The 113156-nt window shown below is 71.6% G+C and carries 103 protein-coding genes, 1 tRNA gene and 1 pseudogene (2 of these 105 running past the window's edge); 71 read left to right on the top strand and 34 right to left on the bottom strand.

Going from position 1 to position 113156, the window contains the following annotated elements; translation table 11 throughout:
- The 7 genes from AB0L21_RS02280 to AB0L21_RS02310 all read right to left on the bottom strand — a co-directional run.
- A protein-coding gene (locus tag AB0L21_RS02280; RefSeq protein ID WP_365781730.1) for an aldo/keto reductase crosses the window boundary here: on the bottom strand, positions 1 to 466 show its 5' portion. The gene continues 443 nt to the left of window position 1, outside the view; the window shows 466 of its 909 coding nt (coding positions 1-466); it begins with the start codon at positions 464 to 466; its stop codon lies off the left edge, out of view.
- The gene (locus AB0L21_RS02285; protein WP_365781732.1) at positions 463 to 1656 is read right to left on the bottom strand and encodes a cupin domain-containing protein; all 1194 of its coding nucleotides are present in this window, start codon (positions 1654 to 1656) and stop codon (positions 463 to 465) included. Before AB0L21_RS02285 ends, AB0L21_RS02280 begins: the two co-directional genes overlap by 4 nt.
- A 16-nt stretch (positions 1657 to 1672) precedes the next feature.
- Entirely contained in the window at positions 1673 to 1819 is a 147-nt protein-coding gene (locus AB0L21_RS02290) for a hypothetical protein (protein ID WP_365781734.1), read from the bottom strand.
- Positions 1820 to 1996: 177 nt separating this feature from the next.
- Positions 1997 to 2131: a hypothetical protein gene (locus AB0L21_RS02295; protein WP_365781736.1), complete on the bottom strand. Its 135-nt coding sequence runs from the start codon at positions 2129 to 2131 to the stop codon at positions 1997 to 1999.
- A complete protein-coding gene (locus AB0L21_RS02300) occupies positions 2116 to 2352 on the bottom strand; it encodes a hypothetical protein (protein ID WP_365781738.1) in 237 nt (78 codons plus the stop codon). Before AB0L21_RS02300 ends, AB0L21_RS02295 begins: the two co-directional genes overlap by 16 nt.
- Positions 2349 to 2765 (bottom strand): hypothetical protein, encoded by a 417-nt coding sequence (locus AB0L21_RS02305; protein WP_365781739.1) that lies wholly within the window; start codon positions 2763 to 2765, stop codon positions 2349 to 2351. Before AB0L21_RS02305 ends, AB0L21_RS02300 begins: the two co-directional genes overlap by 4 nt.
- On the bottom strand, positions 2765 to 3181 hold the full coding sequence (locus tag AB0L21_RS02310) for a recombinase family protein (RefSeq protein WP_365781740.1): 417 nt from the start codon (positions 3179 to 3181) through the stop codon (positions 2765 to 2767). Before AB0L21_RS02310 ends, AB0L21_RS02305 begins: the two co-directional genes overlap by 1 nt.
- 119 nt (positions 3182 to 3300) lie before the next feature.
- On the opposite strand from AB0L21_RS02310, the gene AB0L21_RS02315 reads away from it, so the two are divergent.
- The 3 genes from AB0L21_RS02315 to AB0L21_RS02325 are packed head-to-tail and all read left to right on the top strand — an operon-like array spanning position 3301 to position 5784.
- Positions 3301 to 4344: a hypothetical protein gene (locus AB0L21_RS02315; RefSeq protein WP_365781742.1), complete on the top strand. Its 1044-nt coding sequence runs from the start codon at positions 3301 to 3303 to the stop codon at positions 4342 to 4344.
- Positions 4341 to 5030, top strand: a complete 690-nt coding sequence (locus tag AB0L21_RS02320; RefSeq protein ID WP_365781744.1) for a YdcF family protein — start codon at positions 4341 to 4343, stop codon at positions 5028 to 5030. The genes AB0L21_RS02315 and AB0L21_RS02320 overlap by 4 nt, the downstream gene beginning before the upstream one ends.
- Positions 4972 to 5784, top strand: a complete 813-nt coding sequence (locus AB0L21_RS02325; RefSeq protein ID WP_365781746.1) for a WbqC family protein — start codon at positions 4972 to 4974, stop codon at positions 5782 to 5784. The genes AB0L21_RS02320 and AB0L21_RS02325 overlap by 59 nt, the downstream gene beginning before the upstream one ends.
- Before the next feature lie 62 nt (positions 5785 to 5846).
- On the opposite strand, the gene AB0L21_RS02330 is transcribed toward AB0L21_RS02325, so the two are convergent.
- The 3 genes from AB0L21_RS02330 to AB0L21_RS02340 form a co-directional block, all read right to left on the bottom strand.
- A complete protein-coding gene (locus AB0L21_RS02330) occupies positions 5847 to 6293 on the bottom strand; it encodes a plasmid mobilization relaxosome protein MobC (RefSeq protein WP_365781748.1) in 447 nt (148 codons plus the stop codon).
- Positions 6294 to 6998: 705 nt separating this feature from the next.
- On the bottom strand, positions 6999 to 7688 hold the full coding sequence (locus tag AB0L21_RS02335) for a hypothetical protein (protein WP_365781750.1): 690 nt from the start codon (positions 7686 to 7688) through the stop codon (positions 6999 to 7001).
- Between the two features lie 7 nt (positions 7689 to 7695).
- Positions 7696 to 8538: a helix-turn-helix domain-containing protein gene (locus tag AB0L21_RS02340; protein ID WP_365781752.1), complete on the bottom strand. Its 843-nt coding sequence runs from the start codon at positions 8536 to 8538 to the stop codon at positions 7696 to 7698.
- A 481-nt stretch (positions 8539 to 9019) separates the two neighbouring features.
- On the opposite strand from AB0L21_RS02340, the gene AB0L21_RS02345 reads away from it, so the two are divergent.
- The 5 genes from AB0L21_RS02345 (at position 9020) to AB0L21_RS02365 (ending at position 13526) form a co-directional block, all read left to right on the top strand.
- On the top strand, positions 9020 to 9277 hold the full coding sequence (locus AB0L21_RS02345) for a helix-turn-helix transcriptional regulator (protein ID WP_365781754.1): 258 nt from the start codon (positions 9020 to 9022) through the stop codon (positions 9275 to 9277).
- Between the two features lie 140 nt (positions 9278 to 9417).
- On the top strand, positions 9418 to 9630 hold the full coding sequence (locus tag AB0L21_RS02350; protein ID WP_365781756.1) for a helix-turn-helix domain-containing protein: 213 nt from the start codon (positions 9418 to 9420) through the stop codon (positions 9628 to 9630).
- A complete protein-coding gene (locus AB0L21_RS02355; protein ID WP_365781758.1) occupies positions 9630 to 10775 on the top strand; it encodes a site-specific integrase in 1146 nt (381 codons plus the stop codon). Before AB0L21_RS02350 ends, AB0L21_RS02355 begins: the two co-directional genes overlap by 1 nt.
- A gap of 208 nt (positions 10776 to 10983) precedes the next feature.
- Positions 10984 to 13050, top strand: a complete 2067-nt coding sequence (locus AB0L21_RS02360) for a GNAT family N-acetyltransferase (RefSeq protein ID WP_365781760.1) — start codon at positions 10984 to 10986, stop codon at positions 13048 to 13050.
- A complete protein-coding gene (locus tag AB0L21_RS02365) occupies positions 13047 to 13526 on the top strand; it encodes an ASCH domain-containing protein (protein WP_330338752.1) in 480 nt (159 codons plus the stop codon). Before AB0L21_RS02360 ends, AB0L21_RS02365 begins: the two co-directional genes overlap by 4 nt.
- A 39-nt stretch (positions 13527 to 13565) precedes the next feature.
- Here AB0L21_RS02365 and AB0L21_RS02370 read toward each other — a convergent pair whose 3' ends face one another.
- Positions 13566 to 14084, bottom strand: coding sequence for a hypothetical protein (locus AB0L21_RS02370; protein ID WP_330338751.1), 519 nt, complete (start codon positions 14082 to 14084; stop codon positions 13566 to 13568).
- A 538-nt stretch (positions 14085 to 14622) separates the two neighbouring features.
- A tRNA-Gly gene (locus AB0L21_RS02375) sits at positions 14623 to 14696 on the bottom strand.
- Between the two features lie 529 nt (positions 14697 to 15225).
- Here AB0L21_RS02375 and dcd point away from each other — a divergent pair.
- Both dcd and AB0L21_RS02385 read left to right on the top strand, forming a co-directional pair.
- The gene (gene dcd / locus AB0L21_RS02380) at positions 15226 to 15801 is read left to right on the top strand and encodes a dCTP deaminase (protein ID WP_030648230.1); all 576 of its coding nucleotides are present in this window, start codon (positions 15226 to 15228) and stop codon (positions 15799 to 15801) included.
- Positions 15802 to 15814: 13 nt separating this feature from the next.
- Positions 15815 to 16318, top strand: a complete 504-nt coding sequence (locus AB0L21_RS02385) for a phosphoribosyltransferase (RefSeq protein ID WP_041665384.1) — start codon at positions 15815 to 15817, stop codon at positions 16316 to 16318.
- Between the two features lie 67 nt (positions 16319 to 16385).
- Here AB0L21_RS02385 and AB0L21_RS02390 read toward each other — a convergent pair whose 3' ends face one another.
- The 4 genes from AB0L21_RS02390 to AB0L21_RS02405 form a co-directional block, all read right to left on the bottom strand.
- Positions 16386 to 17426: a YIP1 family protein gene (locus AB0L21_RS02390; RefSeq protein WP_365699056.1), complete on the bottom strand. Its 1041-nt coding sequence runs from the start codon at positions 17424 to 17426 to the stop codon at positions 16386 to 16388.
- 78 nt (positions 17427 to 17504) lie between these two features.
- The gene (locus AB0L21_RS02395) at positions 17505 to 18932 is read right to left on the bottom strand and encodes an FG-GAP-like repeat-containing protein (RefSeq protein ID WP_365781763.1); all 1428 of its coding nucleotides are present in this window, start codon (positions 18930 to 18932) and stop codon (positions 17505 to 17507) included.
- Positions 18933 to 18967: 35 nt separating this feature from the next.
- Positions 18968 to 20380: an FG-GAP and VCBS repeat-containing protein gene (locus AB0L21_RS02400; RefSeq protein WP_365781764.1), complete on the bottom strand. Its 1413-nt coding sequence runs from the start codon at positions 20378 to 20380 to the stop codon at positions 18968 to 18970.
- Between the two features lie 75 nt (positions 20381 to 20455).
- A complete protein-coding gene (locus tag AB0L21_RS02405; protein ID WP_365699060.1) occupies positions 20456 to 21937 on the bottom strand; it encodes an FG-GAP and VCBS repeat-containing protein in 1482 nt (493 codons plus the stop codon).
- A gap of 626 nt (positions 21938 to 22563) precedes the next feature.
- On the opposite strand from AB0L21_RS02405, the gene AB0L21_RS02410 reads away from it, so the two are divergent.
- The gene (locus AB0L21_RS02410; RefSeq protein WP_030648240.1) at positions 22564 to 22890 is read left to right on the top strand and encodes an antibiotic biosynthesis monooxygenase; all 327 of its coding nucleotides are present in this window, start codon (positions 22564 to 22566) and stop codon (positions 22888 to 22890) included.
- 61 nt (positions 22891 to 22951) lie between these two features.
- Here AB0L21_RS02410 and AB0L21_RS02415 read toward each other — a convergent pair whose 3' ends face one another.
- Positions 22952 to 25219 carry a (Fe-S)-binding protein gene (locus AB0L21_RS02415; RefSeq protein WP_365699061.1) on the bottom strand — a complete coding sequence of 756 codons (2268 nt, stop codon included), beginning with the start codon at positions 25217 to 25219 and terminating at the stop codon, positions 22952 to 22954.
- Positions 25220 to 25419: 200 nt separating this feature from the next.
- Here AB0L21_RS02415 and AB0L21_RS02420 point away from each other — a divergent pair, with 200 nt between their 5' ends.
- The 7 genes from AB0L21_RS02420 (at position 25420) to AB0L21_RS02450 (ending at position 33340) form a co-directional block, all read left to right on the top strand.
- Entirely contained in the window at positions 25420 to 26439 is a 1020-nt protein-coding gene (locus AB0L21_RS02420; RefSeq protein WP_365699062.1) for an MraY family glycosyltransferase, read from the top strand.
- A gap of 94 nt (positions 26440 to 26533) precedes the next feature.
- Positions 26534 to 28378, top strand: a complete 1845-nt coding sequence (gene dnaK, locus AB0L21_RS02425; RefSeq protein ID WP_365699063.1) for a molecular chaperone DnaK — start codon at positions 26534 to 26536, stop codon at positions 28376 to 28378.
- Complete coding sequence (grpE, locus tag AB0L21_RS02430) at positions 28378 to 29037, top strand: nucleotide exchange factor GrpE (RefSeq protein ID WP_365699064.1); 660 nt, start codon at positions 28378 to 28380, stop codon at positions 29035 to 29037. The genes dnaK and grpE overlap by 1 nt, the downstream gene beginning before the upstream one ends.
- Before the next feature lie 42 nt (positions 29038 to 29079).
- Positions 29080 to 30246: a molecular chaperone DnaJ gene (gene dnaJ / locus AB0L21_RS02435; RefSeq protein WP_365699065.1), complete on the top strand. Its 1167-nt coding sequence runs from the start codon at positions 29080 to 29082 to the stop codon at positions 30244 to 30246.
- A gap of 5 nt (positions 30247 to 30251) precedes the next feature.
- Complete coding sequence (locus AB0L21_RS02440; protein ID WP_030648250.1) at positions 30252 to 30701, top strand: helix-turn-helix domain-containing protein; 450 nt, start codon at positions 30252 to 30254, stop codon at positions 30699 to 30701.
- Positions 30702 to 31014: 313 nt separating this feature from the next.
- Positions 31015 to 32121, top strand: coding sequence for a substrate-binding domain-containing protein (locus AB0L21_RS02445; RefSeq protein ID WP_365699066.1), 1107 nt, complete (start codon positions 31015 to 31017; stop codon positions 32119 to 32121).
- A 175-nt stretch (positions 32122 to 32296) separates the two neighbouring features.
- On the top strand, positions 32297 to 33340 hold the full coding sequence (locus AB0L21_RS02450; protein ID WP_365699067.1) for a helix-turn-helix transcriptional regulator: 1044 nt from the start codon (positions 32297 to 32299) through the stop codon (positions 33338 to 33340).
- 19 nt (positions 33341 to 33359) lie between these two features.
- Here AB0L21_RS02450 and AB0L21_RS02455 read toward each other — a convergent pair whose 3' ends face one another.
- Positions 33360 to 34304 (bottom strand): helix-turn-helix transcriptional regulator, encoded by a 945-nt coding sequence (locus AB0L21_RS02455; RefSeq protein ID WP_365781766.1) that lies wholly within the window; start codon positions 34302 to 34304, stop codon positions 33360 to 33362.
- 170 nt (positions 34305 to 34474) lie between these two features.
- Between AB0L21_RS02455 and AB0L21_RS02460 the strand changes: the two genes are divergently transcribed.
- Together AB0L21_RS02460 and AB0L21_RS02465 are read left to right on the top strand one after the other, a co-directional pair.
- Positions 34475 to 34678: a hypothetical protein gene (locus AB0L21_RS02460; protein WP_103814782.1), complete on the top strand. Its 204-nt coding sequence runs from the start codon at positions 34475 to 34477 to the stop codon at positions 34676 to 34678.
- Positions 34679 to 34681: 3 nt separating this feature from the next.
- Positions 34682 to 35017, top strand: a complete 336-nt coding sequence (locus AB0L21_RS02465) for a hypothetical protein (RefSeq protein WP_030648261.1) — start codon at positions 34682 to 34684, stop codon at positions 35015 to 35017.
- A gap of 154 nt (positions 35018 to 35171) precedes the next feature.
- On the opposite strand, the gene AB0L21_RS02470 is transcribed toward AB0L21_RS02465, so the two are convergent.
- Positions 35172 to 35585 (bottom strand): TIGR03618 family F420-dependent PPOX class oxidoreductase, encoded by a 414-nt coding sequence (locus AB0L21_RS02470; protein WP_365699069.1) that lies wholly within the window; start codon positions 35583 to 35585, stop codon positions 35172 to 35174.
- 116 nt (positions 35586 to 35701) lie between these two features.
- Between AB0L21_RS02470 and clpB the strand changes: the two genes are divergently transcribed.
- Together clpB and AB0L21_RS02480 are read left to right on the top strand one after the other, a co-directional pair.
- Positions 35702 to 38299, top strand: coding sequence for an ATP-dependent chaperone ClpB (gene clpB, locus AB0L21_RS02475; RefSeq protein WP_365781768.1), 2598 nt, complete (start codon positions 35702 to 35704; stop codon positions 38297 to 38299).
- Positions 38300 to 38611: 312 nt separating this feature from the next.
- Positions 38612 to 39139, top strand: a complete 528-nt coding sequence (locus tag AB0L21_RS02480) for a YbjN domain-containing protein (RefSeq protein ID WP_365699071.1) — start codon at positions 38612 to 38614, stop codon at positions 39137 to 39139.
- A 52-nt stretch (positions 39140 to 39191) separates the two neighbouring features.
- Here AB0L21_RS02480 and AB0L21_RS02485 read toward each other — a convergent pair whose 3' ends face one another.
- Positions 39192 to 40385, bottom strand: coding sequence for a pyridoxal phosphate-dependent aminotransferase (locus tag AB0L21_RS02485; RefSeq protein WP_365781770.1), 1194 nt, complete (start codon positions 40383 to 40385; stop codon positions 39192 to 39194).
- A 141-nt stretch (positions 40386 to 40526) separates the two neighbouring features.
- Between AB0L21_RS02485 and AB0L21_RS02490 the strand changes: the two genes are divergently transcribed.
- From AB0L21_RS02490 to AB0L21_RS02575, 18 genes are all read left to right on the top strand, one after another.
- On the top strand, positions 40527 to 40880 hold the full coding sequence (locus tag AB0L21_RS02490; RefSeq protein ID WP_365781772.1) for a hypothetical protein: 354 nt from the start codon (positions 40527 to 40529) through the stop codon (positions 40878 to 40880).
- A 332-nt stretch (positions 40881 to 41212) separates the two neighbouring features.
- Positions 41213 to 41749 carry a DUF2617 family protein gene (locus tag AB0L21_RS02495; protein WP_365699074.1) on the top strand — a complete coding sequence of 179 codons (537 nt, stop codon included), beginning with the start codon at positions 41213 to 41215 and terminating at the stop codon, positions 41747 to 41749.
- Positions 41750 to 41828: 79 nt separating this feature from the next.
- Entirely contained in the window at positions 41829 to 43463 is a 1635-nt protein-coding gene (locus AB0L21_RS02500; protein ID WP_365781774.1) for a polyamine aminopropyltransferase, read from the top strand.
- A 52-nt stretch (positions 43464 to 43515) separates the two neighbouring features.
- A complete protein-coding gene (locus AB0L21_RS02505; protein ID WP_365781776.1) occupies positions 43516 to 44355 on the top strand; it encodes an SRPBCC family protein in 840 nt (279 codons plus the stop codon).
- A gap of 59 nt (positions 44356 to 44414) precedes the next feature.
- Entirely contained in the window at positions 44415 to 45203 is a 789-nt protein-coding gene (locus tag AB0L21_RS02510) for an aldose 1-epimerase (protein ID WP_365781778.1), read from the top strand.
- Positions 45204 to 45213: 10 nt separating this feature from the next.
- Entirely contained in the window at positions 45214 to 45786 is a 573-nt protein-coding gene (gene pyrE, locus AB0L21_RS02515; protein WP_365781780.1) for an orotate phosphoribosyltransferase, read from the top strand.
- 143 nt (positions 45787 to 45929) lie between these two features.
- Positions 45930 to 46952, top strand: a complete 1023-nt coding sequence (gene fbaA / locus AB0L21_RS02520; RefSeq protein WP_365699080.1) for a class II fructose-bisphosphate aldolase — start codon at positions 45930 to 45932, stop codon at positions 46950 to 46952.
- A 66-nt stretch (positions 46953 to 47018) separates the two neighbouring features.
- Entirely contained in the window at positions 47019 to 48476 is a 1458-nt protein-coding gene (locus AB0L21_RS02525; protein ID WP_365781782.1) for an MFS transporter, read from the top strand.
- 223 nt (positions 48477 to 48699) lie between these two features.
- Positions 48700 to 49113 (top strand): DUF3151 domain-containing protein, encoded by a 414-nt coding sequence (locus tag AB0L21_RS02530; protein ID WP_365699082.1) that lies wholly within the window; start codon positions 48700 to 48702, stop codon positions 49111 to 49113.
- Between the two features lie 7 nt (positions 49114 to 49120).
- Positions 49121 to 50401: an MFS transporter gene (locus tag AB0L21_RS02535; RefSeq protein ID WP_365781784.1), complete on the top strand. Its 1281-nt coding sequence runs from the start codon at positions 49121 to 49123 to the stop codon at positions 50399 to 50401.
- Positions 50402 to 50513: 112 nt separating this feature from the next.
- Positions 50514 to 51362: a tryptophan 2,3-dioxygenase family protein gene (locus tag AB0L21_RS02540; protein ID WP_365781786.1), complete on the top strand. Its 849-nt coding sequence runs from the start codon at positions 50514 to 50516 to the stop codon at positions 51360 to 51362.
- Positions 51355 to 52566 (top strand): kynureninase, encoded by a 1212-nt coding sequence (gene kynU / locus AB0L21_RS02545; RefSeq protein ID WP_365781788.1) that lies wholly within the window; start codon positions 51355 to 51357, stop codon positions 52564 to 52566. The genes AB0L21_RS02540 and kynU overlap by 8 nt, the downstream gene beginning before the upstream one ends.
- Before the next feature lie 351 nt (positions 52567 to 52917).
- Positions 52918 to 53817 carry an alpha/beta hydrolase gene (locus AB0L21_RS02550; RefSeq protein ID WP_365699086.1) on the top strand — a complete coding sequence of 300 codons (900 nt, stop codon included), beginning with the start codon at positions 52918 to 52920 and terminating at the stop codon, positions 53815 to 53817.
- A gap of 84 nt (positions 53818 to 53901) precedes the next feature.
- The gene (locus AB0L21_RS02555; RefSeq protein WP_365781790.1) at positions 53902 to 55254 is read left to right on the top strand and encodes a histidine kinase; all 1353 of its coding nucleotides are present in this window, start codon (positions 53902 to 53904) and stop codon (positions 55252 to 55254) included.
- Positions 55251 to 55916, top strand: a complete 666-nt coding sequence (locus AB0L21_RS02560) for a response regulator transcription factor (RefSeq protein ID WP_365699088.1) — start codon at positions 55251 to 55253, stop codon at positions 55914 to 55916. Before AB0L21_RS02555 ends, AB0L21_RS02560 begins: the two co-directional genes overlap by 4 nt.
- 112 nt (positions 55917 to 56028) lie before the next feature.
- Positions 56029 to 60747, top strand: a complete 4719-nt coding sequence (locus tag AB0L21_RS02565) for an RHS repeat-associated core domain-containing protein (protein ID WP_365781792.1) — start codon at positions 56029 to 56031, stop codon at positions 60745 to 60747.
- A gap of 51 nt (positions 60748 to 60798) precedes the next feature.
- A complete protein-coding gene (locus tag AB0L21_RS02570) occupies positions 60799 to 61275 on the top strand; it encodes a hypothetical protein (protein ID WP_365781794.1) in 477 nt (158 codons plus the stop codon).
- Positions 61276 to 61345: 70 nt separating this feature from the next.
- Positions 61346 to 62566, top strand: a complete 1221-nt coding sequence (locus AB0L21_RS02575) for a cytochrome P450 (RefSeq protein ID WP_365699091.1) — start codon at positions 61346 to 61348, stop codon at positions 62564 to 62566.
- Here AB0L21_RS02575 and AB0L21_RS02580 read toward each other — a convergent pair whose 3' ends face one another.
- The gene (locus tag AB0L21_RS02580) at positions 62567 to 63442 is read right to left on the bottom strand and encodes a diacylglycerol kinase (protein WP_365699092.1); all 876 of its coding nucleotides are present in this window, start codon (positions 63440 to 63442) and stop codon (positions 62567 to 62569) included. It lies immediately after the preceding gene.
- Positions 63443 to 63639: 197 nt separating this feature from the next.
- Between AB0L21_RS02580 and AB0L21_RS02585 the strand changes: the two genes are divergently transcribed.
- Positions 63640 to 64923: an adenylosuccinate synthase gene (locus tag AB0L21_RS02585; RefSeq protein ID WP_365699093.1), complete on the top strand. Its 1284-nt coding sequence runs from the start codon at positions 63640 to 63642 to the stop codon at positions 64921 to 64923.
- A 32-nt stretch (positions 64924 to 64955) separates the two neighbouring features.
- On the opposite strand, the gene AB0L21_RS02590 is transcribed toward AB0L21_RS02585, so the two are convergent.
- Together AB0L21_RS02590 and AB0L21_RS02595 are read right to left on the bottom strand one after the other, a co-directional pair.
- Positions 64956 to 65201: a DUF397 domain-containing protein gene (locus AB0L21_RS02590; protein ID WP_365781796.1), complete on the bottom strand. Its 246-nt coding sequence runs from the start codon at positions 65199 to 65201 to the stop codon at positions 64956 to 64958.
- Positions 65198 to 66034, bottom strand: a complete 837-nt coding sequence (locus AB0L21_RS02595; protein WP_365781798.1) for a helix-turn-helix transcriptional regulator — start codon at positions 66032 to 66034, stop codon at positions 65198 to 65200. The genes AB0L21_RS02590 and AB0L21_RS02595 overlap by 4 nt, the downstream gene beginning before the upstream one ends.
- Positions 66035 to 66159: 125 nt before the next feature.
- On the opposite strand from AB0L21_RS02595, the gene AB0L21_RS02600 reads away from it, so the two are divergent.
- A complete protein-coding gene (locus tag AB0L21_RS02600) occupies positions 66160 to 66552 on the top strand; it encodes a hypothetical protein (RefSeq protein ID WP_365699096.1) in 393 nt (130 codons plus the stop codon).
- Here the strand turns inward: AB0L21_RS02600 and AB0L21_RS02605 are convergent.
- From AB0L21_RS02605 to AB0L21_RS02615, 3 genes are all read right to left on the bottom strand, one after another.
- Positions 66545 to 67195 carry a hypothetical protein gene (locus AB0L21_RS02605; protein ID WP_365699097.1) on the bottom strand — a complete coding sequence of 217 codons (651 nt, stop codon included), beginning with the start codon at positions 67193 to 67195 and terminating at the stop codon, positions 66545 to 66547. The two genes, AB0L21_RS02600 and AB0L21_RS02605, sit on opposite strands and share 8 nt — an antisense overlap.
- A gap of 121 nt (positions 67196 to 67316) precedes the next feature.
- On the bottom strand, positions 67317 to 68012 hold the full coding sequence (locus AB0L21_RS02610; RefSeq protein WP_365699098.1) for a GntR family transcriptional regulator: 696 nt from the start codon (positions 68010 to 68012) through the stop codon (positions 67317 to 67319).
- Positions 68013 to 68138: 126 nt separating this feature from the next.
- A complete protein-coding gene (locus AB0L21_RS02615) occupies positions 68139 to 69494 on the bottom strand; it encodes an aspartate aminotransferase family protein (protein WP_365699099.1) in 1356 nt (451 codons plus the stop codon).
- A 159-nt stretch (positions 69495 to 69653) separates the two neighbouring features.
- Between AB0L21_RS02615 and AB0L21_RS02620 the strand changes: the two genes are divergently transcribed.
- Complete coding sequence (locus AB0L21_RS02620; RefSeq protein ID WP_365781800.1) at positions 69654 to 71477, top strand: serine/threonine-protein kinase; 1824 nt, start codon at positions 69654 to 69656, stop codon at positions 71475 to 71477.
- Positions 71478 to 71507: 30 nt separating this feature from the next.
- Here AB0L21_RS02620 and AB0L21_RS02625 read toward each other — a convergent pair whose 3' ends face one another.
- Complete coding sequence (locus AB0L21_RS02625) at positions 71508 to 72257, bottom strand: SLATT domain-containing protein (RefSeq protein ID WP_365699101.1); 750 nt, start codon at positions 72255 to 72257, stop codon at positions 71508 to 71510.
- 264 nt (positions 72258 to 72521) lie between these two features.
- Here AB0L21_RS02625 and AB0L21_RS02630 point away from each other — a divergent pair, with 264 nt between their 5' ends.
- From AB0L21_RS02630 to AB0L21_RS02660, 7 genes are all read left to right on the top strand, one after another.
- On the top strand, positions 72522 to 72866 hold the full coding sequence (locus AB0L21_RS02630) for a YbaB/EbfC family nucleoid-associated protein (protein ID WP_014673986.1): 345 nt from the start codon (positions 72522 to 72524) through the stop codon (positions 72864 to 72866).
- A 73-nt stretch (positions 72867 to 72939) separates the two neighbouring features.
- The gene (gene recR, locus AB0L21_RS02635) at positions 72940 to 73539 is read left to right on the top strand and encodes a recombination mediator RecR (protein ID WP_030342446.1); all 600 of its coding nucleotides are present in this window, start codon (positions 72940 to 72942) and stop codon (positions 73537 to 73539) included.
- The gene (locus tag AB0L21_RS02640; RefSeq protein WP_365699102.1) at positions 73532 to 74194 is read left to right on the top strand and encodes a DUF5063 domain-containing protein; all 663 of its coding nucleotides are present in this window, start codon (positions 73532 to 73534) and stop codon (positions 74192 to 74194) included. Before recR ends, AB0L21_RS02640 begins: the two co-directional genes overlap by 8 nt.
- Before the next feature lie 182 nt (positions 74195 to 74376).
- Entirely contained in the window at positions 74377 to 75648 is a 1272-nt protein-coding gene (locus tag AB0L21_RS02645; RefSeq protein ID WP_356343795.1) for an aspartate kinase, read from the top strand.
- 16 nt (positions 75649 to 75664) lie between these two features.
- The gene (locus AB0L21_RS02650; protein ID WP_365781802.1) at positions 75665 to 76726 is read left to right on the top strand and encodes an aspartate-semialdehyde dehydrogenase; all 1062 of its coding nucleotides are present in this window, start codon (positions 75665 to 75667) and stop codon (positions 76724 to 76726) included.
- Positions 76727 to 77054: 328 nt separating this feature from the next.
- Entirely contained in the window at positions 77055 to 77735 is a 681-nt protein-coding gene (locus tag AB0L21_RS02655) for a SigE family RNA polymerase sigma factor (RefSeq protein WP_365781803.1), read from the top strand.
- Positions 77732 to 78952, top strand: a complete 1221-nt coding sequence (locus tag AB0L21_RS02660) for a hypothetical protein (protein ID WP_365781805.1) — start codon at positions 77732 to 77734, stop codon at positions 78950 to 78952. The genes AB0L21_RS02655 and AB0L21_RS02660 overlap by 4 nt, the downstream gene beginning before the upstream one ends.
- A 112-nt stretch (positions 78953 to 79064) precedes the next feature.
- On the opposite strand, the gene AB0L21_RS02665 is transcribed toward AB0L21_RS02660, so the two are convergent.
- Positions 79065 to 79856, bottom strand: a complete 792-nt coding sequence (locus AB0L21_RS02665) for an SURF1 family protein (protein WP_365781807.1) — start codon at positions 79854 to 79856, stop codon at positions 79065 to 79067.
- A gap of 43 nt (positions 79857 to 79899) precedes the next feature.
- Positions 79900 to 80679: a class I SAM-dependent methyltransferase gene (locus AB0L21_RS02670; RefSeq protein WP_365782030.1), complete on the bottom strand. Its 780-nt coding sequence runs from the start codon at positions 80677 to 80679 to the stop codon at positions 79900 to 79902.
- 164 nt (positions 80680 to 80843) lie between these two features.
- Between AB0L21_RS02670 and AB0L21_RS02675 the strand changes: the two genes are divergently transcribed.
- Positions 80844 to 82658 (top strand): prolyl oligopeptidase family serine peptidase, encoded by a 1815-nt coding sequence (locus AB0L21_RS02675; RefSeq protein WP_365782032.1) that lies wholly within the window; start codon positions 80844 to 80846, stop codon positions 82656 to 82658.
- A gap of 63 nt (positions 82659 to 82721) precedes the next feature.
- On the opposite strand, the gene AB0L21_RS02680 is transcribed toward AB0L21_RS02675, so the two are convergent.
- Both AB0L21_RS02680 and AB0L21_RS02685 read right to left on the bottom strand, forming a co-directional pair.
- Positions 82722 to 83318 carry a Uma2 family endonuclease gene (locus tag AB0L21_RS02680; RefSeq protein ID WP_365709018.1) on the bottom strand — a complete coding sequence of 199 codons (597 nt, stop codon included), beginning with the start codon at positions 83316 to 83318 and terminating at the stop codon, positions 82722 to 82724.
- Between the two features lie 97 nt (positions 83319 to 83415).
- The gene (locus AB0L21_RS02685) at positions 83416 to 84090 is read right to left on the bottom strand and encodes a GDSL-type esterase/lipase family protein (protein WP_365709020.1); all 675 of its coding nucleotides are present in this window, start codon (positions 84088 to 84090) and stop codon (positions 83416 to 83418) included.
- A gap of 122 nt (positions 84091 to 84212) precedes the next feature.
- On the opposite strand from AB0L21_RS02685, the gene AB0L21_RS02690 reads away from it, so the two are divergent.
- Positions 84213 to 85202 carry a WD40 repeat domain-containing protein gene (locus tag AB0L21_RS02690; protein WP_365781808.1) on the top strand — a complete coding sequence of 330 codons (990 nt, stop codon included), beginning with the start codon at positions 84213 to 84215 and terminating at the stop codon, positions 85200 to 85202.
- A gap of 238 nt (positions 85203 to 85440) precedes the next feature.
- Here the strand turns inward: AB0L21_RS02690 and serC are convergent, their stop codons facing one another.
- Positions 85441 to 86559 carry a phosphoserine transaminase gene (serC, locus tag AB0L21_RS02695; protein WP_365709024.1) on the bottom strand — a complete coding sequence of 373 codons (1119 nt, stop codon included), beginning with the start codon at positions 86557 to 86559 and terminating at the stop codon, positions 85441 to 85443.
- A 312-nt stretch (positions 86560 to 86871) separates the two neighbouring features.
- Here serC and AB0L21_RS02700 point away from each other — a divergent pair, with 312 nt between their 5' ends.
- The 14 genes from AB0L21_RS02700 (at position 86872) to AB0L21_RS02765 (ending at position 106212) form a co-directional block, all read left to right on the top strand.
- Entirely contained in the window at positions 86872 to 89754 is a 2883-nt protein-coding gene (locus AB0L21_RS02700; protein WP_365782034.1) for an FAD-binding and (Fe-S)-binding domain-containing protein, read from the top strand.
- On the top strand, positions 89751 to 90518 hold the full coding sequence (locus AB0L21_RS02705) for a metallophosphoesterase family protein (RefSeq protein WP_365781810.1): 768 nt from the start codon (positions 89751 to 89753) through the stop codon (positions 90516 to 90518). The genes AB0L21_RS02700 and AB0L21_RS02705 overlap by 4 nt, the downstream gene beginning before the upstream one ends.
- 140 nt (positions 90519 to 90658) lie before the next feature.
- Positions 90659 to 91777, top strand: coding sequence for a peptidoglycan bridge formation glycyltransferase FemA/FemB family protein (locus tag AB0L21_RS02710; RefSeq protein WP_365709027.1), 1119 nt, complete (start codon positions 90659 to 90661; stop codon positions 91775 to 91777).
- A gap of 201 nt (positions 91778 to 91978) precedes the next feature.
- Positions 91979 to 92926 carry an EamA family transporter gene (locus AB0L21_RS02715; protein ID WP_365781812.1) on the top strand — a complete coding sequence of 316 codons (948 nt, stop codon included), beginning with the start codon at positions 91979 to 91981 and terminating at the stop codon, positions 92924 to 92926.
- Between the two features lie 113 nt (positions 92927 to 93039).
- Complete coding sequence (locus AB0L21_RS02720) at positions 93040 to 94752, top strand: NAD-dependent malic enzyme (RefSeq protein ID WP_365781814.1); 1713 nt, start codon at positions 93040 to 93042, stop codon at positions 94750 to 94752.
- Between the two features lie 147 nt (positions 94753 to 94899).
- Complete coding sequence (locus tag AB0L21_RS02725; RefSeq protein ID WP_365709033.1) at positions 94900 to 95694, top strand: TIGR03084 family metal-binding protein; 795 nt, start codon at positions 94900 to 94902, stop codon at positions 95692 to 95694.
- A complete protein-coding gene (locus AB0L21_RS02730) occupies positions 95691 to 97367 on the top strand; it encodes an acyclic terpene utilization AtuA family protein (protein ID WP_365781816.1) in 1677 nt (558 codons plus the stop codon). Before AB0L21_RS02725 ends, AB0L21_RS02730 begins: the two co-directional genes overlap by 4 nt.
- The gene (locus AB0L21_RS02735) at positions 97364 to 98962 is read left to right on the top strand and encodes a carboxyl transferase domain-containing protein (RefSeq protein ID WP_365781818.1); all 1599 of its coding nucleotides are present in this window, start codon (positions 97364 to 97366) and stop codon (positions 98960 to 98962) included. Before AB0L21_RS02730 ends, AB0L21_RS02735 begins: the two co-directional genes overlap by 4 nt.
- Positions 98963 to 98970: 8 nt before the next feature.
- Positions 98971 to 100818 (top strand): biotin carboxylase N-terminal domain-containing protein, encoded by a 1848-nt coding sequence (locus tag AB0L21_RS02740; protein ID WP_365781820.1) that lies wholly within the window; start codon positions 98971 to 98973, stop codon positions 100816 to 100818.
- Between the two features lie 55 nt (positions 100819 to 100873).
- The gene (locus AB0L21_RS02745; RefSeq protein WP_365781822.1) at positions 100874 to 102034 is read left to right on the top strand and encodes an acyl-CoA dehydrogenase family protein; all 1161 of its coding nucleotides are present in this window, start codon (positions 100874 to 100876) and stop codon (positions 102032 to 102034) included.
- Between the two features lie 22 nt (positions 102035 to 102056).
- Positions 102057 to 103625, top strand: a complete 1569-nt coding sequence (locus AB0L21_RS02750) for a 4-coumarate--CoA ligase family protein (RefSeq protein ID WP_365709043.1) — start codon at positions 102057 to 102059, stop codon at positions 103623 to 103625.
- Positions 103622 to 104368 carry an enoyl-CoA hydratase family protein gene (locus AB0L21_RS02755; protein WP_365709045.1) on the top strand — a complete coding sequence of 249 codons (747 nt, stop codon included), beginning with the start codon at positions 103622 to 103624 and terminating at the stop codon, positions 104366 to 104368. Before AB0L21_RS02750 ends, AB0L21_RS02755 begins: the two co-directional genes overlap by 4 nt.
- On the top strand, positions 104356 to 104961 hold the full coding sequence (locus AB0L21_RS02760) for a TetR/AcrR family transcriptional regulator (protein WP_365709047.1): 606 nt from the start codon (positions 104356 to 104358) through the stop codon (positions 104959 to 104961). The genes AB0L21_RS02755 and AB0L21_RS02760 overlap by 13 nt, the downstream gene beginning before the upstream one ends.
- A gap of 225 nt (positions 104962 to 105186) precedes the next feature.
- Positions 105187 to 106212: a 2-oxoglutarate and iron-dependent oxygenase domain-containing protein gene (locus tag AB0L21_RS02765; protein WP_365781824.1), complete on the top strand. Its 1026-nt coding sequence runs from the start codon at positions 105187 to 105189 to the stop codon at positions 106210 to 106212.
- A gap of 76 nt (positions 106213 to 106288) precedes the next feature.
- Here the strand turns inward: AB0L21_RS02765 and AB0L21_RS02770 are convergent, their stop codons facing one another.
- On the bottom strand, positions 106289 to 107389 hold the full coding sequence (locus tag AB0L21_RS02770; protein WP_365709051.1) for a citrate synthase 2: 1101 nt from the start codon (positions 107387 to 107389) through the stop codon (positions 106289 to 106291).
- A gap of 176 nt (positions 107390 to 107565) precedes the next feature.
- On the opposite strand from AB0L21_RS02770, the gene pdxH reads away from it, so the two are divergent.
- The 3 genes and pseudogenes from pdxH to AB0L21_RS02785 all read left to right on the top strand — a co-directional run bounded on the left by pdxH (position 107566) and on the right by AB0L21_RS02785 (position 110296).
- Positions 107566 to 108252, top strand: a complete 687-nt coding sequence (gene pdxH, locus AB0L21_RS02775; RefSeq protein ID WP_365709053.1) for a pyridoxamine 5'-phosphate oxidase — start codon at positions 107566 to 107568, stop codon at positions 108250 to 108252.
- 350 nt (positions 108253 to 108602) lie between these two features.
- Positions 108603 to 108779 (top strand): annotated as a pseudogene (locus tag AB0L21_RS02780) (GNAT family N-acetyltransferase); the annotation flags it as partial.
- A gap of 113 nt (positions 108780 to 108892) precedes the next feature.
- Positions 108893 to 110296 carry a PAS domain-containing protein gene (locus AB0L21_RS02785; RefSeq protein WP_365781826.1) on the top strand — a complete coding sequence of 468 codons (1404 nt, stop codon included), beginning with the start codon at positions 108893 to 108895 and terminating at the stop codon, positions 110294 to 110296.
- 413 nt (positions 110297 to 110709) lie between these two features.
- On the opposite strand, the gene AB0L21_RS02790 is transcribed toward AB0L21_RS02785, so the two are convergent.
- Positions 110710 to 111465 (bottom strand): SIS domain-containing protein, encoded by a 756-nt coding sequence (locus tag AB0L21_RS02790; RefSeq protein WP_365709057.1) that lies wholly within the window; start codon positions 111463 to 111465, stop codon positions 110710 to 110712.
- Positions 111466 to 111664: 199 nt separating this feature from the next.
- Here AB0L21_RS02790 and AB0L21_RS02795 point away from each other — a divergent pair, with 199 nt between their 5' ends.
- The gene (locus AB0L21_RS02795) at positions 111665 to 112357 is read left to right on the top strand and encodes a metal-dependent transcriptional regulator (RefSeq protein ID WP_014673345.1); all 693 of its coding nucleotides are present in this window, start codon (positions 111665 to 111667) and stop codon (positions 112355 to 112357) included.
- Between the two features lie 271 nt (positions 112358 to 112628).
- A protein-coding gene (locus AB0L21_RS02800) for an alpha/beta hydrolase (protein ID WP_365781828.1) crosses the window boundary here: on the top strand, positions 112629 to 113156 show its 5' portion. 357 nt of this gene lie beyond the right edge of the window; only the first 528 of its 885 coding nucleotides appear in the window; it begins with the start codon at positions 112629 to 112631; the stop codon falls past the right edge of the window.

Genomic DNA, 113156 nt, shown 5'->3' on the forward strand with positions numbered 1-113156 from the left:
AGGTGGCGACGCCGTAGGCGGTCAGGGTGCCGGCCGCTGCTTCTGCTTCGAGGGCGGTGAAGGCGGCGCGCAGGACTTCGTACGGGTCGCCGACGGTGTGCTCGGGGTTGTGGGCGAAGACGAGGTCGAGGCGGTCGCGGCCGAGTTCGGTGCGGTTGCGGGCGCACTGCCAGTGGACGTACGAGGCGCTCAGGCAGTGGCCGTGTTCGGCCTCCTCGATGGTGAGGGCCCTGTTGGAAAGGGCGTCCTTGATGACCTGATCGGTCAGGAATCCGACCTTGGTCGAAACCGGGATCGGGTGCCGGGCGAGCACGGAGGCGAGCAGCGACTGGGCCTGACCGTCGAGGTAGTTGGGCGCTGTGTCGATCCACGCGTCGGCTGGACGGGTGGCTGCACGGACGACGGCTTCGGTCAGGACGGAAGAGCGGATGCGGTACGTGTCCAGCCCCAGGGCCGCTGTCCTCATCGTCTGTCTCCTTCCACTGCGATCGCTTGGCCGTCCATCAGCTCCGAGGCGATCGCCGCGACCTCCGCGACCGAGATGCCGGATGCTGTGGCCAGCTTGCCGAGGGACACGGTGCTGGGTGCGGCGGACAGCAGGTGCTGGAGGAAGGGCCGGGCTTCCCCAGCCATCTCCCACTCGTTGTCGCAGGCCCGGAAGATCACGCCCTCTTTGCTGGCCGCAGGTTCCATGTGAGCTCGTGTGGTGGTCAGCCGGATGCGGAGGTCCGGGACTGCGGGGATGCCGGTGACGTGAGGCAGGCTCGGCCGCAGACGGGTGAGGTCCGTCCCGTCGCGCATGGCCGTGTACCGGTCGATGAGGTCCGGGTTTCTCAGGGCGGTGGTGACTTCCATGCGTAGCCGTTCCAGGTAGGCCGTCTGCTGGGTGGCCGGTGCGTGGACGGGCAGGTCCTCTCGCAGAACGTCGTGGCGGCGCAGGTCGTCGGCGAGCCAGGACAGCAGCTGGGCGCCGGTGGCGGTCTGGATGCCGAAGGTGAGGTGGAGGGAGTGCTCGCCTTCGGAGGCGGCCACAGAGTGCCACCAGCCGCGGGGGAGGTAGAGCAGGTCACCCGGGCGCAGGACCAGCTCCGTGATCGCCTGCTCGGGCGGGGGCTCGGGCTCGTCGGTGTCCTTGTACATGGGGGCGGTGCGGGTGGGGCCGTACAGCTTCCAGCGTTTGGCGCCGTCGATCTGGATGACGAGCACGTCGTGGTCGTCCCAGTGCACGCCGAAGCCCTCGCGGGCGGTCCACGACGCGTACAGGTTGGTCTGCACCCCTGTGCGCAGCCAGCGTTCCAACTCCATCGCCGCACGGCCGACGGGCGGGTGGAGTTCGTCGACGGCGTCGATGACCAGGGAGGCGCCCTCGGCGAGGCGGGCGTGGAGTTCGGCGGGGTGGAGGCGGTGCCAGACGGTGTGCCGGCGGGTGGTGACCGGGGCGGTGTAGCGGTGGGCGGGCAACATCTCGCCGTCCGCGGAGAGGCGGAAGCGGGGCGGCTCCAGGCGGTGGGTGGCCAGGATGGTGTTGACGTCGTCCCAGGTGATCAGGCTGCCGGGGTTGGTGAGGGCGGCCGGGACGTGGCGGTAGTGGCGGTGGAGCACCTGGGCCAGGAACTCGTCCTGGCCCAGGTGAGCCGCCAGGTTCAGCGGCGACAACGCGTCTTCTCCCGGATCAGTCGTTGCCGTCGGTACGGCCGGTGCTGCCGCCGTCGGACGGGGTGACGCCGCGCTCACGGGCGGCCTGGATCCTGCGACGGGCCTTGACCAGGCCCGACTGGACCGGACCGGCCGTCGGGGTCGTGGCGGTGCTGTTGGGCATTGGTTCCTCCTGGTGTGAGAGATGAGGTGCATTGCGAACCCGCCCCGGACGGCGCTCGACCTGTCCATGGGCCTCGGGCGGCTGATCCGCCCGGGGCGGGGTTTGCAGCCCGCCCCTGCCAGGGCTTCTCGGACTGGGGGAACGTCTCGATCGGCTACGTCCGGCAGGGACGGGAACTCAGGGAAGGGCCGGAGAGGTGGCAACCGCCACGCCGATCACGAAGCCGCACGAGGCGGAGATCAGCATGATCAGCAGCGGGCCCGTGTAGCGGGCCAGTCGGCTCACGACGCGGCCCATCAGGGCTTCCACCATGCCCGCCATGGCCGCGTGATGATCTCCCGGTACGTGTGATGCGAGGGGTTGCGGCCTCCGTGCTCGAACACCCAGCTCTGAGGTTCGGCGAAGTCGACGCTGGACGGCGAGGTGTCACCACAGACCGCGCACTGCATCACATAGGTCGCGGGCTCGGCGTCGGGCTCACGGTCGGGCTGGAGCGTCCATTCCTTGTGGCACACGACTGCTCGGACACTCACCGGCCCACCTCCTCCAGAGCGGCACCGTCGTACGGGTGCCGGAGCGCGGCGTGGAGGGCGTCGGCGTCGGTGAGGGTGTCGTCGTCGGGCAGTTCACACCAGTCGCCCAGCCAGTCGTCGATCTGTTCCAGGCTGGGCGCGACGAGCCAAGAGTTGGTGGACAGATGCCGTACCGGCAGGTCGCCCCACCTTTCGGCGGTGCCCGTTCCAACGGCGTAGTAGAGGCGTTCGTTGGGTCCGTCGTAGAGCACCGGACCGATCGCCGCACCGGTCGCCCGCAGGTGGGCCAAGGCCAGGAATCCGATATCCGCGGAGGTTCGTACGAGATCCCAGCCGTCGCCGACTCGGAGCAGACGCAGGCCGGGGATGTCGTTGACCATAGGTGCGCTGCGCAGCGCTTCGCGAAGGGACATCACGTCCCCCCTTGGCGGTGGAGGCCAGGGCTCGCGCCGAGGGAAGGCGCGGGGTCCGTTGCCGGCCTGGTGGAGCGGACCACGATCAGACGGGTGCCTGGCGCCGTTATCTGCCGCTGTCGGTCGGTCACAACGCGCCTCGGGCCGAGGTGGCTGAGCGCGGGAACCACGGCGCCATAGATGTCGGGCAGTTCGAGGGCATCGAGGAGACCGACGAAGGCGGGAGATCGGACGCCAGTCGTCGCCTCTCGGTCCGTGAACACTCCGCACAGGCGCAGTTCGTGCTGCCGGCAGTACTCGGTAAGACAGGAGACGAGCGCCGCGTGGCGGGCCAGGCCACCGGTGACATGGCGCAGGTAGCCGAAGACCTGGGGGAAGGCGACGGGGCGGCGTTCCGTGATGAGTTCGTCGTCCATGTCCCCAGCGTCGGCTGCCGCGAACGGCCTTGAAATGACCTGCTGTTGCACTTCCGTTGCACTTCTCGCCCCGCATCGTCACCGAGAGTGCTTCTATACGTGACGGAGGGAGGTCATCCGTGGTCAGCGTGCAGCAATGGACCGGCCGGGAAGCGAGCGCCCTGCGCGCAGCGCTGCGCATGAGCACGCGAGCCTTCGCCGAGCATCTCGGTGTCGCGCTGCGCACGGTCGCCAAGTGGGAGAGCCTCGGCAGCGAAACCCAGCCCCGCCCGGACACCCAAGCCATCCTTGATACCGCGCTCGCCCGTGCGGACTCCGCCGCCCAGGCCCGGTTCGAGACGCTGCTGTTCCCCGAGCGCAAGAGCGCGCGGCCGGCGGACTTCGAGACCTGGACCGAGGACATCGAGCGCGCGGTCGTCTCCATCAGCCGCCAGGACTTCCCCTTCGCCACCACCTTGCTGAACCGCTGGCTGGGACGCCTCGACCCGCATCACCTGGACGACAAGGGCCTGTACCTCTACGGCCGTTCCCTTGTGCTTCTCGGCGACCTTCAGCGGGACCAGGGCGCCATCCTCGGCCCGCTCTCCGCCCGGCATTCCTACACCACAGCTCGCGGCATGTTCACCGAGCTCGACATCCCGCGCCGAGTGGCCCAGATCGAGCTCTCCCTCGCCGTCGTTCAGGAGATGTCGGGTCAGCTCGACGCCTCCGCCCGCCAGTACGAACTGCTTGCCACGGACGAGCGTTTAAGCCCTCGCGATCGAGCCAGGGCGCGGCTCTGGGTGGGTACCGCGCTGAGCAAGGAGGGCAACAACGAGTACGCGACCCAGGTCATGACAGCCGCCACCCGTGCCTTCGAGGACCTCGGCGAGCCGGAGGACTGGTCGGTCGCCCACCAGAAGCTGGCCCTCGCCCACCGAGGCGCCGGCGACCTGAAGCAGGCACTGCACTACATCGACATCGCGCGCACCACCGGCACAGTCGACTCCCCGATGCAGCGAGTGCGGCTGGACACCGCCTACGGGCACATCCTTCTGTCGGACGCGGCGACCCGGAATGATGGGCTGTCCGTCCTCGATCAGGCGGCTCAGGTGGCCCAGCAGTACGGGCTGAGCCACCAGCTGCGCAGCATCGAGGGCATTCGAAAGGGCCAGCCGGGATGAGCCAGGGAGTGCCAGTGCCGCAGCACGAGCAGCGCCAGATCACCGACGAGCAGTTCAACGACGCGACGCTGATCTGGAACTACCACCAGATGGGCCACGAGCAGCGGGCCTGCTCGGCGGCGATCGGCCTGGGCAGCCACGACCTGGGCGTGGCCACCACGGCCGCCGAAATGTACCGTGCCGGTCTCTTCCCGGTCCTGGTCTTCAGCGGCGGCAACAGCCCCACCACCCGCGCCCGCTTCCCGCGTGGTGAGGCTGTCCACTACCGCGAGCACGCCCTGAGCCTGGGTGTGCCGGACGAGGCGATCCTGGTCGAGCCCAAGGCCGGCAATACCGGCCAGAACATCACCTTCTCCCGCGAGCTGCTGGCCAACGCCGGCGTGGAGGTGGAGTCGCTGCTGTTGATCTCCAAGCCGTACATGGAGCGCCGCTCGTACGCGACCTGCCGCAAGCTGTGGCCCGAGGCCGATGTCGTATGTGCCTCCGAGCCGCTGGAGCTGGACGACTACATCAAGTCCATTGGCGACGAGAAGCTCGTCGTGGACATGCTCGTCGGCGACCTGCAACGGGTGATCGAGTACCCCAAGCTCGGCTTCGCCGTCGAGCAGGACGTACCGGGAGATGTGTATGACGCATACGAGCGCCTCCTGGGCGCCGGCTTCGACAGCCGCCTCATCAGCCCCTGAGCCACCCCGCGTCAGTTCACCAGGCGGGGTGTGCGCGATCCACCAGCCGAACCTGTTCCCACGGCTGTCCACCTTGGCGAAGCTCTTCGCCGCCGACTGCTGGATCGCCCTCGACGACGTACAGTTCGCCCGGCGCGACTACCAGCACCGCGCTCGCCTCGCCGCCTTGGACGATCCCGGTCGGCAGCAGTGGCTCACGCTGCCGATACACCTTCCCCACGGGCGGCCGACACTGATCAGCCAGGCGCGGCTCGTTGATCCTCACCGCTCACGCAGGACTGTCGAGCTGCTCGTGCGCCAGTACTACGGCCGCGGTGGCCACCGGGACGCCGTGCGCGATGTCCTCGACGCGGCCCTGGACGCATTGGACACTACTGATCGTGTGGCACGTATCGCGCGAGCATCGACGCTCGCCATGCTCGCTGCGCTTGGCTGGGCAGGGGAAGTGCTGGACAGCGGTCGTATCCCCACCCGTCACAGCCGATCGGAGCGCCTCGCCGATCTCGCGGCAGCCACCGGGAGCACCCACTATCTGTGCGGCACTGGCGGTACGCGCTACCTCGACCCTGCCCCCTTCGATGCCTACGGCATCTCCGTCTTCCCCTTCCACACCCCTGTGGATACGGAGGACCCGATTTGGTGCTGGGCTCGGCGTGCCAGCGGCCTCTGGGCCCTGAGCAAGATGGGGCCGCGGAATCTGGCAGGTCGGCTGGCTGCCTTGCGAGAAGGTCATCGGCTCGGTGCACTGCTCTGAGCACTGGCCGACTCCTCTCAGAGACGCCACCCAGCGCTCGCGGATCCTGCCCGCGCTGCTTCCTAGTGCTGGGCGATGAGCTGTTGCACCGCGTAGTCGACGCGGTGAACGGCGCGGTTTACGGCGGCGAGGACGGCGTCGATCTCGACAGGCCAGGAACCGGAGTTGAGGGCCTTGGAGGCTTGGTTGAGGTTGTTGCCGACCTGGTTGAGGTGCCGGCGTGTGGCGAACAGTTCCGAGATTGTTTCTCGTCGTCCGGCTATGGCAGCGGCGGTGTTGTTGAGGTCACTGGCGGCGGCGAGGCCGCTGCGGGCGAGGAAGGCGGGCAGACTCGCTCGGGTCGCCGCGGCAGCAGCGGTGAGGACGGTTTTCTCGGTGTCATTGAGACGGACACAGCACACGTGAACGCGCTTGTCATTGCCGGATCTCGGCGAGCGCTTGCGCGCGGTCTTCTCGGAGGTGCGGTGCTTGGAGCTTGGCGACTGCCCTTCTGGCTGCGATCCCCCCACGGCCGCTGCCTCCCGGACTGGCGCCCCCTGGTGCCAGTCCGGACCCGCCACCCCCGGGGCGGGTTGCGCCTGGACAGTCTTCCCCACCGGGGAAGACTGTCTTGGCGGATAACTTGCTGCGCGGTTGTCGGGGGCGGTGGGCGTCTCCTGCCGGTTGGTGTGTTCATGGTGTCGGTCGTGCATGCGTGGTTCTCCGGGGTGTTCGGTAGGGGAGCTGAGTCGCCGGGTCGCCGAGCGAGGGCAGCGGTCGGAGCAATTCGGCGGTGGTCGGCTGAGGTCTGGACAGGTCGACCGAGATGGGCGTTGTCCGAGCGAGGGCTGCGGCTGAAAGGAGAGCGACGGGGACCGGTACCCAAAGTGCTGCGGTGCACGGTCCCCAGACGCTTGGGGACGGGGACGCGACGCTCATCGGGGACGGTCCCCCTGACACGTCGTCACGGGGACGGTCCCCCTTTTCCTGCACGGTCCCGGTCCCCGAGGGGACCGAAGGTACTGCTGCGGGGACGGTCCCCGTTCTGGGGACGCTCTGGGACCGGTATGAAAGGCCCTCTGAGCTGCGACTTCAGAGGGGACCGGTCCCCGGCAGCCGTCACACGGTCCCCGGGACGCGGTCCCCAAAGTGCTCGTGGGAGTCGTGTACGACCGGTTCGGGGACCGACGGTCGTAGCCCCACGTAGCTGCCGCGAGGAGCGGCGCCGGGCTGCGTCACGCAGCTCGGCGCCGGTCCGTCCGGGCAGCGGCGAGGTCGATGCGCGACGGGTGAGGGGTCGCGCGTATGGCATTGCCCCGGGCAGCGCCGTCGGGGCTCGCCCTTCGTTGACGGCAAGGGGAGCCCACGGGTGCCTGGCACCAGTTGCACCGGACTCTGAGTGCATCGGGGATGCCCTCGGCGACGGCGGCCTCGCGAGCGGCGCGGTTCGGACGGTAGCGGGCCAGCTCGGCGCGGACGGCCGGCGGGATGCACGAGCCGATCTCGCGCAGGCGCCCCTCGACGTCGCGAGGCCGGCCACCGCTGGCGATCTGCCGGCGCCTGGTAGGGGAGGCTATGCCGGCGGCGACAGCGTTCCGGGACCGCAGCAGCTCGGCTCGCCAGGCGGCCGGATCGTCCGGGTCGGCGGCGGGAATGGGGTCGGTGTGCCGCTCGAGGCGGTCGCGTCGGTGGGCACGCCATCGGCGGGCGACGTCCACGGGCAGGATCGGGTACGGCGAGTCGAGGACGTGGGACCGTATGGCCTCGTGGACGTCCCAGCCGTGGTCGGTGGCGAAGGGCACGTCGTCGAGCAGCTCCTGCCACTGGGCGATTTGGTCACGGGCTTCGCCCGTGCCGGAGCGGATGGTGCGGGGATCGAGGCGTCCGACGTAGGCGAGGACAGCGGCGACTTCGCGTCGGTCCAAAGGCGGGTTACTCCGTTCCGGTCGGTTCGTCGAGGGCGGCGAGCAGGGCGGCCATGTGCGCCTCGGAGCGCGTCATGCCGAGTGTTGGTGGGGAGGGTGTGCCGCCTGGCAGGGCGTAGAGCTTGGGGCGGCCAGGGGCGGGGGTGTGTTCCCGGGCGATCCACGCGCGCCAGTCGGCTGCCCACGCGGCGGCGGTGCGGGGCGCCCAGGCGGCCCGGTAGGTGCGCCACTTCTCGTCGGCGGCGTGCATCGCGTCCTCGCCGAGGCGGTCGAGGTGGCCGTGGTGCTGCAGCCAGGAACGGGCATCGGTGTCGATCTGCCACTCGATGGCGGAGATGAGCGGGGCAGAGCTGCTGCTCTTACCGTTCACCTTCGGTTCTCTTCTGTTCTGGGGGTCGGAATCTGCACCCCCTCCGGGTCGGAATCCGTACCCCCTGGGGGTCGGATGCTGTTCCCCGGGGTCGGATTCCGACTCCCCTTCGACGTGCTCGGCCGGGTCGGATTCCGACCCCCCGAGGGTCGGAATCTGACCCCCCTGGGTCGGATTCCGGTTCCCCTCCGCGGTCTGCTCGGCGAGGAACCGGGCGGCGACTGGGAGGTGGTAGTACGTCTCTCCCCGCGGCCCTTTGCGGTCGGTGAGCTGTACGAGCTCGCCGCTGGCGATCAGCTTGGCCAGGGCATCGCGTACGGCGGTGCGGGAGGCGTTGGCGCGTTTCATGAGGGTGGGCACGGACGCGTACGCGACGCAGTGCCGGTCGCGGCACCGGTCGGCGATCAGGGCGAGGACCATGCGGGCGGTTCCCTTGCTGTGGCTGTGGTCCCACACCCATTCACGGGCGTCGTAGCTCATCGGGCGGCGGCTCCTAGGTCAGGGAGGGGAGGTGCGGTCGGCCCTCGTCGGGCGTTGCACAGGGAGGGGGTTGCACACAGCCCCGGTCCGGAGGCGCGGGGGAGGGCTGGTGGCGTCGTATAGCCAAGACAGCCACACGCATGCCGCACAAGTCCAGCATTCCGCCGGGAAATCAGACAGCTGACGGCGAACCTGTGCTGCGAGGCATCACCAAAACCATAAACCCGAAGCGGCGGTTGCCGAAATAATGTCCTGTCAGTTGAAGCCAGAAGCATCACATCGGGAGACCGTTGACTCCCTGCTGCGGCGCAAGATACAACACAACATCCCACGTCAGAGCGCACTTTCGGGCCGACGAAGGCAACGCCCGACGGATACCCGAACCCCCAGCCCAGAGGTAACTCCCGCCGGTTCGCCGGGCGGAACATAGCCGACGATCCCCGGTTAACCAAACCGGCGAATGCAAGCTACAAATGGAGCCATGGCAGCACGATCCCTGGAAATCGGTACGGCCGGAATACGGACCGCCCGCAGCATCGAAATCCTCCGCACCGAACGCGGCCTCGCCCAGCGCGAGCTCGCCGCCCGCGTCACCGCCCTCGGCCGTCCGATGACCAACACGATGCTGTCCCGCATCGAACGCGCCCAAGGCCGCTGCGACATCGACGACCTCGTCGCTCTCTCTCAGGCCCTCCGTGTCTCGCCTCAGGAACTCCTCCAGGGGCCTCGCGCCGCGTAACCCCAAGCGCTGCCAGCAGCAACGGCCAGCCGCCCAGACCCCCCGAGTAAAGGACCCGTCGCCCTTGCGCCGACCCGCAATACCCTCTGCCCTTCCCCGCTCCCAGCGCACCGCTCGCACCGATCAGGAGGTGACGGCGAATGACTGACCGGCTCCTGACCGTGGCCGAGGCCGGCGAAATGCTCGGTACAGGGGAGCGCTTCGTCCGCCGCCTGATCGCCGAGCGCCGCATCCGCTACGTGAAGCTCGGTCGCCCGGTGCGCATCCCGCAAAGCGCGATCACCGAGTACGTCGAGGCGCGCACCGTCGAGCCGGTCCGCCGCATCCGTGCCCGCTACGGGAAGGCGGCCTGATGGCGGGACGCAAGCCGCAGCGGCGGCGCGAGTTCGGCACGGTACGCAAGCTCCCCTCCGGCCGATGGCAGGCCCGCTACCTGGGACCGGACGGGCAGCGCTACACCGCGCCGGAGACGTTCGACACCAAGTCCGACGCGCAGGAGTGGCTCAACCTCACCCGCGCCGACATCGAGCGCAACCAGTGGCGCGACCCGGACGCTGGGGCAGTCAACTTCAAGAAGTACGCCTTGCGCTGGCTGAGAGAGCGCGGGCTGGCCCCGACGACGGTCGATCGCTACAACGGCCTGCTGCGCCTGCACATCCTGCCGACCTTCGGAGGCAAGGACCTGGACGAGATCAGCTCGCCCAGCATCCGTACATGGCGGGCCGAGCGCCTGAAGGCGACCGGCGCCACCACGGTCGCCAAGTCGTACCGGCTGCTGAAGGCCATCCTGCAGACGGCGGTCGACGATGACCTGCTCCGCAGCAACCCGTGCCGTATCAAGGGCGCCGGCAAGGAGGAGGCCGGCGAGCGTCCAACGGCCACGATCGAGCAGGTCTTCGACCTGGCCGACGCCATGGGCCCGCGCTGGCGCCTGATGGTCCTGCTCGGCGCGTTCGCCGCGCTCCGCCCCGAGGAACTGGCCGAGCTGCGCCGTCGCAGTGTCGATCTCGACGAATGTTCCCTGCGGATCACGCAGGCTTCCCCGGAGCTCACCAACGGCAAGCGGGTCACCGGCGACCCGAAGTCCCGGGCGGGCAAGCGCACCGTCTACCTGCCCGACTTCCTGCTCCCCGAGCTGCGCCGCCACCTGCAGTGGTTCGCTGAGAAAGAGCCGGACGCCCTCCTTTTCGTCGGGGAGAAGGGCGCACCGTTCCGCCGCTCAACCTTCGGGCGGAAGTGGCGCAAGGCCAGGAAGAAGGTCGACATGGCGGACAACTTCCGCTTCTACGACCTCCGACACACCGGCAACACCCTCGCCGCCGACACCGGAGCCAAGCTGAAGGACCTCATGGTCCGCGCCGGCCAGTCCTCCGAGCGGGCCCAGCTGATCTACCAGCACTCCACGGCGAAGCACCAGCGCAAGCTGGCCCAGGGGATCGACGCCGAGGTGCGAGAGCGGCTGCGCGCGTCAGCTGCCGAGCAGACGAAAGCCATGTAGGCGAAGGAAGCCGTGACCTACGGAGTCCGGCCGGACGGCTGCGTCGGCCGGACTCCGGGACGGTCGGCACCGCGTGCGACAGTCTCCGCATTACCGTGCGCCCCTTGTGCCCCCTTGAGAGACGGCCGTGAGTGAGATCAGCTTTTCCTGCATGCACTGACAGGGGAGTTGTGGGCGGCCGTGACCGGCCCAACTGGAGGGGGGAGCAATGGCGATCAAGTTGGTGTCCGTTTCGCCTGCGCAGGACGAGCTGATCGACAAGGCCATAGCCCTGGGTGATCGCTACACGAAGACGCTGGGGCTTCTGACGCCTCCTGCTTACCGGAAGGCAGCGGAGGATGGCGGCCTTCTGGCCGCGGTTGAAGCGGACGAGGTGCTCGGCTATGCGCTGTTCGGACTGCCGAAGAGGAGCGCGCGTATTCGGCTCGCACACCTGTGTGTGGCGGAGGAACAGCGCGGCCGGGGCATCGCCCGCCGGCTGGTGGAGGGCATCAAAGAGCGGTACCCACAGCGACTCGGGATCAAGGCCAAGTGCCGACGGGACTACAACCTGAGCGGGATGTGGAGGAGTCTCGGCTTCGTCCCGGATGGTGAGGTGCGAGGCCGCGGCCGTGACGGCGAGATCCTGGACGGTTGGTGGTTGGACCTCGGCCATCCGGACCTGTTCACGGAGATGGAGAGCGACGCGCTCCTGGTGGTAACGGTCGACCACGGAGTGTTCGCCGATCTGCGCGGCCTCGCTGACACGGCCGACGCGGAGGAATCCCGCGCACTGGAAGCCGGCTGGATGGCGGATCTCATCGAACTCGCATACACACCCCAGCTGGTTCATCAGATCCGGGACCTCACAGACACGGCAGAGCGTCAGCACCAGCGGGCGGCTCTGACCGGCCTGCGCAAGCTGTCCCCCGACTCGGCAGCTGTGGACGAGCGAACCCGTGAACTACTCGTGGCCGCCACGCAGGCCATCCCCAGTCTGACCGTCGGCGCTGAGCTTCGGCTCTGCCTGCGGTACGTGGCCGAGACCTCATGTGCCGGTCTGCAAGTCCTGGCGACCCGCGATCCGCTGTTGTCCCGCCTGGCTGACGTGGCCTGGGAGGTCGCCCGGGTCCGGGTCGTCTCGCCTTCCACCGTGACGCTGCACGTGGATGAGTTGCGGCAGGCCCAGGTGTATCGCCCGGCCGATCTGATGGGGACGGAGTTCCGGTCCGGCGAGGTGGCACCAGGCGCAGAGGGCGAACTGGTCGCCTTCTTCCACCAGGCGGGTGGCGACGACGGCTCGGCCTTCGCCGAGCGCCTGCGGTCGCTGAATGGGGGTACGGTCGCCTGGCGCCGCGAACTGCTCAGGGATGGTCAGGGCCACCCGGTTGCCCTCTACGCATGGGCGCTGGATGGGCGAACGCTGGTTGTCCCCGTCCTTCGTACGGCCAGCCACCCACTGGAAGAGACTCTGGCCCGGCAGCTCCTCTTCCTGATCAAGCGGCTTGGCCGGGACTGCGGTGCAGAGATCATCCGCATCAGCGATTCGCATCCCTCCGCGGCCGCCAAGTCCGCGGCAGGCGACGACGGGTTCTTCGAGCATGACGGCAGGCTTGTCGCCCTCCTCGTGAATGTGTGCGGGACGGCTGCCGAGGTGGAGGCTGTGGCGGGCGGACTGGCCCGCGAGCTGACCGTGGAGACGACCGCGCTCCGCGTCGGCATGCCCGCCGAGGTAGCCGCCGTGGTGGAGCGGGCGTGGTGGCCGGCGAAGGTCATCGACTCGGGGCTGCCGTCCTTCCTGGTGCCCATCAAGCCGCGCTGGTCAACCGAGCTGTTCAACGTCCCGGCCATGCTCATTCCTCGGAGTGACGCCCTGGGCATCAGCAGGGAGCACGTCTACTACCGTTCCTCGGGCCGCCGCGGGGAGAGCGTCCCGGCTCGCCTGCTCTGGTACGTCAGCGAGGGCAGTTCCCCGGGCGAAGGCCAAATGGTGGTGGGCAGTTCGCGACTCGACGAGGTGCTCATCGACACGCCCGACACCCTCTTCTCGAAATTCGAACACCTGGGCGTATATGGTCGAGCTGAGGTTCAAGCAGCTGCTGACACCTCCGGCCACGCCATGGCACTGAGGTTTTCGGACACCGAGATCTTCCCGAAGCCGGTGACGCTGCGGCGATTGACCTCGCTGGCCAGGGAGCGGGGACTACCGTGGTCGCCGAGTTCGCTGATCTCGCTGTCCAAGATCAGCGAGGAGCTGTTCCAGGCGATCTACCAAGAGGGGCACCGAACGACGTGAACGATCCGGAACGCGCGATGCTGCTGTCCGTCCACCCGCGCTTCGCCACCGCGATTTTGGCCGGCAGCAAGACGGTGGAGGTCCGCCGCCAACGCGTCGCTGCGCCACCCGGAACCCCGGTTCTGTTGTACGCGACCGCGCCCACCATGGCTGTGGTGGGCATGGCGCGCATCGCTTCAGTCCATGTCGCCTCCCCAAAGGAGGTGTGGTCCGCCCACAGCGCCCAGACGGGAATCACTCGGCGTGAGTACGACGCCTACATGAGTGGCGCGACTCAGGCGAGCGGCCTCACGCTGGAGGATCCCGTCTCCTTCGACGAGCCGGTGACGCTCAGCGCGCTGCGCTCCGCGGGGGCTTTCCACCCTCCACAGAGCTACCGCTACATGAAGGGCGAAGAGCTTCGGCAGGTGGCCGTGGCAGGACCTGTCGTAGGCACCGCCCTTCGTGAAGCGTTGGGAGACCTGGTGTCTGCCTAAGGCAAGAGTCGAAGCCCTGGGTTGCCGCGTCCTACAAGATCAGTCGAAGAGCAACGTGGCCCATGGGAGCCCAGCGACAACGCCGCCGTGGTGTGAACACGCACCTCGTCGGCCGATGGAGCTGGACGGCCACCCGTCGCTGCAGTGAGCGGGTGAGGGCATTTCTACCCGGCTGACCTCGGTAGGGGCCTGATCTATGCGGGTGGCCTCGGCGATGAAGTCGCTGTCGAAGCACTCCTGGTGGTCGAGAACAATGCGTGCAGCCTGACCAGCCAGGTCGCGCTTCTTGGCGTACGCCGTTGCTATGTCCAGCTCGGTGGCCGATGTGGTGTCGAGGTTCCCGAGATCGTCGGGGAGCTTGGTCCCGAACTGCAGGATGCTGATGTTCGGGTCGCCGGCGAACACCAAAGGAATCCGTACGGCGCGGGCCTTGTCGCTCAGCGCAAGGGCCTCGGTTCGGTGTGGCTGGCACATGGACTCGTGCTGATCGTCCTTCCAGGCATCCCAGACACCGACGCCAAGGCCAACAAACACGGCCAGGGTGACGAGCGAGAGCACGACTCTGATCGTCCGCTGTTCTCGTTCTGCCTGCTGCCTCGCCCTCTCGGTCCGAGCTTTTGCCTCCTCGGCGGCAGCTTCACGCTCAGCTCGGGTGGCGTGGTGCCGACAGCCTCGGCCGATCTCCTGGGGGAGCTTGCAGGGCGTCCCTTTCTTCGTGGGACGCCCACAACGCGATGACGTTCGGCGTCTTCGAGAACGGTCGTACCTCATGGGCATGGCGCGCATTGTGAACCACCCGCTCATGCTGCCGCTGCGGAACGACCGAAGTGCAGTCCGGATGGTCGACAGCTGAGCGCAAGCCCGCAAGTCGCCCTTTGCGTAAGGGACTTCACCACCATTTGCACAACCTGTGGCGCAGGTCACACGAAATGCGTCTCGCCATTTGAGACGAACCAGGGCGGGGGTGGCCAGAGAGGCATCCAGGCACCCCTGAGGTGACCGCTCAGCCTCGACTTAGGGCACGCGGAGGGCACGCCACCCTCAAATTGGACTAGACAACAAACAAACCCCAGGCTACTGACCTGGGCCTTCTTCATGGAGCGGGTGACGAGAATCGAACTCGCGCTCTCAGCTTGGGAAGCTGATGTTCTACCATTAAACTACACCCGCGTAATACGGACGGGCGGGCCCGGGGGTCCGGTGTCCGGATGCTTGCTCACTCTACATCATCGTCGGCCCCTGGTGTTCGGACCCCGGGGGCTGAGTCCGTTTCAGAGGGGGGATCCGGCTGCGGGCGGCCGGAGTTGGGGCGTACCGTGGAGGGGTCCGGTGGGGCCGGAGTGCCGCCTGGAGAGTCGTCTCTTTGATCCCGTAATGTGGCTTTTGTCGTCCGGGCAGCAACGCCGGACGAGGCTCCTGGGGAAGGGACTTGAGGGACTTGATGGAACGCACCGTCGTCCGATGCGCGGACGGGCACGTCTTCAGCACCGCTTCGTTCCCGATGCAGCAGGCCGAGCGGCTCGGCCCCGGCCGGCTCGTGCGGTGTCCGCGGTGTGCCCGGCTCCGCAGCGCGGTCCCCGTCGCCCTGCAGAAGAGGTGAGGGCAGCGGGAGTGGACCGACTGTAGTCGGGGTGTCACAGCGGGCGCGTGGAGCAGTCGTGATGGCGACGGCTCCGCGCGCCTTGCGTATCCTCGCTACGTGCTTCTCTCAGACAAGGACATCCGGGCCGAGATCGACGCCGGGCGGGTACGGATCGATCCCTATGACGAAACCATGGTGCAGCCGTCGAGCATCGACGTACGGCTGGACCGGTACTTCCGGGTGTTCGAGAATCACCGGTACCCCCACATCGACCCCTCCGTCGAGCAGGCCGATCTGACCCGGCTGGTGGAGCCGGAGGGCGATGAGCCGTTCATCCTGCATCCCGGGGAGTTCGTGCTCGCCTCCACGTACGAGGTGATCACGCTTCCCGACGATCTCGCCTCCCGGCTGGAGGGGAAGAGTTCGCTCGGGCGGCTGGGGCTGGTCACGCACTCCACCGCCGGGTTCATCGACCCCGGGTTCAGCGGGCACGTCACCCTGGAGCTGTCGAACCTCGCCACCCTCCCCATCAAGCTGTGGCCGGGGATGAAGATCGGGCAGCTGTGCATGTTCCGGCTGTCCTCGCCCGCCGAGTCGCCGTACGGCAGTGAGCGCTACGGCTCCCGGTACCAGGGCCAGCGCGGGCCGACCGCCTCGCGGTCCTATCTCAATTTCCATCGGACCCAGGTGTGAGGGCGACGACAGCATGAGCAGCGCAGACGTGCGGGAGAACCTGACCTACGAGCGGTTCGGGGCCGCCATCCGCGAGCTGGCGCAGACCATCGCCGACGACGGGTACGAGCCCGACATCGTGCTCAGCATCGCGCGCGGGGGAGTCTTCGTGGCGGGCGGGCTCGCTTACGCCCTCGACTGCAAGAACATCCACCTCGTGAACGTGGAGTTCTACACCGGTGTGGGGACGACCCTGGAAATGCCGGTCATGCTCGCGCCCGTCCCCAACGTGATCGACTTCTCCGATAAGAAGGTGCTGATCACCGACGACGTCGCCGACACCGGCAAGACCCTGAAGCTCGTCCGCGACTTCTGCCTCGACACCGTCGCCGAGGTGCGCTCCGCCGTGATCTACGAGAAGTCCCACTCCCTCGTGAAGTGCGAGTACGTGTGGAAGCGGACCGACGACTGGATCAACTTCCCGTGGAGCGTGGAGCCGCCCGTGGTGAAGCGGGCGGGGCAGGTTCTGGACGCCTGATCCCGGAGTACGGACGCGACAAGGGCTCCCGGCTTTCCCGCCGGGGGCCCTTCCTGTGCGTCAGCACTCAGAACGTGCCCAGCTTCACGATCGACAGCAACGCGATCAGCTGGATCGCCGACGCCCCCAGCGCCCTCGGCCACGGCAGGTCGTGGGAGCGGGACACCATCAGGGTCAGCAGGGCACCCGCGCCGACCCAGGTGGCCCAGCCGAGGAGCTGGACGAAGCCGGCGTCGCCGCCGAAGAACATGGCGACGATCAGGCGGGGCGCGTCCGTGAGGGCCGTGATCAGCATGGACAGCCCCACCGTGGGCTGCCAGGCGCCGTCGCCGCCGAGCTGGCGGGCCAGGGTGTGGGTGACGACGCCCAGGACGAACAGGCCGAGCACCATCACGACGGCCGTGATCAGCACGATCGGCACCGCGTTGGACAGCGTCGCGCTGATCGCGTCCTGGCGGGCGCCGTCGAAGCCGAAGACCGCGAGCAGGCCGTAGAGGAAGGTCACGATGAGGGCGGGCGTCCACATCGTGTAGTCCCGCATGCGCAGGAAGGTGTCGTTCGGGGACAGGACGATCCCCTTCAGCAGTTCCTTCCAGTGCAGGGGCGGGCCGAGCGGCGCGGCGGGCGCGGCGGCGGAGCCGGCCTGATAGGTCGCGCCCTGGGTGTAGCCGGCGGCCTCGTCGACCGAGAAGGCCTGGGTGTGGCCCGGGTTGTCGGCCGCGTAGGGGTCGTGCGCGCCGGGGCCCGGGTGGCCGCCGTCGCCGAAGTACTCCGGTCCGTCGTCGGCCGGCCCCGGGTATCCGTACGGCTGCCCCTGCCGCTGGTACGGCGGCTGCGGCGCCGACGGGTAGCCGTACGAGGGGCCCGCGGGAGCCGAGGGGCCCGGCCGTCCGTACGACGGCCCCCCGGGCCGAGCGGGCCCGTGCCCGTGCCCATGTCCGTGCCCGTACGACGGTCCCTGCGGCGCCTGTTGTCCTTGGGGGGTGCGGTTGTCTCGGCCCCCGCGTCCGATCCTGAATCCAGCCACGTCATCGAACGTACCTGGTCCTGAGGGCCGACGTGCCGGGCCCGGCGGTCCGGGCCCGGCTTTGCGGCCGACCTGTGACATCCCCTAAGGGGGCGTCAGGGGGCGGTTCAGGGTCCGGCCCGGGTTCCCCGGACGTTTCCCCGGTGGTGCCGCGCGGCGTCAGTTGTTGAGGACCGAGCCGTACCGCGGGGTGCCCGCCGTGGAGACCCCGGTGGCCGCCGGGCCGAAGGAGAGCGCACCGGCCGTCGTCGGTCCGCCGGTGGTGCCGCGCAGCGACCAGACCGCGCCGTCGCCCGCGTTCTCGCCCGGGCCCGCCACGGTCAGCTCGGCGCGGTGGTCACCGGAGTGGTCGGCGAGCAGGACCCGTGCGCCGAAGCGGTCGCCCTTCTCGGCGGTGCCGGGGACGCCCGCGGTGTTCTGGGTGTACGACACCGCGCCCTTGGTCGTCAGCCCGGAGGCGGTGCCCCGCAGGAGGGTGACCGATCCGGTGCCGGAGTCCTCGCCGGACGCACCGATCGCCAGGTCCTTGAACCCGTCCCCGTCCACGTCGCCCAGGAAGACGCTGCTGCCGAACGCGTCGCCGGTCTCGGCCGCGCCCGGCACGCCCGCGGTGTCCTGGCCGAGGACCAGCGGGGCGCGGGAGGTGTCCTCGCCGCCCGGTCCGCCGTAGACCACGGTGACCTTTCCTCCCTTGGCTCCCGCCGGGTCGGCGGAGGTCTCGGCCGGGTTGCCGATGGCGATGTCGGCGTACCCGTCCTTGTCGATGTCGCCGGTCGCCGAGACGGTGCCGGCGGGCAGCTCCTGCCACCAGTCGGTGTAGTTGCCGATGGACGGGTCGGTGACCAGGTGGGTGACGGCCGCGCCGGTGCGGGGCTGCCGGCCGTGCACCACCAGGCTGGTGGACCAGGCGGGGGAGATCCGCCCGGCGGACACGGAGGTGACGCCGTACGACGGGGAGTAGGGAGCGGGGGAGCCCGCGCCCGAGCCGCCCTGGAAGGAGCCGGACCGGGTGACGGGGCCGTTGACGAAGCTCAGGACGCTGGAGCCGGTGGATCCGATCACGACATCGAGGTCACCGTCGCCGTCGAGGTCGCCCACGGCCAGGGCCTGCCCGTACCGGTCCGTCTCCTCCTTCCCGTAGTTGATGACCGTACGGGACCCGGAGAGGCCGGACCGGGCGCCCCAGACGACGATCACCGTGCCGCCGTTGGTGTCGCCGTCGACGTCCTCGCCGGGCGCGCCGATCAGGAGGTCGGCGTAGCCGTCCTTGTTCAGGTCGGCGGAGGCGACGGCGCTGCCGAACGCGTCGCCCGCCTCGGCGGTGCCGGGCACGCCGGCCGTGTTCTGGGTGATCAGGGTGCGGGTGGCCGTCCTCAGCCCGGCGGAGCTGCCGTAGACGACCGAGACGGCGCCCGCCTCGGACCGGCCGCCGACCGTCGCGTCGGGGGCGCCGATCGCGAGGTCGGCGCGGCCGTCGCCGTTGAAGTCGTACGGGGCGGCGGCCGTCGCCGCGTGGGCGGCGGGCACGGTCAGGGCGAGCGGGGCCAGCGCGCCGGCGAGGGCGGCGGCGAGCACGCGGGTGCGCATGTGGTTCCCTCGGGAAGGCCTGGGGCGGGGGTACGTCACTGGGCGATGGCCCAGGCGAAGTCCCCGATGCCCTGCACGGAGACGTCGCGGGCGCTGATGAACGTGGCGTAGTCGGTGGTCAGGCCGGAGGCGGTGCCGCGCAGGACGGTGACGGCGCCGTAGCCGTTCTCGCCGCCCGCGCCGGCGACCAGGTCGGCCTTGCCGTTCTTGTTGATGTCGATCAGCCGCACCGACTGGCCGAACTGGTCCCAGGCCTCGGAGCCGCCGGGCACGCCCTCGGTGTCCTGCGTCCAGGTCTTGGCACCCTTGGTGGTCAGGCCCGAGGCGGAGCCGAACAGGACCGTCACCGCGCCGGCCTCCGCGGCCTTGCCCAGGTCCTCGCCGGGCGCGCCGACCGCGACGTCGGCGTAGCCGTCGCCGTTGATGTCACCGGTGCTGATCGACGAGCCGAACATGTCGTCGGCCTCGGCGGTCCCGGGCGCCCCCGCGGTGTCCTGGTGGATCACGGTCGGGGTCTGGGCGGGGTCGGGACCGTTCGGGCCGCCGTACCAGACGGAGATCTGGCCGCCCTTGTAGCCGGTCTTCTTGGCCGTGCTGGGGTCCGTGGGGTCGCCGAGGACCATGTCGCCGTAGCCGTCGCCGTTGATGTCGGCGATCGAGCCCGGCAGGCCGTCGGCGTTCGGCAGGTTCTTCATGGCCCACTTGGAGCCGTTCCAGGTGAAGTAGTCGATCTCGCCACCCGAGTCGCCGTCCACGAGGAACGGGTAGACCCGCTCGGCGGCGCCGTCGTGGTTCAGATCGCCCGCGAACACGTTGGCCGCGCCACCCAGTTCGCCGACGCCGAGGTTGCTCGCCGGGGTGCCGGTGCGGGTGAAGGGTCCCCGGTACAGGCGGACGTGGTTGCGGCCGGCGAGGGTGACGTCGAGCTTGCCGTCGCCGTCGAAGTCGGCGACGGCGATGCCGGTGGCGAAGTTGCCCCACTCGGAGAGGGTCGACGGCTGGGGCACCAGGGCACCGCCGGACAGGCCGGACGTGCCGCCCCACAGGATGGTGGCGCTGCCCACGGCGTCCCGGTCGCCGATGGTCTCGCTCGGGGCGCCCACGACGAGGTCGGAGTAGCCGTCGCCGTCCAGGTCGCCGGCGGCCAGGCTCTCGCCGAAGAGGTCCCCCGCCTCGGCGGTGCCCGGGACACCGGTGGAGTTCTGCGTGATCAGGGTGCGCCTGGCGGCCGAGACGCCCGAGGACGAGCCGTAGAGCACGACGACCGCACCGGCCTGCTGCGCCGTGCCGACCTGGTGGCCGGCGGCGCTCAGGGCGATGTCCAGGTAGCCGTCGCCGTTGAAGTCGCCGGTCAGATGGGAGGGCGCGGCGGTGGCGGGGGTGATGGGCAGGGCGGTGAGCAGGCCGGTGGTCAGGGTGGCGGCGAGCAGGAGGACGCGCTTGCGCAAGGCGGGGCTCCGGGTGGGAGGAGGCCGGGCCCGCGACGCGCGGGCCCGGCCGGGGATGAGCGGGACGAGGGCTGGTCAGTCGGCGAAGACGCTGCCGAACTGCGGGGTGCCCGAGGTGGAGACGCCGGCGGTGCCGGCGCCGATGAAGCGGCTGCCGGAAGTGGTGATCTTCGTGCCGTCGGACGGCAGGTAGGTGAGGGCACCGTCGCCGCTGTCCTCGTTGGCGCCGATCACGAGGTCGGCCTTGCCGTCGCCGGTGACGTCGTCGAGCTTGACGTCGACGCCGAAGAGGTCGTTCTTCTCGTTGCCGCCGGGGACACCGGTGGTGTTCTGGTTGAAGGACTGGGTGGCGGAGGCGGTGTTCACGCCGGACGCCGAGCCGAAAAGGACGGTGACCGCGCCGGTGTCGGTGACGCCCTCGATGTCCTCCAGCGGGGCGCTGACCACGAGGTCCTGGTAGCCGTCGCCGTTGATGTCGCCGAGGTCGAGGTCCCAGCCGAAGGAGTCGCCCTTCTCCGAGGTGCCGGGGACGCTGCCGGTGTTCTGGTTGATGCCGGTGGTGCCGGCCGGGCCGGAGGCGGAGCCGTAGGTGACGTTCACCCGGCCGCCGTCGGAGGCGTCCGGGACGGGGGTGCCGTCCTCGGTGGTGGCGTCCCAGCCGGCGCCGCTGACGATGTCGCCGAAGCCGTCGCCGTTGATGTCACCGATCGCCGTGATGATGCCGGGCTTGAGGGCCTGGGCGGTGGAGCCGCTCAGACCGCTCGCGGTGCCGGGCAGCCAGTAGTTGGTGTTCCAGCCGTACTGCGTGGAGGTCTCGTAGCCGTCGACCACGAGGTCGGTGCGGCCGTCGCCGTTGACGTCACCGGCGGTCAGGCTCATCGGGCCGAACGGGTAGTCGTTGCTGCCGGACAGGATGGGCGGCTTGACGGTGGTGATGCTGCCGGCGGTGCCGGAGCTGCTGATGCCGCCCTTGTAGAGGTAGAGGGTGGCGGAGGAGCTGCCGACGACCAGGTCGGTCTTGCCGTCGCCGTCGAAGTCGCCGGCGGCGAGGTCCTTGCCCCAGTAGTCGTGGGAGGAGACGGCCGGGTCGACCAGGTGGGCGGACTTGCCGGTCAGGCCGGTCTGGGAGCCGTACAGGATGACGAGGTCGCCGCCGTTGGTGTCGGTGCCGACCTTCTCGAACGGGGAGCCGACGGCGAGGTCGTCGTAGCCGTCGGCGTTGAAGTCGCCGTAGGCCGTTTCCCGGCCGAAGCCGTCGCCGGCCTCGGCGGTGCCGGGGACGCCGGTGGTGTTCTGGCTGATGACGGTGCGCTTGGCGGAGGAGACGCCGGTGGCCGTGCCGTACAGAACGACGATCTGGCCGGCGTCCTTCTGGCCGCTGACGTAGGCGCCGGGTGCCGAGGTGGCGACGTCGCCGATGCCGTCGCCGTTGAAGTCGGCCTTCGCGACCTTGACGGAGTCGGCGGCGGTCGCGGGCGAGGAGGCGAAGGTGAGCAGACCACCCGTCAGCGCGGCCGCGGTGGCCGTCGCGAGGGCGAGTCGGCGGTGCTTGTGCATGCGGTTCTCCTGCGGCATGCGGGGGATGCCTGGCGGGCATCCGCAGTCGATGGGGTGCGGACTCCCCGTGTTCGACGCGAGTTGTCCCGCGGTTCACAGGAGGCCGGCGATGGGGAGACCTGTGCCGGGGCGTAAAGGTTGTACGTGAGTCCGGTAATTTTCTGCGAGGCCGCCGTGACCGCCGGTGGGTGGCTACGGGTCCGTACGACCAGGCCGGCGAGGTGGTCTGCGTGGAAGCCGGTGGCGGCCAGGACGCGCGTCATGCCGGTCGGCCGAGGCGGTCAGGCCGGTGGAGCCGTCGTCGAGGTCACGGGCCCTCCTCGGCGCCGAAGACAGCCGGGAGCCGTCCCTGGGTGGGCGCGGCCTGCTGCTTCCGGGCTGAGCAACTGCCGTACGCCGGCCGGGAGTCCGGCGGGGTGACGTCGTGCGGGACCTCGCTGCCTTTGTCGCGGGGGGCGGGCAGCGCGACGGGGTGTCGGCGGTCTTCGTCCGTGCGGCTGCCCGGCTCCGCCGCTTCGCATCGGCACCGCCGGCCTCATCGGCCCCATGACAACCGCGGCGGTACGCGCACATTCGAGTCGCGGCGGCACCCGTGCCCCGGCCGTGTCGTGGGTCAGGATGGTGGCATGAGCGTAGTGAAGATCAACGTGCTGACCGTTCCCGCCGAGCAGCGGGAGGTCCTGGAGAAGCGGTTCGCCTCGCGGGCCCACGCCGTGGAGAACTCGGACGGCTTCGAGTGGTTCGAGCTGCTGCGGCCCGTCGAGGGCACCGACCAGTACCTCGTGTACACGCGCTGGCGTGACGAGGAGTCCTTCCAGGCGTGGATGGAGGGGCCGATGAAGTCCGCGCACCAGGGTGGCGGCGAGGGCGGCGAGCGCCCGAAGCCGGCGGCCTCCGGCTCCACCCTGTGGTCCTTCGAGGTGGTGCAGCAGGCCGCGCCCAAGAACGCCTAGCGGATACGACGGCGCCCCCTGCCTGTGCGGGTCAGGGGGCGCCGTCGGGTTCCGGAGGCCGTTACTTCACCGGTTCCGGCTCCGGCTCGCTCTCCGCCTCCGTCTCGCCCGCCGGGTCGACCGGCGTCTTGACGGAGTCGAGCAGCAGCTGGGCGACGTCCACGACCTGGATGGACTCCTTGGCCTTGCCGTCGTTCTTCTTGCCGTTCACGGAGTCGGTGAGCATGACCAGGCAGAACGGGCAGGCCGTCGACACGATGTCGGGGTTGAGGGACAGGGCCTCGTCGACGCGCTCGTTGTTGATGCGCTTGCCGATGCGCTCCTCCATCCACATCCGCGCGCCGCCGGCGCCGCAGCAGAAGCCGCGCTCCTTGTGGCGGTGCATCTCCTCGTTGCGCAGGCCCGGGACCTTGCCGATGATCTCGCGCGGGGGCGTGTAGATCTTGTTGTGGCGGCCCAGGTAGCACGGGTCGTGGTACGTGATGATGCCCTCGACCGGGGTGACCGGGATCAGCTTGCCCTCGTCCACCAGGTGCTGGAGCAGCTGGGTGTGGTGGATGACCTCGTAGTCGCCGCCGAGCTGCGGGTACTCGTTGCCGATGGTGTTGAGGCAGTGCGGGCAGGTGGCGACGATCTTCTTCGCCGACTTCGGCTTCTTGGTCGCCGGGTCGTCGTCGTCCTCACCGAACGCCATGTTCAGCGCGGCGACGTTCTCCATGCCGAGCTCCTGGAACAGGGGCTCGTTGCCCAGGCGGCGGGCGGAGTCACCGGTGCACTTCTCGTCGCCGCCCATGATCGCAAACTTCACGCCCGCGATGTGCAGCAGCTCGGCGAAGGCCTTGGTGGTCTTCTTGGCGCGGTCCTCCAGGGCGCCGGCGCAGCCGACCCAGTACAGGTACTCGACCTCGGTGAGGTCCTCGATGTCCTTGCCGACGACCGGGACCTCGAAGTCGACCTCCTTGGTCCACTCCAGGCGCTGCTTCTTGGCCAGGCCCCAGGGGTTGCCCTTCTTCTCCAGGTTCTTGAGCATGGTGCCCGCCTCGGAGGGGAAGGCGCTCTCGATCATGACCTGGTAGCGGCGCATGTCCACGATGTGGTCGACGTGCTCGATGTCCACCGGGCACTGCTCGACGCAGGCGCCGCAGGTGGTGCAGGACCACAGGACGTCCGGGTCGATGACGCCGTTCTCCTCGGCGGTGCCGATCAGCGGGCGCTCGGCCTCGGCCAGCGCCGCCGCGGGTACCGAGGCGAGCTGCTCCTCGGAGGCCTTCTCCTCGCCCTCCATCGTCTTGCCGCCGCCGGCCAGCAGGTACGGCGCCTTGGCGTGCGCGTGGTCCCGCAGGGACATGATCAGCAGCTTCGGGGAGAGCGGCTTGCCGGTGTTCCAGGCGGGGCACTGCGACTGGCAGCGGCCGCACTCGGTGCAGGTGGAGAAGTCCAGCAGGCCCTTCCAGGAGAACTGCTCGACCTGGGAGACGCCGAAGACGTCGTCGTCGCCGGGGTCGGTGAAGTCGATCGGCTTGCCGCCGGACGTCATCGGCAGCAGGGCGCCGAGCGAGGTCTCGCCGGTGGCGTTGCGCTTGAACCAGATGTTCGGGAACGCCAGGAAGCGGTGCCAGGCCACGCCCATGTCGGTCTTCAGGGCGACCGTGATCATCCAGATGAAGGAGGTCGCGATCTTCAGGCCGGCGAAGAAGTAGGTGAGGTTCTGGAGCGTGGAGACGTCCAGGCCCTCCAGCCAGGAGACGACCGGGTACGAGATGAAGAACGAGGCCTCGTAGCCGTCCACGTGGTGCTGGGCGCCTTCGAGGGCGTGCAGCATGAAGATGCAGACGCCGACGATGAGGATGACGGTCTCGACGAAGTACGCCTGGCCGAAGTTGGAGCCGGCGAAGCGGGACTTGCGGCCCGGCTTGCGCGGGTGGCTCAGCTGGCGGATGACGATCAGGGCGAGGATGCCGATCACCGTCATGGTGCCGATGAACTCGACGTAGACGTTGTACGGCGCCCACTCGCCGAGGACCGGCAGCAGCCAGTCCGCCTTGAACAGCTGCCCGAACGCGTTGACGATCGTCAGCAGCAGGGTGAAGAAGCCCACCGCCACGAACCAGTGCGCCACGCCGACGATGCCCCAGCGGTTCATCCGTGTGTGGCCGAGGAACTCCTTGACCACGGTGAGGGTGCGCTGTGTGGGATCGTTGGTCCGCGTGCCGGCCGGCACCGGCTGGCCCAGCCGCATGAAGGTGTAGATCTGCAGGAGGGCGCGGCCGAACAGTGCCACGCCGACCACGATCAGGACCAGCGACACGATGATCGCGGCGAGTTGCATTGGGGCTCCTGAGGCGGCCTCGGTCGGAACGAGCTGTCTGAGCTGATCGACATTACTAAGCGGTAACTTATGTAGTCCGTCTGAGACTACCCCCATCTTCCGTCGGGATGCAGCAGAGCGCGGGGTGATCTGGGTCGCCGCCAGCCAATCGGATCGTGTTATTCGTACCGAATTGATACTTTCGCCCCTACCTTAGAGCCGTGCTCTACGGGATCGCCGCCGCAACCGCAGCCCTTCTCTTCACCGCCGTGCTCACGGCGGCGCTCCGGCTGCCCGCCCGGAGGGCCGGGATCCTGGACCGGCGCCGGCAGCGGCCCCTGCCCCTCCTAGGCGGTCTCGCGGTCGTGGCCGTCACCTGCCTGGTCGCCGGAACGGGGGAGTGGACCCGGGTCGCCCCGCTCGGGGACGGGGTCGGGCGGCTGCTCATGGCGGCCGCCGCCGTCGCCGGGCTGGGCCTGGTGGCCGACGTGTGGCGGCTCCGCGCGCGCGTGCTCGTCGCCGGGACGGCCGTGGCGGCGGTCTGCGTGGTTCCGTACGACGAGACGGGCGCGCCGGGCGGCATGCTGGCCATCGGCTGGATCGTCCTCGCCACCCTCGCCTTCAAGGGGCTCGACCACGTCGACGGGCTGGCCGGGACGGTCGGGGTGGTCACCGCCTTCGGTGCCGGGGCCTGTGCCGCCGCCGAGGTGATGGACGGCCTCGCCGTGCTGCTGAGCGTCGTCGCCGCCGCGCTCACCGGCTTCCTGATGCACAACTGGCATCCCGCGCGGGTCGGGCTCGGCGCCTGCGGCTCGCTGTTCACCGGGTTCGTGCTGTCGTCGGCGGTGGTCTTCACGCGCGCGGGGTACGACATCGGGCCGAGCGCGGCCGTGGTGTTCTGCCTCGGTGCCGTCGCCGTCGCCGACGCCCTGCTCGTGGTCCTCGCCCGGGGGCTGGCCCGGCGCCCGCTGCTGCGGCGCGGCCCCGACCATCTCGCGCACCGGCTGCGGCGGCTCGGGCTCACCCCGCAGGGGTCGGTCGTGCTGCTGGGGGCCGGCTCCTTCTCCTCGGTGCTCGTGGGGGTGCTCGTGCACACCGGGTGGACGGGGGACTCGGTCGTGCTCTGGGTGGCCGGTGGGGTGGCGTTCGCCGTTCTCGTCCTCCTTTTGGCTCCCGCTCCGCAGGGTCGCCGCCCGTCATCGACGCAGGTCAGCGGGCACTTGCGTGTAAGGAACGGATAAGAGTTGAGTCTGGCTGGCTCAGGTCTGTTGACCCAGCCGGTCTCCTCATGCACACTTGAGCCTGTTCCACTCAAGTCAGCTGGAGGAATCAACCATGGCACGTGCGGTCGGCATCGACCTGGGCACGACTAACTCCGTCGTCAGCGTTCTGGAGGGCGGCGAGCCCACCGTCATCACCAACGCCGAGGGTGCCCGGACCACGCCGTCCGTCGTCGCCTTCGCCAAGAACGGCGAGGTGCTCGTCGGCGAGGTCGCCAAGCGCCAGGCGGTCACGAACGTGGACCGGACCATCCGCTCGGTGAAGCGCCACATGGGCACCGACTGGAAGATCCAGCTCGACGGCAAGGACTTCAACCCGCAGCAGATCTCCGCGTTCATCCTGCAGAAGCTGAAGCGGGACGCCGAGGCCTACCTGGGCGAGAAGGTCACGGACGCGGTCATCACCGTCCCGGCCTACTTCAACGACTCCGAGCGCCAGGCCACGAAGGAGGCCGGTGAGATCGCCGGTCTGAACGTCCTGCGCATCGTCAACGAGCCCACCGCGGCCGCCCTCGCCTACGGCCTCGACAAGGACGACCAGACGATCCTCGTCTTCGACCTCGGTGGCGGCACCTTCGACGTGTCCCTGCTGGAGATCGGCGACGGCGTCGTCGAGGTGAAGGCCACCAACGGTGACAACCACCTCGGTGGTGACGACTGGGACCAGCGCGTCGTCGACTACCTGGTCAAGCAGTTCCAGTCCGGCCACGGCGTGGACCTGTCCAAGGACAAGATGGCCCTCCAGCGCCTGCGTGAGGCCGCCGAGAAGGCCAAGATCGAGCTGTCCTCCTCGACCGAGACCTCGATCAACCTGCCGTACATCACCGCGTCCGCCGAGGGCCCGCTGCACCTGGACGAGAAGCTCACCCGCGCTCAGTTCCAGCAGCTGACGGCCGACCTGCTGGAGCGCTGCAAGACGCCGTTCCACAACGTCATCAAGGACGCCGGCATCTCCATCAACGAGATCGACCACGTCGTCCTCGTCGGTGGCTCGACCCGCATGCCCGCCGTCGCGGAACTCGTCAAGGAGCTGACCGGCGGCAAGGAGGCCAACAAGGGTGTGAACCCGGACGAGGTCGTCGCCATCGGCGCCTCGCTCCAGGCCGGTGTCCTCAAGGGCGAGGTCAAGGACGTCCTGCTCCTCGACGTCACCCCGCTGTCCCTCGGCATCGAGACCAAGGGCGGCATCATGACCAAGCTGATCGAGCGCAACACCACGATCCCGACCAAGCGCTCCGAGATCTTCACCACGGCCGAGGACAACCAGCCGTCGGTGCAGATCCAGGTCTACCAGGGCGAGCGCGAGATCGCGGCCTACAACAAGAAGCTCGGCATGTTCGAGCTGACCGGTCTGCCGCCGGCGCCGCGTGGCGTCCCGCAGATCGAGGTCTCCTTCGACATCGACGCCAACGGCATCATGCACGTCACGGCGAAGGACCTCGGCACCGGCAAGGAGCAGAAGATGACCGTCACCGGCGGCTCCTCGCTCCCGAAGGAAGAGGTCGACCGCATGCGCGAGGAGGCCGAGCGCTACGCGGAGGAGGACCACAAGCGCCGCGAGGCCGCCGAGACCCGCAACCAGGGCGAGCAGCTGGTCTACCAGACCGAGAAGTTCCTCAAGGACAACGAGGACAAGGTCCCCGGCGAGATCAAGACCGAGGTCGAGTCCGCCGTCGCCGAGCTGAAGGAGAAGCTCAAGGGCGAGGACACCACCGAGATCCGCTCCGCCACGGAGAAGGTCGCGGCCGTCTCGCAGAAGCTGGGCCAGGCCATGTACGCCGACGCCCAGGGCGCGCAGGCCGCGGGCGGCGCCTCCGCCGGTGCCGGTGAGGCCAAGGCCGACGACGACGTCGTGGACGCCGAGATCGTGGACGACGAGCGCAAGGACGGTGCCGCGTAATGACGGAGGAGACCCCGGGCTTCGAGGAGAAGCCCGACGTCCCCTCCGGCGCCACCTCCGACGACGCCGAGCCGAAGGCCGCCCCCGAGGAGGGGGCGGCCCCGGCCGGGGACGGACACGCAGAGAACAACGCCGGTCTGGTCGCCCAGCTGGACCAGGTGCGCACGGCGCTGAACGAGCGCACGGCGGACCTCCAGCGGCTCCAGGCCGAGTACCAGAACTACCGCCGCCGCGTCGAGCGCGACCGGGCCGCGGTCAAGGAGATCGCCATCGCGAACCTCCTGACCGAGCTCCTGCCCGTGCTCGACGACATCGGCCGCGCGCGGGAACACGGTGAGCTGGTCGGCGGCTTCAAGTCGGTGGCCGAGTCGCTGGAGACCGTCGCGGCGAAGATGGGCCTCCAGCAGTTCGGCAAGGAGGGCGAGCCCTTCGACCCGACGATCCACGAGGCCCTGATGCACAGTTACGCGCCGGACGTCACCGAGACGACCTGCGTGGCGATCCTGCAGCCCGGGTATCGCATCGGCGAGCGCACCATCCGCCCCGCGCGGGTGGCCGTCGCCGAACCGCAGCCCGGCGCGCAGACCGTCAAGGCCGAGGGCGCCGAGGAGGCCCCGGCGGCCGACGACAAGGAGAGCGGTGGCCCGGACGAGGGCTGACGTGACGACTGAGGGGAACCGCGGAAAGGGGGTGCGTCGAGGATGAGCACCAAGGACTTCATCGAGAAGGACTACTACAAGGTCCTCGGCGTCCCCAAGGACGCCACCGAGGCCGAGATCAAGAAGGCGTACCGGAAGCTCGCCCGCGAGTTCCACCCGGACGCCAACAAGGGCAACGCCAAGGCAGAGGAGCGCTTCAAGGAGATCTCCGAGGCGAACGACGTCCTCGGCGACCCCAAGAAGCGCAAGGAGTACGACGAGGCGCGCGCGCTGTTCGGCAACGGCGGCTTCCGTCCCGGGCCGGGTGCGGCCGGCGGCTCCTTCAACTTCGACCTGGGCGACCTCTTCGGAGGCGCCGCCCAGGGCGGAGGCTTCGGCGGCGGACTCGGTGACGTCTTCGGGGGCCTGTTCAACCGCGGCGGCGCCGCGGGCACGCGTACCCAGCCCCGGCGCGGCCAGGACGTCGAGTCCGAGGTCACGCTGAGCTTCACGGAGGCCATCGAGGGGGCCACGGTGCCCCTGAGGATGTCCTCCCAGGCGCCCTGCAAGGCCTGCTCGGGCACCGGCGACAAGAACGGCACACCGCGCGTGTGCCCGACCTGCGTCGGCACCGGCCAGGTCGCCCGGGGTTCCGGTGGCGGCTTCTCGCTCACCGATCCCTGCCCCGACTGCAAGGGCCGCGGCCTGATCGCCGAGCACCCCTGCCTGGAGTGCAAGGGCAGCGGGCGCGCCAAGTCGTCCCGCACGATGCAGGTCCGCATTCCCGCGGGCGTGACCGACGGGCAGCGGATCCGGCTGCGCGGCAAGGGCGCGCCCGGCGAGCGGGGCGGCCCGGCCGGCGACCTGTACGTGGTCGTCCATGTGGGCGAGCACCCGGTGTTCGGACGCAAGGGCGACAACCTCACCGTCACCGTGCCGGTGACGTATCCCGAGGCGGCTCTCGGCGGCGAGGTGCGGGTTCCGACCCTCGGCGGCCCGCCCGTCACCCTGAAACTGCCGCCCGGCACGCCCAACGGCCGTACCATGCGCGCCCGGGGCAAGGGCGCGGTCCGCAAGGACGGCACCCGCGGCGACCTCCTGGTCACCGTCGAGGTGCGTGTCCCCACGGACCTGTCGGGGAAGGCTCGTGACGCACTGGAGGCGTATCGCGAGGCGACCGCGGGCGAGGACCCGCGGGCGGAGCTGTTCGAGGCCGCGAAGGGAGCTTGAGAGTGATGGACGGCCGTCGACGTAACCCGTATGAACTGACCGAGGAGACCCCGGTCTACGTCATCTCGGTGGCGGCCCAGCTCTCCGGACTCCACCCGCAGACGCTGCGCCAGTACGACCGCCTGGGCCTGGTCTCGCCCGACCGCACCGCCGGCCGGGGCCGCCGCTACTCGGCCCGTGACATCGAACTGCTCCGCCAGGTGCAGCAGTTGTCGCAGGACGAGGGCATCAACCTGGCCGGCATCAAGCGGATCATCGAACTGGAGAACCAGGTCGCCGCGCTCCAGTCCCGCGTCGCGGAGCTGGAGGCGGCCCTGGACGGCGCGGCGGCGGCGATGCGGCAGCGCGAGGCCGCCGTGCACGCCTCCTACCGGCGCGACCTGGTCCCGTACCAGGAGGTCCAGCAGACCAGCGCGCTGGTGGTGTGGCGGCCGAAGCGGCAGCAGCAGGACTGACACGCACAGGCGCACACGAAGAGGGGCCCGGATGCCGGGCCCCTCTTCGCCTTGCCGGGACCCGGGTGGCTGAGAACAACCGCCGTGGTTGTACGGGTCTTTGCCGTTTCCATGAACTCCCTTGACGTGCACGGTCGGTAAAGGGTCTTTGCAGGGGGTTTCGCGTGACCTCCACAGATACAGCTGAGCGTGGTGTTGCGGACTCGTTAAGTGATTCTTCTTGACGCCGGGTGTGGCCTCCGCGTTGTCTTTTCAGACACCTGGGCCGTATAGCAACGCCCACGTCCGGAACGCACCTGAAGTGAGCCCTCGCATGCGTCGTATCGCCATATCCGTGGCCGTGTCCACGATGACCCTCTCGCTCGCCGGCTGTGGCGTGCTGAACGTGACGGGGGACGGCGCGAGTGCGAGCCCGACCAAGGGCAACGACATCACGGTGGGTCTGCTGCTGCCGGAGAAGGCGAACACCCGCTACGACAAGTTCGACTACCCCATCATCAGGGACAAGGTGGCCGAACTCACCAAGAAGCAGGGCAAGGTGGAGTACGCCAACGCCGACGCGAGCACCGCCCGGCAGTCCGAGCAGATGCAGAACATGATCGACGGCAAGGTCGACGTCATCCTGCTCGACGCCGTGGACGCGCACGCCATCGCCGGCGAGGTGAAGAAGGCCAAGGACGCGGGCATTCCGGTCATCGCCTACGACCGTCTCGCCGAGGGCCCGATCGACGCCTACATCTCCTTCGACAACGAACTCGTCGGCGAGGTGCAGGGCCGCACCCTGCTGGAGGCGCTGGGCCCGGGCGTCGACACCTCCGACAAGATCGTCATGATGAACGGCTCGCCCACCGACCCCAACGCCAAGCAGTTCAAGGAGGGCGCGCTCTCCGAGCTGAACGGCAAGGTGGACATCGCGAAGAGCTTCGACACCACCAAGTGGAAGCCGGAGAACGCCCAGGCCAACATGGCCAGGGCCATCGCGGAGATCGGCCGGGACAACATCGCCGGCGTCTACTCCGCCAACGACGGCATGGCGGGCGGCATCATCAAGGCCCTGAAGGCGGCCGGTGTCACCAAGCTGCCCCCGATCACCGGCCAGGACGCGGAACTGGACGCCGTGCAGCGGGTGGTGACGGGCGAGCAGTACATGAGCGTCTACAAGTCCTACCCGGACGAGGCCGAGGCCGCCGCGCAGATGGCCGTCACCAAGCTCCAGGGCAAGGACATTCAGTTCGACGCCCTCACCCAGGACCGGGTGGACAGCCCCACCACCAAGGACATCCCGGCCAAGCTGGTCCAGGTGACCGCGCTGACCAAGCGCACCGTCAAGGACACGGTCGTCGCGGACGGCATCTACACCGTCGGCGACATCTGCACCGCCAAGTACAAGGCGGCCTGCGCGGCGATCGGCCTGAAGTAGGACGCCCGCGTCCCACCCCCGGCCGGTCGCGGTGCGCGGCGCGGACCGGTGCCGAAACCCGGACGCATCGGGGTTTTCCGGTGGCCGCCGTGGAGGGAGCCGTGTTGCGGACCCGGTTCGGCGCCGCGCATAGTTGCGCCACGGAAGTGGCAGCACACCGGGGGTGGAATGGGCGATGGCCGGGCGCGGGGCGGAGGAGCATCCTCACGGTGCCGACCGGCTGTGTGCAGCCGGGGACCGGGTGTACTCCCGTGCCGTACGCCGGGGACGGGTGCCGCGCACGGACGCCGAACCGGTGCCCTGCCTGCTGGAGCTCGCCCTGCTGCACCCCGACCCGGACGACATGGACTGGCTGGTGCCGACCTCCCCGCAGGAGGTCATGACCCGGCTGCTGCGCGGGGTCTACGACGAGGTCAGCGCGAGCCAGCGGCGGGTGGGTTCGGCGGTGGCCGCGTTCGAGTGGTACGCGGGCCTGGGGAGGCAGCTGAACACGCTGGCGGCGCCGGCCGAGGGCAGCGCCATCCGGGTCCTGGACGGGCTCTCCCGCATCCAGGCCGCGATGGACGAGGCGACCGAGGCGTGTACCACCGAGGTGCTCACCGTGCAGCCGGGCGGCATCCGGCGGGAGGCCGAACTCTCCGAGGGCCTGCACCGGGCGGTGGCGCTGCGCGGCCGGGGCGTGCGGATGCGGGACCTCTACACGCATGTGGCCCGGCACGGCCAGGGCCTGCTCAACTACCTGGAGCTGATGGGCGACGCGGTGGAGGCGCGCACCCTGGACGAGGTCATCGACCGGCTCATCCTCTTCGACCGCACGGTGGCGTTCATCCCCGCCAACGCCGACCGCACGATGGCCCTGGAGCTGCGCCACCCGGCCCTGGTCGCCTACCTGGTGACGGTCTTCGAACGCCTCTGGCGCCTGGCGATCCCCCTCACGGCCCCGCTCCCCGACACCGGTATCGAGGGCATCTCGCACCGCGAGCAGTCCATCGCCGCGCTGCTCGCCGAGGGCCACCAGGACGCGGTCATCGCCGAACGCCTGGGCATCAGCGTGCGTACCTGCCGGGCCCACATCGCCCGTCTGTCGGAGACCCTGGGCGCGGCCAGCCGTACCCAACTCGGGGTCCGTATCGCCCAGGTCGGGCTCGACGGACACCGTCCGCCCCTGCCGACCACCGCCCTCGCCGGTCCGGAGCAGGAACCCCCGGCGGTGCGCTGAGCCCCGGTGGTCCCGCGCCTCAGTGCTCCCGGTCGAGGATGCCGGACTGGGCGATGAGATAGCCGAGTTGCGCGCGGCTGCCGCTGCCGAGGGCGTGGGCCAGCTTGGCGATGTGGGCCCGGCAGGTGCGGACGTTCATGCCGAGACGGCGGGCGATGGCCTCGTCGACGTGGCCCTCGACCAGGAGCTTGGCGATGGAGTGCTGGATGTCCGTGATGCCGTCCGGGGCGGTCTCGTAGGGGGCGCCGGTGCTCAGCGGCACGGCGCGGGCCCACATGAACTCGAACACCTTGATCAGGTAGCGCACCAGGCCGGGGTGGCGCAGTTCCAGGGCGACCTGGCGGTCGTCGCGCACGGGGATGAAGGCGACGGTCTCGTCGCAGATGATGAGCCGCTCCACGAGTTCGTCGATGGTGCGGTACTCCACCTTCCCGACGGAGAACTGGGCCACGTACCCGAGGGTCTCGGGGCTGTAGCGGGCGGTGTGCTGGTACAGGGTCCGGATGCGCACGCCGCGTTCGAGGAGGGGGCGGTCGCGTTCCAGGCCCTGCAGGAGGGTGTGCTCCAGCCGGCGGCTGGTCGGCTGCACGGTCAGCACCTCGGAGCGGCACTCGGCCGTCGCCGCGTCGAGGGCGGCGTTGATGCGGTCCAGGCCCTCCAGTACCGAGATGGCGTGGGTGGAGGTGGTGTCCTGGGCGCTGAGCGCCATGAACGGTTCGAAGGCCTCGGTCAGTTCGATCGACAGCCGCCTGCGTTCGGAGATCTCCCGCTCGATCGGATTGAGCCGCTGGGCCAGGGCGACGGACGGTGGGGTGGGGCGCAGCCAGTTCGCGTCGTCCGGATCCGGCTGCAGGAGCGCGAACTCCATGAGGCAGGGGGCGGCTTCCGCCTCCGCGCGCGCTATCCGTCCCAGGCGCAGCGCCTTGGCGTAAAGGCCGCTACCCTCCTCGCAGAGTTCGGACATGGCATGGGGATGTGACGCTTTGGTCCGATTTGATGGCAAATCTCCACCCCCCAGGGTCCTGAACATGCAGGAACATGATGCACCGATCGTGTGGCCATGACGTGCCCAAATGAGACATCGTCTTGTCCGACGGGGGAAGAGGGGACCTTCAAGTGAGGACGAAGCCGAATATGCGCAACAAATTGCTTCGGTCGATGCTTGCCGTCGCCTTCTCCACCGTTGTGGCCATTGGCGCGCTGAGTGGCCTCTCCGGTGCGAAGCGTGACGTCGCGGGCGATACGACCTGGGGAGTGGCTCCCCGGACAGTCGCTGTGAGTGACGGCAGCACCGGGACGGCTCATTCCGATGGTGTGGACGACACCACCTGGGGCTGACTGATGACTACTCCACCCGACGACCGGTCCTTCCGCCGCGAAATGGCCACCGCCTACCGCTCAGGCTGGCACTTCATCGACCTGGTCACGGCCATCCCGCACAGCGGTGACTCGCTGATGGTCACCGTGTTCGGTGAGCCGGTCGTCGTCACGCGGGACGAGGACGGGGATGTGCGGGCGTACCGGTGCCTGCGCAAGCCGCGTGGCGCGCCCCAGCCGGTGCGCTGTGCCATCCGGTACGGAATGATCTTTGTGAACCTGGACCAGCGGGACCACCGGCTGTCCGAGCCGGCGCCGTCCGACGTGCGAACCATCTCGGCCACCCCCCGCAGTGCCTGACGCGATTCCCCCGTCGTAACAGATCGCTCAGGTGCTTCCCCCCGCAGCGGCGTCACCGTGACCTGAACACGGTGACGCCGCTGCAGTTTGCGGGGACATTTCGGGAGATGGGCCTACTCCACGGTGGCCGAAAACCGCCGTGTCTCGGCCGTGCTCAGCCGCGCCCCAGCACCCGCTCCACCTCGATCTCGATCACCACCCGGGACGGGTTGGGCGAGGGCGTCCGCTCGTACCGCTCCGCGTACCGCCGCTCCGCCTCCGCGACCCGCTCCGGCTCGGCGCGCACCCGCGCCCGCCCCTCCAGCGTCGCCCAGCGCCGGCCGTCCACCTGGCACACCGCCACCCGGGCCCCCTCGGCCCCGGCCGCGAGCACATGGGCCACCTTCGCGCTGGTCTTGTTCGTGATCACCCGGGCCAGCCGTGCCGGGGCGTCGTAGGTCACCCCGACCGGCACCACGTGCGGGCTGCCGTCGGGGCGGAGGGTCGTCAGGGTGCACAGGTGCCGTTCGCGCCAGAAGGCGAGATACGGCTCGTCCGGGGCAGCCGGGTCCTGGGAGTGCGAGGCCATGCCGTGCAACCTAACCGACACCGCCGGACCCGTGCGCGACCTGCCTTGAGTGGAATAGACTCAACTTTGTGTACGTTGACTGAGGCAGGACGGTCGGGTAGGAGGAGAACGCACACGTGGACGCCGAGCTGACCAACAGGAGCCGGGACGCGATCAACGCGGCGAGCAATCGTGCCCTCACCGAGGGGCACCCGGACCTCACCCCCGCTCACCTGCTGCTGGCTCTGCTCCAGGGGCAGGACAACGAGAACATCACCGACCTGCTCGCGGCCGTCGAAGCCGACCAGGCCGCCGTACGCTCCGGCGCGGAGCGCATCCTCGCCGGTCTGCCCAGCGTGACCGGGTCCACCGTCGCGCCTCCGCAGCCGAACCGCGAGATGCTGGCCGTGATCGCGGACGCCACCGAGCGCGCCAAGGCGCTCGGCGACGAGTACCTGTCCACCGAGCACCTGCTCATCGGCATCGCCGCGAAGGGCGGCGCGGCCGGGGACGTGCTCAAGGGGCAGGGCGCCGACGCGAAGAAACTGCAGGAGGCCTTCGAGAAGGCCAGGGGAGGACGCCGCGTGACCACCGCCGACCCGGAGGGCCAGTACAAGGCCCTGGAGAAGTTCGGCACCGACTTCACCGCCGCCGCCCGCGAGGGCCGGCTCGACCCGGTCATCGGGCGGGACCAGGAGATCCGGCGGGTCGTGCAGGTGCTGAGCCGTCGTACGAAGAACAACCCCGTCCTCATCGGTGAGCCGGGCGTCGGCAAGACCGCCGTGGTCGAGGGTCTCGCCCAGCGGATCGTCAAGGGCGACGTGCCCGAGTCGCTGAAGGACAAGCGGCTGGTCGCGCTCGACCTCGGCGCGATGGTGGCCGGCGCCAAGTACCGCGGCGAGTTCGAGGAGCGCCTCAAGGCCGTCCTGTCGGAGATCAAGGAGTCCGACGGGCAGATCATCACCTTCATCGACGAGCTGCACACCGTCGTGGGCGCCGGTGCCGGCGGCGACTCCGCCATGGACGCGGGCAACATGCTGAAGCCGATGCTGGCGCGCGGTGAGCTGCGCATGATCGGCGCGACCACGCTGGACGAGTACCGCGAGCGGATCGAGAAGGACCCGGCGCTGGAACGCCGCTTCCAGCAGGTCTTCGTCGGCGAGCCGAGCGTCGAGGACACCATCGCGATCCTGCGCGGGCTCAAGGGCCGCTACGAGGCCCACCACAAGGTGCAGATCAACGACTCCGCACTGGTGGCCGCCGCGACCCTGTCCGACCGGTACATCACCTCCCGCTTCCTGCCGGACAAGGCCATCGACCTCGTCGACGAGGCGGCCTCCCGGCTGCGCATGGAGATCGACTCCTCGCCCGTGGAGATCGACGAGCTCCAGCGCGCCGTCGACCGGCTGCGGATGGAGGAGCTGGCCCTCAGCAAGGAGACCGACCCGGCCTCCGTCGCCCGCCTGGAGAAGCTGCGCCGCGATCTCGCCGACAAGGAGGAGGAGCTGCGCGGCCTGACCGCCCGCTGGGAGAAGGAGAAGCAGTCCCTCAACCGGGTCGGTGAGCTGAAGGAGCGCCTGGACGATCTGCGGGGGCAGGCCGAACGCGCCCAGCGCGACGGCGACTTCGACACCGCGGCCAAGCTGCTGTACGGCGAGATCCCGCAGCTGGAGAAGGAGCTGGAGGCCGCCTCCGCCGCCGAGGAGGAGGTCGCCAAGGACACCATGGTCAAGGAGGAGGTCGGCTCCGACGACATCGCCGACGTCGTCGCCGCCTGGACCGGCATCCCCGCCGGGCGCCTGCTGGAGGGCGAGACGCAGAAGCTGCTGCGCATGGAGGAGGAGATCGGCAAGCGGCTCATCGGCCAGAGCGAGGCCGTACGGGCCGTGGCGGACGCCGTGCGCCGCTCGCGGGCCGGGATCGCCGACCCCGACCGGCCCACCGGGTCGTTCCTCTTCCTCGGTCCGACCGGTGTCGGCAAGACCGAACTGGCCAAGGCGCTCGCGGACTTCCTCTTCGACGACGAGCGGGCCATGGTCCGCATCGACATGTCGGAGTACGGCGAGAAGCACAGCGTGGCCCGGCTGGTCGGCGCGCCCCCCGGGTACATCGGCTACGAGGAGGGCGGCCAGCTCACCGAGGCGGTGCGCCGGCGCCCGTACAGCGTGATCCTGCTGGACGAGGTGGAGAAGGCCCATCCGGAGGTCTTCGACATCCTGCTCCAGGTGCTGGACGACGGCCGGCTGACGGACGGTCAGGGCCGGACGGTCGACTTCCGCAACACCATCCTGGTCCTCACCTCCAACCTGGGCAGCCACTTCCTGATGGACCCGCTGACCACGGAGGAGCAGAAGAAGGAGCAGGTGCTGGAGGTCGTCCGGTCCTCCTTCAAGCCGGAGTTCCTCAACCGGCTGGACGACCTGGTGGTCTTCTCGGCGCTGACCAGGCCCGAGCTGGAGCGGATCGCAGGGCTCCAGATCGACCGGCTGGCCAAGCGGCTGGCCGAGCGGCAGCTCACCCTGGACGTCACCCCCGAGGCGCTGGCCTGGCTGGCGGAGGAGGGCCTGGACCCGGCCTACGGCGCCCGGCCGCTGCGCCGGCTGGTGCAGAGCGCCATCGGCGACCGGCTCGCCAAGGAGATCCTGTCCGGCGAGGTCAGGGACGGCGACACGGTCCGCGTGGACCGCTTCGGCGAGGGCCTGCTGGTCGGCCCCGCGACGGGGAAGACCCTGTAGGCCGCACGCGGGCACACCACGGCCCTTGTCCCGGCCGGCTGCCGGGCAGGGGCCGTCGTGGTGCGCGGGCCGCTCAGACGCTGCTCATGGCGTCGTACAGGGACCAGAAGAACCACACCGAGAAGGCCAGGCAGCCCCACCACAGGGCCCACAGGGCCGCTCGCACCGCTCCGGGTATGCGCATGACCGCATCATCGCTCACCACGGCCCCGCCGGTCCCCTTTCCGCCCTCGGCTGACAGGCGGCATGGGGTTGCCATCCCCCGCCCCTCCTGGGGGAGGATGGCCGCATCCGCATGAAGGGAAAAACACGGTGAGCATCGACCCGTCCTCGATTCCGAACTTCGGGGGCCAGCCCGAACCGCAGCCAGGACCGGCGGGCCCCGTCCTCCCGGATCAGGACCTGGTGAAGCAGCTTCTCGACCAGATGGAGCTGAAGTACGTCGTCGACGAGGAGGGTGACCTCGCCGCGCCGTGGGAGCAGTTCCGCACCTACTTCATGTTCCGGGGAGAGGCCGAGCAGGCGATCTTCTCGGTGCGGACCTTCTACGACCGGCCGCACAAGATCGACGAGAAGCCGCAGCTGCTGGAGTCCATCGACGACTGGAACCGCCGCACCCTGTGGCCCAAGGTGTACACCCACACCCACGACGACGGCACCGTCCGCCTGATCGGCGAGGCCCAGATGCTGATCGGCACGGGCGTCGACATCAACCACTTCGTCTCCTCCACGGTCAGCTGGGTGCGGGCCGCGATCGAGTTCGACAAGTGGCTGGTCGAGCAGCTCGGCCTGGAGCAGGAGGTCAACGACTCCGAGCAGCCCGAGGACGACGGGGAGTAACCGGACCCGGCCGGTCCGGGGGCCTTCCGCCCCCGGACCGGACTCCCCGCGCTCACATGCGCCGCAGCCGCTCCGCCGCCTCGCGCAGGACGTCCTCCCGCTTGCAGAAGGCGAACCGCACGAACGGCGCCCCCGCCTCCCGGTCGTCGTAGAAGACCGCGTTCGGGATGGCCACCACGCCCGCCCGCTCCGGCAGCGCACGGCAGAAGGCGAAGCCGTCCTTCTCGCCCAGGGGCCGGATGTCGGTGGTGATGAAGTACGTCCCGGCCGGCCGGAACACCTCGAAGCCCGCCGCCGTCAGCCCCTCCGCCAGGATCTCCCGGCGCGCCAGCATGCCCCGGCGGAACTCCTCGAAGTAGGAGTCGGGCAGGGCGAGGGCCTCGGCCACCGCGTACTGGAAGGGGCCCGAGGAGACGTACGTCAGGAACTGCTTCACCGCGCGGACCGCGCTGACCAGCTCCGGCGCGCCCGTCACCCAGCCGACCTTCCAGCCGGTGAACGAGAAGGTCTTGCCGGCCGAACCGATGCTGACCGTCCGCTCGCGCATCCCGGGGAACGTGGCCAACGGCAGGTGTTCGGCGCCGTCGAAGACCAGGTGCTCGTAGACCTCGTCGGTCACCACCAGCAGGTCCCGCTCCACCGCCAGCTCGGCGACCGCGGTCAGCTCCGCGCGCGTGAGGACGGTGCCGGTCGGGTTGTGCGGGGTGTTGATCAGCAGCAGCCGGGTGCGGTCGGTGACCGCCGCGCGCAGCTCGTCCAGGTCCAGCCGGAAGCCGGCGCCCTCGCCGGCGTGGGGCCGCAGGGTCACCGGCACCCGGGTGCCGCCCGCCATCGCGATGCTCGCCGCGTACGAGTCGTAGTACGGCTCCAGCGCCACCACCTCGTCCCCCGGCTCGACCAGCGCCAGCAGCGCGGCCGCGATGGCCTCGGTCGCGCCCGCCGTGACCAGCACCTCGGTGTCGGGGTCGTAGGACAGGCCATAGCGGCGCAGCTGGTGCGCGGCGATCGCGGTGCGCAGCTCGGGGATGCCGGGGCCGGGCGGGTACTGGTTGCCGCGGCCGTCGCGGAGCGCCCGTACGGCGGCCTCCCGGATCTTCTCGGGCCCGTCGGTGTCGGGGAAGCCCTGGCCCAGGTTGATCGACCCGGTCGCCACGGCGAGCGCCGACATCTCGGCGAAGATCGTCGTCCCGAACGCGGCGAGCCGGCGGTTGAGGTGGGGGCGTGCGCTGGAGGTCATGCCGGTCATCCTGCGCTCAAGCTCTGGAGTTCCTCAACTCTGCTTTGCGGTCCGGCGCGGCCGGGCATCCCCCGGTCACCGCGGTAGGACGCGGCGAGAGCGAGGCGCCCACGGGGGGCCGCTTCGGGGGAACGGAAGGAGGGTGACGCCATGACCGTCGGCATCATCCTGGCGGTGGCCGTGGTTCTGGTCATCGCGGCGGCGGCGGGCCGTAACCGCCGCAACCGGCGCGGCCGGGTGCCGCTCGGCAAGGCCGGCCGGCGGAACCGGGCGTTCCGCGCGTCGGCGTCGTCGGCGGGCTACGCGGGCAGTGGGGGCGGCAACAGCTGGTGGGCCGGCGGCGACTCCGGCTCGTCGGGCGGGCACGGGGGACACGGCGGGCACGGGGGGCACGGGGGGCACGGGGGGCACTCCTGTGGAGGCGGTTCGTCCTGCGGCGGGGGCTCGTCCTGCGGCGGGGGTTCGTCGTGCGGCGGCGGGGGCGGATGCGGCGGAGGCGGCTGACACGGGGCAGCCGAGCTTCCGGAACGGGGGGATCCGCATCCGGGCCGCACACGGCCGGGCGCCCGCCGGGGGAGACCTCCCGGCGGGCGCCCGGCCGCGTCCGTTTCTCGCGCCCGGCGCACGCGGTGGTTGAACAGTTGAGCTGTGGAGCCCTCTGAGGGATGGAAACCCCACGAAGTTGGGTAAAAACGCTGTGGCGGCGCCACTGTTCATGATTCCCTCTAAATCGCCAACGCAGCCCCTCGGACGTCCCCCAGGCTCCCCACCCCGGCCGGGCCGGCTGGGCTGACATGGCCGATCTCCCCCTCCTTGCGTGTTAGCGGAGCCGATCCATGCTCACGACCCTGAACACCACCTACACCGATACGCGCGCTGCCGATCTCGCCTGGGCCCTGGGACGCGAGCCGTTGCCCGCCCTGGCCACCCTCGATCTCGAACTCGCCGGCGCGAAGCTGCAGTTGAGACTGCTCGGCGCGTCCCACCAGGTGCTCCTGGAGGAAGAGCGAGGCCGCTGTTCGGAGACGGTCGCCTGCATCCCCGGCTCCAGCACCCCGCTGCCGCTGGGCGTCGCCAAGCGCGTCGGCGACTGGGAATACGAGTTCGCCGCCCGCGTGGAGGTGCTCACCCCCGGCTCGTTCGCGGGCCGCGCACAGGAGCTGCTGGCCCTCGTCTCCGACCATCCGCACGGCCTCGCCGGAGTCTTCCCGGGCAGCCCGCACGCCTTCACCGCGCTGCTGGCCCAGCACCAGGAGGGCCAGGTGCACTGGCGCACCTGGCACGCCTATCCGCAGGACGGCCAGCTGGTGGCCACCCGGACCCGGGTCGGGGCACGGAAACGGGCGGCGGCTCAGCACCCCGCGGCGACATAAACCCGCGATGCGTCAACCGCCCTCAGATCCACACGTGTGGGTGACGAAGGGTGCCGAGCAAGTGACGTAACGTCGCAGCGTGATCGAACCGCACGCCCCCGCGCCCCCGGGCGCCCCGCCCTCCTGGACGGGCCCCGCACGGCTGCCCGTCCGGCCCGGCACCGGGCGGTTCCTGGTCCTCGTGTGCGTCTTCGTGTGCGCGGCCTGCGGACTCGTGTACGAACTCGAACTGGTCGCCTTCGCCTCCTACTTGATGGGCGACTCGGTCACCCAGGCCTCCGTGGTGCTCTCCGTGATGGTCTTCGCGATGGGCATCGGCTCGCTCGGCGCCAAGCGGCTGCGCTGCCACGCGGCGGCCGGATTCGGCGCGGTCGAGTCGGCCCTCGCGCTGATCGGCGGGTGCAGCGCCATGGCCCTGTACGCCGTCTTCGCCTGGACCGCCGGCTGGGGCGGGATGTGGGCCGACGGGCCACGCTGCCTCCTGGTCGGCTTCTCCCTCGCCATCGGCCTGCTCATCGGCGCCGAGGTCCCGCTGCTGATGGAGCTGATCCAGCGCATCCGCCGGCAGGACGCGGGCGGCGCGGTGGCCGACCTGTTCGCCGCGGACTACGTGGGCGCGCTGGTCGGCGGCCTCGCCTTCCCGTTCCTCCTGCTGCCGTTCCTCGGCCAGTTGACGGGCGCCCTGCTGACGGGCACGGTCAACGTGGTCGCGGGCGGCGCCCTGGTCCTCGGCCTCTTCCGCCGCGACCTCACCCGCCGCGCCCGCTGGACCCTCCTCCTCGCCGGGCTCACCGTCCTCGGCGTCCTCGCCTCCGCCGCCGCTCTCGCCGGCGACTTCGAACGGGCCGCCCGGCGCGCCGTCTATGGCACGGACGTCCGGGTGGCCGTGCAGACCGGCGTCCAGGAGGTCGTCCTCGCCGGCGGCACCCACGGCGAACCCCTCGACCTCTTCCTCGACGGCCGCCTCCGGGTCGGCGGCCGGGACGAGCGCCGCTACCACGAGGCCCTGGTCGGGCCGGCCCTGACCGGGCCGCACGCGCGCGTGCTGGTCCTCGGCGGCGGCGACGGCCTGGCCGCCCGTGAGGTGCTGCGCCACCCCGGGGTGCGCCGCGTGGACATCGTCGAACTCGACGCCGGCCTGGTACGGCTGGCCCGCCGCGACCCCGGCCTGTCCGCCGCCAACGGGCACGCGCTCGCCGACCCGCGCGTGCGCGTCACCACGGCCGACGCGCTCACCTGGCTGCGACAGGCGCGCGGACCGGCGTACGACGTCGTGATCAGCGACCTGCCCGATCCCGGCATCACCGCCAGCACCAAGCTGTACTCCCAGGAGTTCTACGGCCTGGCCCGCCGCGTCCTGGCCCCGCACGGCCGCCTGGCGGTGCACGCGGGTCCCGTCACCGCCCGGCCCCGCGCCTTCTGGACCGTCGCCGCGACCCTGCGCGCCGCCGGCTTCGCCGCCTCGCCCTACCGGGTGCCCGGCCACGACTCCGCCTTCGCGGCCGGCCCCGACCGCTCGACGGGGGCGTCCCGGGCACCACACGACTGGGGGTTCCTGCTGGCGACGCGCGGGGAGGCCGCGCCCGCTCTGCGCGTGGGCCGCGCGCGGGCGGGGACCTTGACGCAGGCCGAGCTGACGGCGGACGCGCGGGCGGCGGAACGCACGCGGGTGGCCGGGGTGCCGGTGTCCACCCTGGTGCGTCCGAGGTATTGAGAGGCTTCACGACCGGGTGAGTTCCGGCGACAACTGGGTAGGCTCCACGGACATGGAGCACCAGGTCTTCGTCCCGGCCCCCGCCGAGCGGATCGGCGCGGCACTGGCCGACCAGACACGCGTGGCCCGGGCGATCCCCGGCCTGCAGCAGGACGCCGGTGCCGAACCGATCACCGGCCGGCTGAAGCTGCGGGTCGGCGGACACTCCGTCACCTACCGCGGCACGGTCCGGGTGACCGCCCGCGAGGACGGCACGTACGCCGTCGTGGGCGACGCCACCGAGGCCCGCGGCACCGGCGCGGTCAAGCTCGCCCTGACCCTGCGCCTCGCGGACACCGAGGGCGGCTGCACGGTCACGGCCGAGGGCACGGCGGACGCGACCGGCCGGATCACGGAACTTCCGGCGGAGACGGTGACCGCGGCGGCGACCCGGCTGCTCAACCGTTTCCTGGAGTCGCTGGCCGCCGACGCCGGCGCCGACGAGCAGCCGAAGCCCCCTGCCGACACCACCCGCACCTCCGTCTTCGAGACCGAGATCCCCCCGTCCGCCCTGGCCCCGGACGCGGACGAAGACCTCGACACGGACACCGGTAGGGACACCGGCACGGACACGGACGCCGACACCGGGATCGTCACCGCCTCCACCGACGGCCCCACCGGCGACTTCGCGGACACCGGTGAACCCCCCGCCGAGGCCGCGCACGCCCGCCGCACGATGATCGGCCGCAGCGCCGAGGAGGTCGACCACGCGCCGCCGCGCGGCCGCTACGCGCCGGTCCCGGCGCCGCAGACGGTCACGGCGACATCGGCACTGCGCTGGGCGGCACCGGCGGCGGCACTGGCCGTGGCGTCGGCGATCGTCGTGAGCAGGGCACTGAGAAAACGCCGCTGAGCGAAGGCGCCCCCGCAAGGGCGCAGTCGGCACCGTGCTCCCCCAAGTACTGTCTTCCCGTGAGTAACGAAGACATCACGCTGACCGCAGGCGAAGCGGAAGCACGCGTCAGCCCGGGCAACGGCGGCCGTCTCAGCAGCCTCAGAATCGGCTCCCTGGAACTGCTGCGGCAAGGGCCCCGCTACGGCTGCTTCCCGATGGTGCCCTGGTGCGGCCGGATCCGGGACGGCCGCTTCCTGGACGGCGGCACCGTCCGCCAGATGCCGCTCAACTCCCCGCCGCACGCCATCCACGGCACCGCCCGCGACGGCGCCTGGCGCACCGCGCGCGTCACGGAGGACGAGGCGGTGATCACGTACGAGCTGACCGACCCCTGGCCGCACCCCGCCCGCGTCACCCAGATCGTCGCGCTCGCCGAGGACGGCCTGACGCTGACGATGTCCGTGGAGACGTACGACGACTCCTTCCCGGCGCAGCTCGGCTGGCACCCGTGGTTCCACCGCAACCTCGGCGGTGAGGACGTCCGGCTGGACTTCAAGCCCGCCTGGCAGGAGGAGCGCGGCGCCGACCACCTGCCCACCGGCAACCGCGTCGACCCGCGGCCCGGCCCCTGGGACGACTGCTTCGGCATGCCCGGCGGCGTCGACGTCACCCTCACCTGGCCCGCACAGCTGGAGCTGAAGGTGGCGAGCCGGGAGGAGTGGGTGGTGGTCTACGACGAGCAGGCCGAGGCCGTCTGCGTGGAGCCGCAGACCGGGCCGCCCAACGGGCTGAACACCCTCCCGCGCCTGGTCACCCCGCTGGAACCGCTGGAAGCCGCCACCACCTGGAGCTGGCGGCGCCTCTAAGCTGGTCGGCATGACGGACGTCAACGAAGTAATGCCGCCAGGCACACGTGGCGCGCTGCTGCAGCAGATCAAGGACAAGGCCGTGGTGCACGGCAAGGTGACCCTCTCCTCCGGTCTGGAGGCCGACTACTACGTCGACCTGCGCCGCATCACCCTCGACGGCGAGGCCGCCCCGCTGGTCGGCCAGGTGCTGCTGGATCTGACCGCGGACCTGGAGTTCGACGCGGTCGGCGGGCTCACCATGGGCGCCGACCCGGTCGCCGCCGCCATGCTGCACGCCGCCGCCGCGCGCGGGCGCAGGCTCGACGCGTTCGTCGTCCGCAAGGCCGCCAAGGCGCACGGACTCCAGCGGCGCGTCGAGGGCCCGGACATCGCGGGCCGCCGGGTCCTGGTGGTGGAGGACACCTCCACCACCGGCGGTTCCCCGCTGACCGCCGTCGAGGCCGTGCGCGAGGCCGGTGCCGAGGTCGTCGCCGTCGCCACCATCGTGGACCGGGCGACCGGCGCCGCCGAGAAGATCGAGGCCGGTGCGGGCGTTCCGTACCGGTTCGCCTTCTCGAAGGATGAACTGGGTCTGGACTGACGACGCGGTGTGACCTGCACTTGACCGGGGCGCCGACCCAGCGCCCCATGTCTGGAAAGATGGGGCCGACGATGACGTCGCACCCCAGGTCTAGGTCAGGGCCGTAACGCAGAACGCCAACCGCAACACAAGGAGCGGACAGAATGCCCATCGCAACCCCCGAGGTCTACAACGAGATGCTCGACCGGGCGAAGGCAGGCAAGTTCGCCTACCCGGCCATCAACGTGACGTCCTCGCAGACCCTGAACGCGGCGCTGCGCGGCTTCGCGGAGGCGGAGAGCGACGGCATCGTCCAGATCTCGACCGGCGGTGCCGAGTTCCTCGGCGGGCAGTACAGCAAGGACATGGTGACCGGTGCCGTCGCGCTCGCCGAGTACGCGCACATCATCGCCGAGAAGTACCCGGTCAACATCGCCCTGCACACCGACCACTGCCCGAAGGACAAGCTCGACGGGTACGTGCGTCCGCTGCTGGCGCTCTCCAAGAAGCGCGTCGACGCCGGTCTCACCCCGCTGTTCCAGTCCCACATGTGGGACGGCTCGGCCGAGACCCTCGCCGACAACCTCTCCATCGCCCAGGAGCTGCTGGAGCAGGCCCGCGCCGCCAAGATCATCCTGGAGGTGGAGATCACCCCGACCGGCGGCGAGGAGGACGGCGTCTCCCACGAGATCAACGACGAGCTGTACACCACCGTCGACGACGCGATCCGCACCGCCGAGGCCCTCGGCCTGGGCGAGAAGGGCCGCTACCTGCTGGCCGCCTCCTTCGGCAACGTGCACGGCGTGTACAAGCCGGGCAACGTCGTCCTGCGCCCCGAGCTGCTGAAGGAGCTGAGCGAGGGCGTCGCCGCCAAGTTCGGCAAGGCCTCCCCGTTCGACTTCGTCTTCCACGGCGGCTCCGGCTCCACCGAGCAGGAGATCCTGACCGCGCTGGAGAACGGCGTGGTGAAGATGAACATCGACACGGACACCCAGTACGCCTTCACCCGTCCGGTCGCCGGCCACATGTTCCAGAACTACGACGGCGTCCTGAAGGTCGACGGCGAGGTCGGCAACAAGAAGGCCTACGACCCGCGCACCTGGGGCAAGCTGGCCGAGGCGGGCATGGCCGCGCGCGTCGTCCAGGCCACGCAGAACCTGCGCTCGGCGGGCAACAAGATCAAGTAAGCGGTACGGCGTTCCAGTGGGTCCGACGGCTGTCCATGCCGCCGGGCCCGCTGTATACCTGGGGACATGCCCGACGTCCGGCTCGCCTCGCCCCGGGGCAAGTGGATCCTGCTCACCACCGTCCTCGGCTCCAGCATGGCGATGCTGGACTCCACCGTCGTCAACGTCGCCCTGCCGCGCATCGGCCACGACCTCGACGCGAGCCTCGCCGCCCTCCAGTGGACGGTCAACGCGTACATGGTCACGCTGGCCGGCCTGATCCTGCTGGGCGGCTCGCTGGGCGACCGCTACGGCCGCCGGAAGATCTTCGTCCTCGGGGTCGTCTGGTTCGCGGCGGCCTCCCTGCTGTGCGGCCTGGCCCCCACCTCCGGGATCCTCATCGCCGCCCGCGCCCTCCAGGGCATCGGCGGGGCCCTGCTCACCCCCGGCTCGCTCGCCCTCATCCAGGCGTCCTTCCACCCCGACGACCGCAGCCGGGCGGTCGGCCTGTGGTCCGGCTTCGGCGGGATCGGCGCCGCCGTCGGCCCCTTCCTCGGCGGCTGGCTGGTGGCAGGCCCCGGCTGGCGCTGGGTGTTCCTCCTCAACGTGCCCGTGGCGCTGCTGTGCGCGCCGATCGCACTGCGGCACGTACCGGAATCCACGGATCACCGTGCGCACGGCCGCTTCGATGTCCTCGGCGCGGTCCTGGGCGCCCTGGCCCTGGCCCTGCTGACGTACGCGCTGATCGAGGCGCGGGCCGGCTCCGTGGCGGTGGCCCTGACCGGAGCGGCGGGCCTCGCGGCGGCAGTGGCCTTCGTGCACGTCGAGCGGCACCGGCCCGACCCGATGCTCCCGCCGGACATCTTCGCCTCGCGCCAGTTCACGGCGGTCAATCTCGTCACCCTGTGCGTGTACGCGGCCTTCGGCGGCTTCTTCTTCCTCACCGCGCTCCAGCTCCAGGTGGTGGCGGGCTACTCGCCGCTCGCCGCCGGTACGGCCCTGCTGCCCACCACGGCCCTGATGCTGCTGTTCTCCTCCCGCTCCGGCGCGCTGGCCGACCGCACCGGGCCGCGCCTGCCGCTGACGGTGGGCCCGCTGCTGTGCGCGGCGGCGATGCTGCTGATGCTGCGGGTGGGGAAGGGGGCGGGCTACCTGACCGACGTGCTCCCGGCCCTCCTCGTGATGGGCGCCGGCATGGTCACCCTGGTCGCGCCCCTGACGGCCACGGTCCTCGCCTCCGTCGACACCGCCCGGGCGGGCCTGGCCAGCGGCATCAACAACGCGGCGGCGCGGGCGGCGGGGCTGCTGGCCGTGGCGGCGCTGCCGCTGCTGGCGGGGATGGGGCCGGAGGCGTACCGGTCGCCCACGGCGTTCGACGCGGCGTTCGACCGGGCGATGCCGATCTGCGCGGGGGCGCTGCTGGTGGGCTCGGCGGTCGCGTTCGCCCTGGTCCGCCGGCCGGCGCCGGGGTGCCGGCGGCCGGAATGCCGGACGCACGGCAACGTGACGGCTCCGCCGCTGGAGACGGGCCGGCCGCCGGGCTGAGCGCCGGGCGCTTCCTGACCGCAGGCCGGGGGGGGGCTGGTCGCGGAGTTCCCCGCGGCCCTTGGGGGGTGCTCGGCTGGGTGTGGGTAGGCGTGGGGTGCAGCCGGTGTGGGTGTTCGGCCGCGGGCCGGCGGGGGCTGGTCGCGGAGTTGCTCGCGGCCCTCGGGGGGTGCTCGTGCCCCGCGTCGAGCAGGCCGCCCTGCCCGTGCGTCAAACTGAAGCCATGACGATTCACGAGAACCTGCTCGGCGGTCCGCCCCCCACCCACCTCCCCGACGACCCGGCGCCCCGCGAGGCTCTGGCGAACGGCACCGCGCCGGCGGACGTCGCCGCCAAGTACCCCACCTCCTCCCTCGCCTGGGCCCAGCTGGCCGACGAGGCGTTCGAGCGGGGCTCGGTCGTGGAGTCGTACGCCTACGCCCGTACGGGCTACCACCGTGGCCTGGACGCCCTGCGCCGCAGCGGCTGGAAGGGTCACGGCCCGGTGCCGTGGGAGCACGAGCCGAACCGTGGCTTCCTGCGCGCCCTGCACGCCCTCGCCCGCGCCGCCCAGGCGATCGGCGAGCAGGACGAGTACGAGCGCTGCACGCAGTTCCTGAAGGACTCCTCGCCGACGGCGGCCCAGACCCTGGGCTGACCCGCAGGTGGCGCACGAGTCCGCCCTGGCCCCGCGCCGCGACGCCTCTTCCGGGGCGCTCAGGCCGGGGCTCATGGGGCTGTCGCGGGACTTCTGGCTGCTGTGGACCGCGGCGGCGGTCTCCGGGCTCGGTGACGGGCTGGAGCTGAGCGCGTTCCCCCTGCTGGCCACGTACTGGACCCGTGACCCGGTGCTCGTCTCCGCGGCCGCCGCCGCCGTGCAGGCGCCCTGGCTGTTCCTGGGGCTGCTGGTGGGCGGGCTGGTCGACCGCTGGGACCGCAGGAAGGTGCTGCTGATCGCCGACAGCTGCCGCGCGCTGCTCGTGGCGGCCCTGGCGGCGGCGGTGGCGTTCGGCGTGGGGAACATCTGGCTGCTGCTGGTCGTGCTGTTCGCCCTGGGGTCGGCGCAGATCTTCTTCGACACGGCCGTGCAGGCGGTGATCCCCGCCGTGGCCGGGACCGGCTCGCTGGTCCGTGCCAACAGCCTTCTCCAGGGCGGTTCGACCGTGCTCGTCCAGTTCGTGGGGCCGGCCGCGGGTGCCGCCCTGTTCGCGGTCGCACGCTGGCTGCCGGCCGGTATCGACGCGGTCAGTTACCTGCTGGGGGTGGCCCTGCTGGCGGGTGTCCGAGGCCGCTTCCGCCCGGCGCGGACGTCCACGCCGGAGGGGACCCCGTCCTTGCGGCACAGCGTCGCCGAGGGGCTGCGCTGGCTGCGCGACGACCGGGTGGTCCGGGTGCTCGCCCTGGCGACGGTCCTGCTGGGCACGGGGAGCGCGGCCGCCTGGGGTGTCATGGTCCTGTTCGCCCAGCACCAGTGGCACCTCGACGGCGCGGGCTACGGGCTGCTGCTGACCGCGAGTGCCGTGGGCAGCGTCATGGGCTCCCTGGTCGCTGCCCCGCTGTCCCGGCGGCTGTCCCACCGGCTGCTGCTGGCCGGTTCCGCCGCCGGTTCGGCGACGGCCTTCGGCCTGCTCACGGTCTGCCGCCCGGCCGCGCTCGCCGCGGCCCTGCTGGCCGTCAACGGGCTGATGGTGGTGGTGTGGAACGTGGTCACGGTCTCCGAACGGCAGGCCCGTGTCCCGGACGCGCTCACCGGTCGGGTGACCGCCGCGTACCGGGTCCTCGCCTGGGGCAGCATGCCGGCCGGCGGGGTCCTGGGCGGCGCGCTGGCCTCCTCGCTCGGTCTGCGCGCGGCCCTGTCGGCGGCGGCCCTGCTGCTCGCCCTGGCCGCCCTGCTGGTCGTCGCCGGACGCGCGCCCCTCGGCGGCGGCGCCCGGCATGAGACCTGATCGGCCTTGCCGTATCAGGGGTGATTGCGGAGGATTCCGTATGGGGACCGGGGCCCCCGTGCCGGCATCGGCAGGGGCGGACCGCTACCCGGAGCAACAACAGGAGACAGCGATGTCCCAACAGGCTCACCCCCCTTACGAGGCCGCTGAGCCCGAGACCCCGAATCTCGATTTCGCGGGGACGACGCCGTACGAGGACTACGTCAAGGCGGACGTCCTCACCCACCTCCAGCACACCCTCTCCGACGACCCCGGAGAGATGGTCTTCCTGGTGACCACCCAGGTCATGGAGCTGTGGTTCACGGTCATCGTGCACGAGTGGGAGACGGCCGCGCAGGCCCTCCGCGCGGACGACGTGCCGACCGCGCTCGCCGCGCTGAAGCGTTCGGTGCGGGAGCTGGAGGCCCTGAACGCCTCCTGGAAGCCGCTCGGCCAGCTGACCCCGGCGCAGTTCAACTCCTACCGCGGCGCGCTCGGCGAGGGCTCCGGCTTCCAGTCGGCGATGTACCGGCGCCTGGAGTTCCTGCTCGGCGAGAAGTCCGCGTCCATGCTCGTACCGCACCGCGGCGCCCCGCGCGTCCACGCGGAACTGGAGAAGGCGCTGCACGAGCCCAGCCTGTACGACGAGGTGGTACGGCTCCTCGCGCGCCGCGGCCACGCGATCCCCGACTCCGTGCTGCACCGCGACGTCTCCCGGCGCTACGAGCCCTCCGACGCCGTCGAGGCGGCCTGGACGGAGATCTACTCCGGCGACCAGAACGCCGAACTCGCCCGCCTCGGGGAGGCGTTGAGCGACGTGGCCGAACTGGTCTGGCGCTGGCGCAGCGACCACCTGGTCGCCACCCGGCGCGCGATGGGCGCCAAGGCGGGCACGGGCGGCTCCGCCGGTGTGGCCTGGCTGGAGAAGCGCGCCCGCAAGAACGTGTTCCCCGAGCTGTGGACGGCGAGGTCCCATGTCTGAGCTGTCCCTGCTCGCGAAGGAGCTGGACGAGGCCGACGAACTGGCGTGTCTGCGCGACCGTTTCGTCCTCGACACCGCGTCCGATGACGCGGCTGCCTCCGCGGGGGTCTACCTGGACGGCAACTCCCTCGGCGCCCTGCCCGCGCACGTCCCCGACCGGGTCGCGGACGTCGTCCGCCGCCAGTGGGGCGAACTGCGCATCCGCTCCTGGGAGGAGAGCGGCTGGTGGACGGCGCCCGAGCGGGTCGGCGACCGGATCGCCCCGCTGGTCGGCGCGGCGCCCGGCCAGATCGTCGTCGGCGACTCCACCAGCGTCAACGTCTTCAAGGCGCTGGTCGCCGCGATCCGCATGGCGGACGACGGCCGCGACGAACTCCTGGTGGACGCGACGACCTTCCCCACCGACGGCTACATCGCCGAGTCGGCGGCCCGGCTGACCGGCCGCACCCTGCGCGCGGTGACCCCGGCCGAGGTGCCGTCCGCGCTGGGCGACCGCACGGCCGCCGTGCTGCTCAACCACGTCGACTACCGCACCGGCCGGCTGCACGACCTCCCGGCGCTCACCGCCGCGGTCCACGCCTGCGGCGCCCTCGCGGTCTGGGACCTGTGCCACAGCGCGGGCGCGCTGCCGGTGGGCCTGGACGAGCACGGAGTGGACCTCGCGGTCGGCTGCACCTACAAGTACCTGAACGGGGGCCCGGGTTCACCGGCGTACCTGTACGTGCGCCGGGAGCTGCAGGACCGCTTCGACTCCCCGCTGCCCGGCTGGAACTCCCACGCCGAGCCGTTCGGCATGAGCCCGTCGTACACCCCGGCGGCGGGTGCGGTGCGCGGCCGGGTCGGCACCCCGGACATCCTCTCCCTGCTGGCGCTGGAGGCCGCCCTCGACGTCTGGGACGGGGTGTCCGTCGACGCCGTCCGCGCCAAGTCCCTGGCGCTGACGGACTTCTTCCTGCGGTGCGTGGACGAGTACACCGAGCCGGGCCGGGTGGAGTGCGTGACCCCCGAGCGGCACGCGGAGCGGGGCAGCCAGATCGCCCTGCGCTGCCCGGACGCGGGCGAGGTGATGAAACGCCTGATCGCCCGGGGCGTGGTGGGCGACTTCCGCCACCCCGACGTCCTCCGCTTCGGCTTCACCCCGCTGTACGTGGGCTTCCGGGACGTGGAGCGGGCGGCCCGGGTCCTGGGGGAGGAGCTGGCATAGGGCGGGCGCGGTGGGGCGGGGCCGCCGGCGCTCGAGCCCGGTTTCCCCGGCCCCCGCACCGCGCCTCCGAGGGCCCCGCACCGGGCCTCCGGAGGGCCCCGCACCGGGCGTGCGACTGCCCCCGCACCGCGCCTCCGGAGGGCCCCGCACCGGGCGTGCGACGGCCCCCGCACCGCGCCTCGCACGGCCCGGAGGACCGGGCGGCCTCACCGTGCGTGACATCCCCGTGTCCCCGCACGTCACCGGCCTGGTACCGTCCCCGCCAACGGCCGATTTCCCACCTGGTCCGCCACACCTTCCCCCAGTGCCGAAAGCCTGGGAGGTACCCCATCGTCGCTGAGAGGTTGGAGCATGCCGGACGACGCCGCCGCAGCCCGCGCCGCCGCCGAAGAGGAGTCGGCCTTCTCGCACTCCCCGGTCGACCCCGACGTCACCGCCGCGTACGGTGCCCACCCCGACCAGGTGATCGACTTCTACGCTCCCCGCCCCGGCCCGGACTCCGCCGCTCCCGGCGCCCTCGCCCCGCTGGTCGTCGTCCTGCACGGCGGCGCCTGGCGCGCCCGCTACGACCGCCGCCACATCACCCCCTTCGCGGACCACCTGGCCCGCAGGGGCTTCGCGGTGGCCAACGTCGAGTACAGACGCGGCGGCGAGGACTCAGCCGGTACCCCGGACGACGGCACGCCGCCGGCCGGCCGCTGGCCCGACACCTTCGACGACATCGCGGCGGCCCTGGACGCCCTGCCCGCCCTGGTCCGTGAGGCGCTGCCGCAGGCGGACCCGCGCCGTACGGTCCTGACCGGCCACTCGGCGGGCGGGCACCTGGCGCTGTGGGCGGCGGCCCGGCATGTCCTTCCCCCGGACGCGCCGTGGCGCACCGACGGCCCGGCCGATCTGCGGGGCGTCGTCGCCCTCGCGCCCATCGCGGACTTCGAGGTGGCGGAGAAACTGGAGGTCTGCGCGCACGCGTCCCTCCAACTCCTGGGCGGTACGGACGCGTTCGCCGGACGCCGCCCGTACGCGGACCCGGTGCTGCTCCTGCCGACGGGCATCGCCACGACCCTCGTCCAGGGCCGCACCGACCTGGTCGTACCGCAGCCGGTGGCCGAGTCCTACGCGGAGGCCGCGGCGAAGGCGGGCGAGATGGTCGGCCTGACCCTCCTGGAGGACGTGGGCCACTTCCCCCTGATCGACCCGGCGGCGGACGCCTGCGCGGTGGTGGCGGAGGAGATCGCCCAGCTTGCCTGGTGATACCCGTAGTACTTGAGACGGACCCCCGAGGACCCCTCTCCAAGGGGACGACCGGGAGGCCGGGCCACGCCTACCGTGTGGCAGGTGACCGAGACGACGCACACGCAGACGACACCGCCGGGCGCGGCCGGCAGGCCGCGCAGCCCTGAGTTCCGGCTGGCCGCGGACGCCCTGCGCGGGCTGCGGCAGGACCTGTTCCACGAGGCCTTCGCCTACCGGCCGCTGCCCCGCATGGCGGTGGACGGCCGCCTCACCCGCCACCTGTCCGAGCGGACGCGGGCCCGCGCGGCCTGGACCCCGCACGCGGTGGTGGTGGCCGGCGGGCTCGTGGCGATGCTCGCCGGCATGGCGGGTACCGACGCCGGCGCGCAGTCCCTGCTGTGCGGGCTGCTCGCCCTGGCCCCGGTGCTGCTGACCCTGGTGCGTCCGGTCGGCGCGTTCTGGCTGTCGTTCGCGGCGGCGGCGGCCACGTCCGCCCTGGGCAGCGACTGGGGCAGCTGGCCGTGGCTGCCGGGCAGCCTGGTCTCGCATCTGCTGGTGCTCACGGTCGTGGCGATCCGGACCCGCCCGCGCACGGCGGCCTGGATGTGGCTGCTGACCGCGCTGTACGGCTTCTGGGCCGAGACCGTCTTCGGTTACGGGCGCTACGACACCGACACCGCCCCCATGCTGGTGCTGTCCGCGCTGGCCCTGCTGGTCGTCACGGTGCGGCACATCCGCCGGGAGGCCGAGCAGGAGGTGACCGCCCAGCAGTCGGTGACCGAGCACGAGCGTTCGCGGCGCACCCTGCTGGAGGAGCGCACGACGATCGCCCGGGAGCTGCACGACGTGGTCGCCCACCACATGTCGGTGGTCGCCATCCAGGCGGAGGCCGCGCCGTACCGGGTGGAGAACCCGCCCCCGGAGCTGGAGAAGGCGTTCGCGACCATCCGGGAGAACGCGGTGGCGGCGCTGACCGAGCTGCGCCGGGTCCTCGGGGTGGTCCGTGCCGAGGACTACGAGGCCCCGGACGCCCCGCAGCCCACCCTGGCCGATCTGGACGGGCTGCTCGCGAATGTGCGGGAGGCCGGTCTGGAGGTGGAGAAGGCGGTGACCGGCGCGGTGCGGGAATTGCCGCAGGGGGTGGAGCTGTCGGCGTACCGCATCGTGCAGGAGGCGCTGAGCAACACCCTGCGTCACGCGCCGGGCGCGCGTGCCCGCGTCGAGATCGGCTATGTCCTGGGCGGGCTGGGTCTGCGGATAGTCAACGGCCCGGTCCCGGCGCCGAATCTGGTGAAGCCCTCGCCCGGGGCCGGGCACGGCATCACGGGGATGCGGGAGCGGGTCTCGATGCTGAACGGCGAGATGACGGCGGCCCCCACGGACGAGGGGGGCTACGAGGTGGCGGTGTTCCTGCCGGTGCCGGCGGCGGCCCCTGCGATCGAGGACGGGGCATGACGATCCGTGTACTGATCGCGGACGACCAGATGATGGTCCGCGAGGGATTCTCGGTGCTGCTGAACGCCATGCCGGGCATCGAGGTCGTCGGTGAGGCGGTCAACGGCCGCCAGGCGGTGGACCGGGTCCGTGAGCTGTCCCCGGACGTCGTCCTGATGGACATCCGCATGCCGGAGCTGAACGGCATCGAGGCGACCCGGGAGATCGTCGCGGCCGACGAGACGGCGAAGGTGCTGGTGCTGACCACGTTCGACCTGGACGAGTACGTGTACCAGGCGCTGCGCGCGGGAGCTTCCGGCTTTCTCCTCAAGGACGCCTCCGCACGCCAGCTGGCCGACGGGGTGCGGGTGGTGGCGGCCGGCGAGGCCCTGCTGGCCCCTTCGGTCACCAGGCGCCTGATCACGGAGTTCTCCCGCCTGGCGGACACGCCCCGCCTGATGCCGGCGGCCCAGGCGGCGTACGGGGAACTGACGGAACGGGAGACGGAGGTACTGATCCTGATCGCCCAGGGCCTGTCGAACGCGGAGATCGCCGGGCGTCTGGTGGTGGCGGAGTCGACGATCAAGACGCATGTGAGCCGGATCCTGGTGAAGCTGGGCCTGCGCGACCGCACCCAGGCGGCGGTGTTCGCGTACGAGGCGCGGCTGGTGACGCCCGGCTGACCGTCTGTCATGTCACGTGCGGGGCCGCCCTGTTGCCGACTAGTGTTCGAAGGTGTATGCATGCGGATCGCATGTGCGAACGGCTTCGAGGTGACGGGAAGGCACACGGGGGATGGGCTACGTTCTGCCCGGATGGGCCGACGAGATCCTGGACTTCATCGGGATCAACTGGCCGAACGTCGATGAGGACGACTACCGCGAAATGGCGGACGCCATGCGGGACTTCGCGGACAAGTTCGAGGGTCATGGCGGTGACGCGCATCTGGCGGTGTCCCGGATCCTGTCCTCATCGGAGGGATGGGCCGTCGACGCGATGGAGAAGCACTGGTCGCACGTCAAGGCGGGGCATCTGGAGAAGGTCCCGGAGATAGCCCGGTTGTTCGCGGACGCGTGCGATGTGGTCGCGGACGTCATCTTCGGGATGAAGACCAAGGCCGAGATCGAACTCGGTGCGATGGCCGCCTCGTTGGGCATTTCGGTGGGTCTGGCCGTCGTCACCGGTGGTCTGTCGGCGGTCATCGGGGCGGCCGAGACCGCGGCGATGCGCCAGGCGGTCAAACGGATCATCGACGAGGCCGCAGACCGGATCGTGGACGAGCTGGTGGCGCGGGTGACCGAGCCGGTCAACGCCAAGCTGGAGGCCATGGTCGAGGACATGGTCTTCGACCTGGTGGACGGCGCCTTCTCGCTGCCTCCCGGGCCGGGCGAGGGTCAACAGGACGGCTCCGGCGGTTCGGGCGGGCCCGGCGGCAGGCACGGCGGCGGCATGCAGCTGGCCTCGGCCGGCGGCGGCGGAGGCGGGGCCGGGGCCGGCAAGCGGACCGTCATCGACCACGTCGAGTTCGAGGACGGCGCCGGCAAGGTCTCCTTCCACGGCGGCGAGCTGCACCGGGCGGGCTCGGGCTCGCTGGTGAAGGCCAGGGGCGCCTTCGGCCGTACGCACGGCAGGGACCCCTTCACCAAGGCCTTCGACTCGGTCCTGGACGGCGCTTTGAAGGGCACGGAGAAGGCCCTGTCCAAGATCGCCAAGCATGTCACGGAGACCATCCCGGACCGGGTGAAGGCCACCTCCCGCCTGCACAAGGGCATCGATCTCGGCGTCCGTGACCGGGTCAACGCCATCGACGGCGGCAAGAAGGGCGGCGACGGCGCCGGCGGCGGCCACGGGCGGGGCGGCGGACCGGGCCGCAAGCGCCCCGCGTCGCTGCGCACGGCACTGGACAGCGTCCGCGAGAAGGCGATCGCCCTGGGACAGCGCCGCTGCAAGACCGACCCGGTCGACCTGGCGAGCGGCGAGATGGTGCTCTCCCAGACGGACCTCGCACTGCCCGGTGTGCTGCCGCTGGTGGTGTGGCGCACCCACATATCCGGATACGGGTACGGGCACTGCTTCGGCCCCAGCTGGGCCTCCACCCTGGACGAGCGGCTGGAACCGGCCGGCACCGGCGCGGTCTGGGCCCGCCCCGACGGGTCCCTGCTCGTCTATCCGCACCTGCCGCACGAGGCGGGCGAGGAGGTGCTGCCGGTGGAGGGCGAGCGGATCGCCCTCACCTTCGTGGAGCGATCGGCGCTCGGCGAGGTCACGTACGCCACGATCGACGTCCGTTCCGGTGTGACCCGCCGCTTCACCGGCAGCCCGTACTCCTCGGGCGGGCTGTACTGGCTGACGGACATCGAGGACCGCAACGGCAACGGCGTGCGGTTCGTCCGCGACGACGACGGCCTGCCCACGGTGCTCGTCCACGAGGGCGGCTACCGGGTGCGCGTCATCCGGGACACGGATCCGGCCCGGGTCACGGCCCTCGACCTTCAGACCCCCGAGGGCCCGGTCCGGGTCGCCTCGTTCACGTACGACGGGGCCCATGACCTGGTGGGCGTGTCGGGCTCCCGGGGCGTGCCGCTGCGGTTCACCTACGACGACGAGCACCGCGTCACCTCGTGGACCGACCGCAACGGCCACACCTACCGCTACGTGTACGACGCGGCCGGCCGGGTGGTGGAGACGATCGGCCCCGACGGCGCGCTCTCCTCGCGCTTCGCCTACGACACCGCCGCCCGGGAGACCCGCTTCACCGACTCCACCGGCGCGGTCACCGTCACCCGCTTCAACCAGCTCCGCCAGACGCTCAGCGAGACCGACCCGCTCGGCAACACCGTGCACTTCGAGTGGGACCGTCACGACAACCTGCTGTCCCGCACCGACGAGCTGGGTCAGACCTCCCGGTTCACGTACGACGACGCCGGCAACCTCGTCACCGTCCACTACCCGGACGGGCGCCGGGCCTCGACCACGTACAACGCGCTGCACCTGCCGGAGACGACGACCGGACCGGACGGCACCGTGTGGCGCAACGTGTTCGACGAGCGGGGCAACCGCACCGCGGTCGTCGCACCGGACGGCACCGCGACCACGTTCACCCACCACGCGACGGGCGCGGTGGCCACGGTCACGTTCCCGACCGGCGAGACGGAGACCCGCACCCACGACGAGGCGGGCCTGACCCTCTCCGTCACCGACCCGCGGGGCGCCACCTACACGGTGCGCCGGGACGCCTTCGGCCGGCCGTACGAGTCGGTCGACCCGGCGGGTTCCGTGACCCGCCTGGAGTGGACGGCGGACGGCTGGCTGACCCGGCGCACCGCACCGGACGGGGCCACGGAGTCGTGGACGTACGACGAAGAGGGCAACTGCCTCACGCACACCGACCCGCTCGGCGGTGTGACCCGCTTCGAGTACACCTGGTTCGACCTGCTCGCCGCCCGCACGGGCAAGGACGGGGCGCGGTACGAGTTCACGTACGACACGGAGCTGCGGATCAGCACGGTCCGCAACCCGCAGGGAAAGGTGTGGAGTTACCGGTACGGTCCCTGCGGCCTCACCGACTCCGAGACCGACTTCGACGGACGTACCACGGGCTACGAGTACGACGCCGCGGGCCGCCTCGTCGCCCGGACGACGCCGCTCGGGCAGCGCATCGCCTTCACCTTCGACGCGGTGGGCAACGTGCTGGCGAAGGACGCGGACGGCGTGGTCACCCGCTACACCTACGACGACGCCGACCGGCTCGTCACCGCCGTCTCCCCGGCCTCCTCGCTCACCCTGGAACGCGACGCCCTGGGCCGTCTGCTGGCGGAGACCGTCGACGGGCGCAGCATGCGGTTCGGCTACGACCGGCACGGCGAACTGGTCTCCCGCACGACACCGACCGGGGCCACGACGTCGTACTCCTACGACAACGCGGGCAACCGGGTGCGCGTGGACCTCGCCGGCCACACGGTCGGCTTCACCCACGACCTGCTGGGCCGCGAGACCCGGCGCACGGTCGGCCCCGGGCCGGCTCCCGTGACGCTCACCTCCCGGTGGGACGTGACCGGCCGCCTCACGGCCCGCTCGCTGACCACGCCCCGCGGCACGCTCCGGGACCGCTCCTACGGCTACCGGGCCGACGGTTTCCTGACGGACGTCACGGACCGGCAGGACGGCCTGGACTGGCACGTCGACCTCGACCCCGTGGGGCGTCCGCTCGGCGTCACCGCGGGCGACTGGTCGGAGCGCTACGCCTATGACGCCGTCGGCAACCAGACGGACGCCCACTGGCCCGACCGGGCCCCGCACTCCGGGAGCCGTGGCACGCGGGTCTACGACGGGACCCGGCTGCTCGGCGGGGACGGGGTGCGCTACGAGTACGACGGCGCGGGACGCGTCGTGCTGCGCCAGAAGCGGCGCCTGTCCCGCAAGCCCGACACCTGGCGGTACACCTGGGACGCGGAGGACCGCCTGGTCTCCTGCACCACCCCCGACGGCACCGTGTGGCGTTACACGTACGACGCGCTGGGCCGTCGCACCGCCAAGCACCGCATGCGCCGCGACGGGCAGGGCGTCGCGGCCACGGTCCGCTTCGCCTGGGACGGAACCCAGCTGGCCGAGGAGACCGACACGGCCACCGGCGTGACGCTGACCTGGGAGTACGAAGGGCCGCAGCCGATGGCCCAGTTGGAGCGCCGCCTGCCGGCCGACGCCGGCCGGCGCGAGGTGGACAGCCGGTTCTTCGCCATCGTCACCGACCTCATCGGCACCCCGACCGAACTCGTGGACGAGCGGGGCGACGTCGCCTGGTACAAGCGCTCCACGGTCTGGGGCATCACGGCCCGCAACCGCGACGCCCGGGCCCATACGCCGCTGCGCTTCCCCGGCCAGTACGCCGACCCGGAGACGGGCCTGCACTACAACCTGAACCGCCACTACGACCCCGAGACGGCCCGCTACGTCTCGGCTGACCCCCTGGGGCTGGTGCCCGCACCGAACCCGGCCGCGTACGTCGTCAACCCCCACACCTGGATGGACCCCGAGGGCCTGGTCGCCAAGGGGTGCACGCAGATCGGTGGCTGGTACGGCGGACTGCTGCCGGCGAACCGGAGGGCGGACGGAACGCAGTATCCGCAGAGCATGGAGGTCAACCACATCCCTCCGAAGGACGCCTGGCGCAACATCACCGACCCGGGCTTCTACCGTGCGGGAAAGCCGCACAAGAAGCAGAAGGTCAACAACGGTCCGGCGATCCGGATGGAGTACGACGACCATCGTGACCTCTACAGCACGGGCAGTGACCTCCAGGCGCAGGCCTGGCGGACCTGGCAGCGGGAGCTGGTGAACCAGGGGCGCATCACCGAGGCGATGCGGATGGACATCGACGACATCAAGCGCAGGTTCCCGGGCAAGTACGACCAGCACATCGAGGACATGGTCAACAGCCTGAAGGACAACAAGCCCTTCCAGGAGATGCTGACGAAACGGGGATGGACCGTCGACGTGAACGAGCTACTACGGTGATCCGGTAGTGGTGATCCGGTAGTACTGACCATCGACGGGAAAGGAGCACCCATGGATGTCGAGATCCGGCCGCACGCCGGCGTCGGGCCGTTCCGGTTCGGTATGCCGTTCGACGAGGCGATGGAGATCGCCCCGACGCTGGGCCGTGTCAGCCACCGGCCGGGAGCCGAGCGGCCCCCGGGCAAGTACGTCGTGAACTTCGACGACTCCGCGTTCCAGTACGTCCTGTCCTTCCCCGAGGGCGGCACGCTCACCGCCGTCGAGCTGTGGCGCTTCCGCGACGAGGCGGCCGACATCACCGTCACGTTCGACGAGCTGGACGTCTTCCGTACTCCGGGCGAAGAGCTGGTGGAGCAGCTGGAGGAGCGTGGCCACACCGTCTCGTACGACGACGACCTGGGCATCCACGCCCTGCCCGAGCTGAAGATGTCCTTCGCCAACAACAGCTCGTTCGAGTACCCCGTGGACGAGGAGGGGGACCCGCTGTACTTCGACTACGTCCTGGTCAGCACAGAGCCCGTCGTGTGAGCCGTGAAGGTCTGAACCGTGCGGGCAGCCCCCCCTGGTCAGGCGTCGCCCGGCGCGCTAGCGTCCCCGCATGGCAGGCTCCACCGACCTCGCGTTCGATCCCTGGGACCCGGCGTTCGTCGCCGACCCGTACCCGGCCTACGCGGAGCTGCGGGCCCGCGGCCGGGTGATCCGGTACGAGCCGACCGACCAGTGGCTGGTCCCGCACCACGCGGACGTCTCGGCGCTGCTGCGGGACCGCCGGCTGGGCCGGACGTACCAGCACCGGTTCAGCCACGAGGAGTTCGGCCGTACCCCGCCCCCGCCGGAGCACGAGCCGTTCCACATCCTCAACGACCACGGCATGCTCGACCTGGAGCCGCCGGACCACACCCGGATCCGGCGTCTGGTGTCGAAGGCGTTCACGCCGCGCACGGTGGAGCGGCTGCGGCCGTACGTCGACGGGCTGGCGAACGACCTGGTGGCCGCCCTGGCCGGCAACGGCGGCGGTGATCTGCTCACGGACGTGGCGGAGCCGCTGCCGGTGGCCGTGATCGCCGAGATGCTGGGCATTCCGGAGGGGGACCGGGGGCAGCTGCGCCCCTGGTCGGCGGACATCTGCGGCATGTACGAGCTGAACCCGTCCGAGGAGACGGCGGCGCGGGCGGTGCGGGCGTCGGTGGAGTTCTCGGACTGCCTGCGGGAGCTGATCGCGGCCCGCCGCGAGGACCCGGGCGAGGACCTGATCTCGGGGCTGATCGCGGCCCACGACGAGGGGGACCGCCTCACGGAGCAGGAGATGATCTCCACGGCGGTGCTGCTCCTCAACGCGGGCCACGAGGCGACGGTCAACGCCACGGTGAACGGCTGGTGGGCGCTGTTCCGCAACCCGGACCAGCTGGCGGCCCTCCGCGCGGACCACTCCCTGATCCCGTCCGCGGTCGAGGAGCTGATGCGCTACGACACCCCGCTCCAGCTCTTCGAACGCTGGGTCCTGGACGACATCGAGATCGACGGCACGACGATCCCGAGGGGCTCCGAGATCGCCATGCTCTTCGGTTCCGCCAACCACGACCCGGCGGTCTTCACCGACCCCGCCCGCCTGGACCTCACCCGCGAGGACAACCCGCACATCTCCTTCAGCGCGGGCATCCACTACTGCATCGGCGCCCCCCTGGCCCGCATGGAACTGGCGGCCTCCATGACAGCCCTCCTCACCCAGGCCCCGACCCTGACCCTGGCGAAGGACCCGAACCGGAAACCGAACTTTGTGATCCGGGGTCTGGAGGGGCTGAGCGTGGAGCTGCGCTGATCACTGGTGCCCGCCCGAGGGAACGCCCGCGGGCACATCGAGAGAAGGGGTACGGGGGAGCGTGAGCGCCCACGCGCCCTCCAGCACCCGCCACGTCCGCCGCCGTACCGGACCCGAGACCGCCGCGTCCGCCCGGTAGCGGAAGTCCGCTCCCGTGACCGTCACGGTGTGGCCGGAGGCCAGGAGCGGGGTCGCCTCCGCGCCCACCGACAGGGGCCGCACCTCCACCGAGGCCGTCCCGGTCCGGCCCGGGGTCACCGACACCGCCTCGACCGGCTGGTCCAGGTCGACCACCGTCTCCCCGTCCACCTCCACGCGCAGCCGGGTCGCGCGCGGGGACGGTACGGCGGACAGGCGGACAGGGCGGGGGGCGAGGGTGCGGGCCAGCGAGCGGTACCAGGGCCGTTCCGAGGCGACCGGATCCGGTTCGGCGGCGGCCGGCCGTGTCGGCGGTATGCCCAGCGTGCCGAGCACGACCCCGTCGCTGTCGTCCACCAGCAGGTCCAGGCGCCGCTCGGCGCCGTCCAGGACCGCGCGCGCCGCCGCCACCGTCCCGCCGGGCACTCCGAGCGACTCGGCGAGCGCCGCGTCCCCCACCGGGACCACCGACAGCGCACATCCGGCCAGCTCCCGCTGCCGGTGCAGCAGGGTGACGGCCCGCACCAGCGCCCGGTCGTCACCGATCACGACCGGCCGCCGGGACCCCCTTCGGCCGAGCGCGCGGGCGAATTCCTCCGGCCCGTCGGGCAGGCACACCTTCGCCGCCGCACCCGCGCTGAGCACGTCTTTCGCGATCCGAACGGACTCTCCGTCCGCCTGCCGTGCCGCCGGATCGATGATCACCAGCAGCTGATCGGACGTCGCGAAAGTCGCCACCTCGGTCCTGCCTCGCTTCCTCGGGTAGCATCTTTGTGCAAGAGCCCCTTGCGCTATTGCGCCAGGGGCTTCGTCTATTCCGGGGCATCCGGTCCGACGGTTGTGCGACCAACGGCGGTCGCAGTGGTACGCGGCGGTGAACCTTACGCCCAAGCCCCCGACCTTGGACATGCCCCGCCCGGAAGGGGTGTACGCGCGTGCCCGCACTTGTGCTGCTCGGTGCTCAGTGGGGTGACGAAGGCAAGGGAAAGGCGACGGACCTGCTCGGTGGCTCCGTCGACTATGTGGTGCGATACCAGGGCGGCAACAACGCCGGCCACACGGTCGTCGTGGGCGACCAGAAGTACGCGCTTCACCTCCTCCCTTCCGGAATCCTGTCGCCCGGCTGTACGCCGGTCATCGGTAACGGTGTCGTCGTCGACCCGTCGGTCCTGCTCTCCGAGCTGAGCGGTCTGAACGAGCGTGGCGTCGACACGTCAAAGCTCCTGATCAGCGGTAACGCGCACATCATCACGCCGTACAACGTGACCGTCGACAAGGTGACGGAACGCTTCCTCGGCAAGCGCAAGATCGGCACGACCGGGCGCGGCATCGGCCCGACCTACGCCGACAAGATCAACCGCGTGGGCATCCGGGTCCAGGACCTCTACGACGAGTCGATCCTGACCCAGAAGGTCGAGGCGGCCCTCGACGTCAAGAACCAGATCCTCACCAAGCTCTACAACCGGCGCGCGATCGCCGTGGGCCAGGTGGTGGAGGAGCTGCTGGGCTACGCCGAGCAGATCGAGCCGTACGTCGCCGACACGGTCCTGGTCCTCAACCAGGCCCTGGAGGACGACAAGGTCGTGCTCTTCGAGGGCGGTCAGGGCACGCTGCTGGACATCGACCACGGCACGTACCCGTTCGTCACGTCCAGCAACCCGACGGCCGGCGGCGCCTGCACCGGTGCCGGCGTGGGCCCGACGAAGATCAGCCGGGTCATCGGCATCCTCAAGGCCTACACGACCCGCGTCGGCGCGGGCCCGTTCCCGACCGAGCTGTTCGACGAGGACGGCGAGGCCCTGCGCCGCATCGGCGGCGAGCGCGGTGTCACCACCGGCCGTGACCGCCGCTGCGGCTGGTTCGACGCGGTCATCGCCCGCTACGCGACCCGCGTCAACGGCCTGACCGACTTCTTCCTCACCAAGCTGGACGTCCTCACCGGCTGGGAGCAGATCCCGGTCTGCGTGGCCTACGAGATCGACGGCAAGCGCGTGGAGGAACTGCCGTACTCCCAGACCGACTTCCACCACGCGAAGCCGGTCTACGAGATGCTGCCGGGCTGGAGCGAGGACATCAGCAAGGCGAAGTCCTTCTCCGACCTCCCGAAGAACGCCCAGAACTACGTCAAGGCGCTGGAGGAGATGTCCGGAGCGCCGATCTCCGCGATCGGCGTGGGCCCGGGCCGCGACGAGACGATCGAGATCAACTCGTTCCTCTAGACCGCCGCCGCACGGCCCTCACTGCACGGCCCTCACTTCGCGGTGTGGCCCAGGAACGCCGACCAGGCGTCCGGGTTGACCGAGAGGTGGGGGCCGTCGGGCGTCTTGGAGTCGCGGATGTGGATGGTGGCGGGGCAGGAGGCGACCTCCACGCAGTTGCCGCCGCCGCTGTCGCTGTACGAGGACTTGCGCCAGGTGTACGCGGTTTCCACGCAGTTACCGCCGCCGTCGTCGCTGTAGCTGGACTTGAACCACCGAGGGGTTCCGGTGCCGGTCATTGCTTCTCCCCTGCCAACCGTTCGATGAGGCTGATCGAGTCGTCCGGACTCAGAGCCTGTGCCCGGATCTTCGCATAGCGGTGGGCGAGTTGGGACACCTCCGGCGGGTCGCTGACCAGAATGCCCTGGTCCTCGATCTCCATGTAGACGACGTGTTCATGGTCCTTGGTCACGACGAGCTTCATGGAGCCCCGAGCGCCTGCATAAGTGCCCCGTAGTCCCCGCTCCAGCGGAAGCACCTGAAGGCAGACGTTGTCCCGTTGCGCGTCCTCGATGAGCGAGCGCAGCTGTCCCCGGAGGATCTCCCAGGACCCGAACGGCCGCCGCAGCACGCTCTCTTCGAGGATCAGCTCGATCATCGGGGCGGGATCGCGGTCGAAGAGGGCCCTGCGAGCCAGCCGCGCTTCGACCAACTCCTCGCGCTTCTGTTCGGAGACCGGCGGATAGCCGCCGCCGATCAACGCCCGCGCATACTCCTCCGTCTGGAACAACCCGTCCACGACCAGCGTCTCGTAGGAGCTGATCGTGATCGCCCCCGCCTCCATCTCCGAGAACCCCCTGAACCGCGCCGGGTACTTCTCCAGGAGCATCCACCTGCGGGCCTTCTGGAAGATTCCCAGGCCGCCGCCGATCTCCTCCTCCAGACCCACCAGCATCTTGTCGCTCGCCGGCTGCGCGCACGTCTCCATCGCGCTGATCGCCGACGCCGTGTACCCGAGTCGTTTGCCCAGCTCCTCCTGTGTGAGGCCGAGCTGCTCCCGCAGCGCCTTCGCCAGGGCGGCCACCAGATGCGCCGTACCGCCCGCTTCCACCTTGTTCTCTGCCCGCGCCATTGCGGTCACCCCCGGACTCAACCGAACTCAACCGGTCATCGGCACTCCACGTCGACTCCAGACCGTTTAGGGAAGTGGACGCAGAGTTATGGAAGAAGGTAGCGCCCGGCACTGACACTGACGGCATGAATACGCAAAGTCACCTGTCGGTGGAGTGGATTCCCGCCACCGGCATCCATCTCCGCAAGGCAGGGGTCCAATTCGACGCCGTACGGCTGGACGACGGCCACGGCCGGGACGTCGCCGACCGGCTCGCGGGGCTCACCGGGGGCGATCCGGGGCCCGTCATCGAGTCCTCCAGCGGGCGCCGGTGCGTGTACTTCCTCGTCGCGCCCGGGAGTACCGCGCACCACCCCTGGCCGGATCATGTGACCCGGCTGACCAGCGGCCCGTACCGGGTCAGCTTCATCCCCGTCCCGGCGCTGGACGGGCCCACGTGGCCGCTCGGGTGGCGTTACCGGCCCACGGCGCCGGACCGGTTCGTGCACACCCTGCTGCTGCGGACCGTGCTCAGCTGAAGACGATCATCGAGCCCTGTGCCAGCGAGCGGGTCGCCGCCGCGTGCAGGCCCAGCCAGACGTGCCGTTCGCGGGCGAAGGGGCTGGGGTCGTACGGGGCCGGAACGGCCGGCTCCTCCAGCTCCGTCGGGGCCGTGGGCGGGGCGGGGGGAGCCGGGGGGTTCGCCGGGTCGATGCCGATGGTCGGGGCGACGTGCTGGAGTTCCCGCAGCAGCGTCTGCGAGGAGCCCAACGGACCGCCACCCGCGAGGAGTTCGTCGTTCGACAGCGGGTGCGGGAAGTCCACGGGGACGTACGCGCCCGCGTGGTCGTAGTGCCAGACCAGGTGGGACTGCTGGGCGGTCGACTCGAACATCTCCAGCAACTGCTCGTAGTCGCCGCCCAGTTCGTCCACCGGGGTCACCGGCAGTCCGCAGACCTGGAGCAGGTAGGCCCGGCGCAGGAAGTGCAGGGCGTCGTAGTCGAAACCGGCGACCGGGGCGACGTCACCGGACAGGCCCGGCATGTACTGGTACACCGGCACCGGCGGCAGGCCGGCCTCGGCGAGAGCCTTGTCGTACTGCGCGAGTTCCTCGGCGAAGGGGTTGTCCGGGGTGTGGCACAACACGTCCACGAGCGGTACCAGCCACAGGTCACAGGCCAAAAGAGGGCTCCTACATCGGCAGGCGCGCGGTCACGCACGGCAGCAGGTGGTCAGGGAAGGGTAGTCGGTACGGCCCCGGGACGGCTCCCCTCGTACGGACCGGACGGGCCGTACCGGTCACTTACCCGTTGGTCAGGTGTTCCAGCAGTGCCAGCGAGTCGGCGTTGGAGGCGGCCACGATCGCGCGGGCCGTGTCGGCCTCGCGCCGGGCGAGCGCGTCGACCAGCTCGGTGTGCCCGGACCAGAGCCGGCCGCGCAGGTCGGGCAGGCGCAGCAGGTGCTGCACCGCGCAGACCCAGGACTGCACGCGCAGACGGTGCAGGAAGTCGCCGAGGTAGGGGTTGCCGAAGAGGGCGCTCAGCTCGCGCCAGAAGCGCAGGTCGTAGCCGATGAGGACCGTGAGGTCGCCGGCGCTCGCGGCCCGCTGGGCCTCCTCGCCGCGGCGGCGCACGGTGGCCAGGGCGGTGGCCGTGCGGGGGTCCTCGGGCGGGGTGCGGAAGGCGGGGTGGCCGGCGGTGAGGGCCTGGAACATGCCGTCGGTGACCAGGCTGCGCGCCTCGATCATGTTCCGGTAGTCGGTGACCGAGTACTCGGGCACGCGGAAGCCGCGGTGCTGGTCGGCCTCCAGGATGCCCTGCGCGGACAGGTCGACCAGCGCCTCGCGGACGGGGGTGGCGGAGACGCCGTACTGGTCGGCTATCTCCTTCACGGTGAACGCCCGGCCCGGGCGCAGCCGCCCCGCCAGCACCTCGTCACGGAGCGCGTCCGCGATCTGCTGGCGCAGGGTGCTGCGCGTCACGGTGCCGTTGCCGGGCATGTCCGTGCCTCTCCTCACACGTCCGGGTGACGTACTCGTACGGACTCGCGGTCTACGCGAGTCGCTGTTACTTACGAGCACGTCACCTTACGCGTTCGGACCCGCCCGGCGGCAGGCACGGTACGGTCACACCGTGTGTTCGTCGGCGACGCTCAACGCGGCGTCGAGCGCGGCCAGACCCTCCTTCAGCTCGGCCTCGCTCGCGTTGCACGGCGGGACGACGTGGGTGCGGTTCATGTTCACGAACGGCCACAGGCCGTGCCGCTTGGCGGCGGCCGTGAACGCGGCCATCGGAGCGTTCGCCTCGCCGGCCGCGTTGTACGGCACCAGCGGCTCACGGGTCTCCCGGTTCTTCACCAGGTCCAGCGCCCAGAACATGCCGGCACCGCGCACCTCGCCGACGCTCGGGTGCCGCTTCGCCAGCTCGGCGAGGCCGGGTCCGACGACACTCTCGCCGAGCCGCTTGGCGTTCTCCACCACGCCCTCCTCCGCCATCACGTTGATCGTGGCGACGGCGGCGGCGCAGGCCAGCGGGTGGCCGGAGTAGGTGAGGCCGCCGGGGTAGGGGCGCTTGCCGAAGGTCTCGGCGATCTTCTGCGAGATGGCGACACCGCCGAGCGGGACGTAACCGGAGTTCACGCCCTTGGCGAAGGTCATCAGGTCCGGGACGACACCGAACAGGTCGGCCGCGAACCACTCGCCGGTCCGGCCGAAGCCGGCCATGACCTCGTCCAGGACGAAGACGATGCCGTACTTGTCGCACAGCTCGCGCACCCCGGCCAGATAGCCGGGCGGCGGCACCATGATCCCGGCGGTGCCCGGAACGGTCTCCAGGATGATCGCCGCGATGGTCGCCGGGCCCTCGAACGCGATCGTCGTCTCCAGGTGCTCCAGCGCCCGGGCGCACTCCTGCTCCTCGGTCTCGGCGTAGAAGCGGGAGCGGTACAGGAACGGCGCCCAGAAGTGGACGACACCGGCGGCGGCGCCGTCGGAGGCCCAGCGGCGCGGATCACCGGTGATGTTGACGGCCTGCTGGGTGCCGCCGTGGTACGAGCGGTAGGCCGAGAGCACCTTGGGACGGCCCGTGTGCAGCCGGGCCATGCGCACCGCGTGCTCGACGGCGTCCGCGCCGCCGTTGGTGAAGAAGATCTTGTCCAGGTCGCCGGGGGTCCGCTCGGCGATCAGCCGGGCCGCCTCCGAGCGGGCCTCGACGGCGAACGCGGGCGCGAAGGTCGTCAGCCGCGCGGCCTGCTCCTGGATCGCCGCGACGACCTTCGGGTGCTGGTAGCCGATGTTGGTGAAGACGAGCCCGCTGGTGAAGTCCAGGTACCGCGTGCCGTCGTAGTCCCAGAAGTACGACCCCTCGGCGCCGGCGACGGCGAGCGGGTCGATGAGGTCCTGGGCGGACCAGGAGTGGAAGACGTGCGCACGGTCCGCGGCCTTCACCGCGGCGCCGGCTTCGGGGCTGGGCTGAGGGGTCATGCGGCCGAGCGTAGAGGTCCGCGATGCGGGAGGCCTATCGGCGTCTTGTTCCGTGGGCGGGGGCAAAGCGCGACAGGTTGTCGACGGGGGAGGGGCCCCTCGTCGTACCACCGCACTATTCTCGGTCGTCGCAGACCTATGGGGGGAAGGCGGACGCGGATGGAGAAGCTGGGGCCGGGGGATCCGCAGCTGATCGGTGCTTGTCGGCTGCTGGCGCGGCTCGGCGCCGGCGGCATGGGGCAGGTGTATCTGGCGCGGTCGGACCGGGGACGGACCGTCGCCGTGAAGCTCGTCCGGGAGGAACTGGCCGCGCAGGAGGAGTTCCGGGCGCGGTTCCGGCAGGAGGTGCGGGCCGCGCGCCGGGTCGGCGGGTACTGGACCGCGCCCGTGCTGGACGCGGACACCGAGGCGGCCGTGCCGTGGGTGGCGACCGGATACGTGGCCGGGCCGAGCCTCCAGCAGGTCGTCGGACACGACCACGGGGCACTGCCCGAGCGGTCGGTACGGATCCTGGCCGCCGGGCTCGCGCACGCGCTGAAGGACATCCACGCGGCCGGGATCGTGCACCGGGACCTCAAGCCGTCCAACGTGCTCGTGACCATCGACGGGCCCCGCGTGATCGACTTCGGGATCGCCCGGGCGCGGGAGACGGCGACCGCCGGCGGAGAAGGGCTCACCCGGGCCGGGGCGCTCGTCGGGTCGCCGGGGTTCATGGCGCCCGAGCAGGTGCGCGGCGACCGGATCACGCCGGCGTGCGACGTGTTCTGCCTCGGGTCCGTGCTGGCGTACGCGGCGACCGGGACGTCGCCCTTCGGCGACGCCGACAGCGGCGCGCACGCGCTCATGTTCCGGATCGCGCAGGAGGAGCCGGATCTCACCGGGGTGCCGGAGGGGATCGCCGACCTCGTCCGGGACTGCCTGCGCAAGGAGCCGGGGGCCCGCCCTTCGCTGGACGCGATCCTGGAGCGGACGGGGGTGGAGGACACCGTGGCCGAGGGGCGGTCCCGGGACCCTTGGCTGCCGAGTTCGCTGGTCGCGCAGCTGGGCAGGCACGCGGTGCGGTTGCTGGAGGTCGAGAACCCGGAGGGTGGTGCGGGTGGGGGGCCCGAGCATGCCGCCGTCCTTGACGGCGGGGACGCCGGGAGCGTCGACCACCTGCCCACCGTGGTCTCCGCCCAGGCTCCGCCGCCGCCCGGTGCGCCGCCCGCGTCCGCCGGGTTCGGACCGGCGTACGGGGTGCCGCAGCCGCAGCCGTCGTACCCGCCGCCGCAGCCGTATCCGCAGCAGCCCTACGCGCAGCCGCATCCGCCGCACTCCCAGCCCGTCGGCTACGGGTATCCGCCGCCCGGGTCCACCCCGCCGTACGGGCCGCCCACCGTCGGCGTCCCAGTGGCGCCCGAACGGCGCGGCGGGCGGTCCACCGCGCTGCTCGTCGTGGTCGCGCTGGTCGTCGCGCTGGGCGCGGGCGGATCGGTGTACGCGCTGATGAGGAACGGCGGCGGGACGGACGACAAGGGCGGCGGCACGGTCACCCCGGCACCCACCGTCACCTCCGGCCCGCCGGACGACTCCGGCACACCCTCCCCGTCCGGGACGGAGGAGCCGTCCCCCTCCGCCTCCACCGCCGGCGCGGTACCGGACGCCTATCTGGGCACCTGGCGGACGACCATCGACAACGCGGGCGGCGCCAACACCCGCGAACTGACCATCCGGCAGGGCGAGGTGGGCGACACCGTGCTGACGCTGGTCGCGGACGGGCCGACCGAGGGCGGTGGGTCGTACCACTGCGTCTTCGAGGCGGAGCTGGCCGAACAGCCCGGTGGCGACGGGCCGTTGGAGATCGGGCCGTCCACCGTGACCAGCGGCGAGCCCGCCTCCTCCTGCACCCCGGGCGAAGCCACCGAGGTCACCCTGCTGCCGGACGGACGGCTGAAGCGGGCGAAGACGAGCGGCGGGGAGAGCCTCACCTACAGCAAGGAGTGACTTCGGTCATACGGCGCCCCTCCGGACCGCTCACCGCGGCTCCGGTGGCCGCTGCCGGGGCATGTTCGGGCGGCTGCCGTTCGCCGGTGGCAAGGGGAAGCGGGCACTCGGGCCCCCGGCCTCCTGGCGCGGCACCGTCGCCACCGCCGTCTGGATGCCCAGCGGCGCGGACCCCGTGCGGAACTCCACCATCCAGTCGGTCGTCTCCGTGCGCACCAGCTCCGTGACGTCCTCCGAGAACCGCCGCAGCACCGACAGGCACCGCTCGGCCGCCTCGCTCGCCGTACCCTCCGCCGGCCCCAGCACCTCCCGCACGCACTCCGACGCCCAGTCGAACTGCAACGCCTGGAGCCGCCGGTGCACCGCCTGGGCCGTGGCCACGTCCCTTATCCAGCCGGACGTGACCCCGAAGAACCGGTCGATGCCGACGCAGGACACCGCGAACAGCAACGCCAGACAGCCCCAGGGCGCCACCCCGGCGGCCACCCCGGTCAGATCCAGCAGCGGCAGCGCCGCCCCGGCCACGGCCCCGGCCATCGCCCCGACCCGCAGCACGCGCGCCCCGCGCCGCTTCCACACCCGGTCCCGCAGATACCAGGCGGCCGTCTCCAGCGCCCGGCGCTCCACCCACCGGTACAACTCGTCCAGCCGCTCGGCGGGTTCGCCCCAGTCCCCGAGCGGGAAGGCCCGCCCGGTCAGATCGCCCGGCCGCAGCCCGGCCGCACCCTCGCCCGGCCCGTCCTGAGGCGGACCCTCGGGCTGCATCTCCGGCTGACCCACCCGGCACTCCCTACTGAACACGACCGGTCACGTCGCGTGACGTACCCTGCCGACACGCGGCCACCTTCCTACCGCCCAACGGGTGGCGGAGAGGGGGCTTTCCCGGCTTTTCCGCTCGTAAGAGGGCCTTGATCAGGTATAGGACTCACGTTGTTCTCACCCGAAAGAGTGGCGGAGCAGTGGCCGCGTGGACCACGTAGGCTCATTCACGACGGAGAAAAACGTCGGAGGAAGAACGTCGGAGAAGACGGCGAGGAGCTGATCGTGATCCCCGGTGGTGGCCAGCCCAACATGCAGCAGTTGCTCCAGCAGGCCCAGAAGATGCAGCAGGACCTGCAGCGGGCGCAGGAGGAACTGGCGAACACGGAGGTCGACGGACAGGCGGGCGGCGGTCTGGTGAAGGCCACCGTCACCGGCGCCGGTGAGCTGCGGGCGCTGAAGATCGACCCGAAGGCGGTGGACCCGGAGGACACCGAGACCCTCGCCGACCTGATCGTGGCGGCCGTACAGGCGGCCAACGAGAACGCGCAGGCGCTCCAGCAGCAGAAGCTCGGCCCGCTGGCCCAGGGGCTGGGCGGCGGCAGCGGCATCCCGGGCCTGCCGTTCTGACGCCTCCGCCTTCCGGGTTGAGGCGCGAGGCAACTACCGTACGTACCGAAAGGTCTCCAGGAAGGGCAGTCCGTTGTACGAAGGCGTGGTCCAGGACCTCATCGACGAGCTGGGGCGGCTGCCCGGCGTCGGTCCCAAGAGCGCGCAGCGGATCGCCTTCCACATCCTGCAGGCCGAGCCGACGGACGTGAAGCGGCTCGCGCAGGCGCTCCTGGAGGTGAAGGCGAAGGTCCGCTTCTGCGCGACCTGCGGCAACGTGGCGCAGGAGGAGCTGTGCGGCATCTGCCGCGACCCGCGCCGCGACCCCTCCGTCATCTGTGTGGTGGAGGAACCGAAGGACGTCGTCGCGATCGAGCGCACCCGCGAGTTCCGGGGCCGGTACCACGTGCTCGGCGGCGCGATCAGCCCGATCGAGGGCGTGGGGCCCGACGACCTGCGTATCCGAGAACTTCTCGCGCGGTTGGCCGACGGGACGGTCACGGAACTGATCCTGGCCACGGATCCGAATCTGGAAGGCGAGGCGACGGCCACGTACCTCGCCCGCATGATCAAGCCCATGGGCCTGAAGGTCACCCGCCTGGCCAGCGGCCTCCCGGTGGGTGGCGACCTGGAATACGCGGACGAGGTGACCCTCGGCCGCGCCTTCGAGGGGAGACGACTCCTAGATGTCTGACGCCACACTGCACGCCTCGGCGCAGAACCCGGACGACTTCGTGGTCCAGATCGCGGACCAGGTCGAGAGCTTCCTGGTGGCCGTCACGGAGGTGGCGAAGGGCGACGAGCCCGAATCGGCGGTCCCCTTCCTCCTCCTTGAGGTCTCCCAGCTCCTGCTGGCCGGCGGCCGGCTGGGCGCCCACGAGGACATCGTTCCCGAGGAGCGCTACGAGCCCGACCCGGGCCCGGAGCCGGACGTGGACGAGCTGCGCGAGAACTACGCCCGGCTCCTGGACCCGATCGACGTCTACTCCGAGGTCTTCGACCCGTACGAGCCCCGCAGGGCACCGGTGCCCGCCCGGCTCTCCGACGACCTCGCCGACATCATCACCGACCTCCGGCACGGCATGGTCCACTACCGCGCGGGCCGCACCACCGAGGCCCTGTGGTGGTGGCAGTTCTCCTACTTCTCCAACTGGGGCCCGACGGCCTCCGCGGTGCTGCGCGCCCTCCAGTCCGTCCTCATCCACGTCCGCCTCAACCAGCCCCTGGAGGAACTGGACGGCCTCGACACCGACCAGGCCGCCATGGGCGACGAGACCCTGGAGTTCGAGGCGGGCCGCGTCATGGCCGAGGAGATCGGCGGACCCCTCGGAATCCGCCCCGGGCACTAGCCTGACCGGGCCGTGTCCGGGCCCGGCGGTCTGTGAGCCAGGGCACGTTCCGAGTGGTGTGCCGATCGCTGGGCAGGGGTCGAGACCGGGCGGGCGGATGTCTCACCATGCGGGAGCAGGGTGGTGGAATTCGGACGCTCGATAGACTGAGCCGACACAAACGAACCGAGCGAGGAGCGCACGTGGGCCTTGTCGTGCAGAAGTACGGAGGCTCCTCCGTAGCCGATGCCGAAGGCATCAAGCGCGTCGCCAAGCGGATCGTGGAAGCGAAGAAGAACGGCAACCAGGTTGTCGTCGTCGTTTCCGCGATGGGCGACACGACGGACGAGCTGATCGATCTCGCCGAGCAGGTTTCTCCCATGCCTGCCGGGCGGGAATTCGACATGCTGCTGACCGCCGGAGAGCGGATCTCCATGGCCCTGCTGGCGATGGCGATCAAAAACCTGGGCCACGAGGCCCAGTCCTTCACCGGCAGCCAGGCAGGCGTCATCACCGACTCGGTCCACAACAAAGCCCGGATCATCGACGTCACGCCGGGCCGGATCAGGACGGCTCTCGACGAGGGCAACATCGCCATCGTCGCCGGGTTCCAGGGCGTGAGCGCCGACAAGAAGGACATCACCACGCTGGGCCGCGGCGGGTCCGACACCACCGCCGTGGCGCTCGCCGCCGCGCTCGACGCCGAGGTCTGCGAGATCTACACCGACGTCGACGGCGTGTTCACGGCCGACCCGCGCGTGGTGAAGAAGGCGAAGAAGATCGACTGGATCTCCTTCGAGGACATGCTGGAGCTCGCGGCCTCCGGCTCCAAGGTGCTGCTCCACCGCTGTGTGGAGTACGCCCGCCGCTACAACATCCCGATCCACGTCCGGTCGTCCTTCAGCGGACTGCAGGGCACGTGGGTCAGCAGTGAGCCGATTGGGGACAAGAAGGTGGAGCAGGCCATCATCTCCGGTGTCGCGCACGACACCTCCGAGGCCAAGATCACGGTCGTCGGCGTGCCGGACAAGCCGGGTGAGGCCGCCGCGATCTTCCGGACCATCGCCGATGCCGAGATCAACATCGACATGGTGGTGCAGAACGTGTCCGCCGCCTCCACCGGCCTGACGGACATCTCCTTCACGCTGCCGAAGACCGAGGGCCGCAAGGCCATCGACGCGCTGGAGAAGAACCGCTCCGGCATCGGCTTCGACTCGCTGCGCTACGACGACCAGATCGGAAAGATCTCGCTGGTCGGCGCCGGTATGAAGACCAACCCGGGTGTCACCGCCGCGTTCTTCGAGGCCCTCAGCGACGCCGGCGTGAACATCGAGCTGATCTCGACCTCCGAGATCCGCATCTCGGTGGTCACCCGCGCCGACGACGTGCCGGAGGCCGTCCGCGCCGTGCACACCGCCTTCGGTCTGGACTCCGACAGCGACGAGGCCGTCGTCTACGGCGGCACCGGCCGATGAGCCGGGACACGGTCCGATGACCGGCAAGCCGACGCTCGCGGTCGTGGGAGCGACCGGAGCCGTCGGCACGGTCATGCTCCAGATCCTGTCCCAGCGCGCGGACATCTGGGGCGAGATCCGCCTGATCGCCTCCCCGCGCTCGGCCGGCCGCAAGCTGGCCGTGCGCGGCGAGGAGGTCGAGGTGGTGGCCCTGACGGAGGACGCCTTCGCCGGGGTCGACATCGCGCTGTTCGACGTCCCCGACGAGGTCGCCGCCGCGTGGGCGCCGGTCGCCGCCGCGCGCGGCGCGGTCGTCGTCGACAACTCCGGTGCCTTCCGCATGGACCCGGACGTGCCGCTCGTCGTGCCCGAGATCAACGCGCACGCCGCACGGTCCCGGCCGCGCGGGATCGTCGCCAGCCCCAACTGCACGACCCTGACGATGATCGTCGCCCTGGGCGCGCTACACGCCGAGTTCGGGCTGCGCGAGCTGGTGGTGTCGTCGTACCAGGCGGTGAGCGGGGCCGGGCGGGCCGGCGTGGAGGCGCTGCGGGCCCAGCTGTCCCTGGTCGCCGGGACCGAGCTGGGCACCAAGCCCGGGGACGTACGGCGGGCCGTCGGGGACGACACCGGGCCGTTCCCGGAGCCGGTCGCGCTGAACGTCGTACCGTGGGCCGGATCGCTGCGGGAGGACGGCTGGTCGTCGGAGGAGATGAAGGTCCGCGACGAGTCCCGGAAGATCCTCGGCCTGCCGGCGCTGCCGGTCGCCGTGACCTGTGTCCGGGTGCCGGTGATCACCACGCACTCGCTGACCGTCCACGCCCGCTTCCAGCGGGAGGTCGGCGTCGACGGCGCCCGCGAGATCCTCGCGACCGCGCCGGGCGTGGTGCTGTGCGACGACCCGGCCGCCGGTGAGTTCCCCACCCCCGCCGACGTGGTGGGCACCGACCCGACCTGGGTGGGCCGGGTGCGCCGGGCCCTGGACGACCCGACCGCGCTGGAGCTGTTCGTGTGCGGCGACAACCTGCGCAAGGGCGCCGCGCTGAACTGCGCGCAGATCGCGGAGCTGATCGCCGCCGAGCTGTCCGGCCCCACGTAGCCGTTGAAGTTTGTAGGATCTCTGTAAGCACTGTGGCCGGGAGCATGGTCCAAATCCCTTGAACCACTCCCTCCCTGCGGCAGAGGATTTCTCTCCCCGCCTTCCGCAACCGTACGGAGGCGGGGAGCGTCTTTGCGGTCACCCTTGCGGGACCTGGGGACGTGATGATCCTGGCGTGGGGACGCCGTGGTCGGGGCGTGGGGGCGCCCGTTCATATGGGACATAAGGGAAGAGCGGGACGCATGACGGCACTTGAGGCACCGCCGGTTGTCGCACATGTGACGCCCGGCACGTACAACCCCCGAGGGGGGAAGCGTGTCCAACAGGCGTGGCAGAGGTACTCGAACTCAGTGTGGCCCGCGGCGGCACGGCCCTGCGGCCTCGCGCGGCGCTCCGGCCCCGCCCGCCCGGCGGCATGCCGGTGATCGCGCCCATGCCCGCAGCGCGGCCCGCCCGCATACCCAGTCAGCGTGACGGCGCCGAGGAATCCGCGGGTACCGTGGCGACCGAGGCCGCCGGCACGACCGTCGACCACCTCACCGAGACCTACCGGGCGCACTACCGCTCGCTGCTCGGCCTCGCCGCCCTCCTCCTCGACGACACCGCCTCCTGCGAGGACGTCGTCCAGGAGGCCTTCATCCGGGTCCACTCGGCCCGCAAGCGCGTCCGCGACCCCGAGAAGACCCTCGCCTACCTGCGGCAGACGGTCGTCAACCTCTCCCGCTCCACGCTGCGCCGGCGCATCCTCGGCCTGAAGCTGCTCTCCAAGCCGATGCCCGACATGGCGAGCGCGGAAGAGGGCGCCTACGACCAGCTGGAGCGCCGCGACCTCATCAAGGCGATGAAGGGACTCCAGCGCCGCCAGCGCGAGGTGCTCGTGCTGCGCTACTTCGCGGACATGACCGAGGCCCAGGTCGCCGAAACGCTCGGCATATCCCTGGGCTCGGTCAAGGCGTACGGCTCGCGGGGCATCGCCGCGCTGCGGGTGGCCATGGGGACACCGGCATGAGCGACCACGCCGAAGAGGGCGCCGCCCATGACGGTCACTCCCATGAGCGCCACTCCCACGAACGTCATGAGCCCTACGCCTGGCACGAGCCGACAGAGCGCAACGGGCAACAGCACACCCCCTCGCACGCTGGGAACGGAACTGTGAACCACGGCCCCGACGACAAGGGCCCGGAGAGGCTCGACGGAGTCCCGAGCCTGGACGGGCCCGACTCCGACGAACTGGCCCTGCGCCGGCTGCTGCACTCGGCGGTCGACGACATCGAACCGCGCACCGGCACCCTGGACCACCTGCGCCGGGCCGTCCCCGCGCGCCGCGCCCGCAAGCGCCAGGCGGTGGTCGGCATGGCCGCGGCGGCCCTGTTCATCGGCACCGCGATCCCCGCCCTCGTACACGTCTCCCAGGCCGGCGGCTCCGACCCCAACACCGCGATGGCCGGCCAGTCCTCCCAGGCCCAGGGCGGCACCGGCCAGGGCAAGGACAAGGGCACCGGCAAGGGCGGCCAGCAGGACGCCGGCAGTACGACGGTCACGCCCGGCACGGAGTCCGGCAAGCCCGACGACAAGGGCACGAAGCCCGGCAGCGGCGGCGCCTCCACCGGCGGCGCCGACCCCTCCGCCACGCCGGCCTCGGGCGTCCCGCTCTGTACGGCGACCCAGCTGGGCTCCGCCACCGGCAGCGCGAACGCGCCCGACACCGCGGGGGTCGTCTACGGCACCTTCCGCGTCACCAACATCTCCGGCACCGCCTGCACGGTCGCCGGCGAGGGCAGCATCACGCCCACGGCCGCCGGTGCCGCCGACCCGGCCAAGATCGTCACCGCCCGGCACGTGGCCGGCGACGCGGCGACCGCCCTGCCCGACCCCTCCCAGGAGATCACCGGGCTGGTCCTCCAGCCGGGCGCGGCGTACGAGGAGAAGTTCGCCTTCGTCCCCTCGGAGACCTGCCCCACCACCGGCGGCGACAGCAGTCCGGACGACCCCGGCCCGACCGGTCCGACCCCCGATCCGTCACCCACCCAGAGTGCCTCCGGCGCCACCACCGACAGCACCGGCTCCGAGGGCACGACCCCGCAACTCGCCACCGAGGACGGCGCGGCCGACGGCAGCATCACGGTGACCCACACGGCACAGGGGGGCTCGCCGACGGCGACGGCGGTGGTGTCCGGGGCGTGCGCGGGGACGGTCTACTACACCGGGGTGCTCGCGGGCGCCTGACGCTCCGCTACGAAAGCGGGGTGCGGGGACGCTGTCCGTCCGGGGGAGCGTGCGCTGCCGCGGGCCCGTCGTGGCTGGTCGCGCTGTTCCCCGCACCCCTTCCGGGCGCAGGTCAGCCGGTCGGTACCGGCGGCTGTTCCGACTCCTCCGTCACCAGGCCCAGCGCGGCGTCCCGCTGGAACTCCAGCTCTCGGCGCAGCAAGCGGAACCACATGAACACCACGAAGCCCGCGAACACGAACCACTCGCCGGTGTAACCGAGGTTCTGGAACGCCTTGAGGTCCAGCCCCGTACCACCCGGCGCGCTCGCGGGCACGGCCTTCATCCCCGAGTCCCCCTTGTCCAGGGTGACCCAGGCGTCGTACAGCCGGTACGGCACCAGGTTCACCAGCGACGCCGAGCTGATCGCCGAGGTCTGCCCGGCAGGGAGCCCGCCCTGCGCGCTGACCCCGTTGTCCCCGGGGGTCTCGGACGCCTGCAGCGCACCGGTGACGGTGACCTCACCACGGGGCGGCACGGGCGCCTTCGCCGCGTCCGCCGTACCCGGCAGCCAGCCCCGCACCACCGGCAGCGCCTTGCCGGAACCGGTGCGCAGCAGCGTCAGGACGTAGAAGCCCCGCTTGCCGTCCAGCTCCCGCCCGGGCACCAGCAACTGCTCCCCGTACCGCCCGCTCGCCGTGACCCGCCGGCCCGACGTGCTCTTGTCGACGGGCAGCATCGAGTCCAGCGGGCGCGCGGCCTCGCCCCGGCCGGAAGCGGCCTGCTCGGTCGCGGCGCGATGGTCCTGCACCCGCCCCTCGAACCGGCTCAGCTGCCACGACCCCATGAAGACGCAGAACGGGATGGCGAGCAGCACGAAGACGTTGATGCCCCACCAGCGGGGTGTCAGCAGAAACCGGTACACGCCCTCCACGGTACGGCGCCCGCCCCGGCGTCCCGGCCTCGGGTCAGCTCTTGCTCGCCCTCAGGGAGTAGATCAGCGGGATCCGCGGATGGTCCGCCGGGAAGCGGTGGTAGCCGTCGCGCACCTCGAAGTTCTCGAAGCGCGGGAAGAGCGACACGTCGTGCTCGTGCAGGAACTCGATGCGCAGCCCCGCCGCGGCGAGCGCGGAGACCACGTCGCCGAGGGAGTGCAGCCACTCCACGCTGCGGTTGTGGACGGTGACGGCCTCCAGGTCGGCGTAGGTGCCCGGTTCGTTCCACACCTGCGGGTCCCGGGTGAAGTAGTCGCGCACGATCCGGGTGCCGGTCTCGTCGTCCAGGGTCTCGGTGATCGGGTGGAACTCGGCGAGGTACAGGAAGCCGCCGGGCGCGACGAGGGAGGCGGCCGTCCGCGCCCAGCGCCGCAGGTCCGGCAGCCAGCACAGGGCGCCCAGCCCGGTGTAGACGATGTCGTACGACGGCTCGGGCACGGCCTCGGCCGCGTCGTACACGTCGCTGGTGACGAAGGCCGCCCGGTCGGGGCCGTAGCCGAGGTCGGCGGCGAGGGCGCGGGCCGCCTCCACCGCGGGCGCGGAGAAGTCCAGGCCGACGACGCGGGCGGCGCCGCGGTGGACCCAGGAGAGGGTGTCGGTGCCGATGTGGCACTGCAGGTGCAGCAGCGACTTCCCGGTGACGTCCCCGACCTCCTCCTTCTCGAAGTCCCGCAGGTCGTCCCGGCGGGTGCGGAAGCCGTCGAGGTCGTAGAAGGGCCCGGCGACATGGAGGGGGACCCTCTCGTCCCACATGGCCCGGTTGTCCTCACGCCAGCCTTCGGGGGCGGACGGGGAGTCTTCGGGGACGGACGGAGAAGTGGCGGAAACGCTCATGCCGCGGAAGTTATCCACAGGCTGCGCGCACCCGCCACCCCATTGTCGGCGCGGCCAGGCACTATGGGCGCATGACTGGGGCCATGAACGAGAGCAGTACGCCGAGCACGCGGCACACACCCGACATGCCGGACTGGGAGAAGCGCTTCCGGGCACCGCGGGTGTCGCTGCCCGACTGGGCGGAGGACGCGCCGGACCGCTCCCTGTTCGTGTCGAACGCGACGGGGACGTACGAGCTGTACGCCTGGGACAGAGCGACGGGCGAGCAGCGCCAGGCGACGGCCCGGCCGAACGGCACGACGGACGGCGTACTCTCCCCGGACGGCGCCTGGATCTGGTGGTTCGACGACAAGGACGGCGACGAGTTCGGCATCTGGCGCCGCCAGCCCTTCACGGGCGGCCCGGACGAGCCGGCCGTGCCCGGTCTCGACCCGTCCTACCCGGCCGGCCTGGCCCTGTCCCGCGACGGCCGCACGGCGGTCGTCGGCCGCTCCACGGACGAGGACGGTACGACGATCCACCTGGCCCGCGAGGGCGCGGACCCGTTGGAGATCTACCGCCACCGCGAGTCGGCGGGCGTCGGCGACCTCTCGCACGACGGCTCCCTGATCGCCGTCGAGCACACCGAGCACGGCGACGCCATGCACGCGGCCCTGCGGGTGCTCCGCCCGGACGGCACGACGGTCGCCGAGCTGGACGACACCAAGGGCGGCACCGAGGAGCTGGGCCTGGAGGTGCTGGGGTTCGCCCCGGTCGACGGCGACACCCGGCTGCTCATCGGCCACCAGCGCCGGGGCCGCTGGGAACCGCTGGTGTGGGACGTGGCGACGGGCGAGGAGACCGACCTGGTCCTGGACCTGCCCGGTGACGTCAGCGCCGAGTGGTACCCGGACGGCTCGGCCCTGCTCATCGTCCACGGCTTCGAGGCCCGCAGCGAGCTGTTCCGGTACGACGTGGCGGCCCGCGAGCTGACCCGCATCCCCACCCCGCCCGGCACGGTCTCCGGCGCGACGGCCCGCCCCGACGGCAGCGTGGAGTACCTGTGGTCGTCGGCCGCCGAGCCCCCGGCGGTCCGCTCCACGGCCGGCGGTGTGGTGCTCGACCCTCCGGGCATGGCGTGCCCGGCGTCGGTGCCCGTGGAGGACGTGTGGGTGGAGGGCCCCGGCGGCCGTATCCACGCGCTGATCCAGAAGCCCGCGGGCGCCACGGGCCCCCTCCCCACCGTCTTCGACCTGCACGGCGGCCCGACCTGGCACGACAGCGACTCCTTCGCGGCGGGCCCGGCCGCCTGGGTCGACCACGGCTACGCGGTGGTCCGCATCAACTACCGCGGCTCCACCGGCTACGGCCGCGCCTGGACGGACGCCCTCAAGCACCGGGTCGGCCTGATCGAGCTGGAGGACGTGGCGGCGGTGCGCGACTGGGCGGTCTCCTCCGGGCTCGCCGACCCCGCCCGCCTGATCCTGACCGGTGCCTCCTGGGGCGGCTATCTGACCCTGCTCGGCGTCGGCACCCAGCCGGAGGCCTGGGCGCTGGGCATCGCGGTGGTGCCCGTCGCGGACTACGTCACCGCGTACCACGACGAGATGGAGTCCCTGAAGGCCATGGACCGCACCCTGCTGGGCGGCACCCCGGAGGAGGTCCCGGAGCGCTTCGAGGCGTCCTCCCCGCTGACGTACGTCGACCAGGTCAAGGCCCCCGTCCACATCTCGGCGGGCGTCAACGACCCGCGCTGCCCGATCCGCCAGATCGACAACTACGTCAAGAGACTGGAGGACCGGGGCGCGGTCCACGAGGTGTACCGGTACGACGCGGGGCACGGCTCGCTGGTCGTGGACGAGCGGATCAAGCAGGTGAGACTGGAACTGGAATTCGCGGCACGGCACCTGCCGGCCTAGGTCCTGTCGTCAAACTCCCGTCGTCCGCCCGGAGCGCGGCAGACGGGAGTTTGACGACAGGGCCTAGTCGCGGGGGAAGGCGTCGGTCCTGAGGGTGAGGCCGAGCGGGGTTGTCGTGAGGTCGGCGTCGGTTCCGTAATCGACGCGCATCTCGCAGGTGTACTCGCCCTTCTTGGGCTCCGTGTACACATGGCACCTGCCCTGGTACGGGTCGGCGATGAGGTACACCGGGACCCCTGCGCGAGCGTACGCGGTCTTTTTGGGCCCGTAGTCGTTGTGGGCCGTCCCCTTCGAGACCACCTCGGCGACGAACTCCACGTCTTCGTGACGCCAGCGTCCGTCGTCGTCCCTCGCCGCGCCTTCGCGCAACTTGGCCACGTCGGGGCAGAAGCCGTTCCCGTTGCCGGGGAAGTCGATGCGGACGTCCGAGAAGACGCGCGCCGAGCGCCTCCCGAAGCGGTCTTCGAGCGCCCAGAGGATCTCGCGGATGGTTTGCCAGTGGACGTCCCGCTGCGGCGTCATGAAGACATCGCCCCCCACGACCTCGACCTTGTAACCGTCGGGGACGGGCATCCGCTCAAGCCGCTCGAACCACTCGTCCAAGCGCGTGGTGTTGGCATCAGCCATCTTGATCTCGATCCTGTCTTCCAGGACGGTCATCGTGGCGCTCCTCCCCGGCCGCTCCCCGGAAGAGTGCGGCCGCGCGGTACAACGATACGTACCCCGGCCGAGATGCGCCGGAATCCGGTCGAAGCCATCAGGCCACGTACACCCCGCCGACCCCCCACGCCTCCCGCATCGCCCCCGCGAACGCCTCCGCTATCAGGTGCTCCCCGCGCGCGTTGGGATGCGTGCCGTCGTAGGTGTCGGTGTGGATGTCGTACCCCTCCGGCGGTGAGGCCAGCAGGAGCGGCGAGCGCGGCTCGTCCAGGTCGGCCACCGCCTTGGCGAGCAGCACGTTGAACCGGTCGACCTGCTCGGCGAAGGGCGCGTCGGCCGCCGCCCGGATGTTCGGGATGACCGGCAGCAGCACCATCCGGATGCGCGGGTCCGCCTCCCGGGCGCCCGCGACGAAGGCCCGTACGTTCTCCGCCGTCTGCTCGGCGTTCGTGTAGAAGCCGAGGTCGATCAGGCCCAGCGAGACCAGGAGGACGTCGGGGCGGTGGGCGCGCACCGCGTCCCCGATCAGCGGGGCCATGTGCAGCCAGCCCTCTCCCCAGCCCGCGAGGTGGGCGCGCGGGAAGCCGGGGTCGGCGTAGGCGAGGGACGTCGGGGCGTCGGCCTGCTTGTCGTAGAGCGTCTCGCGTGGCCCGACGAAGGTGAACGGGCCGTCGTGCGCCACGCACAGGTGCTGCCACAGCCGGTAACGCCATGTGTGTTCGCCCGCGCTCCCGATCGTCATGGAGTCGCCCACGGGCATGAACCTAAGCATCCGGTCATGATGGACGATCTCCGTGACTCCTGGGACCGGTGGTGGCTGTGAGGCGGACCACGTCCCCCGGTCGCCGGCGATCGCGGGCGCTGAACCCCCGGCGGGAATGGCAGGCTTGGGGCATGCGTCGATCGTTCGCCGTCCTCGCCGGGGTGCTGCTCGCCGGTGCCTGCGCGCTGCCCGCCTCCGCCGCCTCCGCCGCCGACGGCACCGCCGACGGAGCGGGTGACCGGGGGTTCACCCTGAAGGACCCGCGGATCACCGAGTCCAGCGGGCTCGCCGCCTCCCGGCTGCACCCCGGCGTCTACTGGACGCACAACGACAGCGACGACGGGCCGTACCTCTACGCCGTGGACAGCGCGACCGGAAAGACCGTCGCCCGGATCACCCTGCGCGGCATCGGCTCCCCGCGTGATGTCGAGGCCGTCTCCATCGGGCCGCACAACGAGATCTACGTCGGTGACATCGGCGACAACTTCGGCGGCAGGTGGCCCTACGTGTGGATCTACCGGCTGCCCGAGCCGAAGAACCTGACGGACCAGACGGTCACCGCCACGCAGTACGTCGTGAAGTACTCCGACGGGCCCCGCGACGCCGAGTCGCTGCTCGTCCACCCGAAGACCGGGCGCGTCTACATCATCGACAAGAAGGAGGACGGCGGGCACCTGTACGAGGGCCCGGCCACCCTCTCCACCTCGGGCGCGAACGTCTTCAAGCCCCTCGCCGCCGTCGACCTGTGGGCCACCGACGCCGCGTTCTCCCCGGACGGCCGGGACCTCGCCGTGCGCGGCTACTTCGGCGGCATCCACTACCGCTGGAACGGCGGCCGGATCGAGCGCGAAGGGCGCCTGGACGTCCCGTTGCAGGGGCAGGGGGAGTCCGTGTCGTACTCCGCCGACGGCACCAAGCTGATGTACGGCAGCGAGGGCGCCGACAGCGCCGTACAGGCCGTCGACGCCCCCGGCCGGCCCGACGCCGAGTCACCCTCGGCGAAGGGGGAGTCCGGTGCGTCGGCGGACAAGGGCGGCGGGGGGAGCCTCAAGGTCGGAGCCGTGATCGTCGTGGTCGGTGTGGCGGCCCTGTTCGGCCTGCGGCGGCTGCGGCGCGGCTGAACGCGCGGCCCGGCCGTGCTCGCGTGTCCTCCGGGCGTCAGGGCTGAGGACGTACGGCCGGACCACGTCGTCGGAGGGCTCCCACAGGGGCGCCCGTAGCGGAACCGGCGCCTGCCGGCACTCCGACGCCCGCCGGCGCCGCTGGGCCAGGCGCTCCCGCGTGGCCGGCCACCGTCGGTACGCGAAGGGGCGCCCGGTGCTCACCGGGCGCCCCTTCGTGTCGTACCGCCGGGAACGGCTACAGCTTCTCGATCACGTAGTCGACGCACTTCGTCAGCGCCTCGACGTCCGCCGGGTCGATCGCCGGGAACATCGCGATGCGCAGCTGGTTGCGGCCGAGCTTGCGGTACGGCTCGGTGTCCACGATGCCGTTCGCGCGCAGCACCTTGGCGACGGCGGCGGCGTCGATCTCGTCGGAGAAGTCGATCGTGCCGATGACCTGCGAGCGCTTGGCCGGGTCCGAGACGAACGGGGTGGCGTACTTGGCCTCCTCCGCCCAGCTGTACAGCCGGGTCGAGGAGTCCTTCGTACGGGCCGTGGACCAGGCGAGACCGCCCTGGCCGTTGAGCCACTCCAGCTGCTCGTTGAGGAGGAAGAGGGTGGCGAGGGCCGGGGTGTTGTACGTCTGGTTCTTGCGGGAGTTGTCGATCGCCGTGGGCAGCGAGAAGAACTCCGGGACGTGCCGGCCGGAGGCGTGGATCCGCTCGGCGCGCTCGATCGCGGCCGGGGAGAAGACGCCGATCCACAGGCCGCCGTCGGAGGCGAAGGACTTCTGCGGGGCGAAGTAGTAGACGTCGGTCTCGGCGATGTCGACCGGGAGGCCGCCCGCGCCGGAGGTGGCGTCCACGAGGACGAGCGCGCCCTCGTCGGCGCCGGCCACGCGCTTGATCGGCATGGCGACACCGGTGGAGGTCTCGTTGTGGGTGAAGGCGTAGACGTCGACGCCGGCCTCGGCCTGCGGCTCCGGGTGGGTGCCGGGGTCGGAGGCGATGACGGTGGGCTCGGCCAGCCAGGGCGCGAGCCTCGCGGCCTTGGCGAACTTCGAGGAGAACTCGCCGAAGTTCAGGTGCTGCGACTTGTTCTCGATCAGGCCGTGCGTGGCGATGTCCCAGAAGGCGGTGGAGCCGCCGTTGCCGAGGACGACCTCGTAGCCCTCGGGGAGGGAGAACAGCTCGGAGATGCCCTCTCGGACCTTGCCGACCAGGTTCTTCACCGGCGCCTGCCGGTGGGAGGTGCCCAGCAGGGAGGTACCGGTGGCGGCGAGGGCGTCCAGCGCCTCGGTGCGCACCTTGGAGGGGCCGGCGCCGAAGCGTCCGTCGGCGGGCTTGATGTCTGCGGGAATCTGGATGTCGGCCACGGCACGAGGTTAGCCGGTGGCGGAAAGCGAGGCGGAGACGTGTCCGTCCGATGAGACGAGATCACCGGGACGTGGACTTGTGAGGTTGTACGACGATACGCGCGGGCCTGTGGAAAACATGCGGTGACTGTCCGTGAGCGGATGCATTCTGGACGCATGACGGATCGAGCGGGTGTTGCGGGGGCGGCCGGGGGTGCCCGGGGTGCCGGGGCCGAGGGCGCGGGTGCCGGCGTCGCCGAGCTTGCCGGTGCGCTGCGCGGGGCGGTGCGGGGCGAGGTGGGTTTCGATGCCACCGCCCGGGCGCTGGTCACCATGGACGCGTCCAACTACCGGCGGGTGCCCCTCGGGGTCGTGGCCCCCAGGGACGCGGACGACGTGGCCGCCGTGCTGGAGGTGTGCCGGGCGCGCGGGGTGCCGGTGGTGGCGCGGGGCGGGGGCACGTCGATCGCCGGGCAGGCGACCGGCACCGGCGTGGTGCTGGACTTCACCCGGCACATGACGGGTCTGCTGGAGCTTGACCCGGGCAGCCGCACGGCCGTCGTGCAGCCGGGGCTCGTGCTCGACCGGCTCCAGGAGGCCGCCGCCCCGCACGGGCTGCGGTTCGGCCCCGACCCGTCGACGCACAGCAGGTGCACGCTCGGCGGGATGATCGGCAACAACGCGTGCGGCTCCCACTCGGTCGCCTGGGGCACGACCGCGGACAGCGTGCGGGAGCTGTCCGTGATCACCACGCGCGGGCAGCGGCTGCGGCTCGGGCCGGGCTGGGCGGGCGCCCCGGAGGGGCTGCGGGAGCTGGCCGAGGGAGAACTGGCCCGGCTGCGCACGGGGTTCCCTGACCTGCCCCGCCGTATCTCCGGGTACGCGCTGGACGCGCTGCTGCCGGAGAAGGGCGCGGACGTCGCCCGTTCCTTCTGCGGCTCGGAGGGCACCCTGGGCATCCTCACCGAGGCCGTGGTCCGCCTGGTCGAGGCCCCGCGCGCGCGTGCCCTGGCCGTGCTGGCGTACACCGACGAGAGCGCGGCCGCCGAGGCCGCCGCCGGCCTGCTGCCGCTGCGGCCGCTCACGGTGGAGGGCATGGCCGCCGACCTGGTGCCGGCCGGCGCGGGGCTGCCGGCGGGAGGCGCCTGGCTGTTCGTGGAGACCGGCGGGCAGACGGCGGCGGAGGCACGCGCGCGGGCGGAGGAGATCGTCCGCGCCGCCGACGTCGTGTCCGCGCTGGTCGTCACCGACCCGACGGACCAGCGGGCCCTGTGGCGCATCCGCGAGGACGCGTCCGGCACGGCCACCCGGATGCCGGACGGCACGGAGGCCTGGCCCGGCTGGGAGGACTGCGCCGTGCCGCCCGCCCGGCTCGGCGGCTACCTGCGCGACTTCCGCGCCCTGCTCGCCGCCCATGGCCTGCGGGGCACGCCGTACGGCCACTTCGGCGACGGCTGCATCCACGTCCGCATCGACTTCGACCTGCTCACCGAGGCCGGCACCGGCCGCTTCCGCCGCTTCTCCGAGGAACTGGCCGACCTGGTGGTGGCCCACGGCGGCTCGCTGTCCGGGGAGCACGGCGACGGGCAGGCCCGCGCGGAACTGCTGCCGCGCATGTACGGCGAGGAGACGGTCCGGCTCTTCGAGCGGGCCAAGGCGGTCTGGGACCCGGACGACCTGCTCAACCCCGGCATGCTGGTCCGCCCGGCCCCGCTCGATACGAACCTCCGCTTCTCCGTCCTGCCCGGCCGCCCGGTCGACGTGGTCTTCGGCTACCCGGCGGACGGCGGCGACTTCGCCGCGGCCGTCCGCCGCTGCGTAGGCGTCGCCGAGTGCCGTACGGCCACGGCGGCCGGCCCGGCCGTGATGTGCCCCTCCTTCCGGGCCACCGGCGAGGAGGAGCACTCCACGCGCGGCCGGGCCCGGCTGCTGCACGAGATGCTCGCGGGCGAGCTGGTCACCGACGGCTGGCGGTCCCCGGAGGTCCGGGACGCCCTCGACCTGTGCCTGTCCTGCAAGGGCTGCCGCTCGGACTGCCCGGTCGGCGTCGACATGGCCACCTACAAGGCGGAGTTCCTGCACCACCACTACGCCGGCCGCCGCCGCCCCGCCGCCCACCACACCATGGGCCGGCTCCCGGAATGGCTCCGCTGGGCCGCCCGCACGCGGATGGCTCCGCTGGTCAACGCCCTGGCCCGGGTAGGCCCGTTGGCCGGCCTCGGCAAACGGCTGGCCGGGATCACACCGGAACGGGAGCTCCCGCGACTGGCGACACAGACGTTCACGGGGTGGTGGCGCAGCCGGGGGCCTGACGCGGGTGCCGGGGGCGCCGGGGGTGCTGGAGGGCTGCCGGCTGGGAGCGCCGGGGACCGGCCCGCACCGGGCGCGGGCGACCTGCCCGACCCGGGCGCCGGAAACCTGGTCGTTCTCTGGCCGGACACCTTCACCGAGCATCTGGCGCCGTCCGTCGGCCGGGCCGCCGTGCGGGTGCTGGAGGCCGCCGGGCTGCGCGTGGCCCTGCCGCCGACGCTGCTGCTGCGCCGGGGAGCGATCGCGGACGGCAGGACGAGGGCGGTGACCGCGCTGCTCGCGGCCCGCCGGGCCCGGGTCTGCTGCGGACTGACCTACCTCTCCACCGGCCAGCTGGACCGTGCCCGCACGGTCCTGCGCCGCACCCTGGACCTGATGGAACCGGTGCTGCGGGCCGCGGTCCCGGTCGTCGTCCTGGAACCGAGCTGCGCCGCGGCCCTCCGCACCGACCTCCCGGACCTGCTGCCCGACGACCCGCGCGCCGCCCGGCTGTCCGCCGCCGTCCGCACCTTCGCCGAGACCCTGGAACGGCACGCCCCGCACTGGACCCCGCCCGCCGTCGACCGCCCGGTCGCCGGACAGACCCACTGCCACCAGCACGCGGTGCTCGGCGACGCCCCAGACCGCCGGCTGCGCGCCGCCGCCGGCCTCACCGGAGACCTGAGCGGCGGCTGCTGCGGCCTGGCGGGCAACTTCGGCTTCGAGAAAGGCCACTTCGAGGTCTCCCGGACCTGCGCGGAGGAACAGCTCCTGCCATCGGTACGGCAGGCCCCGCCGGACACGGTGATCCTGGCGGACGGCTTCTCCTGCCGCACCCAGCTGGACCAACTCGCCGGAGTCCGGGGCCGGCACCTGGCGGAGGTACTGGCCGAGGCACTGGACCGGCCCGCGGGGGGCGCCGAGTGACCCAGGAGTACACACGCCTGGCCGTGCTCTCCGACATCCACGGAGTGCTGCCCGCCCTGGAGGCGGTCCTGGCGGAGCCCGAGGTGGCCGCCGCCGAGCGGATCGTCCTCACCGGGGACATCGCGGCGGGCCCGCAGCCGGTCGAGGTGCTGGACCTGCTGCGCGAGCAGGGCGACCGGGTGCTGTGGATCGGCGGCAACGCGGACCGGGAGCTGGTGGAGTACCGGCGGGGCGAGCGCGCGGAGATCCCGGACCCCATCGGCCCGTACGCCGCCCGGGCGCTGCGCCCGGACCAGGTCGACTTCCTGGCCGCCCTGCCGCGCACCCGGACCCTGTGCGTGCGCGGCCTCGGCCCGGTCCTCTTCTGCCACGCCACCCCGCGCGACGACGAGGAACTGGTCCTGGTCGACTCGCGCCCCGCCCGCTGGACGGAGGTCTTCACCGGCCTGCCGCCCGGCATCGGCACGGTCGTCTGCGGCCACACCCACATGCCCTATGTCCGCCTGGCCCACGGCCGCCTGGTGGTCAACCCCGGCAGCGTCGGCATGCCCTACGGCCGTCCCGGCGCCCACTGGTGCCTCCTCGGCCCCGGCACCGACCTGCGCGTGACGCCGTACGACATACCGGCGGCGGTGGCCCGGCTGACCCGGGAGTGCGCCTACCCGGACATCGCCGCGTGGGCCGACTACTTCCTGTTCGCCCGGGCGACGGACACGGACGTGCTGGAGGCGTGGGGACCCAAGGACGGGCGGGACGCTTCGTAGGGTGAGGACACCCGCGATCCGCATGGACGCCGGCGGCATCGTCACCGGCACAGCGGCACCGTCACGGACGCCGGCGTCCTCACCGTCGTGGCACCGGCCTCACCGCAGGAACCGCACCCGTCGTCGAAGGAGCCCCGCCCATGTCGCTCACCCTCCGTCCCCTCACCCGTGCCGAGCACCTCGCCTTCGTGGCGGAGCGGCCCTCGGTCAGCCATATGCAGGTGCCGTCGTGGGGGGACGTGAAACCCGACTGGCGGGCTGAGAGCCTGGGATGGTTCGAGGCGGACGGGCGGCTCGTGGGGGCGGGGCTGGTGCTGCTGCGGCCGCTGCCCAGGCTGAAGCGGTATCTGGCGTACCTCCCCGAGGGGCCCGTCATCGACTGGGACGCGCCCGACCTGGAGCGCTGGCTGGAGCCGATGCTGGCCCACCTCAAGGCCCGGGGCGCCTTCTCGGTGAAGATGGGGCCGCCCGTGGTGGCCCGGCGGTGGAGCCCGGAGGCGGTCAAGGCCGCGATCACCGACCCCGGCGCGCACCGGCTGCGCGACGTACCGGCGACGTCGTACGGGCCGGGCCTGGACCTCGCCGAGCGGCTGCGCCGCATGGGCTGGCAGCAGACCGGGTCCGGCGGGGAGGACGGGTTCGCCGCCGGGCAGCCCCGGTACGTGTGCCAGGTCCCGTTCGCGGACCGGTCCCTGGAGGACGTCCACCGCGGGCTCAACCAGCAGTGGCGGCGCAACATCAAGAAGGCCGAGAAGGCGGGCGTGAAGATCGTCCGGGGCGGGCCGGAGGACCTGCCGGTTTTCTACCGCCTCTACACCGAGACCGCCGAACGCGACCGCTTCATCCCGCGCCCCCTGCCGTACTTCCAGCGCATGTGGACCGCGCTCACCGCGGAGCATCCCGACCGGATGCGGCTCTACCTCGCCCACCACGACGGGGACGTCCTCGCCGCGGCCACCATGCTGACCGTCGGCGGGCACGTCTGGTACTCCTACGGCGCCTCCACCAGCCGCAAGCGCGAGGTGCAGCCCAACAACGCCATGCAGTGGCGGATGATGTGCGACGCCCATGAACTCGGCGCGCACGTCTACGACTTCCGGGGCATCACCGACACCCTGGAGGAGTCCGACCCTCTGCTCGGCCTGCTCCGCTTCAAGGTGGGCGCGGGCGGTGAGGCCGTCGAGTACGCGGGGGAGTGGGACTTCCCGCTGAACCGGCTGCTGCACAAGGCCTTCGACCTCTATCTGGCCCGCCGCTGAGGCCGCTCCCCGAGCGCGGGGCACATGCCCTCGGCCCTGCCGGACGGCCGTCCGCTGTTCCGTGACCAGGAGGCGTGGCCGGGCACCTGATCCCAGCATCCGGGACAGTCCCGTCAAGGGTTCACGCACCTGTTCAAGTCCATTACCCTGGACCTGGCAGTACATCCAGATGCACGAACCCGACCAAGCCCAGGACCGCTCGTGACCACCCCGCCCAGCACCACCACGCCGACGCCGACCACATCTCGCGGGGGCAGGCGTCCCTCCGCCCCGCGCGGCCCTCTCGGCCCACTCGGACCGGTCGGGCTGGTGCTGGCCGGCGGCATCTCGGTGCAGTTCGGCGGCGCGCTGGCGGTCACGCTGATGCCGAGGGCCGGCGCCCTGGGAGTCGTCACCCTGCGCCTGCTCGCCGCGGCCGTCGTCCTCCTGCTGGTCTGCCGGCCCCGGCTGCGCGGCCACTCCCGGACCGACTGGGGGACGGTGGTCGTCTTCGGTATCACCATGGGCGCGATGAACGGCCTGTTCTACGAAGCGGTCGCCCGCATCCCGCTGGGCCCGGCGGTCACCCTCGAAGTCCTCGGCCCCCTGGCCCTCTCCGTCCTGGCCTCCCGCCGTGCGATCAACGCCCTCTGGGCCGGCCTGGCCCTCGCCGGCGTCTTCCTGCTCGGCGGCGGAGGCTTCGGCAATCTGGACCCCACAGGTGTCGGCTTTGCCCTGGGCGCGGGCGCCATGTGGGCGGCCTATATTGTCTTCAGCGCCCGTACGGGCCGCCGCTTCCCGCAGGCGGACGGCCTGGCGCTGGCCATGGCGGTCGCGGCCCTCCTCTTCCTCCCCCTGGGCATCGCCGAGGCCGGCACCCGGCTCCTGAACCCCACCACCGTCGCCCTCGGCTCGGCGGTGGCCCTGCTCTCCTCGGTGCTGCCCTACACCCTCGAACTGCTGGCCCTGCGCCGACTGCCGGCCCCCACCTTCGCCATCCTCATGAGCCTGGAACCGGCCATCGCGGCCACGGCCGGCTTCCTGATCCTCGGCCAGTCCCTCACCCCGACCGAGGCCGCCGCGATCACGCTGGTCATAGCGGCGACGATCGGCGCGGTGCGCACCCAGACAGCCCGGGCGAAGCCCGGCCTCCGGGCACCGGAGGCCTGAGGCTCGACGGCCGCCCGGTTGCGCGAGACCCGCTCACCCTGCACATCCCGTCCCTCTCCCGCACACTCCTGAGTGTGGCCTGAAGGGGCGAAGACGGACGGAAGGCGGATCTCGTGACCGGCGCTCGTGACACCAACCCCAGCCCGCTGAAGGTCACCGCCCGGGGGCGGGCCGTTCTCGCCGATCCCCGGATCAACCGCGGTACCGCCTTCACCGAGGAGGAGCGCCGCGCCCTCGACCTCGTCGGACTGGTCCCGCCCCGCGTGCTCACCCAGGACGAGCAGGCCGAACGCGCCTACGGCCAGTTCCGGGACCAGGCGGGCGACCTGGCCAAGAGCGTCTATCTGACCGCGCTGCACGACCGTAACGAGGTGCTGTTCTACCGGCTCGTCGGGGACCACCTCGAAGAGATGCTGCCCATCGTCTACACCCCCACCGTGGGCACGGCGATCCGCCGCTACAGCACGGAGTACCGGCGCCCGCGCGGCGTCTACCTCTCCGTGGACGCCCCCGACGACATCGAACGCTCCCTGCGCGCGCACGGCCTCGGCCCCGACGACGTCGACCTGATCGTGGCCACCGACGGCGAGGGCATCCTCGGCATCGGCGACTGGGGCGTCGGCGGCATCGACATCGCCGTCGGCAAGCTCGCCGTCTACACGGCCGCCGCCGGCATCGACCCGCGCCGCACCCTTCCGGTCATGCTCGACGTCGGCACCAACCGCCAGGAACTCCTCGACAACCCCCTCTACCTCGGCAACCGCCACCCCCGCGCCGACCGCGACACCTACGACGCCTTCATCGACGCCTACGTCACCACCGCGACCCGGCTCTTCCCGCACGCCCTGCTGCACTGGGAGGACTTCGGCACCGCCAACGCCCGCCGCATCCTCGACCGCTACCGCGACCAGGTCTGCACCTTCAACGACGACATCCAGGGCACCGGCGCGGTCAACCTCGCCGCCGTCCTGTCCGGCGTCCGCGCCGCCGGAATGCCCCTGCCCGAGCACCGGATCGTCGTCTTCGGCGCCGGCACCGCCGGCATCGGCGTCGCCGACCAGCTGCGCGACGCCCTGGTCTCCGAGGGCCTGTCCGCCGAGCGGGCCACCGCCCGCTTCTGGTGCGTGGACCGTTACGGCCTGCTCACCACCGACCAGGGCGACCAGCTCCGGGACGTCCAGAAGCAGTACGCCCGCCCCGCCGACGAGGTGGACGGCTGGCGCCGGGACGAGAAGCTGCCCGGCATCCCGCTGGACGAGGTGGTCCGCCGGGTCCGCCCGACCATCCTGATCGGCACCTCCGGCCAGGGCGGCTCCTTCACGGAGGAGCTCGTCCGCGAGATGGCCCGGCACACCGAGCGCCCGATCATCCTGCCGATGTCCAACCCGACCGACCTCGCCGAGGCCACCCCCGCCGACCTGCTCGACTGGACCGACGGCAAGGCCCTGGTGGCCACGGGCAGCCCCTTCGCCCCGGTCGAGCGGGACGGTACGCGGTACGAGATCGGCCAGGCCAACAACGCGCTCGTCTTCCCCGGCCTCGGCCTCGGTGTGATCGTCGCCCGGGCCTCCCGCATCACCGACCGCATGCTCCGCGCGGCGGCCGACGCGGTGGCCCGCCGCACCGGCGACACGGAGGTCGCCCGCGCCGACGCGCCGGTCCTCCCGCCGATCCGTGACCTGCGCGCCACCTCGGAGGCGGTCGCCGTGGCCGTGGCCCGCGCGGCGGTGGAGGAGGGCGTCGCCCGGGCCGGCCTGGACGACGTCGAGGCGGCGGTACGGGCGGCCCGGTGGGAGCCGGTGTATCCGCCGGTGGAAGCGGTGTGACCTCCGGTCCGGGCGGAGCATGCCGATCCGCCCGGACTGTCCTCGCCGGGTTCCGCCCGGACCGCGCTCACCAGGGTCCGGGTCCTGCGGCCGTCAATTCATGCAAGCACGCTTGATTGTTTCTGGCGCCGCTGCCATGCTCCCCCCATGGCCGACCCGACGCCCGTCATCGACGACCTGCGTGCCGAGAGCGGTGAACTCGACCTGCTCGTGGCCGAGTTGAGCCCGGAGCAGTGGAGCCTGCCCACCCCGGCAGCCGGCTGGACCGTCGCCCACCAGATCGCGCACCTCACCTGGACCGACCGCTCGGCCCTGCTGGCCGTCACCGACGCCGACGCCTTCCAGGCGCTGGTCGAGAAGGCGCTCGCCGCACCCGGCTCGTTCGTGGACGAGGGAGCGGAGGAGGGCGCCGTACTCCCGCCCGCCGAACTGCTGGCGGCCTGGCGCGGCGGGCGCACCGCCCTCGACCGGGCCCTGCGCGGCGCACCGGCCGGTGCCCGTTTCCCCTGGTACGGCCCGCCCATGTCCGCCGCCTCCATGGCTACGGCCCGACTGATGGAGACCTGGGCCCACGGGCTGGACATCGCCGACGCTCTGGGTGTGGTGCGCCCACCCACCGACCGGCTCCGGCATGTGGCCCGGCTCGGGGTGCGGACCCGCGACTTCGCCTTCGGGGTGCACGGACTGACCCCGCCGGCCGAGGAGTTCCGGGTGGAACTGACCGCGCCCTCCGGTCAGGTGTGGGCGTACGGCGACGAGCGCGCCGCCCAGCGCGTCACCGGGCCCGCCCTCGACTTCTGCCTCCTGGTCACCCGGCGCGCCCATCGCGACGACCTCGCGCTGACGGCCGTCGGCCCGGACGCCGACCGCTGGCTCGACATCGCCCAGGCCTTCGCGGGCCCGCCCGGCACCGGCCGCCCGCGGAAGGAGACCGGCCGGTGAATCCGCTGCGCATCGGCAACTTCTCCGGCTTCTACGGCGACCGGTTCGACGCCCTGCGCGAGATGCTCACCGGCGGCGAGGTCGACGTCCTCACCGGTGACTACCTCGCCGAACTCACCATGCTCATCCTCGGCCGCGACCGGCTGAAGGACCCGGCCGCCGGGTACGCCCGCACGTTCCTGCGCCAGCTGGAGGACTGCCTCGGTCTCGCCCACGAACGCGGCGTGCGGATCGTGACCAACGCGGGCGGCCTCAACCCCGCCGGACTCGCCGACGCGATACGGCAGTTGGCGGACCGGCTCGGCATCCCGGCGCGGGTCGCGCACGTCGAGGGCGACGACCTGAGCGCGGCCCACCCGGACGCCCTCGCCGCCCACGCCTATCTCGGCGGCTTCGGCATCGCCGCGTGCCTGCGGGCCGGCGCCGACGTGGTGGTCACCGGCCGGGTGACCGACGCGGCGCTCGTCACCGGCCCCGCCGCGGCCCACTTCGGGTGGGAGGCGGCGGACCATGACCGCCTCGCCGGTGCCGTCGTCGCCGGGCATGTGCTGGAGTGCGGGACCCAGGCGACGGGCGGCAACTACGCGTTCTTCGGCGAGGGGGACGTACGGCGTCCCGGCTTCCCGCTCGCCGAGATCCACGCCGACGGCACCAGCGTGATCACCAAACACCCCGGCACCGGCGGCTTCGTGGACGTGGGCACGGTCACCGCGCAGCTGCTGTACGAGACCGGTGGCGCCCGGTATGCCGGGCCCGACGTCACCGCCCGGCTGGACACCGTACGGCTGAGCCAGGACGGGCGGGACCGGGTGCGGATCGAGGGGGCGCGCGGGGAGGCGCCGCCGCCCACGCTCAAGGCCGGGATCAACCGGCTCGGCGGCTTCCGCAACGAGGTCGTCTTCGTCCTCACCGGACTCGGCGTCGAGGCCAAGGCGGCCCTGGTGCGGGAGCAGCTCGCCGACGTGCTCGCCAAGTCGCCGCCGCGTGAGGTCCGCTGGGATCTGGTGCGTACCGACCGGGCCGACGCGGACACCGAGGAGACGGCCAGCGCGCTGCTGCGGCTCGTCGTACGGGACCCGGACCAGCGGGTCGTGGGGCGGGCGCTCAGCGGGGCCGCAGTGGAGCTGGCCCTCGCCAGTTACCCGGGCTTCCATATGCTGTCCCCACCTGGAAAGGGTGCCCCTTATGGGGTCTTCGAGGATGTGCTCGTGCCCCATGGGGACGTAGACCATATGGCCGTCCTCCACGACGGACGCCGTATCCCCGTGCCGCCGCCCCAGGACACCCGGCCCCTCGATGTCGTACCGCCCCCGCCCCTCCCGGAACCCCTCCCGCCCGGTACGACCCGCCGGGCGCCCCTCGGGCTGGTCGCCGGGGCGCGCAGTGGGGACAAGGGCGGGAACGCCAACGTGGGGGTGTGGGCGCGGTCGGACGAGGCCTGGCGGTGGCTCGCCCACACGCTGACCACCGACGCCTTCCGGCAGCTGCTGCCCGAGACCCGCGACCTGCCCGTCACCCGGCACGTGCTCCCGAACCTGCGCGCGCTCAACTTCGTCGTCGAGGGCATCCTCGGCGCCGGCGTCGCCGCGCAGGCCCGCTTCGACCCACAGGCCAAGGCCCTCGGCGAATGGCTGCGCTCCCGCCACCTGGACATCCCGGAGATTCTGCTGTGACGGTTCTGCGGACCGCTCTCGACCCCACCGGCCCCGACTACCAGGCCCACCGCGAGGCCATGCTCGCCAAGCTCGCCGAACTGGAGGGCGAGCACGCCAAGGCGCTCGCGGGCGGCGGCGAGAAATACGTCCAGCGGCACCGGAAGCGCGGCAAGCTGCTGCCCCGCGAGCGCATCGAGCTGCTGCTGGACCCCGACACCCCGTTCCTGGAGCTGTCCCCGCTGGCCGCCTGGGGCAGCGACCACCCCGTCGGGGCCTCCCTCGTCACCGGGATCGGCGTGGTCGAGGGCGTGGAGTGCCTGATCACCGCCAACGACCCGACGGTGCGCGGCGGTGCCAGCAACCCGTGGAGCCTGAAGAAGGCCCTCCGCGCGAACGACATCGCGCTCGCCAACCGGCTGCCCTGCATCAGCCTGGTGGAGTCGGGAGGTGCCGATCTGCCGTCCCAGAAGGAGATCTTCATCCCCGGCGGCGCCATCTTCCGCGATCTCACCCGGCTCTCCGCCGCCGGCATCCCGACCATCGCCGTCGTCTTCGGCAACTCCACCGCCGGCGGCGCCTACATCCCCGGCATGTCCGACCACGTGATCATGGTCAAGGAGCGCGCGAAGGTGTTCCTCGGCGGCCCGCCGCTGGTGAAGATGGCGACCGGCGAGGAGAGCGACGACGAGTCGCTGGGCGGCGCCGAGATGCACGCGCGCGTGTCCGGCCTCGCCGACCACTTCGCCCTGGACGAGCCGGACGCGCTGCGCCAGGCCCGCCGGGTCGTGGCCCGCCTCAACCACCGCAAGGCGTACCCGGACCCCGGCCCGGCCGAGCCGCCCCGGTACGACCCGGAGGAGCTGCTGGGCATCGTCCCCGGCGACCTGAAGATCCCGTTCGACCCGCGCGAGGTGATCGCCCGGATCGTGGACGGCTCCGACTTCGACGAGTTCAAGCCGCTGTACGGCACCAGCCTGGTCACCGGCTGGGCGGCCCTGCACGGCTACCCCGTGGGCATCCTGGCCAACGCCCAGGGCGTCCTCTTCAGCGCCGAGTCGCAGAAGGCCGCCCAGTTCATCCAGCTCGCCAACCAGCGCGACATCCCGCTGCTGTTCCTGCACAACACCACCGGCTACATGGTCGGCAGGGAGTACGAGCAGGGCGGGATCATCAAGCACGGCGCGATGATGATCAACGCGGTCAGCAACAGCAGGGTCCCGCACCTGTCGCTCCTCATGGGCGCGTCGTACGGCGCCGGGCACTACGGCATGTGCGGCCGGGCCTACGACCCCCGGTTCCTGTTCGCCTGGCCCAGCGCCAAGTCCGCCGTCATGGGCCCGCAGCAGCTCGCCGGCGTGCTGTCGATCGTCGCCCGGCAGTCGGCGGCGGCCAAGGGGCAGCCGTACGACGAGGACGCGGACGCCGCCCTGCGCGCCATGGTGGAGCAGCAGATCGAGTCCGAGTCGCTGCCCATGTTCCTGTCCGGGCGGCTGTACGACGACGGCGTCATCGACCCGCGCGACACCCGCACCGTCCTCGGCCTGTGCCTCTCCGCCCTGCACACCGCGCCCTACGAGGGCGCGCGCGGCGGCTTCGGCGTCTTCCGGATGTGAGGGATCCCGTGATTTCCAGTGTGCTCGTCGCCAACCGGGGCGAGATCGCCTGCCGTGTCTTCCGCACCTGCCGTGAGGCGGGAATCCGGACGGTCGCGGTGCATTCCGACGCCGACGAGAACGCGCTCCACGCGCGCGTGGCCGACACGGCGGTACGGCTGCCGGGCGCGGCGCCCGCCGAGACGTACCTGCGCGGCGACCTGATCGTGAAGGCGGCCCTGGCGTCCGGCGCCGACGCCGTGCACCCCGGCTACGGCTTCCTCTCCGAGAACCCCGGCTTCGCCCGCGCCGTGATCGACGCCGGCCTGGTCTGGATCGGCCCGCCCCCGCAGGCCATCGAGGCCATGGCGTCCAAGACCCGCGCCAAGCGGCTCATGGGCCTGACCCCCCTCGACCCGGCCGCCGTCACCGACGCCGACCTGCCCGTCCTGGTGAAGGCGGCGGCCGGCGGCGGGGGGCGCGGGATGCGGATCGTGCGCCGCCTGGACGAGTTGCGGACCGCGCTGGACGGCGCGCGCGCCGAGGCCGCGAGCGCCTTCGGTGACGGCGAGGTCTTCGTGGAGCCGTACCTCGAGCACGGCCGCCATGTGGAGGTGCAGATCCTCGCCGACACCCACGGCACCGTCTGGCCGCTCGGCACCCGCGACTGTTCCCTCCAGCGCCGCCACCAGAAGGTCGTCGAAGAGGCCCCGGCGCCCGGACTCACCACGGCGCTCGCGGAGGAGCTGCGCACACTGGCCGTACGCGCCGCCCGCGCCGTCTCCTACGTCGGCGCGGGCACCGTCGAGTTCCTGGTCGCCGACGGCCGCGCCCACTTCCTGGAGATGAACACCCGCCTCCAGGTCGAACACCCCGTCACCGAAGCGGTCTTCGCCCTCGACCTGGTCGCGGAACAGATCCGGATCGCCGAGGGCCACGCCCTGGACAGCGAGCCCCCACGCGCGCGCGGTCACGCCGTCGAGGCCCGCCTCTACGCCGAGGACCCCGCCCGTGACTGGGCCCCCCAGACCGGCACCCTCCACCGCCTCGCCGTACCCGAAGGCGTCCGCCTGGACACCGGCTACACCGACGGCGACACCATCGGCGTCCACTACGACCCGATGCTCGCCAAGGTCGTCGCCCACGCGCCCACGCGCGCGGAGGCGATCCGCAGGCTCGCGGGCGCGCTGGAGTCCGCCGCGGTCCACGGCCCGGTCACCAACCGCGACCTGCTCGTACGCTCCCTGCGCCACCCGGAGTTCACGAGCGGACGCATGGACACCGGCTTCTACGACCGCCACCTCGACGCCCTGACCGAACCCACCCGCGACCCCCACGCCCCCCTGGCCGCCGCCCTCGCCGACGCCCACGGACGCTCCCGCTTCGGCGGCTGGCGCAACGTTCCGTCCCAGCCGCAGGTGAAGCGGTACGAGATCGACGGCGAGCAGCACGAGGTCCGGTACCGGCACACGAGGCAGGGCCTGGCCGCCGACGGGGTCCGGGTCGTGCACGCCGACGCGCGTCTGGTGGTGCTCGAAGTGGACGGGGTGCGGCGCAGGTTCGAGGTGGCCCGGTACGGCGACCAGGTCCACGTCAACACCACCCGCCTCATCGCCCTGCCCCGCTTCCCCGACCCGGCGGCCCAGCTCGCGCCGGGGTCCTTGGTGGCCCCGATGCCGGGCACGGTGGTCAAGATCGCCGACGGTCTGACAGAAGGGGCAACGGTTCAGGCGGGCCAGGGCCTCATATGGCTGGAGGCGATGAAGATGCAGCACCGGATCTCGGCCCCGACCACCGGAATCCTCACCGCCCTGCACGCCGAGCCGGGCCAGCAGGTGGAGCCGGGCACGTTGCTGGCGGTGGTGCACACACCCTAGGGGCGCGGGGAACTGCGCGCCCAGCCACGGATCACCCGCAGCCCGAAGGAGTCCGATGACCATCCACGTCGAATCCGAAGAGCACCAGGCCCTCCGATCCGCGGTGGCCGCCCTCGGCAAGCGCTACGGCCGCGACTACCTCACCCGCGCCGTCGCCGAGGGCAAGCCCCCCACCGAACTCTGGAGCGAGGCAGGAAAACTCGGCTACCTCGGCGTCAACCTCCCCGAGCAGTACGGAGGAGGCGGCTGCGGTATCGCCGAACTGTCCATCGTGCTCGAAGAGCTGGGCGCCGCAGGCTCGCCCCTCCTGATGCTCGTCGTCTCACCGGCGATCTGCGGCACAGTGATCGCCCGCTTCGGTACCGAGGACCAGAAAACCCGCTGGCTGCCCGCGCTGGCGGACGGCACCCGCCTCATGGCCTTCGGCATCACCGAACCCGACGCCGGCTCCAACAGCCACCGCATCACCACCACGGCCCGCAGGGACGGCGCCGACTGGCTGCTCACCGGCCGCAAGGTGTTCATCTCCGGGGTCGACATGGCCGACGCCGTGCTGATCGTCGGCCGTACCGAGGACGCCCGCACCGGACGCCTCAAGCCCTGCCTGTTCATCGTCCCGACGGACGCGGAGGGCTTCCGGAAGCGCCCGATCGACATGGAACTCAATGCCGCCGAGAAGCAGTTCGAGCTGATCCTGGACGACGTACGGCTGCCTGCCGAAGCGCTGGTCGGCGACGAGGACGCGGGGCTGCTCCAGCTCTTCGCGGGGCTCAACCCCGAGCGGATCATGACTGCCGCGTTCGCCATCGGCATGGGCCGCTACGCGCTCGCCAAGGCCGTCGAGTACGCCCGCGTCCGCACGGTGTGGAAGGCCCCCATCGGCGCCCACCAGGCCATCGCGCACCCCCTGGCGCAGGCGCACATCGACCTGGAGCTGGCCCGGCTGATGATGCAGAAGGCGGCCCGTCTGTACGACTCCGGTGACGACATCGGCGCGGGCGAGGCCGCGAACATGGCCAAGTACGCGGCGGGCGAGGCCTGCGTGAAGGCCGTGGACCAGGCCGTGCACACCCTCGGCGGCAACGGGCTCACGCGTGAGTTCGGGCTCGCCTCGTTGATAACGGCCGCGCGCGTGTCTCGTATTGCTCCGGTGAGCCGGGAGATGATTCTCAACTACGTCTCCCACCAGACCCTGGGCCTGCCCAAGTCGTACTAGGCGCCCTGTGCGAGGAGGAACCGTGTTCCGCAGCGCGTACGCAGACGTTCCGCCCGTAGAACTCCCCATCCACGAGGCCGTCCTGGGCCGGGCCGCCGCCTTCGGTGACCAGCCGGCCCTCATCGACGGCACGGACGGCACCACCCTCACGTACGAGCAGGTGGACCGGTTCCACCGGCGCCTGGCCGCCGCCCTCGCCGAGACGGGCGTCCGCAAGGGCGACGTCCTGGCCCTGCACAGCCCCAACACGATCGCGTTCCCGACCGCCTTCTACGCGGCCACGCGCGCGGGCGCCGCCGTCACCACCGTGCACCCGCTCGCCACCGCGGAGGAGTTCGCCAAGCAGCTCGGCGACAGCGCGGCCCGCTGGATCGTCACCGTCTCCCCGCTGCTGGAGACCGCCCGCCGGGCCGCCGAACTCGCGGGCGGCATACGGGAGATCCTCGTGTGCGACAGCGCGCCCGGGCACCGCTCGCTGACCGACCTGCTCGCCACCACCGCTCCCGAGCCGCAGACCGGCATCGACCCGGCCGAGGACGTCGCCGCGCTGCCGTACTCCTCCGGCACCACCGGCACCCCCAAGGGCGTCATGCTCACCCACCGGCAGATCGCCACCAACCTCGCCCAGCTGGAGCCCGCCGTCCCGGCCGGACCCGGCGACCGCATCCTCGCCGTCCTGCCGTTCTTCCACATCTACGGCCTCACCGCCCTGATGAACGCGCCCCTGCGCAAGGGCGCCACCGTCGTCGTCCTGCCGCGTTTCGAGCTGGAGACGTTCCTCGCCGCGATCGAGAAGCACCGCATCACCGGCCTGTACGTGGCCCCGCCGATCGTCCTCGCCCTCGCCAAGCACCCGGCGGTCAGCCGCTACGACCTCTCCTCGCTGCGGTACGTGATCAGCGCCGCCGCCCCGCTGGACGCCCGGCTCGCCGTCGCCTGCGCCGAACGCCTGGGCCTGCCCCCGATCGGCCAGGCGTACGGCATGACCGAACTGTCCCCCGGCACCCACGTCGTGCCCCTGGACCGCCTGCGCGAGGCCCCCGCCGGCACGGTCGGCAGGCTCATCGCCGGCACCGAGATGCGGATCGTCTCCCTGGACGACCCCGGCAAGGACCTGGGCACCGGCGAGTCCGGGGAGATCCTGATCCGGGGCCCCCAGGTGATGAAGGGCTACCTCGGCCGCCCCGACGCCACCGCCGCGATGATCGACGCCGACGGCTGGCTGCACACCGGGGACGTCGGGTACGTCGACGCCGGCGGCTGGCTGTTCGTCGTCGACCGGGTGAAGGAACTGATCAAGTACAAGGGCTTCCAGGTGGCCCCCGCCGAACTGGAGGCGCTCCTGCTCACCCACCCCGGCATCGCCGACGCCGCCGTCATCGGCGCGTACGACGAGGACGGCAACGAGGTCCCGCACGCCTTCGTCGTCCGCCACCCCACCGCCGACGGCCCGGCCGAGAACGACGTCCTGCTGTACGTCGCCGAACGCGTCGCCCCGTACAAGCGCGTCCGCCGCATCACCTTCATCGACACCGTCCCCCGCGCCGCCTCCGGCAAGATCCTGCGCCGACAGCTCAGGGAGCACACGTGACGAACCCGACCGCACTGATCGGCCGCACGCGGGCGCGCGGCGTCGACACCCTCAGCCTGGACTCCACCGGCACCCGCAACGCCCTGTCCGCCGCGCTCGTCACGGAACTCGCCGGGGCCCTGACGGACTGCGGCAAGGACCCGGACGTACGCGCCGTGGTCCTCACCCACACCGGTACGACGTTCTGCGCCGGCGCCGACCTGCGCGACCCTCCCGACCCCGACGCCCTGGTGGCCCTGCTCCGGCAGATCGTGGAGCTGCCCACACCCGTCGTCGCCCGCGTCACCGGCCATGTCCGCGCCGGCGGCCTCGGCCTGCTCGCCGCCTGCGACATCGCCGCCGCCTCCACCGACGCGACCTTCGCCTTCACCGAGGTGCGCATCGGCGTGGCCCCCGCCGTGATCTCCCTGCCGGTGATCCCGCGCGCCGACCCCCGCGCCCTGGCCCGCTACTGCCTCACCGGCGAACGCTTCGACGCGGCCGAGGCCGTGCGCCTGGGCCTGCTGACGGCGACGGCGGACGATGTCGACGACGCCCTGGCCCCGATCCTGGACGGCCTGCGCCGCTCCTCCCCGCAGGCCCTGACCGCGACGAAACAGCTGCTCACGGCTAGGGTGCTGGAGACGTTCGACCGGGACGCGGCCGAGCTGACCGCGCTCTCGGCCCGGCTGTTCTCCTCCCCCCAGGCCCGGGAGGGGATGACGGCCTTCCTGGAAAGACGTGATGCGGCATGGGTGGTGTGAGTACGACGGAACGGGAGCGCGTTCCCAAGCAGGACCGCAGCCGGGCCACCCGGCAGCGGCTCCTGGAAGCCGCCGTGGCCTGCCTCGCCGAGCGCGGCTGGGCGGGCTCCACGGTCGCCGTCGTGGCCGAACGGGCCGGGGTCTCCCGGGGCGCCGCCCAGCACCACTTCCCGACCCGGGAAGACCTCTTCACCGCCGCCGTCGAGTACGTCTCCGAGGAACGCTCCCTCGCGCTGCGGGCCCTGTTCCCGGACGGCGCCGCCGACCGCCGGGCCGTCGTGTCGGCCCTGGTCGACCTCTACACCGGCCCCCTGTTCCGGGCCGCCCTGCACCTGTGGGTCGCCGCCTCCGACGAGGAACAGCTGCGCCCGCGCGTGACCGAACTGGAGGCCCGCGTCGGCCGGGAGACCCACCGCATCGCCGTCGACCTCCTGCGGGCCGACGAGTCCCGCCCCGGAGTCCGCGAAACCGTCCAGGGCCTCCTGGACATGGCCAGGGGCCTGGGCCTCGCCAACCTCCTCACCGACGACACCGCCCGCCGCGAACGGGTCGTCGCCCAGTGGGCGGCGCTCCTGGACGAAACTCTGGGCTGAACTCCGGGCTGAGGGAGCAAGCACGGGGGCGCGTTACCCTTGGCCCATGCTTCCGATGCTCGTTCGCCGCCGCCACGTGGACTACGTGCGCGTCACGAGCATGGGCTGTCGGCGCCTCTCCGCCTGACCAGCCCCCACTTCTCTCTTTCTCCTTTTTTCCGGCACCCGGGGGCCGCCACCACCCCACGGCGGTCACCCGTGCCCCGTACATCCCGCGGACGCATCATGACCACGCACACAGTGACGTCGTACGACCAGCTCCCGATCATCGACCTGTCGGCCGCCGAAGGCGACCCGCAGGCCCGCGCCCTGCTCCACGCCCAGCTGCACAGCGCCGCCCACGACGTCGGCTTCTTCCAGCTCGTCGGCCACGGCGTGACCCGGGCCGAGACGGACGCGCTGCTCACCGCCATGCGCGCCTTCTTCGCCCTGCCCGAGGCCGACCGGCTCGCCCTGGACAACGTCGGCTCCCCGCACTTCCGGGGCTACACCCGCACCGGCGACGAACGCACCGGCGGCACCCGCGACTGGCGCGACCAGCTCGACATCGGCGCCGAACGCCCCGCCCGGGTCCCGGGCCCCGGCGAGCCGCCGTACTGGTGGCTCCAGGGCCCCAACCAGTGGCCGGCCGCCCTGCCCGGACTCCGCACGGCCGCCCTCGCCTGGATCGACAAGCTCAGCGGGGTCGCCCACCGGCTCCTGCGTGAACTGCTGACCTCCATCGGCGCCCCGGCCGACTTCTACGACCCGATCTTCGGCGACCGTGCCCACCCGCACCTCAAGCTCGTCCGCTACCCCGGCAGCGCGGACGACGGCACCGACCAGGGCGTCGGCGCCCACAAGGACTACGGCTTCCTGACCCTGCTCCTCCAGGACACGGTCGGCGGCCTCCAGGTCCAGCGCGAGGACGGCCGCTTCCACGACGTCCCGCCCATCGAGGGCGCGTTCGTCGTCAACCTCGGCGAACTCCTGGAGGTCGCCACCAACGGCTACCTCCTGGCCACCAACCACCGGGTCGTCAGCCCGCCCGGCGCCACCGAGCGCTTCTCGGTCCCGTTCTTCTACAACCCCCGTCTGGACGCGAGGATCGAGCCGCTCCCGTTCCCGCACGCGTCGAAGGCCCCCGGCATCACGACGGACCCGACGAACCCGCTGTACGCCGAGTACGGCTACAACGAACTGAAGGGCAAGCTGAGGGCCCACCCGCTGGTGGCGCAGAGGCACCACGGCAGCCTTCTGACACCGGCGTGAACAGCCGGCCCAGCGGGCGCGGGGCGCGACCAGCCACAACCGGCACGCGGTCGCCCCCGCTCCTGGGCCACCCCTCTCAGTGGGCGATCTCCCCGTACCCCTCGATGTCCTCCGGCCGCCGCGGACCCGGCCCCACATACCGAGCAGAAGGCCGCACAAGCCGCCCCGTCCGCTTCTGCTCAAGGATGTGCGCCGACCACCCGGCCGTACGGGCGCACGTGAACATCGACGTGAACATGTGCGCCGGCACCTCGGCGAAGTCCAGCATGATCGCCGCCCAGAACTCCACGTTGGTGGCGAGCACCCGGTCCGGCCGCCGGTTGTGCAGCTCCTCCAGCGCGGCCTTCTCCAGCGCCTCGGCGACCTCGAACCGCGGCGCCCCCAGCTCACGCGCCGTACGCCGCAGCACCCGCGCCCGGGGATCCTCGGCCCGGTACACCCGGTGCCCGAAGCCCATCAGCCGCTCACCCCGGTCCAGCGTTCGCTTGACGTACGCCTCCGCGTCCCCCGTGCGCTCGATCTCCTCGATCATCCCGAGCACGCGCGAGGGCGCGCCGCCGTGCAGCGGCCCGGACATCGCGCCCACCGCGCCGGACAGCGCGGCGGCGACATCCGCGCCGGTGGAGGCGATGACCCGGGCGGTGAAGGTGGACGCGTTCATGCCGTGCTCGGCGGCGGAGGTCCAGTAGGCGTCCACGGCCGCCACATGCTTCGGGTCCGGCTCACCCCGCCACCGGATCATGAACCGTTCCACCACCGAGGTCGCCTTGTCGATCTCCCGCTGGGGCACCATCGGCAGCCCCTGGCCGCGCGCGGACTGGGCGACGTACGACAGGGCCATGACGGCGGCCCGCGCCAGGTCCTCCCGGGCCTGTCCCTCGTCGATGTCGAGCAGGGGACGCAGTCCCCACACGGGGGCGAGCATGGCGAGCGCCGACTGGACGTCCACGCGGATGTCACCGGAGTGGACGGGGATCGGGAACGGCTCGGCGGGCGGCAGGCCGGGATTGAAGGCGCCGTCGACCAGCAGGCCCCACACGTTGCCGAAGGAGACGTGCCCGACCAGGTCCTCGATGTCGACGCCCCGGTAGCGCAGGGCACCGCCCTCCTTGTCCGGTTCGGCGATCTCCGTCTCGAACGCGACGACTCCTTCGAGTCCGGGTACGAAATCGGACATCAGGCGGCTCCTCGTGATGTGTGGGCGGCGGTCACCCCGGTGATGCCCCGATCTGCCGGTGGTCACCCGTGGTCAACCCGACCGCAAAGGGACCAGCACGATAACCCCCGGTGCCACAGTTGGGGAGACCACACGACACTGAGTGCCATACCCGTTCGATACGGCAAGATGACCGCGTGACCGACCGTGACCCGTTCCTGGATCCCGTCCTCGATCCCGCCGCCATGCGCAAGCAGTACCGGGCCGACGGCCTCGCCGAAGAGGATCTCGCCACCCACCCGATGGACCAGTTCACCCGGTGGTTCGAGGACGCCGCCCGGGCGGCCCTGCACGGCACGCTCTACGAGCCCAACGCGATGGTCGTCTCCACGGCGGACGCCAAGGGCCGCCCCAGCTCACGCACGGTGCTGATGAAGCAGTACGACACCGACGGCTTCGTCTTCTTCACCAACTACGACTCCCGCAAGGGCCGCGACCTGGCGGAGAACCCGCACGTCTCGCTGCTCTTCCCCTGGCACCCGCTGGCCCGCCAGGTCATCGTCACCGGCACCGCCCGGCGCACCGGCCGCGACGAGACCGCCGCCTACTTCCGCACCCGCCCGCACGGCTCCCGGCTGGGCGCCTGGGCCAGCGCCCAGTCCACGGTGATCGCCTCCCGCGCGGAGCTGGATTCGGCCTACGCCCGACTCGAAGCCCGCTACCCGGAGGACGAACAGGTCCCGGTCCCACCGCACTGGGGCGGCTTCCGCGTCACCCCGGACACGATCGAGTTCTGGCAGGGCCGCGAAAACCGCCTCCACGACCGCCTGCGCTACGTCGCCCAGCCGGACGGCACCTGGAAAGTCGAACGCCTCAGCCCCTGACCCGGGCACGGAAACGCGGGCGGGAACGCAGACGACCCGCGGGCTGGGTTCCTCCAGGAGGAGCCGGCCGGACGTACCGGCAGCCCGCGGGTCGGGTGACTGCTTGGGATTGGGCCGGCTGCACGCATCGTTCGCGTGCTGGTCCGGCACCGCACATGGTGTGGTGACGGGCCGCTAGCCCGCAGCCACCTCACGCGTCCGGTTCTCATACATCTGCCGAACCACCTCCCTTCTCGTGTACCCGACACCCTAAGAAGCCGCCGCGACGGGCTCAACTGTTTTTTCACCGGCGACGGCGACGGCACGGTCGAACAGTGGCGGCACGTCGGGTGTTCGACCGGAACGCGCCGGCCCACGCGCGCGTGCTGGGGGCCGAAGCCGTCGAGACGTGCGTGCCGGCGGTGCACGAGGACGGGCTGCGGTTCGCCGTGCGGCGCGGGTATGCGGAGATCGACCGGTATGTGCTGGACGGGGAGCGCGACGAGTGGGTGGACCTGCGGCTCTCACCGGGCGCCCCGGGGCATTGATCCCCGCAATCTTGCGGGAACAGGGTGTGGGGTGTGTCACGTTCCAGTTGAATGATGGGCAGTGAGCGAACCGAGCGCCGTGCGTGCGCGGACGCAGTCTCCAGGGGGTCCAGGTGAGTGCTTCGCGGCGGAGTGGGACCACTGATGAACTGGGGCCGGACGAGTCCGGTGAGCCCGGCGGCTCCGATCTGCTCGCCGCGCTGCTCGACGGCATGGACGCGGCACTGTGCGCCTTCGACGCCGACGGGGTCGTGACCCACTGGAACCGGGAGGCCGAGCGGATCCTCGGCTGGACGGCCGCCGAGGCCGTCGGGCGGCACGGGTTCGCCGGCTGGGCGGTGCGCAGCGCCGACGCCGAGGAGGTACAGGCCCGGCTGATGTCGGCGATGCGGGCGCCGGGCCGGCAGGTGCACGAGTTCGCGCTGGTCACCAAGGGCGGCGGGCGGGTGCTCGTGCGGACGCAGTCGGCCGCCGTGCGCGGACCCGACGGGAAGCCCGCGGGGGTGTACTGCGCGTTCAGCGAGGTGCACGCGCAGATCGACCTGGAACGGTCGATCGCCCTGAGCGAGGCGCTGTTCGAGGACGCGTCCTGGGGAGTCGTGCTGGTCGACGCCGATCTGCGGCCCGCCGTGGTGAACGCGCACGCGGCGCGGGCGCTGGGGGTGGGGCGCACGTCCGTACTGGGGCGTCCGCTGGGCGAGCTGCTCGCGCAGGGCGTGGAGGAGCTGGAGGCCGCGCTGACCCACGTCCTGGCCGAGGGCGCGCCTCCCGCGCCCGCCGAGATGTGGGTGACCGTCCGCACCCGGGAGGGCGAGAAGCGGCGCTGCTGGCGCAGCGGGTTCCTGCGGCTGGCCTCACCGCTCGCCGAGGAGCCGGTGCCGCTCGGGGTGGGCTGGCTGTTCGAGGACGTCACCGAGGCCAAGCACGGTGAGCAGGAGGCGGCCCTGCTGCGGTTCCGGACGAACCAGCTGCACCGGGCGGCCCGGGCCGCGGCCGAGTGCGAGGACCCGGCGGAGGCGGCCACCGTCCATCTGGACTTCGCCCTCGCCGGCTTCGCCGACCACGCCCTCGTCGACCGGGTGGCGGACCGCCCGCGCGCGGACGGCGCGGAGGGCCCGGGTCCGGTCCGGCTGGTACGGCTCGCGGCCACGCCCGCCGGGGCGCCGGGCCCGAGCCTGCTCACGGGCGCGGCCGGGCTCCCCGTGCGCTACCCGGAGGGCCACCCGGCGCTGCAGTGCGTGGAGCGGGGCGGCACCGTGCGCGCGGACGCCGGGTCGGTCGCCGCCGAGCGGGCGCGGGAGTGGGCGCTGGAGCGCCAGTGGCCCGGCGACGCGGTGCACGCACTGTGCGCGGTACTGCGCAGCCGGGGCCGCACCCTGGGCGTCGTGACGTTCCTGCGCGGGCCCGGCCGCAGCCGCTTCGAACGGTCCGACACGGCGTACGCGGAGGACGTGGCCGTACGGATCGCGACAGCACTGGACCTGGCGGAGACGGTGCGGGAACGGGCGGCGGAGTAGGCGCCCTGGCGGGCACGGGGTGGGGTCGCCGGGTGGCGGGGGGCGTTGCGGCGGGGTCTTGTCGCGGGGGGTCTTTCGGCATGGGGTCAGCTGTGGCTGCCTCGCGGGCGCGCGCGACGCGGCGGCGGTGGTAGGGCGGGGGAGTGGGTGCCTGGCGGGCGGGGGTGTGCGTGGGGCGTTTCTGCCGGGCTTTCGGCGGGGGATCCCGGCCGCAGCCGCCTCGCGAGCGCGCGCGACGGGCGGAGGAGGAGGCGTCCTGGCGGGCGCGGGGTGGGGTCGGCGGGTGGCGGCGGGCGTTGCGGCGGGGGTCTTTCGGCGTGGGGTCGGCCGGAGCCGCCTCGTGGGCGCGCTCGACGGGGTGGAGCGGCGCGCTGGCGGGCGGCGGAGCCGGTGTCTTCCGCTGCGGTGTGCTGTCAGTGCCGGTAGAAGATGCGGTCGCCGTACTCCGTCATCACCCGGCCGTTCCACTCGTGTCCGCCGTCGACGTTGCCGGAGCGCAGCAGCGGGGGTTCGATGCCGCGGTCGGCGAGGGTGGCGGCGGTGGTCGCCATGACGGCCTGCATGAGGGCGCTGGTGACGACCGTGGACGCGGGAGCGAAGGGCGCCGGGATGGTGTCGAGGGTGAGTTCCGCGTCCCCGACGGCGATCTTCGAGTCGAGGACGACGTCGCAGTGGTCCTTGAGGAAGGTGCCGGAGGCGTGCCGGGACGTCGTCTCCGAGGCGTACGCCACCGAGGTGACTCCGATGACCTTCACGCCGAGGGCGCGGGCGGTGAGGGCCATCTCCACGGGCAGCGCGTTGCGGCCGGAGAGGGAGATGATCACGAGGGCGTCACCGGCGCGCAGCGGCGAGGTCTCCAGGACGGCGCCGGCGAGGCCGCCGACGCGTTCGAGTGCGGAGCCGAGGGTGGCCGGGGTGACGTCGACGCCGACGACGCCGGGGACGGCGAGCAGGTTCATCAGCGCCAGGCCGCCCGCGCGGTAGACGACGTCCTGGGCGGCCAGGGAGGAGTGCCCGGCGCCGAAGGCGAACAGGCGGCCGCCGGCCGCGACGGTGTCGGCGAGCAGGGTGCCGGCCGCGGTGATCGCCCCGGCCTCCTCGTCGCGGACCCGTTGCAGCAGGCCGATGGCGGCGTCGAAGAACAGGTCGGCAGGCGTGCCGTCGCTCATGCGGTGCCCCTTCGCAGCGTCTGTGTCGCGGATCACCGTGCGGTCTGGACCAGTGCGGTGTCAATACGGAAACGGCCCGCACACCCGGAGCCGGCCCCCGTTTTCCCGGTGCCGCCCGCTTGTCAGTGGGATCCGGCAGAATTGATGCCAGGGCCAGCGCACGCGGCCGGCTGCCGGCAGAGGTAATCGAGGGGCACGTATGTCCGGACTGATCGACACCACGGAGATGTATCTCCGCACCATCCTCGAACTCGAAGAGGAAGGCGTCGTGCCCATGCGCGCCCGCATCGCGGAGCGGCTGGACCAGAGCGGGCCGACGGTGAGCCAGACGGTGGCGCGGATGGAGCGCGACGGCCTGGTCTCCGTGGCCAGCGACCGCCATCTGGAGCTGACGGACGAGGGCCGCCGGCTGGCGACGCGCGTGATGCGCAAGCACCGCCTGGCGGAGTGTCTGCTCGTCGACGTGATCGGGCTGGAGTGGGAGCAGGTGCACGCGGAGGCGTGCCGCTGGGAGCACGTGATGAGCGAGGCCGTGGAGCGCCGCGTGCTGGAGCTGCTGCGGCACCCCACCGAGTCGCCGTACGGCAACCCCATTCCGGGCCTGGAGGAGCTGGGCGAGAAGGACGGCGCGGACCCGTTCCTGGACGAGAGCATGGTGTCACTGGCCGACCTGGACCCGGGCTCGGACGGCAAGACGGTCGTCGTCCGCCGTATCGGCGAGCCGATCCAGACGGACGCGCAGCTGATGTACACGCTGCGGCGGGCGGGTGTGCAGCCCGGTTCGGTGGTGAGCGTGACGGAGTCGCCCGGTGGCGTGCTGGTGGGCAGTGGCGGCGAGGCGGCCGAGCTGGAGGCGGACACCGCCTCCCACGTGTTCGTCGCCAAGCGCTGAGACGGAGAGGGCCCCGGCGCTTGCGCGCCGGGGCCTGTCCTCCCCTGTGCTGACCCGGAGCCCCGAGCTCTCAGGGTCATCCCCTCGGACCGGCTTTTCCCCGAGCGGTCCGCCTCCCGCCAGAAGACATCCCCTCGGCTGAGGCGATCATTCCTTGAGGGGTGTCACTCAAATGAGGGGTGTTGTCCGGCGAGACGCAGTTTTCGAATGGGTATTCGATAGCCTGAAGCGGCTGGACGACGAGGACGGCGGAGCTGGGGGGCCAGGTCAGATGGCACGGCGTATCGATGTGACGGGAGCGGGCGGGGTGCGCCTGGCTGCCTGGGAGTTCGCCGACCCTCCGAAACCGGGGGCGGGGCCGGACGCCGAGGGGGAGGCGGAGTCCGGCGTTCCGGGCGTGCTCTTACTTCACGGTCTGATGGGCCGCGCCTCCCACTGGGCGCCCACCGCCCGGTGGCTCGCCGGCCGCCACCGCGCCGTGGCGCTCGACCAGCGCGGCCACGGCCAGAGCGAGAAGCCCCCGCGCGCCGCGTACACCCGCGAGGCCTACGTCGAGGACGCCGAGGCCGCCGTGGAACAGCTCGGCCTCGCCCCCGTCCTCCTCATCGGCCACGCCATGGGCGCGCTGACCGCCTGGCAGCTCGCCGCCAAGCGCCCCGATCTGGTGCGCGGCCTGATCGTCTGCGACATGCGGGCCTCCGCCCTCGGCGCGGCCTCCCAGCGCGAGTGGGCCGACTGGTTCCGGTCCTGGCCCGTCCCCTTCGCCAGCCTGGCCGACGTCCGCAAGTGGTTCGGTGAG

Source organism: Streptomyces sp. NPDC052721, from assembly GCF_040678315.1.
GTDB lineage: Bacteria > Actinomycetota > Actinomycetes > Streptomycetales > Streptomycetaceae > Streptomyces.

What these genes read in the sequence shown, in the direction of transcription:
- AB0L21_RS02290 (WP_365781734.1), bottom strand. Translation starts at nt 1,819, where the DNA reads ATGCCCAACAGCACCGCCACGACCCCGACGGCCGGTCCGGTCCAGTCG.
- AB0L21_RS02295 (WP_365781736.1), bottom strand. Translation starts at nt 2,131, where the DNA reads ATGGTGGAAGCCCTGATGGGCCGCGTCGTGAGCCGACTGGCCCGCTAC.
- AB0L21_RS02305 (WP_365781739.1), bottom strand. Translation starts at nt 2,765, where the DNA reads ATGTCCCTTCGCGAAGCGCTGCGCAGCGCACCTATGGTCAACGACATC.
- AB0L21_RS02310 (WP_365781740.1), bottom strand. Translation starts at nt 3,181, where the DNA reads ATGGACGACGAACTCATCACGGAACGCCGCCCCGTCGCCTTCCCCCAG.
- AB0L21_RS02320 (WP_365781744.1), top strand. Translation starts at nt 4,341, where the DNA reads ATGAGCCAGGGAGTGCCAGTGCCGCAGCACGAGCAGCGCCAGATCACC.
- AB0L21_RS02325 (WP_365781746.1), top strand. Translation starts at nt 4,972, where the DNA reads ATGACGCATACGAGCGCCTCCTGGGCGCCGGCTTCGACAGCCGCCTCA.
- AB0L21_RS02340 (WP_365781752.1), bottom strand. Translation starts at nt 8,538, where the DNA reads ATGAGCTACGACGCCCGTGAATGGGTGTGGGACCACAGCCACAGCAAG.
- AB0L21_RS02345 (WP_365781754.1), top strand. Translation starts at nt 9,020, where the DNA reads ATGGCAGCACGATCCCTGGAAATCGGTACGGCCGGAATACGGACCGCC.
- AB0L21_RS02350 (WP_365781756.1), top strand. Translation starts at nt 9,418, where the DNA reads ATGACTGACCGGCTCCTGACCGTGGCCGAGGCCGGCGAAATGCTCGGT.
- AB0L21_RS02355 (WP_365781758.1), top strand. Translation starts at nt 9,630, where the DNA reads ATGGCGGGACGCAAGCCGCAGCGGCGGCGCGAGTTCGGCACGGTACGC.
- AB0L21_RS02360 (WP_365781760.1), top strand. Translation starts at nt 10,984, where the DNA reads ATGGCGATCAAGTTGGTGTCCGTTTCGCCTGCGCAGGACGAGCTGATC.
- AB0L21_RS02385 (WP_041665384.1), top strand. Translation starts at nt 15,815, where the DNA reads ATGAGCAGCGCAGACGTGCGGGAGAACCTGACCTACGAGCGGTTCGGG.
- AB0L21_RS02390 (WP_365699056.1), bottom strand. Translation starts at nt 17,426, where the DNA reads ATGTCACAGGTCGGCCGCAAAGCCGGGCCCGGACCGCCGGGCCCGGCA.
- AB0L21_RS02395 (WP_365781763.1), bottom strand. Translation starts at nt 18,932, where the DNA reads ATGCGCACCCGCGTGCTCGCCGCCGCCCTCGCCGGCGCGCTGGCCCCG.
- AB0L21_RS02405 (WP_365699060.1), bottom strand. Translation starts at nt 21,937, where the DNA reads ATGCACAAGCACCGCCGACTCGCCCTCGCGACGGCCACCGCGGCCGCG.
- AB0L21_RS02410 (WP_030648240.1), top strand. Translation starts at nt 22,564, where the DNA reads ATGAGCGTAGTGAAGATCAACGTGCTGACCGTTCCCGCCGAGCAGCGG.
- AB0L21_RS02415 (WP_365699061.1), bottom strand. Translation starts at nt 25,219, where the DNA reads ATGCAACTCGCCGCGATCATCGTGTCGCTGGTCCTGATCGTGGTCGGC.
- dnaK (WP_365699063.1), top strand. Translation starts at nt 26,534, where the DNA reads ATGGCACGTGCGGTCGGCATCGACCTGGGCACGACTAACTCCGTCGTC.
- grpE (WP_365699064.1), top strand. Translation starts at nt 28,378, where the DNA reads ATGACGGAGGAGACCCCGGGCTTCGAGGAGAAGCCCGACGTCCCCTCC.
- dnaJ (WP_365699065.1), top strand. Translation starts at nt 29,080, where the DNA reads ATGAGCACCAAGGACTTCATCGAGAAGGACTACTACAAGGTCCTCGGC.
- AB0L21_RS02440 (WP_030648250.1), top strand. Translation starts at nt 30,252, where the DNA reads ATGGACGGCCGTCGACGTAACCCGTATGAACTGACCGAGGAGACCCCG.
- AB0L21_RS02445 (WP_365699066.1), top strand. Translation starts at nt 31,015, where the DNA reads ATGCGTCGTATCGCCATATCCGTGGCCGTGTCCACGATGACCCTCTCG.
- AB0L21_RS02450 (WP_365699067.1), top strand. Translation starts at nt 32,297, where the DNA reads ATGGCCGGGCGCGGGGCGGAGGAGCATCCTCACGGTGCCGACCGGCTG.
- AB0L21_RS02455 (WP_365781766.1), bottom strand. Translation starts at nt 34,304, where the DNA reads ATGTCCGAACTCTGCGAGGAGGGTAGCGGCCTTTACGCCAAGGCGCTG.
- AB0L21_RS02460 (WP_103814782.1), top strand. Translation starts at nt 34,475, where the DNA reads ATGCGCAACAAATTGCTTCGGTCGATGCTTGCCGTCGCCTTCTCCACC.
- AB0L21_RS02465 (WP_030648261.1), top strand. Translation starts at nt 34,682, where the DNA reads ATGACTACTCCACCCGACGACCGGTCCTTCCGCCGCGAAATGGCCACC.
- AB0L21_RS02470 (WP_365699069.1), bottom strand. Translation starts at nt 35,585, where the DNA reads ATGGCCTCGCACTCCCAGGACCCGGCTGCCCCGGACGAGCCGTATCTC.
- AB0L21_RS02485 (WP_365781770.1), bottom strand. Translation starts at nt 40,385, where the DNA reads ATGACCGGCATGACCTCCAGCGCACGCCCCCACCTCAACCGCCGGCTC.
- AB0L21_RS02490 (WP_365781772.1), top strand. Translation starts at nt 40,527, where the DNA reads ATGACCGTCGGCATCATCCTGGCGGTGGCCGTGGTTCTGGTCATCGCG.
- AB0L21_RS02495 (WP_365699074.1), top strand. Translation starts at nt 41,213, where the DNA reads ATGCTCACGACCCTGAACACCACCTACACCGATACGCGCGCTGCCGAT.
- AB0L21_RS02505 (WP_365781776.1), top strand. Translation starts at nt 43,516, where the DNA reads ATGGAGCACCAGGTCTTCGTCCCGGCCCCCGCCGAGCGGATCGGCGCG.
- pyrE (WP_365781780.1), top strand. Translation starts at nt 45,214, where the DNA reads ATGACGGACGTCAACGAAGTAATGCCGCCAGGCACACGTGGCGCGCTG.
- fbaA (WP_365699080.1), top strand. Translation starts at nt 45,930, where the DNA reads ATGCCCATCGCAACCCCCGAGGTCTACAACGAGATGCTCGACCGGGCG.
- AB0L21_RS02525 (WP_365781782.1), top strand. Translation starts at nt 47,019, where the DNA reads ATGCCCGACGTCCGGCTCGCCTCGCCCCGGGGCAAGTGGATCCTGCTC.
- AB0L21_RS02530 (WP_365699082.1), top strand. Translation starts at nt 48,700, where the DNA reads ATGACGATTCACGAGAACCTGCTCGGCGGTCCGCCCCCCACCCACCTC.
- AB0L21_RS02540 (WP_365781786.1), top strand. Translation starts at nt 50,514, where the DNA reads ATGTCCCAACAGGCTCACCCCCCTTACGAGGCCGCTGAGCCCGAGACC.
- kynU (WP_365781788.1), top strand. Translation starts at nt 51,355, where the DNA reads ATGTCTGAGCTGTCCCTGCTCGCGAAGGAGCTGGACGAGGCCGACGAA.
- AB0L21_RS02550 (WP_365699086.1), top strand. Translation starts at nt 52,918, where the DNA reads ATGCCGGACGACGCCGCCGCAGCCCGCGCCGCCGCCGAAGAGGAGTCG.
- AB0L21_RS02560 (WP_365699088.1), top strand. Translation starts at nt 55,251, where the DNA reads ATGACGATCCGTGTACTGATCGCGGACGACCAGATGATGGTCCGCGAG.
- AB0L21_RS02565 (WP_365781792.1), top strand. Translation starts at nt 56,029, where the DNA reads ATGGGCTACGTTCTGCCCGGATGGGCCGACGAGATCCTGGACTTCATC.
- AB0L21_RS02570 (WP_365781794.1), top strand. Translation starts at nt 60,799, where the DNA reads ATGGATGTCGAGATCCGGCCGCACGCCGGCGTCGGGCCGTTCCGGTTC.
- AB0L21_RS02575 (WP_365699091.1), top strand. Translation starts at nt 61,346, where the DNA reads ATGGCAGGCTCCACCGACCTCGCGTTCGATCCCTGGGACCCGGCGTTC.
- AB0L21_RS02590 (WP_365781796.1), bottom strand. Translation starts at nt 65,201, where the DNA reads ATGACCGGCACCGGAACCCCTCGGTGGTTCAAGTCCAGCTACAGCGAC.
- AB0L21_RS02595 (WP_365781798.1), bottom strand. Translation starts at nt 66,034, where the DNA reads ATGGCGCGGGCAGAGAACAAGGTGGAAGCGGGCGGTACGGCGCATCTG.
- AB0L21_RS02600 (WP_365699096.1), top strand. Translation starts at nt 66,160, where the DNA reads ATGAATACGCAAAGTCACCTGTCGGTGGAGTGGATTCCCGCCACCGGC.
- AB0L21_RS02610 (WP_365699098.1), bottom strand. Translation starts at nt 68,012, where the DNA reads ATGCCCGGCAACGGCACCGTGACGCGCAGCACCCTGCGCCAGCAGATC.
- AB0L21_RS02615 (WP_365699099.1), bottom strand. Translation starts at nt 69,494, where the DNA reads ATGACCCCTCAGCCCAGCCCCGAAGCCGGCGCCGCGGTGAAGGCCGCG.
- AB0L21_RS02620 (WP_365781800.1), top strand. Translation starts at nt 69,654, where the DNA reads ATGGAGAAGCTGGGGCCGGGGGATCCGCAGCTGATCGGTGCTTGTCGG.
- AB0L21_RS02640 (WP_365699102.1), top strand. Translation starts at nt 73,532, where the DNA reads ATGTCTGACGCCACACTGCACGCCTCGGCGCAGAACCCGGACGACTTC.
- AB0L21_RS02650 (WP_365781802.1), top strand. Translation starts at nt 75,665, where the DNA reads ATGACCGGCAAGCCGACGCTCGCGGTCGTGGGAGCGACCGGAGCCGTC.
- AB0L21_RS02660 (WP_365781805.1), top strand. Translation starts at nt 77,732, where the DNA reads ATGAGCGACCACGCCGAAGAGGGCGCCGCCCATGACGGTCACTCCCAT.
- AB0L21_RS02670 (WP_365782030.1), bottom strand. Translation starts at nt 80,679, where the DNA reads ATGTGGGACGAGAGGGTCCCCCTCCATGTCGCCGGGCCCTTCTACGAC.
- AB0L21_RS02675 (WP_365782032.1), top strand. Translation starts at nt 80,844, where the DNA reads ATGAACGAGAGCAGTACGCCGAGCACGCGGCACACACCCGACATGCCG.
- AB0L21_RS02680 (WP_365709018.1), bottom strand. Translation starts at nt 83,318, where the DNA reads ATGACCGTCCTGGAAGACAGGATCGAGATCAAGATGGCTGATGCCAAC.
- AB0L21_RS02685 (WP_365709020.1), bottom strand. Translation starts at nt 84,090, where the DNA reads ATGCTTAGGTTCATGCCCGTGGGCGACTCCATGACGATCGGGAGCGCG.
- AB0L21_RS02690 (WP_365781808.1), top strand. Translation starts at nt 84,213, where the DNA reads ATGCGTCGATCGTTCGCCGTCCTCGCCGGGGTGCTGCTCGCCGGTGCC.
- AB0L21_RS02700 (WP_365782034.1), top strand. Translation starts at nt 86,872, where the DNA reads ATGGACGCGTCCAACTACCGGCGGGTGCCCCTCGGGGTCGTGGCCCCC.
- AB0L21_RS02710 (WP_365709027.1), top strand. Translation starts at nt 90,659, where the DNA reads ATGTCGCTCACCCTCCGTCCCCTCACCCGTGCCGAGCACCTCGCCTTC.
- AB0L21_RS02725 (WP_365709033.1), top strand. Translation starts at nt 94,900, where the DNA reads ATGGCCGACCCGACGCCCGTCATCGACGACCTGCGTGCCGAGAGCGGT.
- AB0L21_RS02745 (WP_365781822.1), top strand. Translation starts at nt 100,874, where the DNA reads ATGACCATCCACGTCGAATCCGAAGAGCACCAGGCCCTCCGATCCGCG.
- AB0L21_RS02760 (WP_365709047.1), top strand. Translation starts at nt 104,356, where the DNA reads ATGGGTGGTGTGAGTACGACGGAACGGGAGCGCGTTCCCAAGCAGGAC.
- AB0L21_RS02765 (WP_365781824.1), top strand. Translation starts at nt 105,187, where the DNA reads ATGACCACGCACACAGTGACGTCGTACGACCAGCTCCCGATCATCGAC.
- AB0L21_RS02770 (WP_365709051.1), bottom strand. Translation starts at nt 107,389, where the DNA reads ATGTCCGATTTCGTACCCGGACTCGAAGGAGTCGTCGCGTTCGAGACG.
- AB0L21_RS02790 (WP_365709057.1), bottom strand. Translation starts at nt 111,465, where the DNA reads ATGAGCGACGGCACGCCTGCCGACCTGTTCTTCGACGCCGCCATCGGC.
- AB0L21_RS02795 (WP_014673345.1), top strand. Translation starts at nt 111,665, where the DNA reads ATGTCCGGACTGATCGACACCACGGAGATGTATCTCCGCACCATCCTC.